Source organism: Undibacterium sp. TJN19, assembly GCF_049339485.1.
GTDB lineage: Bacteria > Pseudomonadota > Gammaproteobacteria > Burkholderiales > Burkholderiaceae_D > Undibacterium.
This window is the reverse complement of record NZ_JBMPPL010000012.1, coordinates 57,672-173,014: the sequence shown is the minus strand read 5'-3', so window position 1 is coordinate 173,014 and position 115,343 is coordinate 57,672. Positions and strand designations below refer to the sequence as shown.

At 50.4% G+C, this 115,343-nt stretch carries 103 protein-coding genes, 1 tRNA gene, 1 other RNA gene, 1 pseudogene and 1 riboswitch (2 of these 107 cut by a window edge); of the genes and pseudogenes, 46 read left to right on the top strand and 60 right to left on the bottom strand.

All coding sequences use genetic code 11. The features are described 5' to 3' along the window. The 9 genes from ACO0LH_RS24640 to ACO0LH_RS24600 form a co-directional block, all read left to right on the top strand. Positions 1-359, top strand: the 3' portion of a protein-coding gene (locus tag ACO0LH_RS24640) for an ABC transporter ATP-binding protein (RefSeq protein ID WP_422943786.1). 1,342 nt of this gene lie to the left of the window's left edge; the window shows 359 of its 1,701 coding nt (coding positions 1,343-1,701); the start codon falls outside the window, past its left edge; the stop codon is at positions 357-359. Positions 360-463: 104 nt separating this feature from the next. Further along, positions 464-1,015: an NUDIX hydrolase gene (locus ACO0LH_RS24635; protein ID WP_422943785.1), complete on the top strand. Its 552-nt coding sequence runs from the start codon at positions 464-466 to the stop codon at positions 1,013-1,015. A gap of 282 nt (positions 1,016-1,297) precedes the next feature. Next, positions 1,298-2,092, top strand: a complete 795-nt coding sequence (gene fabI / locus ACO0LH_RS24630; RefSeq protein WP_422943784.1) for an enoyl-ACP reductase FabI — start codon at positions 1,298-1,300, stop codon at positions 2,090-2,092. 255 nt (positions 2,093-2,347) lie between these two features. After that, positions 2,348-3,517, top strand: a complete 1,170-nt coding sequence (gene bcsZ / locus ACO0LH_RS24625; RefSeq protein WP_422943783.1) for a cellulose synthase complex periplasmic endoglucanase BcsZ — start codon at positions 2,348-2,350, stop codon at positions 3,515-3,517. Between the two features lie 423 nt (positions 3,518-3,940). Further along, the gene (locus ACO0LH_RS24620; RefSeq protein WP_422943782.1) at positions 3,941-5,404 is read left to right on the top strand and encodes a DEAD/DEAH box helicase; all 1,464 of its coding nucleotides are present in this window, start codon (positions 3,941-3,943) and stop codon (positions 5,402-5,404) included. 274 nt (positions 5,405-5,678) lie between these two features. Continuing rightward, complete coding sequence (gene selD / locus ACO0LH_RS24615; protein ID WP_422943781.1) at positions 5,679-6,737, top strand: selenide, water dikinase SelD; 1,059 nt, start codon at positions 5,679-5,681, stop codon at positions 6,735-6,737. Positions 6,738-6,791: 54 nt separating this feature from the next. Beyond that, complete coding sequence (gene tal, locus ACO0LH_RS24610; RefSeq protein WP_422943780.1) at positions 6,792-7,727, top strand: transaldolase; 936 nt, start codon at positions 6,792-6,794, stop codon at positions 7,725-7,727. A 70-nt stretch (positions 7,728-7,797) separates the two neighbouring features. Next, a complete protein-coding gene (locus tag ACO0LH_RS24605; RefSeq protein ID WP_422943779.1) occupies positions 7,798-8,439 on the top strand; it encodes a CatA-like O-acetyltransferase in 642 nt (213 codons plus the stop codon). A 57-nt stretch (positions 8,440-8,496) separates the two neighbouring features. Continuing rightward, the gene (locus ACO0LH_RS24600) at positions 8,497-9,189 is read left to right on the top strand and encodes a tetratricopeptide repeat protein (protein WP_422943778.1); all 693 of its coding nucleotides are present in this window, start codon (positions 8,497-8,499) and stop codon (positions 9,187-9,189) included. A gap of 17 nt (positions 9,190-9,206) precedes the next feature. Here the strand turns inward: ACO0LH_RS24600 and ACO0LH_RS24595 are convergent, their stop codons facing one another. Both ACO0LH_RS24595 and ACO0LH_RS24590 read right to left on the bottom strand, forming a co-directional pair. Further along, a complete protein-coding gene (locus ACO0LH_RS24595; protein ID WP_422943777.1) occupies positions 9,207-10,841 on the bottom strand; it encodes a DUF342 domain-containing protein in 1,635 nt (544 codons plus the stop codon). A gap of 188 nt (positions 10,842-11,029) precedes the next feature. Next, the gene (locus ACO0LH_RS24590) at positions 11,030-11,791 is read right to left on the bottom strand and encodes a hypothetical protein (protein ID WP_422943776.1); all 762 of its coding nucleotides are present in this window, start codon (positions 11,789-11,791) and stop codon (positions 11,030-11,032) included. Between the two features lie 193 nt (positions 11,792-11,984). On the opposite strand from ACO0LH_RS24590, the gene ACO0LH_RS24585 reads away from it, so the two are divergent. Beyond that, positions 11,985-12,395, top strand: a complete 411-nt coding sequence (locus ACO0LH_RS24585) for a hypothetical protein (protein WP_422943775.1) — start codon at positions 11,985-11,987, stop codon at positions 12,393-12,395. A 10-nt stretch (positions 12,396-12,405) separates the two neighbouring features. Here the strand turns inward: ACO0LH_RS24585 and ACO0LH_RS24580 are convergent, their stop codons facing one another. The 16 genes and pseudogenes from ACO0LH_RS24580 to ACO0LH_RS24505 all read right to left on the bottom strand — a co-directional run bounded on the left by ACO0LH_RS24580 (position 12,406) and on the right by ACO0LH_RS24505 (position 27,937). Further along, positions 12,406-13,833: a cobyric acid synthase gene (locus tag ACO0LH_RS24580; RefSeq protein WP_422943796.1), complete on the bottom strand. Its 1,428-nt coding sequence runs from the start codon at positions 13,831-13,833 to the stop codon at positions 12,406-12,408. Between the two features lie 37 nt (positions 13,834-13,870). Further along, positions 13,871-14,674, bottom strand: a complete 804-nt coding sequence (locus tag ACO0LH_RS24575) for a cobalamin-binding protein (RefSeq protein WP_422943774.1) — start codon at positions 14,672-14,674, stop codon at positions 13,871-13,873. Further along, a complete protein-coding gene (locus ACO0LH_RS24570; RefSeq protein WP_422943773.1) occupies positions 14,671-15,576 on the bottom strand; it encodes a cobalamin-binding protein in 906 nt (301 codons plus the stop codon). Before ACO0LH_RS24570 ends, ACO0LH_RS24575 begins: the two co-directional genes overlap by 4 nt. Positions 15,577-15,670: 94 nt before the next feature. After that, a complete protein-coding gene (gene cobD, locus ACO0LH_RS24565) occupies positions 15,671-16,696 on the bottom strand; it encodes a threonine-phosphate decarboxylase CobD (protein ID WP_422943772.1) in 1,026 nt (341 codons plus the stop codon). Beyond that, the gene (gene cbiB / locus ACO0LH_RS24560; RefSeq protein ID WP_422943795.1) at positions 16,689-17,636 is read right to left on the bottom strand and encodes an adenosylcobinamide-phosphate synthase CbiB; all 948 of its coding nucleotides are present in this window, start codon (positions 17,634-17,636) and stop codon (positions 16,689-16,691) included. The genes cobD and cbiB overlap by 8 nt, the downstream gene beginning before the upstream one ends. Further along, a complete protein-coding gene (gene cobU / locus ACO0LH_RS24555) occupies positions 17,636-18,214 on the bottom strand; it encodes a bifunctional adenosylcobinamide kinase/adenosylcobinamide-phosphate guanylyltransferase (RefSeq protein WP_422943771.1) in 579 nt (192 codons plus the stop codon). The genes cbiB and cobU overlap by 1 nt, the downstream gene beginning before the upstream one ends. Continuing rightward, the gene (locus ACO0LH_RS24550; protein ID WP_422943770.1) at positions 18,211-19,512 is read right to left on the bottom strand and encodes a cobyrinate a,c-diamide synthase; all 1,302 of its coding nucleotides are present in this window, start codon (positions 19,510-19,512) and stop codon (positions 18,211-18,213) included. The genes cobU and ACO0LH_RS24550 overlap by 4 nt, the downstream gene beginning before the upstream one ends. Then, positions 19,506-20,146: pseudogene (cobO, locus tag ACO0LH_RS24545) on the bottom strand (cob(I)yrinic acid a,c-diamide adenosyltransferase). Before cobO ends, ACO0LH_RS24550 begins: the two are co-directional and overlap by 7 nt. A gap of 7 nt (positions 20,147-20,153) precedes the next feature. Next, the gene (locus tag ACO0LH_RS24540) at positions 20,154-20,915 is read right to left on the bottom strand and encodes an ABC transporter ATP-binding protein (RefSeq protein ID WP_422943769.1); all 762 of its coding nucleotides are present in this window, start codon (positions 20,913-20,915) and stop codon (positions 20,154-20,156) included. Next, on the bottom strand, positions 20,915-21,967 hold the full coding sequence (locus ACO0LH_RS24535) for a FecCD family ABC transporter permease (RefSeq protein ID WP_422943768.1): 1,053 nt from the start codon (positions 21,965-21,967) through the stop codon (positions 20,915-20,917). The genes ACO0LH_RS24540 and ACO0LH_RS24535 overlap by 1 nt, the downstream gene beginning before the upstream one ends. A gap of 199 nt (positions 21,968-22,166) precedes the next feature. Continuing rightward, on the bottom strand, positions 22,167-24,050 hold the full coding sequence (locus ACO0LH_RS24530; RefSeq protein ID WP_422943767.1) for a TonB-dependent receptor domain-containing protein: 1,884 nt from the start codon (positions 24,048-24,050) through the stop codon (positions 22,167-22,169). A 160-nt stretch (positions 24,051-24,210) separates the two neighbouring features. Beyond that, a riboswitch (cobalamin riboswitch) is annotated at positions 24,211-24,441 on the bottom strand. 113 nt (positions 24,442-24,554) lie between these two features. Next, a complete protein-coding gene (locus ACO0LH_RS24525; RefSeq protein ID WP_422943766.1) occupies positions 24,555-25,043 on the bottom strand; it encodes a PilZ domain-containing protein in 489 nt (162 codons plus the stop codon). 5 nt (positions 25,044-25,048) lie between these two features. Next, on the bottom strand, positions 25,049-25,594 hold the full coding sequence (locus ACO0LH_RS24520; RefSeq protein ID WP_422943765.1) for a histidine phosphatase family protein: 546 nt from the start codon (positions 25,592-25,594) through the stop codon (positions 25,049-25,051). Between the two features lie 2 nt (positions 25,595-25,596). After that, complete coding sequence (locus ACO0LH_RS24515; protein WP_422943764.1) at positions 25,597-26,364, bottom strand: adenosylcobinamide-GDP ribazoletransferase; 768 nt, start codon at positions 26,362-26,364, stop codon at positions 25,597-25,599. 44 nt (positions 26,365-26,408) lie between these two features. Next, positions 26,409-27,440 carry a nicotinate-nucleotide--dimethylbenzimidazole phosphoribosyltransferase gene (gene cobT, locus ACO0LH_RS24510; protein WP_422943763.1) on the bottom strand — a complete coding sequence of 344 codons (1,032 nt, stop codon included), beginning with the start codon at positions 27,438-27,440 and terminating at the stop codon, positions 26,409-26,411. Between the two features lie 98 nt (positions 27,441-27,538). Then, positions 27,539-27,937, bottom strand: coding sequence for a diacylglycerol kinase (locus ACO0LH_RS24505; RefSeq protein WP_422943762.1), 399 nt, complete (start codon positions 27,935-27,937; stop codon positions 27,539-27,541). Positions 27,938-28,172: 235 nt separating this feature from the next. Here ACO0LH_RS24505 and ACO0LH_RS24500 point away from each other — a divergent pair, with 235 nt between their 5' ends. Beyond that, positions 28,173-28,952, top strand: coding sequence for an IclR family transcriptional regulator (locus tag ACO0LH_RS24500; protein ID WP_422943761.1), 780 nt, complete (start codon positions 28,173-28,175; stop codon positions 28,950-28,952). A gap of 66 nt (positions 28,953-29,018) precedes the next feature. On the opposite strand, the gene ACO0LH_RS24495 is transcribed toward ACO0LH_RS24500, so the two are convergent. The 7 genes from ACO0LH_RS24495 to tkt all read right to left on the bottom strand — a co-directional run bounded on the left by ACO0LH_RS24495 (position 29,019) and on the right by tkt (position 36,789). Next, the gene (locus tag ACO0LH_RS24495; protein ID WP_422943760.1) at positions 29,019-30,551 is read right to left on the bottom strand and encodes a DUF4214 domain-containing protein; all 1,533 of its coding nucleotides are present in this window, start codon (positions 30,549-30,551) and stop codon (positions 29,019-29,021) included. Between the two features lie 259 nt (positions 30,552-30,810). Continuing rightward, positions 30,811-31,269 carry a cache domain-containing protein gene (locus ACO0LH_RS24490; RefSeq protein WP_422943759.1) on the bottom strand — a complete coding sequence of 153 codons (459 nt, stop codon included), beginning with the start codon at positions 31,267-31,269 and terminating at the stop codon, positions 30,811-30,813. A 258-nt stretch (positions 31,270-31,527) separates the two neighbouring features. After that, positions 31,528-31,992, bottom strand: a complete 465-nt coding sequence (locus tag ACO0LH_RS24485) for a BON domain-containing protein (RefSeq protein WP_422943758.1) — start codon at positions 31,990-31,992, stop codon at positions 31,528-31,530. Positions 31,993-32,140: 148 nt separating this feature from the next. Further along, positions 32,141-32,821 (bottom strand): signal peptidase I, encoded by a 681-nt coding sequence (gene lepB, locus ACO0LH_RS24480; RefSeq protein ID WP_422943757.1) that lies wholly within the window; start codon positions 32,819-32,821, stop codon positions 32,141-32,143. Between the two features lie 124 nt (positions 32,822-32,945). Continuing rightward, positions 32,946-33,959 (bottom strand): type I glyceraldehyde-3-phosphate dehydrogenase, encoded by a 1,014-nt coding sequence (gene gap, locus ACO0LH_RS24475; RefSeq protein ID WP_186954222.1) that lies wholly within the window; start codon positions 33,957-33,959, stop codon positions 32,946-32,948. 182 nt (positions 33,960-34,141) lie between these two features. Continuing rightward, the gene (locus tag ACO0LH_RS24470; protein WP_422943756.1) at positions 34,142-34,750 is read right to left on the bottom strand and encodes a GNAT family N-acetyltransferase; all 609 of its coding nucleotides are present in this window, start codon (positions 34,748-34,750) and stop codon (positions 34,142-34,144) included. Between the two features lie 35 nt (positions 34,751-34,785). Next, positions 34,786-36,789, bottom strand: coding sequence for a transketolase (gene tkt / locus ACO0LH_RS24465; RefSeq protein WP_422943755.1), 2,004 nt, complete (start codon positions 36,787-36,789; stop codon positions 34,786-34,788). 191 nt (positions 36,790-36,980) lie between these two features. Here tkt and ACO0LH_RS24460 point away from each other — a divergent pair, with 191 nt between their 5' ends. The 7 genes from ACO0LH_RS24460 to ACO0LH_RS24430 all read left to right on the top strand — a co-directional run bounded on the left by ACO0LH_RS24460 (position 36,981) and on the right by ACO0LH_RS24430 (position 45,124). Continuing rightward, positions 36,981-40,391 (top strand): SNF2-related protein, encoded by a 3,411-nt coding sequence (locus ACO0LH_RS24460; RefSeq protein ID WP_422943754.1) that lies wholly within the window; start codon positions 36,981-36,983, stop codon positions 40,389-40,391. Positions 40,392-40,499: 108 nt separating this feature from the next. After that, complete coding sequence (gene speE, locus ACO0LH_RS24455) at positions 40,500-41,741, top strand: polyamine aminopropyltransferase (protein WP_422943753.1); 1,242 nt, start codon at positions 40,500-40,502, stop codon at positions 41,739-41,741. Between the two features lie 13 nt (positions 41,742-41,754). Continuing rightward, positions 41,755-42,249, top strand: coding sequence for a hypothetical protein (locus ACO0LH_RS24450; RefSeq protein WP_422943752.1), 495 nt, complete (start codon positions 41,755-41,757; stop codon positions 42,247-42,249). Continuing rightward, the gene (locus tag ACO0LH_RS24445) at positions 42,249-43,382 is read left to right on the top strand and encodes a glutathionylspermidine synthase family protein (protein WP_422943751.1); all 1,134 of its coding nucleotides are present in this window, start codon (positions 42,249-42,251) and stop codon (positions 43,380-43,382) included. The genes ACO0LH_RS24450 and ACO0LH_RS24445 overlap by 1 nt, the downstream gene beginning before the upstream one ends. 8 nt (positions 43,383-43,390) lie before the next feature. Next, positions 43,391-43,798 (top strand): DUF350 domain-containing protein, encoded by a 408-nt coding sequence (locus ACO0LH_RS24440; protein ID WP_422943750.1) that lies wholly within the window; start codon positions 43,391-43,393, stop codon positions 43,796-43,798. A gap of 25 nt (positions 43,799-43,823) precedes the next feature. After that, a complete protein-coding gene (locus ACO0LH_RS24435; protein WP_422943749.1) occupies positions 43,824-44,549 on the top strand; it encodes a 16S rRNA (uracil(1498)-N(3))-methyltransferase in 726 nt (241 codons plus the stop codon). 131 nt (positions 44,550-44,680) lie between these two features. Next, positions 44,681-45,124, top strand: a complete 444-nt coding sequence (locus ACO0LH_RS24430; RefSeq protein ID WP_422943748.1) for a YidB family protein — start codon at positions 44,681-44,683, stop codon at positions 45,122-45,124. Positions 45,125-45,168: 44 nt separating this feature from the next. Here the strand turns inward: ACO0LH_RS24430 and ACO0LH_RS24425 are convergent, their stop codons facing one another. The 6 genes from ACO0LH_RS24425 to ACO0LH_RS24400 all read right to left on the bottom strand — a co-directional run bounded on the left by ACO0LH_RS24425 (position 45,169) and on the right by ACO0LH_RS24400 (position 53,525). After that, entirely contained in the window at positions 45,169-45,810 is a 642-nt protein-coding gene (locus ACO0LH_RS24425) for an alanyl-tRNA editing protein (protein ID WP_422943747.1), read from the bottom strand. 34 nt (positions 45,811-45,844) lie between these two features. Continuing rightward, positions 45,845-46,693 (bottom strand): ADP-ribosylglycohydrolase family protein, encoded by an 849-nt coding sequence (locus ACO0LH_RS24420; protein ID WP_422943794.1) that lies wholly within the window; start codon positions 46,691-46,693, stop codon positions 45,845-45,847. A 96-nt stretch (positions 46,694-46,789) separates the two neighbouring features. Next, entirely contained in the window at positions 46,790-47,356 is a 567-nt protein-coding gene (locus tag ACO0LH_RS24415) for a hypothetical protein (protein WP_422943746.1), read from the bottom strand. 84 nt (positions 47,357-47,440) lie between these two features. Continuing rightward, positions 47,441-48,049, bottom strand: coding sequence for a glutathione S-transferase family protein (locus ACO0LH_RS24410; RefSeq protein ID WP_422943745.1), 609 nt, complete (start codon positions 48,047-48,049; stop codon positions 47,441-47,443). Between the two features lie 240 nt (positions 48,050-48,289). Next, complete coding sequence (locus ACO0LH_RS24405) at positions 48,290-51,088, bottom strand: Ig-like domain-containing protein (protein ID WP_422943744.1); 2,799 nt, start codon at positions 51,086-51,088, stop codon at positions 48,290-48,292. 592 nt (positions 51,089-51,680) lie between these two features. After that, entirely contained in the window at positions 51,681-53,525 is a 1,845-nt protein-coding gene (locus ACO0LH_RS24400) for a DUF885 domain-containing protein (RefSeq protein ID WP_422943743.1), read from the bottom strand. Positions 53,526-53,770: 245 nt separating this feature from the next. Between ACO0LH_RS24400 and ACO0LH_RS24395 the strand changes: the two genes are divergently transcribed. From ACO0LH_RS24395 to ACO0LH_RS24360, 8 genes are all read left to right on the top strand, one after another. Continuing rightward, positions 53,771-54,913, top strand: a complete 1,143-nt coding sequence (locus ACO0LH_RS24395) for a methyltransferase (RefSeq protein WP_422943742.1) — start codon at positions 53,771-53,773, stop codon at positions 54,911-54,913. Positions 54,914-55,032: 119 nt separating this feature from the next. After that, positions 55,033-55,800: a DUF1223 domain-containing protein gene (locus ACO0LH_RS24390; protein WP_422943741.1), complete on the top strand. Its 768-nt coding sequence runs from the start codon at positions 55,033-55,035 to the stop codon at positions 55,798-55,800. 161 nt (positions 55,801-55,961) lie between these two features. Beyond that, positions 55,962-56,414, top strand: coding sequence for a DUF2214 family protein (locus tag ACO0LH_RS24385; RefSeq protein ID WP_422943740.1), 453 nt, complete (start codon positions 55,962-55,964; stop codon positions 56,412-56,414). 141 nt (positions 56,415-56,555) lie between these two features. Then, complete coding sequence (locus tag ACO0LH_RS24380) at positions 56,556-56,927, top strand: hypothetical protein (protein WP_422943739.1); 372 nt, start codon at positions 56,556-56,558, stop codon at positions 56,925-56,927. A 170-nt stretch (positions 56,928-57,097) separates the two neighbouring features. Beyond that, positions 57,098-57,457, top strand: a complete 360-nt coding sequence (locus ACO0LH_RS24375) for a LiaF transmembrane domain-containing protein (RefSeq protein ID WP_422943738.1) — start codon at positions 57,098-57,100, stop codon at positions 57,455-57,457. Positions 57,458-57,490: 33 nt separating this feature from the next. Next, positions 57,491-58,174, top strand: coding sequence for a LiaI-LiaF-like domain-containing protein (locus tag ACO0LH_RS24370; protein ID WP_422943737.1), 684 nt, complete (start codon positions 57,491-57,493; stop codon positions 58,172-58,174). Positions 58,175-58,180: 6 nt separating this feature from the next. Beyond that, the gene (locus ACO0LH_RS24365; protein WP_422943736.1) at positions 58,181-59,257 is read left to right on the top strand and encodes a sensor histidine kinase; all 1,077 of its coding nucleotides are present in this window, start codon (positions 58,181-58,183) and stop codon (positions 59,255-59,257) included. Then, positions 59,250-59,999, top strand: a complete 750-nt coding sequence (locus tag ACO0LH_RS24360) for a LytR/AlgR family response regulator transcription factor (RefSeq protein ID WP_422943735.1) — start codon at positions 59,250-59,252, stop codon at positions 59,997-59,999. Before ACO0LH_RS24365 ends, ACO0LH_RS24360 begins: the two co-directional genes overlap by 8 nt. Positions 60,000-60,031: 32 nt before the next feature. Here ACO0LH_RS24360 and ACO0LH_RS24355 read toward each other — a convergent pair whose 3' ends face one another. After that, the gene (locus tag ACO0LH_RS24355) at positions 60,032-60,889 is read right to left on the bottom strand and encodes an HDOD domain-containing protein (protein ID WP_422943734.1); all 858 of its coding nucleotides are present in this window, start codon (positions 60,887-60,889) and stop codon (positions 60,032-60,034) included. A 175-nt stretch (positions 60,890-61,064) separates the two neighbouring features. Here ACO0LH_RS24355 and ACO0LH_RS24350 point away from each other — a divergent pair, with 175 nt between their 5' ends. Next, entirely contained in the window at positions 61,065-61,331 is a 267-nt protein-coding gene (locus ACO0LH_RS24350; RefSeq protein WP_422943733.1) for a hypothetical protein, read from the top strand. A 132-nt stretch (positions 61,332-61,463) separates the two neighbouring features. On the opposite strand, the gene ACO0LH_RS24345 is transcribed toward ACO0LH_RS24350, so the two are convergent. From ACO0LH_RS24345 to ACO0LH_RS24310, 8 genes are all read right to left on the bottom strand, one after another. Beyond that, entirely contained in the window at positions 61,464-62,072 is a 609-nt protein-coding gene (locus tag ACO0LH_RS24345) for a winged helix DNA-binding protein (RefSeq protein WP_422943732.1), read from the bottom strand. A gap of 175 nt (positions 62,073-62,247) precedes the next feature. Next, positions 62,248-63,861, bottom strand: coding sequence for a methyl-accepting chemotaxis protein (locus tag ACO0LH_RS24340; protein ID WP_422943731.1), 1,614 nt, complete (start codon positions 63,859-63,861; stop codon positions 62,248-62,250). 128 nt (positions 63,862-63,989) lie between these two features. Beyond that, the gene (locus ACO0LH_RS24335; protein ID WP_422943730.1) at positions 63,990-64,694 is read right to left on the bottom strand and encodes an ABC transporter ATP-binding protein; all 705 of its coding nucleotides are present in this window, start codon (positions 64,692-64,694) and stop codon (positions 63,990-63,992) included. Then, complete coding sequence (locus tag ACO0LH_RS24330) at positions 64,694-65,407, bottom strand: ABC transporter ATP-binding protein (RefSeq protein WP_422943729.1); 714 nt, start codon at positions 65,405-65,407, stop codon at positions 64,694-64,696. Before ACO0LH_RS24330 ends, ACO0LH_RS24335 begins: the two co-directional genes overlap by 1 nt. Further along, on the bottom strand, positions 65,404-66,456 hold the full coding sequence (locus ACO0LH_RS24325; RefSeq protein WP_422943728.1) for a branched-chain amino acid ABC transporter permease: 1,053 nt from the start codon (positions 66,454-66,456) through the stop codon (positions 65,404-65,406). The genes ACO0LH_RS24330 and ACO0LH_RS24325 overlap by 4 nt, the downstream gene beginning before the upstream one ends. Positions 66,457-66,466: 10 nt before the next feature. After that, a complete protein-coding gene (locus tag ACO0LH_RS24320) occupies positions 66,467-67,333 on the bottom strand; it encodes a branched-chain amino acid ABC transporter permease (protein WP_422943727.1) in 867 nt (288 codons plus the stop codon). 133 nt (positions 67,334-67,466) lie between these two features. Beyond that, the gene (locus tag ACO0LH_RS24315) at positions 67,467-68,744 is read right to left on the bottom strand and encodes an ABC transporter substrate-binding protein (RefSeq protein WP_422943726.1); all 1,278 of its coding nucleotides are present in this window, start codon (positions 68,742-68,744) and stop codon (positions 67,467-67,469) included. Positions 68,745-68,853: 109 nt separating this feature from the next. Beyond that, complete coding sequence (locus ACO0LH_RS24310; RefSeq protein ID WP_422943725.1) at positions 68,854-69,912, bottom strand: TRAP transporter substrate-binding protein; 1,059 nt, start codon at positions 69,910-69,912, stop codon at positions 68,854-68,856. A 378-nt stretch (positions 69,913-70,290) separates the two neighbouring features. Between ACO0LH_RS24310 and ACO0LH_RS24305 the strand changes: the two genes are divergently transcribed. Then, positions 70,291-73,932: a hydantoinase B/oxoprolinase family protein gene (locus tag ACO0LH_RS24305; protein ID WP_422943724.1), complete on the top strand. Its 3,642-nt coding sequence runs from the start codon at positions 70,291-70,293 to the stop codon at positions 73,930-73,932. A 302-nt stretch (positions 73,933-74,234) separates the two neighbouring features. Here ACO0LH_RS24305 and ACO0LH_RS24300 read toward each other — a convergent pair whose 3' ends face one another. Beyond that, positions 74,235-75,893 carry a methyl-accepting chemotaxis protein gene (locus ACO0LH_RS24300; RefSeq protein WP_422943723.1) on the bottom strand — a complete coding sequence of 553 codons (1,659 nt, stop codon included), beginning with the start codon at positions 75,891-75,893 and terminating at the stop codon, positions 74,235-74,237. 702 nt (positions 75,894-76,595) lie between these two features. On the opposite strand from ACO0LH_RS24300, the gene ACO0LH_RS24295 reads away from it, so the two are divergent. Both ACO0LH_RS24295 and ACO0LH_RS24290 read left to right on the top strand, forming a co-directional pair. After that, complete coding sequence (locus tag ACO0LH_RS24295) at positions 76,596-77,666, top strand: porin (RefSeq protein ID WP_422943722.1); 1,071 nt, start codon at positions 76,596-76,598, stop codon at positions 77,664-77,666. A 103-nt stretch (positions 77,667-77,769) separates the two neighbouring features. Then, positions 77,770-78,291, top strand: a complete 522-nt coding sequence (locus tag ACO0LH_RS24290) for a hypothetical protein (protein WP_422943721.1) — start codon at positions 77,770-77,772, stop codon at positions 78,289-78,291. Between the two features lie 271 nt (positions 78,292-78,562). Here ACO0LH_RS24290 and pyrF read toward each other — a convergent pair whose 3' ends face one another. Continuing rightward, positions 78,563-79,381, bottom strand: a complete 819-nt coding sequence (pyrF, locus tag ACO0LH_RS24285) for an orotidine-5'-phosphate decarboxylase (RefSeq protein ID WP_422943720.1) — start codon at positions 79,379-79,381, stop codon at positions 78,563-78,565. A gap of 168 nt (positions 79,382-79,549) precedes the next feature. Here pyrF and ACO0LH_RS24280 point away from each other — a divergent pair, with 168 nt between their 5' ends. The 10 genes from ACO0LH_RS24280 to ACO0LH_RS24235 all read left to right on the top strand — a co-directional run bounded on the left by ACO0LH_RS24280 (position 79,550) and on the right by ACO0LH_RS24235 (position 87,229). Further along, positions 79,550-80,002, top strand: coding sequence for a MarR family winged helix-turn-helix transcriptional regulator (locus tag ACO0LH_RS24280; protein WP_422943719.1), 453 nt, complete (start codon positions 79,550-79,552; stop codon positions 80,000-80,002). Between the two features lie 165 nt (positions 80,003-80,167). Next, positions 80,168-80,587, top strand: a complete 420-nt coding sequence (locus ACO0LH_RS24275; RefSeq protein WP_422943718.1) for an organic hydroperoxide resistance protein — start codon at positions 80,168-80,170, stop codon at positions 80,585-80,587. 267 nt (positions 80,588-80,854) lie between these two features. Then, on the top strand, positions 80,855-81,247 hold the full coding sequence (locus ACO0LH_RS24270; protein WP_422943717.1) for a hypothetical protein: 393 nt from the start codon (positions 80,855-80,857) through the stop codon (positions 81,245-81,247). After that, positions 81,244-81,435 carry a helix-turn-helix transcriptional regulator gene (locus ACO0LH_RS24265; RefSeq protein ID WP_422943716.1) on the top strand — a complete coding sequence of 64 codons (192 nt, stop codon included), beginning with the start codon at positions 81,244-81,246 and terminating at the stop codon, positions 81,433-81,435. Before ACO0LH_RS24270 ends, ACO0LH_RS24265 begins: the two co-directional genes overlap by 4 nt. Before the next feature lie 20 nt (positions 81,436-81,455). Next, complete coding sequence (locus ACO0LH_RS24260) at positions 81,456-82,424, top strand: alpha/beta fold hydrolase (RefSeq protein WP_422943715.1); 969 nt, start codon at positions 81,456-81,458, stop codon at positions 82,422-82,424. Between the two features lie 581 nt (positions 82,425-83,005). Beyond that, the gene (locus ACO0LH_RS24255; RefSeq protein WP_422943714.1) at positions 83,006-83,782 is read left to right on the top strand and encodes a hypothetical protein; all 777 of its coding nucleotides are present in this window, start codon (positions 83,006-83,008) and stop codon (positions 83,780-83,782) included. 37 nt (positions 83,783-83,819) lie between these two features. Next, complete coding sequence (locus ACO0LH_RS24250) at positions 83,820-85,013, top strand: acyltransferase family protein (RefSeq protein ID WP_422943713.1); 1,194 nt, start codon at positions 83,820-83,822, stop codon at positions 85,011-85,013. A gap of 5 nt (positions 85,014-85,018) precedes the next feature. Further along, the gene (locus ACO0LH_RS24245) at positions 85,019-85,516 is read left to right on the top strand and encodes an RNA polymerase sigma factor (RefSeq protein ID WP_422943712.1); all 498 of its coding nucleotides are present in this window, start codon (positions 85,019-85,021) and stop codon (positions 85,514-85,516) included. Between the two features lies 1 nt (position 85,517). Beyond that, on the top strand, positions 85,518-86,207 hold the full coding sequence (locus tag ACO0LH_RS24240; protein WP_422943711.1) for a hypothetical protein: 690 nt from the start codon (positions 85,518-85,520) through the stop codon (positions 86,205-86,207). Positions 86,208-86,272: 65 nt separating this feature from the next. Further along, a complete protein-coding gene (locus ACO0LH_RS24235) occupies positions 86,273-87,229 on the top strand; it encodes an ornithine cyclodeaminase family protein (protein WP_422943710.1) in 957 nt (318 codons plus the stop codon). A 56-nt stretch (positions 87,230-87,285) separates the two neighbouring features. Here the strand turns inward: ACO0LH_RS24235 and ACO0LH_RS24230 are convergent, their stop codons facing one another. From ACO0LH_RS24230 to ACO0LH_RS24195, 8 genes are all read right to left on the bottom strand, one after another. After that, positions 87,286-88,782: a DEAD/DEAH box helicase gene (locus ACO0LH_RS24230; RefSeq protein ID WP_422943709.1), complete on the bottom strand. Its 1,497-nt coding sequence runs from the start codon at positions 88,780-88,782 to the stop codon at positions 87,286-87,288. Between the two features lie 6 nt (positions 88,783-88,788). Then, positions 88,789-88,866: transfer RNA gene (locus tag ACO0LH_RS24225), tRNA-Ile, on the bottom strand. 178 nt (positions 88,867-89,044) lie between these two features. Continuing rightward, a complete protein-coding gene (gene rpoD / locus ACO0LH_RS24220; RefSeq protein ID WP_422943793.1) occupies positions 89,045-91,708 on the bottom strand; it encodes an RNA polymerase sigma factor RpoD in 2,664 nt (887 codons plus the stop codon). 679 nt (positions 91,709-92,387) lie between these two features. Then, a complete protein-coding gene (gene dnaG, locus ACO0LH_RS24215; protein ID WP_422943708.1) occupies positions 92,388-94,181 on the bottom strand; it encodes a DNA primase in 1,794 nt (597 codons plus the stop codon). A 36-nt stretch (positions 94,182-94,217) separates the two neighbouring features. Further along, a complete protein-coding gene (locus ACO0LH_RS24210; protein ID WP_422943707.1) occupies positions 94,218-94,664 on the bottom strand; it encodes a GatB/YqeY domain-containing protein in 447 nt (148 codons plus the stop codon). Between the two features lie 207 nt (positions 94,665-94,871). After that, positions 94,872-95,084: a 30S ribosomal protein S21 gene (gene rpsU, locus ACO0LH_RS24205; RefSeq protein WP_005877634.1), complete on the bottom strand. Its 213-nt coding sequence runs from the start codon at positions 95,082-95,084 to the stop codon at positions 94,872-94,874. 275 nt (positions 95,085-95,359) lie between these two features. Continuing rightward, on the bottom strand, positions 95,360-96,556 hold the full coding sequence (locus ACO0LH_RS24200) for an NAD(P)/FAD-dependent oxidoreductase (RefSeq protein ID WP_422943706.1): 1,197 nt from the start codon (positions 96,554-96,556) through the stop codon (positions 95,360-95,362). Positions 96,557-96,686: 130 nt separating this feature from the next. Further along, complete coding sequence (locus ACO0LH_RS24195; protein ID WP_422943705.1) at positions 96,687-97,328, bottom strand: TetR family transcriptional regulator; 642 nt, start codon at positions 97,326-97,328, stop codon at positions 96,687-96,689. 392 nt (positions 97,329-97,720) lie between these two features. Between ACO0LH_RS24195 and ACO0LH_RS24190 the strand changes: the two genes are divergently transcribed. The 4 genes from ACO0LH_RS24190 to ACO0LH_RS24175 all read left to right on the top strand — a co-directional run bounded on the left by ACO0LH_RS24190 (position 97,721) and on the right by ACO0LH_RS24175 (position 102,563). Beyond that, entirely contained in the window at positions 97,721-98,383 is a 663-nt protein-coding gene (locus tag ACO0LH_RS24190; RefSeq protein ID WP_422943704.1) for an O-methyltransferase, read from the top strand. A gap of 36 nt (positions 98,384-98,419) precedes the next feature. Further along, positions 98,420-99,286 carry an SDR family oxidoreductase gene (locus ACO0LH_RS24185; protein WP_422943703.1) on the top strand — a complete coding sequence of 289 codons (867 nt, stop codon included), beginning with the start codon at positions 98,420-98,422 and terminating at the stop codon, positions 99,284-99,286. Positions 99,287-99,464: 178 nt separating this feature from the next. Beyond that, on the top strand, positions 99,465-99,671 hold the full coding sequence (locus ACO0LH_RS24180) for a hypothetical protein (RefSeq protein WP_422943702.1): 207 nt from the start codon (positions 99,465-99,467) through the stop codon (positions 99,669-99,671). Positions 99,672-100,289: 618 nt separating this feature from the next. Continuing rightward, a complete protein-coding gene (locus tag ACO0LH_RS24175; RefSeq protein WP_422943701.1) occupies positions 100,290-102,563 on the top strand; it encodes a TonB-dependent receptor in 2,274 nt (757 codons plus the stop codon). An 86-nt stretch (positions 102,564-102,649) separates the two neighbouring features. On the opposite strand, the gene ACO0LH_RS24170 is transcribed toward ACO0LH_RS24175, so the two are convergent. The 8 genes from ACO0LH_RS24170 to ACO0LH_RS24135 all read right to left on the bottom strand — a co-directional run bounded on the left by ACO0LH_RS24170 (position 102,650) and on the right by ACO0LH_RS24135 (position 111,703). After that, positions 102,650-103,177 carry a hypothetical protein gene (locus tag ACO0LH_RS24170; RefSeq protein ID WP_422943700.1) on the bottom strand — a complete coding sequence of 176 codons (528 nt, stop codon included), beginning with the start codon at positions 103,175-103,177 and terminating at the stop codon, positions 102,650-102,652. Positions 103,178-103,189: 12 nt separating this feature from the next. Further along, positions 103,190-104,197: a DNA-binding protein YbiB gene (gene ybiB, locus ACO0LH_RS24165; RefSeq protein ID WP_422943699.1), complete on the bottom strand. Its 1,008-nt coding sequence runs from the start codon at positions 104,195-104,197 to the stop codon at positions 103,190-103,192. After that, on the bottom strand, positions 104,194-104,655 hold the full coding sequence (locus ACO0LH_RS24160; RefSeq protein ID WP_422943698.1) for an EVE domain-containing protein: 462 nt from the start codon (positions 104,653-104,655) through the stop codon (positions 104,194-104,196). The genes ybiB and ACO0LH_RS24160 overlap by 4 nt, the downstream gene beginning before the upstream one ends. Positions 104,656-104,771: 116 nt before the next feature. Next, positions 104,772-104,952: non-coding RNA, 6S RNA (gene ssrS, locus ACO0LH_RS24155), on the bottom strand. Positions 104,953-105,019: 67 nt separating this feature from the next. Further along, complete coding sequence (locus ACO0LH_RS24150; RefSeq protein ID WP_422943792.1) at positions 105,020-105,331, bottom strand: cell division protein ZapA; 312 nt, start codon at positions 105,329-105,331, stop codon at positions 105,020-105,022. An 11-nt stretch (positions 105,332-105,342) separates the two neighbouring features. Further along, positions 105,343-105,561, bottom strand: coding sequence for a DUF904 domain-containing protein (locus tag ACO0LH_RS24145; protein WP_422943697.1), 219 nt, complete (start codon positions 105,559-105,561; stop codon positions 105,343-105,345). 59 nt (positions 105,562-105,620) lie between these two features. After that, complete coding sequence (locus ACO0LH_RS24140; RefSeq protein ID WP_422943696.1) at positions 105,621-108,932, bottom strand: UvrD-helicase domain-containing protein; 3,312 nt, start codon at positions 108,930-108,932, stop codon at positions 105,621-105,623. Next, positions 108,932-111,703: a PD-(D/E)XK nuclease family protein gene (locus ACO0LH_RS24135; protein WP_422943695.1), complete on the bottom strand. Its 2,772-nt coding sequence runs from the start codon at positions 111,701-111,703 to the stop codon at positions 108,932-108,934. The genes ACO0LH_RS24140 and ACO0LH_RS24135 overlap by 1 nt, the downstream gene beginning before the upstream one ends. A 279-nt stretch (positions 111,704-111,982) precedes the next feature. On the opposite strand from ACO0LH_RS24135, the gene trxA reads away from it, so the two are divergent. Together trxA and rho are read left to right on the top strand one after the other, a co-directional pair. After that, positions 111,983-112,309, top strand: coding sequence for a thioredoxin TrxA (gene trxA / locus ACO0LH_RS24130; RefSeq protein WP_422943694.1), 327 nt, complete (start codon positions 111,983-111,985; stop codon positions 112,307-112,309). Positions 112,310-112,525: 216 nt separating this feature from the next. Then, a complete protein-coding gene (gene rho / locus ACO0LH_RS24125) occupies positions 112,526-113,788 on the top strand; it encodes a transcription termination factor Rho (protein ID WP_162040410.1) in 1,263 nt (420 codons plus the stop codon). A gap of 141 nt (positions 113,789-113,929) precedes the next feature. On the opposite strand, the gene ACO0LH_RS24120 is transcribed toward rho, so the two are convergent. Together ACO0LH_RS24120 and ACO0LH_RS24115 are read right to left on the bottom strand one after the other, a co-directional pair. Next, a complete protein-coding gene (locus ACO0LH_RS24120; protein ID WP_422943693.1) occupies positions 113,930-114,514 on the bottom strand; it encodes a hypothetical protein in 585 nt (194 codons plus the stop codon). 251 nt (positions 114,515-114,765) lie between these two features. Further along, positions 114,766-115,343, bottom strand: the 3' portion of a protein-coding gene (locus ACO0LH_RS24115; protein WP_422943692.1) for an efflux transporter outer membrane subunit. Its footprint extends 862 nt past the window's final position; only the last 578 of its 1,440 coding nucleotides appear in the window; its start codon lies beyond the right edge, outside the window; it ends in the stop codon at positions 114,766-114,768.

Genomic DNA, 115,343 nt, shown 5'->3' with positions numbered 1-115,343 from the left:
CTGCTTTCCATCGCTATCCGCATGAATTTTCAGGCGGACAAAGACAACGCATTGCCATTGCACGCTGCCTGACCATGAAACCGGAAGTGCTGGTCTGCGATGAATCGGTATCGGCACTCGACGTGTCAGTGCAGGCGCAGGTGCTCAATCTCTTGCAGGATTTGCAGGAAGAGTTTGGTCTGTCTTACATCTTCATTTCACATGACCTGGCTGTGGTGAAATATATCGCCGATCAGGTCATGGTAATGAACAAGGGCAAGGTGGTCGAACTGGCCAATTCCGATGACTTGTACCTGAACCCTACCCAGGCTTACACCAGGACTTTGCTTAACGCCATTCCAAAAGGCTTGCAACACTAGGCTTTCGCCATGCCAGACTGTCTCGCGCTTTGCCTGATCATGGCAGGGCGCGAAACAGACCAGCGGACAGGGCATGCTTACAAAAACCAGATCACCATATCCCCATGCAAGACCAGCTCATCGTTTTACTCAAAGCGCACCAGCCTGCTGACGCTACTGAGGCCGCACACCTGCAAAAGACGCTGGATTTTGTCACCCGCACTGAAAAATGCTGTAGCCGCCAAACCCTGGCAGGTCACGTGACAGCATCGGCCTGGATATTGTCGCCGGACAGGACACGCGCCCTGCTGACCCATCATAAAAAGTTGAACCGCTGGTTGCAGCTTGGTGGCCACATGGACGCTGATGATGCCAGTGTACAAGCCGCTGCTACCCGCGAAGCACAGGAAGAAAGCGGCATGCATGACTTGCATTTGGTGCACAGCGCGCTGTTTGATGTTGATGCACATAACATACCCGCCAGACAAAACGAACCTGAGCACTATCATTACGACTTGCGCTTCCTGTTACAGGCACAGCGGCTTGACTTCTCTGTCAGCGAAGAATCACACGATCTTGCGTGGGTAGATTTATCGACCTTAACGGATGAAAAAAACAATATCTCCATCAGTCGCATGGCAAAAAAGACATTGCAAACAAAGCATGATGCAAAATAAACAATTGAATCTATCAGTAAGTATTTGCCCGATTCACCCTTAACATCTACAATTCCGTCCTGTTGTGGGAGTACATGCTTTACACTTCGCCACAAAACCCGTTTAGCTGGACCTATTAGAGAGACGGAAGTGTCTGAAATTTCACCTGTTCGCAGCTATGGCAAATCAATAGCAACGCGGGTCGTGTTTCTGATCTCTTCCAAAACCAAAGCACAATCCTGATGCATAGTCGCAAGGCCTGGCCTGACAAAGCAGCAGCTTGTGTTTATATCTGGAGTCAACATGGCATTTCTGCAAGGCAAAAAAATTCTGATCACCGGTTTGTTATCCAACCGCTCCATCGCTTATGGCATTGCCCAGGCCTGTAAGCGTGAAGGCGCAGAACTGGCATTTACCTATGTAGGTGATCGGTTCAAGGACCGCATCACTGATTTTGCTGCCGAATTCGACAGCAAACTGATATTTGACTGCGATGTTTCCAGCGACGAACAAATCGACGCCGTGTTCGCTGACCTCGGCAAATCCTGGGATACCCTGGATGGCCTGGTACATGCCATAGGCTTTGCACCACGCGAAGCCATTGCTGGTGAATTCCTTGATGGTTTCTCGCGCGAAGCCTTCCGTATTGCCCATGATATTTCGGCATACAGCTTCCCGGCACTGGCAAAAGCTGCCCTGCCTCTGTTAAAGGCTGATTCTGCTTTGCTGACCTTGTCTTATCTGGGCGCCATCCGTGCTATCCCGCATTACAACACCATGGGCATGGCCAAGGCTTCACTGGAAGCCTCAGTACGCTACCTGGCAGAAAATCTGGGTAAAAAAGGTATACGCGTCAACGGTATTTCAGCCGGCCCGATCAAAACCCTGGCTGCCAGTGGCATTAAAGACTTCGGTAAATTGCTGGGCTTCGTTGCTGAACATGCGCCACTGCGTCGTAATGTGACCATTGAAGATGTAGGTAATACCGCCGCCTTCCTGCTGTCACCACTGGCAAACGGCATCACTGGCGAAATCACCTATGTCGATGGCGGTTTCTCGCATGTCATGGGCTTGAATTCAGATTCTTATGACCACTAATCTGAAAATTTGAGTCAAGAAGACTGATTCAAACTGCTTCAAACATGAACAAGGCAGGATGCATGACATGCGTCCTGCCTTGTTTCTTTAAGGCGTTACACCGTCTTAGCATTGTCCGCCCCAGGCAAGTCAGCTTGGTCCAGGCGGTAAAATACCGGGCAACACAATTTTGATGCGCAATTCACACGCATTGACTTACACTTTCACCTGTAAACCCGTTCGCATTATTTGTATTGCCCAAACAAAAGCATGCTTATGACAATTCTCAGTGCAGCCTGGTCAAGAAATACATTGCTGGTGATGACCCTCATCGTAGGTACCGTGTTGCGTAATGGTAGCGCCCTGGCAGCTTCGTGCAATGAAGCCTGGCCAGCCTGGGATCATTTTAAAAAGACCTTCGTCGCCGAAGATGGCCGTGTCATAGACCACAGTGGCACGCGCAAGCCCACGACATCTGAAGGTCAGGCCTATGCCCTGTATTTTGCGCTGACAGCAAATGATACAGCGGCTTTCCAGCGTATTTTGACGTGGACAGAGAACAATCTGGCTGGCGGCGACATGACTGTCCGGCTGCCTGCCTGGCAATGGGGTCAAAAAGAAGACAATAGCTGGGGCATCATAGACAAAAACCCGGCGTCGGATGCTGACTTGTGGATCGCCTATACCCTGGGTGTGGCTGGTGAAGTGTGGAAGGAAAAACGTTATTCCGCCCTGTCAAGCCTGATCGCGCAAAGGATATTGAATGAAGAGACTTCAGACATCCCCGGTCTTGGCCTGAGTTTATTACCAGCACCAACAGGCTTTGTCCTGCCCGGCGATCAATGGAAACTCAATGCCAGTTATGTGCCCATACAATTATTGCGCTGGTTTGAAAGCAAAGAAAAAGACGAGCGCTGGAAGCGCATGATCGCCCCCGCCATGCGTCTGATCGCCGGCAGCGCCCCAAAAGGTTATGCTGCCGACTGGATCATCTATGACAATCCGAAAGGGTTTCAGCCCGACAGCCAGGGTACAGAAAAAGGCCAGGGCGGCTATAACGCCATCAGAATTTACCTGTGGGCGGGCCTGATGGCAGAAAAAGACCCGGAACGTGCCAAGCTGCTCAAGCAGTTGCGCCCCATGTCAACACTGATAGAGAGCAAGGCATTCCCACCTGAATTCATCAATATCATGACCGGCGACATCAACGGCCCCGGTACTGCCGGCTTTTCTGCGGCCATATTACCCTTCCTGCAGGCGCTGGATGCAAAAAAGGCCCTGGCGCAACAACAATTACGGCTGCAAGCCCAGCCCGTCAAGCCAGAAGCCTATTATGACCAGGTATTGTCATTATTCGCACTGGGCTGGCAGGAAAAACGTTTCCGCTTTGACAAAGATGGCAGCGCCGATTTCTATTGGCAGCATTTTTGCTGGCGCAGGCGTTGAGTTTTAATCTCAAAAAGTACTGCATTTTCCTTAAAAATCCTGTATAGTCTCGTTTTTTGCGCTGCAATATAAATTTACAGCGCGAAACCAAGTAGCATCGCAAGCCTATGCATATCCAAGCACCATGTGGATAGCATGTAAAAGCCCTCCCGCCTCGCATGTCTGGTAGTAATCCATAGACATCATACCGGCGCAAAGCTTTTGTGCCGAAATTTCATTGTCGTCCCTTGTTGGATTTTCTGTGTTCATTTCGTTTGGTTGGCGCTGCATTGTTGCGCGCGTTAGTTTTGCTACGCGCAAATTAACACTGGAACTGATGCAAGATCGTTCCGGCAAGAGCATGCTGATCTGAACGGTATTAATTACCCTTCTAAAGTATGACGCTGCCGCATTTTGCACCGGTCCTCATTACGAAAGAAATTCATGACTTTTGAAGCACTAGGCCTACACGTCAACATCATCCGCGCTCTGACTGATTCCGGCTATACCAAGCCAACATCAGTACAAGAACAGGCAATCCCTGCCGCGATTGAAGGTCGTGACCTGATGGTCTCATCCCAGACCGGCTCCGGCAAAACTGCCGCTTTCATGTTGCCTGCCCTGCATAAACTGGTTACTGCTGAAGTTGTCAGCTATGACGCTGCCAGCAGCAAAACCCCGAATCAAGAACGTCAGGCTGCCCGTTCACGTGGCGACAAACCACGTTTCGTTGCTGCAAAACCAAAAATGCTGGTGTTGACACCAACCCGCGAACTGGCTTTGCAAGTCACTACAGCGACTGACAAATACAGCGCTTATTCACGCCGTATCAAGGCCGTGTCCATCCTGGGTGGCATGCCTTATCCTAAACAGATGCAATTGCTGTCCCGCAATCCAGAAATCCTGGTGGCAACACCTGGCCGTCTGATCGACCATATGGAATCCGGCAAGATCGATTTCTCTGAACTGCAAATGCTGGTTCTGGATGAAGCTGACCGCATGCTGGACATGGGTTTCATCGACGACATCGAAAAAATCGTTGCTGCCACACCTCCTACACGTCAAACCATGTTGTTCTCTGCAACACTGGATGGCGTCGTCGGTAACATGGCAAAACGCATCACGACTGAGCCTCTGGTCATCCAGATCGCCGGTTCTGCCAGCAAGCATGAAAACATTCAGCAGCGCGTTCACTTTGTGGACGATCTGTCCCACAAAAACCGCATGCTTGATCACCTGCTGCGCGACACTACCGTCGACCAGGCCGTTGTATTTACAGCGACCAAACGTGATGCAGACACCATTGCTGACCGTCTGAACATTGCCGGTTTTGCTGCTGCTGCCCTGCATGGCGACATGCACCAGGGTGCACGTAACCGTACTCTGGACGCATTACGTCGTGGCACAGTACGCGTACTGGTTGCCACTGACGTCGCTGCCCGCGGTATTGACGTTCCGGCGATTACGCATGTATTCAACTACGATTTGCCTAAATTCCCGGAAGATTATGTCCACCGTATTGGCCGTACTGGCCGTGCCGGTCGTAAAGGCCTGGCAATTTCTCTGGTGAACCATGCTGAAGGCATGCACGTCAAACGTATCGAACGCTTCACCAAGCAATTGATTCCAGTCGATGTCATCGAAGGTTTTGAACCAAAGAAATCAGCAGCACCCGCACGCTCCGCTGCACGCAAGCCTAACGGCTGGAAACCAGGCGACAGTCGCAAAACCGGCGCAGGCGCAGGTGGTGGCGGTGGTTATGGCGCGAACAAGCCTGGCCAACGCAGCTTCAGCAAACCAGCTGGCGCTTCGACTGGTACCAGCGCTGGCCCTCGCAAAGAAGGCGGCGGCTATAAAGGCAATCGTTCGAATGACAGCGGTGCACGTCGTACATTTGGCGACTACTGATTGAATCACCGTGTAAATTAAGCGCGGTGCTCATTCTGAGCCTGTAATGCTCACCGTACTTTAGTACGGTTGCGCTTCTCAACTCAAACTGACACCGCTCGCTACACTGACACAGCGATTCCAGAGAAGTTTGTTTCCATGCAAACAGAAACAACATAGACATTGCTGCATAAGCAATATCATAGAAAAGCGATCACTTCGGTACTCGCTTTTTTTATACTTGTCGGTCCGGCGTATAATCATCTACTTCAGACAAGCATAAGCATACCAAGCCATGAGTAGCGAAACCGATCAGCAAATTCGTCTTACCTCATTTTCACATGGTGGAGGCTGCGGCTGCAAGATTGCACCTGGCGTGCTAGCCGAGATCCTGAAGAAATCCAGTGGATTCCCCGTTCCTGCCGCCCTGATGGTGGGCATAGAAACCTCGGACGATGCCGCTGTGTACAAGCTCAATGATGAGCAGGCACTCATTGCAACAACCGATTTTTTCATGCCCATCGTCGATGATCCCTATGATTTTGGCCGTATCGCTGCGACCAATGCCATTTCTGACGTATATGCCATGGGTGGCACGCCCATCATGGCGCTGGCCCTGGTTGGCATGCCCATCAATAAACTGCCGCTGGATGTCATCGGCAAGATTATCCAGGGCGGCGAAGCCATCTGCGCCGAGGCTGGCATACCAATCGCTGGCGGTCATACCATTGATTCCGTCGAACCTATCTATGGCCTGGTTGTCATGGGCCTGATTCACCCTTCCAGAGTCAAACGCAATGATGCTGCCAAGCCAGGCGACAAACTGATACTTGGCAAAGCTTTGGGCGTAGGCATTTTGTCCGCTGCCTTAAAGAAAGAGGCGCTGGATGAAGCCGGCTATGCCTGCATGATAGACAGCACCACCAGACTCAACAAGCCCGGACAAACGCTGTCAAGCTTGAATGCCGTCCATGCCATGACCGATGTGACCGGCTTTGGCTTGCTGGGACATTTACTGGAAGTATGCCGTGGCTCAGGTCTGGCGGCAAAGCTGAGCATGGCCGACATACCCTTGTTAAAGGGTGTACAACAACTGGCTCACGATGGCTATGTGACCGGTGCGTCTGCGCGCAACTGGGCAGCCTATGGTAGTGAGGTTCAACTACACCGTGACATCAGTGCCGCACAACATGCACTGCTGACAGATCCACAGACATCCGGTGGCCTGCTGGTTGCATGTGACCCCACGGCAGTTGATGCGGTTCTGACTATTTTCCGTGAAGCCGGTTTCTTGGATGCCGCAGTGATTGGTGATATTGTTACAGGCGAACCGGTAATTGAAGTAAACCCCTGATTGTTACTTTTTCATTTTCTGCACTTTCATTTGTATCCTCATTTGCTTACTACTATGAACCAACTAGAACAACTCAAGCAGTACACGACCGTCGTAGCCGATACAGGTGATTTTCAGGCGATACAGGCCTACACACCAAGGGATGCCACCACCAACCCGTCGCTGATACTGAAAGCAGTACAAAAGCCGGAGTATCTGCCTTTGCTGGAAAAAGCAGTCAAGGACACGGTGGGCAAATCCATTGATGAAACCATAGACCATTTGCTGGTCGCCTTCGGTTTGCAGATCCTGAATGTCATACCAGGCCGGGTTTCCACCGAAACCGATGCACGTCTGTCATTTAATACCGAAGCGACCGTTGCCAAAGGCCGTCAGTTGATCGCCATGTATGAAGCCGCAGGCATCCCGCGTGACCGCATCCTGATCAAGATCGCGTCTACCTGGGAAGGCATACGCGCCGCTGAGATACTGGAAAAAGAAGGCATACGCTGCAATATGACCTTGTTGTTCTGCCTGGCACAGGCGATTGCCTGCGCTGAAGCCGGCGCGCAACTGATTTCCCCTTTCGTGGGTCGTATTTATGACTGGTATAAAAAACAAACGGGCCAGGAGATTTTTGGTGCAGATGATCCGGGCGTCTTGTCTGTCAAGAAAATTTATGCCTACTACCGCAAATTTGGCTATGACACAGAAGTCATGGGTGCGAGCTTTCGCAACACATCACAAATCCTCGAACTGGCAGGCTGTGACTTGCTGACCATCAGCCCTGATCTGTTACAAAAACTCAGCGACAGCACCAGCAATGTCAGTCAGAAGCTCAGCAAGGAAATGGCACTGACATCGGATCTGGAAAAAGTCAGTATGGATGAAAAGACTTTCCGCTTTGAATTGAATGAAGATGCCATGGCAACAGAAAAACTGTCCGAAGGCATACGTGCTTTCTGCGCCGACACCGTCAAACTGGAAAAAATGATTGCCGCAATGCGTTGAGCAAGCAGCACTCACCAGCTATCATAGGGGCAGAATTTTCTGCCCCTTTTGTTTTTGACATGACCCCGATATGAAAAAACAGCTAGACCTGAACACCTGGAACCGGCGTGAACATTTCGCCTTTTTCTCGCAGCTTGATGAACCCTTCCATGGCCTCAATGCCAATGTCGATTGCGCCTGGGCATATCAACACTGCAAGGAAAACCAGCTATCGTTTTTCCTGTTCTACCTTCATAAGATCTTGCATGCCATCAACCATACGGATGCCATGCGTTACCGCATTGAGGATGGCAAGGTGTTTGATTATGCCGTCATCCATGCCAATGCCACCATACAGCGTGCTGATCACACCTTCGGCTTTTGCCCTATCTATTACGACGCTGACTTTACAAGCTTCGTCGCGCGGGCCAACCTGGCCATGGACGAGATTAAAAACAGCAGCGGCCTGTGCTTCAATGAGGAATGCGCGCGCGAAGATGTCATTCATTTTTCAGCGATACCCTGGATAAGCTTTACAGGCCTGACGCATGCCCGCCAGTTTGACCGCAAAGACAGCGTGCCCAAGATCTCTGTAGGCAAATTTTTCAGGCAGGATCAACGCCTGCTATTACCTGTCGCCAGCTTTGCCCATCACGGCCTTGTCGATGCCTACCATGTGCATCAATTTCTTGAGGCGCTCGAAAAATCGCTTGCGGGCGATGGCTCTTGCTAAAATAGCTTATATTGGCAATGCTGGCATTTTATGGTTGACCTGTTCAGTGAGACTGTCATGTACAAAGTAAGCAAGTATTTTCTTCCCCTGATTTTTGTCCTGGCTGCAGGCCTGACATTTGCTGATGATTTCAGCGATGGCGTCAGTGCTTACGAACAAGGTGATTTCCCCACCGCACTGGAATCATTCAAAGCCGCTGCCGCAAAAGGCAATGCTGACGCCCAGTTCAATCTGGGATTAATGTACCTGAATGCAGAAGGTGTGCCAGAAGACTACAAGCAGGCGATGTCCTGGTTTCAGCAATCAGCTGACCAGGGTAACGTCAGGGCACAGGTCAACCTGGGGCGCATGTATGCAAAAGGAAAAGCTGTTGTTTCGAATCATGGCATAGCCGCATCCTGGTTCAGGAAAGCCGCAGACCAGGGTTATGCAGATGCCCAATACAGCCTGGGTATACTGTACGTGACCGGCACAGGTGTGCCACGCGATTTTGCCAAAGCCAGGGAATTGTTTTTGAAAGCAGCAAATCAAAGCAATGCCAGCGGCCAGTATCAGATGGGCCTGATCTATCTCAAGGGCCGCGGGGTCGATATCAATATGGTGGAAGCCTATAAATGGCTAAGTCTTGCTGGTGACTATGATGACAGTGCCGTGTACCGGAAATTTGCTGAAGCAAAAATGACTAAAGAACAGGTCAGTGAAGCGTTGGCACTGGCACAGGCATGGAAACCGGAAAAGCCTGCGCAATAACACGCTGCATCGTTTGTTCAGACAATAATGATGTGCCCATCACGTAACTGGTAGTTGCCCGGCCCGGCATCTTCCTTGACTTGCCATTTCTGCTTGCCGATTTGAATTTCCACACCTTCATGGATTTTCTTGATGATTTTCACACTGGCCTTGTCGATTAATTCTTGCTGTTCTTCGAGAGCGGCAATGTCAGCATCAAGCTGATCAAGCTCGGCCAGTAAATACAGGCGTTTGGCCTCAACCTTTTCGCCAACCCCACCTGCGGCTTTTTGTGGGTGTGTGACGAAAAACGCCTGTAGTTTGATCAATTGATCAAGTTCAGCGGCCTTGCGGCCTATTTCATATTCCTTGCCGTGTATCTGCTCATCGACATAGGGATCAAAACCAACCTGTATCTGTGTTTTGGCACCTACCACTGCGCCCAGGGTAGCAGCTTCTATCAGTAGTGCTGCCTGGGTACGCCCACCCAAAATATTGCCCACACCGGAACCTGGCTTGCCGACGATAATTTCTTTTCTGGCGATTAATTCGCAATGCCTGGCATTTTGTTCAAGCTGGATGCTGTTGCCGGCTTCTATATGGGCATGCTCTGCAAATAAAGCCTGCACTGAGCCACCACATTTGATGCGCGAGGTAGCAGCGCTCAGATTTTGTGTACCTACTTTCTTTTCTGCAAGGCCAATGACACCACCTTTGACAGCAACATTACCACCCGCAATTATTTCTGCGGCCTCGACAAGTCCATCCACGATGACATCTCCCGTCACGCTCAGACGCATGCCTGCCTTGATATCACCGTCGACGTGTATGGTACCCTCAAAACTGATATTGCCTGTACTTAAATCGACATCGGGAACTTGCAGCACAGGGTTGACGATCACCCCATCCGGAACAAGCATGGGTTGCCCGCCATTTGTCGCCAGCAAGAGATCAGGATCACTCTCGGCAGGCGCGGCACCCTGTAATTGTGCACCAAAAGCCATTTCGGGCATGGGTTTGGCCAATATCACCTGGCCTTTGATATTCATGCCAAATTTGCCTGGTACAGGTGGTACACGGCGCATCAATTCATCGCCTGCATGAACCAGCAATAAATGGCTTAATTCCTGGAATTTGATGATTGCCAGTTCATCTCTCTGGTTGACGATATTTTTTTGGCTGCCAAACAAAGGTTCCAGACGCCCTGCCACACCTGGCCTTTCTGGCTCACCTTCGGCGATCAGCAAATGGGTACAGACCCCTGCGGCCAGTGCGGCATCAAGTTCGCCATGCAAAATCCCATGAATGATCCCTCCCTCGCGTAAAGCGTCGTTGACGGCATTGCCAATGGGCTTCCCGCCCTGTGCGGGGTGCAGGGTCAGCCACGCGGACAATAAGTCATCAGAAATTTCGAGGGAAAATTCGGCATCACGGCGCGCACCTATTTGCATACTCTGCTTATCTTTGCTTTCCCTGCACATTTTTGCAAAGTCTGACAATGCAGATGGATCTATGTAGTAGTGGGCGAATGCGCTTGCCTGCAATGCGGACTCAATAGCGGAGATGTCGGGCGGTGCGCTATTCTCTGCGGGTGCATATTCCATATGCAAAGTACCGGCAGTTTCGTCGACAAAGAACGACAATGTTATAGAAACAGAAAGCGGTTCGTTCACAGTGCTTCCTTTGAATGATGTCCCTATTTGAGTTTGCTCAGTAGCGCGTCATGGCATGAGCATGCCATGACGCGCTAAAGAAGACTAGTATACTTTGCACCTGCTTATCATTCCTTGAAGGCATTTTTGGTGAAAGTGCCGTATTTACCAGGAATAATTATTCAATATGCAATTTAAGTGATGCACACTTACTTTGAGGGTGCTGTGGATGGGCTTGCATCCACGGTGGCACCAGCAAAGTCAAACTCTACCAGGGCATCATTACCCCAGCTTTTATCATGCAAAGGCGGGATGAATTGCAGGCCGCTGGGCGTCTTGTCAATTTGCAAGCGTCGCTCTCCTTCAACCAGATAAGCAGCGGTAAATTTCTTGCCAGCCCAATAATGCACGGCAATATGAGACGAATTACAAGGCCCTCCAGCCATACGAAACAGGTTGCGGGTAACAAAGGGCACTTCTTCATACTCTACCGCCCAGCGAATTTCGCATTCCAGGCGCAAATCACCCAGTCGCCGCTTGTCCGCGGGCACCGTTTCAGTACGTATATCGGGCCGCCAGCGGAACTGTCCTTTTTTCTTGTTCAGTACCAGGTCCGCCTTGTCAACCTCGGCCTTCTCATCCCTGGGCAGCACAAACCGGCCTTCGCTATCGAGCGGCACATTGATACTTGTTTCATCACTGACAATGCGTAAGGTCACGCCATCCAGTGTGATATCAGCTTTAACAGGCAATAATTTGAATTTCAGTTTTGCATGAGGTGCAAGCTGATGCTGCTGGTCAAAGGCGTCCAGTCCCTTCAGCATTTGTCTGTAGGTTTTCAGTTCAGGGTCTTTGGTAGCAGAAATCTCTACGGCTTGCGCTTCCTCTGCCTGGGGGCTGGCCATTACCAGATAATGAAAGCTGAACAAACTCAAGGCCAGCATAGAGGCGGACGTGGTTTTACGAATCAAAAGCATTCCTTTTAAAAACAATCATGTGTGCATTTCGCCCAGATGAGATACGCGCATGAAAATTAAGTTCCTTCGTTGCATGCTCATCATCTTTTTTGGCGAATTTTTAAAATTTAAATTCTGCCAGTTTTTCTTGACCTTGGTCTCAACACCAGGGTTTAGCATGTGCTTTTCTATTTATCCGGAGAATTTCATGCAACTTAAAAGCTATTTGCATATCGTACGCGCCAGCGCCTGGTATGACCTGATCGTCACCATAGGCTTCGCCACACCCTGGAGCTTTGCAATGGTGCACCAAAGTTTGCTGCAATTAAATACCAGTCTGGGTATTGCAGGTGAATTTCCAGCCTTTGCACCTGCGCATGTATTAATGGCGAATTTGCTGGGTTCTATCGTGACAATCTGGGCTATTTTGCGCTTGCGTGATACGCGCCTTCTCTATGGGCGCTACGATGCAGCCGGGCGATTTTTGTTCAGCGCATGGCAGATCTATGCAGTGGTGCATGGTGCCAGCCAGATCATTCTGGCTTTCACCGTGTTTGAACTGGCGTTTGGCATTGTGCAGCTTTTGCCTGTCGATGAAGGCACAAGCAAAACAGCGTAGCGGTAAAACCCTACAGCTTTTGCAAGGCTGCCAGCAAGGGTGCGCAAGCATCGGCCACCCTGTCAAGACTTTGTTCACGCAGTGCCGCCAGATCTACCCTGGTATCGCTACGCAAACCAGCCCAGGTCAGCAAGGCAGCACAGGCATCGGGATGGTCGAACAGGCCATGCAGGTAGCTGCCCATGATCAAATCATCAGGCGAACGTGCGCCTTCGTCTTCACCATTGATGGTAAATACGGGCAAGGTATCATTACTGGCATAGGTAATACCCATATGAATTTCATAGCCCTCTACTTGGGCCTGAACCGGGGCATCACCAAAGGCACACACACCACTGACCTGTTGCAGGCGTTTTTCCCTAGTCAGTTCTGTCGTGATATCAAGCAGGCCAAGGCCATCAGAATCACCTGCGGCACCTTCAACCCCATGCGGGTCACTGATGACCTGGCCCAGCATCTGATAACCGCCGCAAATGCCGATGACCTTGCCACCGTAGCGTAAATGTTTTTCCAGTACCATATGCCAGCCTTGCGCTTGTAAAAATGCCAGGTCAGCGCGGGTGTTTTTACTGCCAGGCAAGATGATCAGGTCAGCAGGCGGTATGGTTCTGTCAGGGCCGATGAATTGCAAATCGACATCCGGATGTGCACGCAAAGCATCGAAATCAGTGTGATTGGAAATACGCGGAATCGCCGGTACGATGATGCGGAATTTACCGGCAACACCCTGACTGGACTGTATCGCATCTTCAGCATCAAGCTGCAAACCATGCAAATAAGGCAGCACGGCCAGTACCGGTTTGCCTGTCTTTTTTTCCAGCCATTCCAGGCCAGGTTCCAGCAGACGGATATCACCGCGAAAACGGTTGATGACAAAACCAATAATGCGTTGCTGTTCGGTTTCTGACAGGCAGGCCAGGGTACCGATGAAATGCGCAAACACGCCACCCCGATCAATATCAGCCACCAGGATGACAAGACAATCAACAGCTTCAGCAAAACCCATATTGGCAATATCGCGGTCACGCAGGTTGACTTCGGCAGGGCTGCCTGCACCTTCGACGATGATGGCGTCATATTGCTGTTGCAGGCGACCATAAGATTCGAGTACCGCACCCATCGCCACGGTTTTGTATTGGTGATAGTCACGCGCATCCATATCGGCACGTACCTTGCCGTGGATGATGACCTGGGCACCTGTATCAGAAGACGGCTTCAGCAAGACCGGATTCATGTCAGTGTGGGCAGGCAAACCTGCTGCAATGGCTTGCAGCGCCTGGGCGCGGCCTATCTCGCCGCCATCAATCGTCACCGCACTGTTGAGCGCCATGTTTTGCGGCTTCATAGGCACGACATGCACGCCTTGCCGGTGCAGCAGGCGGCATAGCGCTGCGACGACTGTACTCTTGCCTGCATCTGACGTTGTGCCCTGCACCATCAGGGTAGAAATTTTCATGACTTGACCTATTTCATTATCAATGTGCGGCTTGCCATTCAGCGATCAGCAGATGTAATTGCAGCAGTCCATGCTGTATCGCTGACGGGCCAGGCGACAAGATATCTGCCGACTTGATTTCAAAGACACGGCCGTTTTTTACCGCTGGCATACTGCCCCAGTCTTCCCGTTCCATGACACTTTCAGCACGGAATTTCTTGCCGCACCATGAACCGATGATGATGTCAGGCGCACGCCTGACGACTTCTTTGGGGTCAGCAATGATGCGTTGCTTTGCACTATGGAACACGGCCAGGTCTGCAAAAGCGTCTTGCCCGCCAGCGATGTGGATAAGTTCAGATACCCAGCCTATGCCAGACATCAGCGGGTCATTCCATTCTTCAAAATAGACGGTGGGCCTGCGCGTCCAGTGCCCAGCTTGTTGCCTGACTATGGCAATTTGCGCTTCCAGTTCTGCAATCAGGCTAGCCCCCTGCTCCTGTCTGCCAACCAGGTTCGCCAGAACTTTGATCATATGCAAGATGCCAGCGACATCACGCTGGTTAAACGCATGCACTTCTATACCAGCAGCGATCAGTTCACGCGATAATTCCGCCTGCATATTGGAATAGGAAATTACCAGATCGGGGTTGACTGCCAGGATACGCTCGATCTTGCCTGAAGAAAAACCGCTGACCTTGGGTTTTTCTTCACGCGCACGCGATGGTCTGGTGGTGTAGCCAGAAATACCGGCAACCATGTCTTCTGCACCCAGTGCATACAAAACTTCTACTGCTTCGGTAGACAGGCAGGCTATGCGTTGATATAAATTATTGTCCGTCATTTCTTTACTTCACGTTTTTGACGCGCCTGTTCCAGTGCCTGGCAAATCAGTTTCGTCCCTTCAATAATACGCGGCCCGGAGCGATTGACCAGGTCACCCTCTATGGAAATCAGGTTATTGTTTTTTGTCGCCAGCAAGCTGGGGAAAGTTTTCCATTGTTCTATGCCACTGACTTCCTGGGTTTTGCTATCACCAGTGATGATGGCTTCGGGGTTTTCTTTCAATACGGCTTCCGTGCTGACGACCGGGGCCGTGACCGGTAACTTGCCAAAGATATTTTCACCACCACACATGCGTATGGCATCGCTGACGATATGGCTGTCATTCAGGGTGTAGAGCGGCTTGCCCCAAACCTGATAAAAAGTTTTGACCTTGCTCTTGTTCTGGTATTGGCTGCTTAGCTGCTGTATTTGCTGGCGAAATTCTGCCGCTGCCACTTGCGCCTGTTTTTCTGTGCCGAACAGGCTACCGAGTTTTATGAACGTTTCAGGGATATTCTCAAGTTTGTGCGGTTCGCTGAAAAAATACGGTATGCCAGACTGGCGCAGGGTTTCCAGCTGGCGTTCATAAGCGCCATGCATCCACACGATCAGCAAATCGGGTTTCATGGCCAGCACACGTTCCAGGTCAAGTTGCCGGTTATCGCCTACCCGCGGAATATTTTTCGCCTGTGGCGGATAGTCACTATATTTGACCGTACCGATGATACGTTCGCCTGCTCCAACCGCATAGATCAGCTCAGTCACATGCGGCGACAGGCTGATGACACGTTGTGCAGGCTTGGTCAAAGTGACCTGATTACCCAGATCATCGGTGACGGTGATCGACGCCTGGGCATGCCCTGCCAGCCCGGTCATTACTATCACTCCAGCAAATACAACAGGCGATAAAAACTTACACATGATTCGTATCATTTTCAAAGATAAATCAAATACAAAATACTGCTGGCAAGCCTGTGTTTTTGCCTTTCGGTAGAAAGAGGCACAAACCTGGGCGTCAAGGGTTTACAGCACGCCAGTCATCGAATGCTTGTTGCAAGCGTACCCATGCCTGATCACTGCCGGGCAACCCGAAGCGCAGACCATGCGGACGGTTTTCTGCCTCGGCAAAGCGACGCAACCATATGCCTTGCTCTGCCATGAATTGCCAAAGGGCGTCGGTCTGGCCACCCAGACTGGCGTGACTGCACCACTGAAATAAATCTGTACCGGAAGAAGGCATGCCATTTGCAGTCAATAACAGGCGCAGCCGCTGGCCTTCCTGCTGCAAGCGCAGTGCAGTCTGTTGTTGCCATTCCTGGTCATGTAAAGCAGCAATGGCGATTTGCTGTGCAGGCCCGCTGATTGCCCAGGGGCCGAGAAAGTCAGCCAGTCGTTGCAATAAGGCCGTTGGTGCGGCCACGAAACCCAAACGTATGCCAGCCAGCCCGAAAAATTTACCAACTGAACGCAGGACAATGAGGCCAGGCTCCTGCGTGTGTGCAGCAACACCAAGTGCCGGCACGGTATCGCCAAATGCTTCATCCACCACCAGCCAGCCACCCCGGTTTGCCAGTTGCGCTGCCCAGCGCAACAAAACGTCTGGTGCAATACTGGCACCTGTAGGATTATTCGGATTACACAACACCACCACGTCGGCGCTTAAAGTTGCCTCTTCCAGCGCGTCATAACTGCATTCACTGACCAGATGCCCCGCCTTGCGCCATTGATGGGCATGTTCGGCATATGATGGGGCGGATACCGTAACCTCGGAAAGCCCACTCAAGTCCCCACGCAGACGTGGCAAGGCCTGTATCGCTGCCTGCGTACCAGCGACGGCCAGCATCTGAGGTGCACGATAATAGTTTTGCGCGCCTGCTACCAGGGCATCTGAATATTCAGGCAGGCGGTGCCAGGCATGGTCAGTCAGTTGCGGTGCCGGATAAAAATGGGGATTGATGCCGGTGGAAAGATCTATCCAGTCCTCGAATGGCCTGCCGAAATGCCTGACTGCATCGCGCAAATTGCCACCATGTTCAAGCATATAAAACCCCGCTTAAAAACAAGGCTGCCAGCAACGTTACACCGCACCAGACGCCTGTGCCACCAGATACCAGACGCAAGGCGCGTGCGATATCTGTCGCAGCAGCCGGTTTGCCTTCACCCAATGGTGGGCGCATTTCAGCAACACCGTCATAGCTGGCGCTGCCGCCAAGGGCCAGGCCCAAAGCCCCGGCGCCAGCCGCCATCACGGGCCCGGCATTTGGGCTGGGCCATTGTGGTGCCTGCCGCTGCCAGCATTGCCATGCCAGTTGCGTATTGCCCATTACAGCATAGGTCAATGCAGTCAACCTGGCTGGCAGATAATTCAAGACATCATCAATACGTGCGGCAGCACAGCCAAAACGGAGGTAACGTGGCGAACGATAACCCCACATCGCATCAAGAGTATTTGCCAGGCGGTACAGCACCGCACCAGCACCACCGAACAGAATGAACCAGAACAGCGTGCCAAAGACGGCATCACAGCCATTTTCAAGCACGGATTCAACACTCGCCTTGGACAGGTAAGCCTCATCAGCCTCTGCCGTATCACGGCTGACGATATATGAAGTGCGCTTCCTGGCTTCTGCCAGGTCACCTTTTTCCAGTGCCTCCTGTATCGGCGCATTGTGCTCATGCAGGCTGCGCAGGCCCAGGCAGGCATATAGCAGGATGGCATCCAGTAAAGGCGCTAGCCAGGCACTGTTCTGGGTAGCCCAGATCAGGATGTATTCGATCAACGTAACAAAGGGCAACACCACCAGCATCCATGCGACTGCACCTGTCCAGCGACTCGCATGTTCGCTATTGAAATGGCGTTCCATGGCGATGGCAAGATTGCCAAAACCTACCAGTGGATGGAATCTTCGCGCCTCGCCAAATGCCAAGTCCAGCGCCACACCCAGCAACAGACAAATGGCCGTATCAAAACCATCAAGCATCAGCATGACTGGCCTTTCAGATACAGTGGTAAACCTGCCGCCACCCAGACCACCTGGTCGCAGGTCTTTGCCACTGCCTGATTCAGCCTGCCCGCTTCATCGACAAACCAGCGCGAAACCGCTCCCATGGGAACGATGCCCATGCCAACCTCATTCGACACCAGGATGATATCGCCCGCAGCTTGTGCCAGGGCATCCAGCAGGGTCTGGCGCTCATATGTAAATTTTTCAGGCGGCTTGACTTGCCCCATTTCTGGATAATCGCGATTTTCAGAAAATAATAAATTCGACAGCCACACGGTCAGGCAGTCAATCAGCAATACGGTATCTGGCTTGCTGTGTGTTCGTATGAGGCTGCCCAGTTCCAGCGCTTCTTCCACGGTGATCCAGTGCGCGGGACGGCGCACGCGATGATGTGCAATACGCTGCTGCATTTCTTCATCTTTTAAAGTTACAGATGTGATTGCGGTTGCGACATAAATGACCGACTTCCCGGCTGCACAAAAGTCTTTAGCCAGTTGCTCTGCATAGGCACTTTTGCCTGAACGCGCCCCGCCGAAGATCAGTATGCGTGTCATTCTACGGCTCTCAAAAACAGGGCTGCCGTTGCGGCCGGGTTCGACACAAAGTAGGCATGAAAATAAGAGGCGTGCAGATTACCGTCCTGATAAATGGCTTCGCCAGCCTGGCCAGTCGCCTGTTTGACTGTATGTGAATTCGCGTTTAAAGAGGTTTCAAAACGTGAATAATGGAAAGTATGGCCGCGCAATTCTCCTTGCCCGGTTTGCCAGGCCTGCGCGCCCAGTGCTGCCAGTCTTTGTTGCATGATGACCTGGCCCGGCATCAGCGCAGCCATGGGCCAGCGCTGGCCTTGTTGGTCAACCAGGGCTTCGGTAATCGCCATCATGCCACCACATTCAGCCAGTATCGGCATCTTGCAGACGTGTGCTGCGCGCAATGACGCCAGCCAGTTACTCGCTTGTGCCAGCGTCTGTGCATGCAGTTCCGGGTAACCGCCGGGCAGATAGAGTGCGTCAGCATGTAAAGGTATGGCCTGGTCAGCCAGTGGTGAAAAATACACCAGCTCTGCGCCCAGTTCGCGCAGGCAATCGAGGTTAGCCGGATACAGGAAAGCAAATGCCGCATCGCGTGCGATAGCGATGGTCTTGCCTGACAGGCTGGTGTTTCTGGATGTTGCGATATCGCTGGTATCAAAACTGGTTTCTGGCAAAGCGTCCCACACTGCCATGTCCAGCACCAGCTCATTTGCCATCGCATCCAGAATCGCTTCCATACGCGCCACTTCTTGCGGCAAGACCAGGCCCAGGTGCCGTTCTGGCAGCGCCTCTGCCTGGCGACGCAAACTGCCAAACAGGGGGATGTCACGCATGGCATCTGCGACCATTTTTGCATGGCCGTCAGAGGCAACGCGGTTAGCGATCACGCCAGCCAGATTAACCGGACCAAAATCACGCAAACCCATCGCCAGCGCACCAACTGTCTGCGCCATGGCGGATGCATCAAGCACCGCGAGCACCGGTACACCGAAAGCGCGCGCCAGATCTGCTGATGACGGGTTGCCATCATATAAACCCATGACTCCTTCGATCAGAATGACATCAACCTCGCTGGCAGCCTGTGCCAGCATGGCTTGTGATGCTGCATGGCCGACCATCCACAGGTCCAGCGAATGCACGGCTGCGCCACAGGCACGTTCCAGCATCATGGGGTCGATAAAATCAGGGCCAGTCTTGAAGATACGCACTGTCTTGCCCATGCCAAGCAGTTTGCGGGCGAGCGCGGCCGTGGTCGTGGTCTTGCCCTGCCCTGAGGCAATCGCAGATACCAGGACTGTTTTTGCCGAGACTTTCACCATTCAACCCCGGCTTGCGCCACGATGCCATCTTTAAACGCATGCTTGATGACCTGCATTTCGGTGACGGTATCGGCAATCGCGATCAATTCTGGTAAGGCACCTCGGCCAGTAACCGCCACATGCTGCATTTCGGGGCGGGCATCCAGATCCGCGATGACAGTTTGCACATCCAGATAATGGTATTTCAGCGCGATGTTCAATTCATCCAGTACCACCAGGCCAATCGCGGGGTCGCTGAGGAACTGTCTGGCCTGGTCCCATGCCAGTCCGGCTTTTTCCATATCACGTTCACGGTTCTGGGTTTCCCAGGTATAACCCTCGCCCATCGCATGAAATTGCACTTCGTCAGGAAAGCGTCGCAAGAAAATTTCCTCGCCAGTGGACATGGCACCTTTGATGAATTGCACGACACCGACCTTCATGCCATGCCCCATGGCCCGCATCACCATACCAAATGCACTGGAGCTTTTACCCTTGCCATACCAGTATGCACCAGCAACACGCCGGTTTTTCTTTGTGCCTGTTCTATCTTTTCATCCATCAGCGCTTTTTTGCGCTGCATGCGCCGTTCATGGCGGGTGTTGATATTGTCAATCTCGTTGCTGCTGGGGTGTAAAGAATCTTCCTGGTTCATGATGATTTTAATTTTTGGGGATGAATAAGGTTTGCTCACCATGCTGGAAGCGTTCTATGGGGTGACCAAGGCAGTGCGTCAATTTTTCCGCACTCAGGACATCATCGGCCAGCCCTGCCAGCCATTGCCCGTCACCCATCAGCAGCAAGGCATGCGTGGCAATGCGGTGTGCCAGGTTAAGATCGTGACTTACCATGACGACAGCCTTGTTTTGCTGCTGGCACAAGCGGGCAAACAATTGCATGACACTGACTTGATGCCCAAGATCGAGCGCATTCGCCGGTTCATCCAGCAATAGCCATTGGGCATTTTGCGCCAACAAGGCAGCGATTGCTACCCGCTGTCTTTCTCCTCCCGACAGACTGCGCACATCGCGCTGCGCCATGTCTTCAACATCGAGTTCACGCAAGGCTGTCAGGGCGAACTCCATGTCAGCGGCAGATTCCCAATAGTGCGCATCCTGGTAGGGATGGCGCGCGCTCATGACGGTATCGAGGGCAGTATAACCAAACGCATCAACCCGGCTTTGCGGCAAGAAAGCACGTTGCCTTGCCAGGTTTTCCAGCGACCAGTCCTGCAATGGTTTTCCCTGTACATGGACTTGCCCTGATTCGATGGCGCGCAAACCTGCAAGGGTACGCAGCAAGGTACTTTTACCGGCCCCATTACGACCGATAATGCACCAGCATTCACCGGGCTTGATCTCCCAGTTCAGGTTATTGATCAATACGCGTTTGTCTACTGATAGATGCAGATTGCGGATATCCATCAACGTCTCCGCAGTTGATGAAGTTGCAGCAAGAACATGGGCACGCCCACCATTGCGGTGATCACACCCACTGGCAGTTGTTGCGGCGCGACGACTGTACGCGCCACCGTATCAGCCAGTACCAGAAAGCAGCCGCCAGCCAGGGTAGCAGCTGGTATCAGCAAACGGTGGTCTGGCCCCCAGGCAAAACGGCAGGCATGCGGCATGATCAGGCCGACGAAGCCTATGCTACCCGCATTGCTGACAGCGCTGGCTGTCAATAAGGCCGCGCATAAAAATAAAAGCTGGCGCAGGCGGCCAATGTTCACACCCAGGGTGCTGGCATTGTCGGCATGCATGGCAGCGACATTAATGGCGCGGGCATTGCGCATGGCAAATCCCAGACCTATTGCGATAATCAGCCACGGCAGGTAGCGTGACTGGGTATTCGACAAATCACCTATCATCCAGAACACCATGCCACGCAGACGGCTGTCAGGTGCAATCGATAACATCAGCGTGATCAGTGCGCCGCAACCCGTAGCGACGATCACACCGGTCAACAATAAAATCGGCGCACTGCCATCCGTGCTGCCACTACCTTTCAAATCACGGTAGGCCAGACCAAACAGCAAGAGCGACACGCTGATGGCACCGGCAAAAGCAGCAACATCCACCAGCCAGAAGGCCCCGAAAAACAGAATGGTCGCCAAGGCACCGACAGATGCACCGCCAGATATGCCCAGCACATACGGGTCTGCCAGCGGATTGCGCAACAGGGCCTGCATCATGACGCCAGACAAGGCGAGCGTTCCACCAGTCACAAAACCGGTGAGTGCACGGCCCAAGCGCAATTCAAGCAGGCTGCCTGCCAATGTGCTGGGTTGCCCATGCAGCAATTCGATCAGCGCTTGCCACAATTCGGCAAATGTCAGGGAAACTGAACCTGTAATACAGGCAAAAAAGATACTGGCAATGGCCAAGCAAAACAAAGCCGGCAATACCAGGCTGGCACGCCGCGCCACCAGCATCACCGGAGCCTGACTGGAACCCTGCATGGAAAAAAAAGACATTGTCGCCCTGGTTTTACTGGTCAGATAAAAGAAAACGAAATACGTGACATGCAGCATCGACGGTGCACGTTTCCGAACCACGATGATAAATCAACACCGGCTTGCCAATCCTTCAAATCAGCAAGCCGGTCACGACGCTTGAAACAGCGTCTTCAAAAAATCATGGATTAAGCGCCATACACTCGCTTAAGCAGTTTTTTTATTTGAAGCCGTAGTTGATGCCTACAAACACATTGGAACCTGGTGTCGTGTAGTTCTTCGCCAGTTCATAATCCTTGTTCAGGGCATTGTTCCAGCGTGCAATGACGGTGGTATTTTTTGCCACATCATAAGTTGCGTACAGGTTCAGCAGATTATAAGAATCCAGCACTTTCTTGTTTGCGACATCATCAAAGCGATCGCCAGAGAAAATGCTTTCCACGCCAAATTTTGCACCTGCCCACGCATATTCAGCAGCCAGTGTACCGTGCTGTTTGGAACGGCGTGCCAGACGCAAACCTGTCGTGTCATCTTTTGGGTCCTGGATATCAACGGAAGCACGTAATGTCAGGTCAGCAAAGCGGGTAGACGCACCCACGCTCAGGCCAGACAGGGTTGCCTTGTTGACGTTATAAGAACAGCCATAAGGGTGAGTTATCTGTTCAACAGGGCAAACATTGGTGCTGACCAGCAAATCGGTTGCCTTGTTCTGGTAATACACGGCACTGACCTGGCTATCGCCCTGCTCGAAATACACCCCGATCTCTGCATTTTTGGCTTTTTCAGGCTTGTTGCTGGCGATGCCAAAACCTGGGTAATACAATTCATTGAAACTCGGTGCACGGAAACTGCTGCCATAACTGGCGTTCACACGCAGGGCATCGGTCACACGATAACCGTAAGCGATGCTGCCAGTGGTGTTGGAACCATATTGCGAGCTACGGTCATTACGTATGCTGGCACTGGCCAGATGTGCATCTTGTTTGAATACATACGATGCGGCAAAAGAATTGGTTGTACGTTTCGTGCCATTGATACCCTTTGTCGCGATACCACCCGAAACGGAATCCACATTTTCATCACGCGTTTCTGCGATCAATTGCAATATGTCTTTACCGATACGGATGTTATTCTGAAAGTTCAGGCTATCCTGACGCGTATCAATCTGGCTCTGGCCATAGGATGCATCGGTATAACTCTTGTCAGTTGCTCTGGCGTATTGCAGTGACGCAGACCAGATATCCGTCAATTTGGCACGTCCGAAAACCGCAATGGTTTCCAGTGTTCCGATACTACGGTCATCTTGTGCCGTACCTGCATCAAACTGTGCATTATTGCGGCTATGCAAGACGCTGGTACCCAATTCATAACCCTTGCTGATTTCCCATACCAGACGGCCATTGATGCTATCCATCTTGTAACCGTCTTTATCCGGGTTATAAGTGAATGTGCCTGCGCCAGGCTTGGAAGCAGAAAACCCTGTGCTTTCTTCATGGCCAGCATTCAGGCTCAGGCTCAGATTGTCAGCAACGGAACCGGTGATACCTGCTTGCAATTTGCGTGTGCCATAACTGCCAACGCCAGCAGAAATAGTTGGCGATATGACGCCTGTACCCTTCCTGGTAAAGATTTGTATTACGCCACCCATGGCATCAGCACCATACAGGCTCGACAAGGGGCCATACACGATTTCAATATGATCGACCTGCGACAGGGGAATAGATGACCAGGTCGCACCACCGGTGGTGGAAGAACCTATACGCACGCCATCAATCAACACAACATTCTGTGCATTATTGCCGCCACGGATGAACACGGACGAAGTCGTGCCTGGGCCGCCGTTGCGTGCAATTTCTATACCGCGTTGCTTTTGCAGCAAATCCACAATGGAAGCTGCACCGGATTTGGCAATTTCTTCAGCAGTAATGACAACATTGTCAGCCAATACATCTTTGGCTGCTTGTTCCTGACGACCAGCGGTAATGACCACGCTGGAAGCAGAAGCAAGCGATGTCGTTGAAGCAGTTTGTGCCAATGCGGAATAGGAAGGGAATGCGGCAGCCAATGCCAGGCTGACGGCGAGCGGTTTGAATGCAGATGTCATGATTTTCAGAAAATTAGTACACGCAGCCGACGTCCCCGCAGGCTACATTGGACAAAGCAACAGAAAGTGATTATCGTCAATGCCGCGCTAAACCCGCGGTTTGATAAAGAAGATGGCGCCATATCGCTGCGCCCTGCTATCACGAAATTTCCCCGTCCGTATTACTTCACTTATTCTGGCCGGTATCCGGGCTGACAAATATCACCATCTGACCTTCCCATGCACACAGCACAGTGGTATTGGAAAATGGCTTGCTGTGAGCCGGGACAGATCATGGATCACAGCAATTTGTACACCGTTGCGGGGGCAGCACACGTTTGCTAAACATCGTGTTTCCCGTTTAACCGCGGTTATGAACATAACCGCGAGCACCAAAACCCCGCCATTCTATAGACAGATGGGGGTCAGGGCAAGTAAAGGGGAAACTGTTCAGTAATACCAGTCATAAGCTGACTTGTGGATTGTTTGATGAATTTCGTGATGAATTGCCTGATAGGCAAGCAATTAACTGATGGCGGCTATCTTGTTAATCCAGGCATCCACCAGTTCGGCATGCAGGCTTGACATTTCTGACAGCTGGACGCCAACACGGTAAACATCACCGCTTAGCACTGAATGCCTTATCGTGCCTTTACAGGCCACTTTGAAAATTTCATTCAGCTTATCAATTCTCGGGATTTCTATCATCATGGGATAAACCCGCATGGCCACGAGATTTTCTGAACAGTGCAATAACAATCCATCTGAGGAGATGTTGATCACCTTGGCCATCGCTAACCTGCCATCCGACAATTTAATGCCAGAGCGCCAGGTAACGTTGATACGTGGTGATCTCCTCAGTTCCATCATGTTTGATTGCGAATAAAAATTGATAAGTAAAGTTGATAAATAAAGTTGATAAATGCGGTATTTACAGGCCCGAAATCTTGGTTTTCTGCAAAAATCAGGACAAACCACAGGAACAATATAAAGCAATTTTCCACGAGCAAGCAAGAATATTACCTGAATACAATATATTTCACATATTCGCCAAACGCGAAATTCTGCTGCCGCTGACAAGTTTTTTCTGCAAGTTCTTGTGCCTGCATGCCATTTTCCCAAGCCAATATCATACGCATGCTGCCTGCATGACTGACTATCAATGCTTCAGGTATCTGCTGCAAGCGCAGGTCTTCCAGCCACAAAATTATCCTTTGCGCAAACTCGACCGCAGATTCGGCGCCACCTGGCCGGTAAGTCGCCTGTGCAAGCGCCCAGGCATCGATTTCTGCACGCGGAATATGATCCCACTCCTGCATTTCCCAGTTTCCAAAATTGAGCTCCTTCAAGCGTGCATCGAAAACCGGTACATCACTGAATTGCCGTGCAAGCTGCGCGCAACGTTGTAAAGGGCTGGAAAACACAGGTATGCCGACATTCAGTTGGGGTTGCACATCCATGGCCAGTTGCATGCAATCAGTCTCGGATACGGCAATATCAGATTGCCCATAGCATATGCCACTGCCGATCAGGGGCCGGGTATGTCTGAGCAAATGCAAAAGCATGATCAGACTGCCTGTGAGGCAAGCAAACCCATATAGATAGCCACTTCACTGACTTGCTGCACAGCGCCCAGGCAATCACCGGTATATCCGCCTATCTTGCGCTGGAACATCCTGGCCATCCACCAGCTCAAAGCTATCATGAGAACGAGTGCCATCAGCAGGTTAAATATAGCGATGGGAAAAAAATACAAGACCACGTTTATCGGCAATAACACGGTCAGAAAGGAGATCAGAAATTCTGCATGACTCATTTCCTGCGCCAGCGGTTTGGCCTTGCCTTCATGGCGGGCATAATCCATGCGCCAGATCAGGCAACAAGAGGCAAGCCTGGACAAGGGATGGGCAATCAGCAAGGCTGGCACTGTCATCTCGGCAGGTAAATTGATCAGCAGGCTCAGCTTCAGTACCAGCAACAGGCATATGCCTATCGCACCATAGGCACCAACGCGTGAATCCCTCATGATGTCGAGTACGCGTTCAGGTGTCATGCCACCACCGAAGCCATCGCAGACATCGGCAAAACCATCTTCATGAAATGCACCAGTCAGCATGATGCCGGCTATTGCGGACAGGATGACTGCGACTGTTTGCGGCCACCATTGCAAAACCAGCAGATACACGGCAGAACACACCGCAGCCACCACCCAGCCTACCGCCGGAAAATAACGTGACGCCTGATGCAGCCACGCGGGATCAAACCCCACCCAGCGCGGTACGGGGATACGCGTAAAAAACTGCAAAGCAATAAAGAATAAACGTATTTGTTGCAAAACAGGCTTTCCGAAGCATTGAGCAACATTGAACAAGAATGATTTCAGTCGCTGCTCTTTTCGCTGACCTGGGCAGATGCAAATGTCGCCATCTGGTTCAGGAAATTGACTGCCGCCAATAACATGGGATAAACCAGTGCGGCACCAGTGCCCTCGCCCAGACGCAAATCCAGTTGCAAGACCGGTTTGACCTGCAATGCCTGCAACATCCTGGCATGACCGCTTTCATCAGACTGATGCGAAAATACACAGTAGTCCAGAATTGCCGGTTCTATTTTTGCCGCGACCAGCACGGCACTGGTGACAATGAAACCGTCAATCAGCAAGACCATGCGGCGCTCTGCGGCTGCCAGCATGGCACCCACCATGCTGGCGATTTCGAATCCACCAAAAGTTGCCAGCACTTCTTCCGGCTTGTGTATACCGGCATGCAAGGCCACAGCCTTTTCTATGACAGCCTGTTTATGGGATATGCCTTCTTTCGACAAACCTGTGCCGGCACCAACGCAATCAGCTACCGCTATGCCAGTCAGTTTATGCATGATAGCCGCAGCGGCTGTGGTATTACCGATGCCCATTTCACCAAAACCCAGCACATTGCCTGCCAAGCTGGCAACCAGATCGCGGCCATTTTGCATCGCGGCCTGGCATTGCTCAGACGTCATCGCTGGTTCTTGAGCAAAATTGCGTGTACCGTTGGCCACTTTCTTGTTCTGCAATTTTTCACGTGTGCCAAATTCATGATTCACACCAGCATCAACAATATGCAATGCGATGCCGTTCTGGCGGGCAAACACATTGATGGCGGCCCCATCTGCCAGAAAATTTTCCACCATCTGCCAGGTCACGTCTTGCGGGAACGCTGAAACACCTTCTGCCACTACACCGTGATCGCCTGCAAAGATAATGATTGCCGGAGCCTGCAAGACAGGCTTGGTGGTTTGCTGTATCAGGCCAATCTGCGCTGCCAATTGTTCCAGCCGGCCCAGACTGCCGAGAGGCTTGGTCTTATTATTAATGGCAGCAGCCAGTTCGGCTTCAAGGGAGAGATTGCTGGTGCTGAAGATTGTTGTCATGTGTTCAGGTCTGATATGGTTGACTTTGCTATGCAAAGAAAAACGGCCGGCAAAAAGCAGGCCTGCGCCAACTATATAAAGTCAGCTTGTTATGCGGATTAGTAATAAAACCTGTCCAGCAAAATCACCGTCCAGGTTGCGACCGCGATCAATAGTGTCAGCAAGACTGCGGCGCTGCCGAAATCCTTGGCATTTTTTGACAGTGTATGACGTTCGAGTGAAACCCGGTCAACCACGGCCTCTATCGCCGAATTGATCAACTCCACCACCAATATCAACATCAGTACAGCGATCATCATCAGCTTTTCAAAAGCTGATACAGGCAATATCAGGGCAATAACAGCGCCAATGACGACCAATACCAGTTCCTGGCGAAAAGCATGCTCATTTTTCCAGGCTGACCGAAAACCGTCTATGGAGTAGAAAAATGCCGAAAAAATACGACGCAGACCACTTTTACTTTTAAATTCGCTGACAGCTTGTTCTTTTTCAGACATCTTTGATTCCTTTAGCCTTAAATACACATGCAGGCAAACCAGCGCGCTTGCATTCTGGAGGCGGATTTTACAGGACAATAATGATCAGACAAGCAAATTTGCCTGCCGTAAGCTGATTTAATGTCGTACGGCCTCGTAAAAATGCACTACTGGCTTGCGGTATTTTGGTGACGAAGCAGTGACGGCAATTTCACATTATGGTATAACAAGGATATTGCAGCGCACCAACCACCATATGAAAAACGATTCCACTAATTCAGACAAGACGTCCATCCAGGTCATAGAGCGCATGGTGTCTTTGCTCGATGCGCTTTCGCGTTACCAGGACCCTGTCAGTCTGAAAGAGCTGGCGATTGTCACAGGCCTGCACCCTTCTACTGCCCATAGAATTTTGAACGACATGGTGATTACGCGCTTTGTCGACCGTGCAGACACCGGTTCTTACCGACTGGGCATGCGCTTGCTGGAGCTGGGCAACATCGTCAAAAGCCGCCTGAACGTGCGTGAAGCCGCGCTGGAATTCATGCGCGCCCTGCATCGCCAGACTAACCAGACCATCAACCTCTCAGTACGCCAGGGTGACGAAATTGTCTATATCGACCGGGCTTTTTCTGAACGCTCAGGCATGCAAGTGGTGCGTGCGATTGGTGGCAGGGCACCACTACACCTGACCTCTACGGGTAAACTATTTTTGTCGCTCGATGAGCCCAAGGCAATACGTGCCTACGCTACCCGTACCGGTCTGGCCGGACACAACAAGAATTCGATCACGGATCTCAATAAACTGGAAAAAGAACTGGCAGCCGTACGTGAAAATGGGTATGCCAGGGACAATGAAGAACTGGAACTGGGTGTACGCTGCATGGCCGCAGGCATTCATGATGACAGCGGCAAGATGATCGCCGGCTTGTCTATCTCAGCCCCGGCTGACCGCTTGCAGGAGGAATGGCTGAGTAATCTGACCGATACGGCCAGGCAAATTTCATTGACGCTGGGTTATATAGAATCCCGTTAAACATGCGGGTGTTAAAACCAGCGTCGCTCTTTTGCTACGATGCAGGCCTTTGTACCAAGGCCCTCATCAGCCGACATATTCAATAAAGTCAAAGCCATTCTGTATCACGCCAATGACTTTCAACTTGTTTTCCTGTCCTTCGGTAAAACTAGCCAACGCTCCGGCAAGGCTAATCTTATTGGTGCTTATCTCATTTTTCCAGTAGTCATAACCAGCCTGATCGGGGATGCGCCCCAAAATATTCTTGTACAAGGTCGTCAGAAAAGTATCGACCGAAGGGCTGGCGCCATACAAGGCCTGAAATTCTTTCGATTGCATGAACCCTGCTGCTACTGTCGTCAGACTGGACCCTTTGTCCATGTCCTTGATCCAGTAACCAAGCCCTGCCAGGTCTGGCGTGCGGCCAAAAGCGGCCTGGTAGATACGATATGCCTGTCCAGCGGTTCCATTGATGTCCAGTGCTACGGACAGGTCAGAAAATTTTAGCCGTTCCATGTTACTGAGCGTATCAGTGCCTTGTGAATTCGGCTTGGCCACAGTGAAACCGCTGTTATTTCCGGCTACTGTATAAGCCGCTCTCAGGCCAGCGTATTGTGCCGTATCAAGCCCCGCCCCACCGTCAATCACATCATCACCGCCACCTCCGTTGATGAGGTTATTGGCGGCGTTACCTGTCAGCTTGTCACTGAAAGCCGTACCGATAATATTTTCTATTGTTGCATCAAAGGCAATGGATAAATTATTGAGGGCAGCGTCGCCATTGGCAATGCGTCCGACAGAATTCAATGACCCCGGTGTCAGATTGATGGTCGCAGCTGCCGTAGTCCTGGAGACATCGATTGTATCAATGCCGCCTGTATCGTTGATGATCTTGAGCGTGCGGCCATCCATATCGTTATAGACATAGGTATCATCGCCTGTATGATACGCCTTGCTCCCGTACAGGTATTTCAAGGCCAGCATGTCGTAGGTTGCGAAGAATTCGCCTTGCTGGTTTTGTGCGATCGGGTTATAGGACATGATGGAAATCCAGCTACTGTCTTCGGAGGTCGCCAGATAATTACCCGCTTCAGGGCTGGGTGGCTCCCCGGCATTGTAGTTGCCTGGATGATTGAGACCTAGCGCGTGCCCTATTTCGTGTATCAGTATCTTGTAGGCCTCGCTGCCCTTTTCATAACTCACATTCATGTAGGTCGTTGACATGAACAAATCACCACTGCCAGCAGTAAATGCTGTGCCATCCGCAGTAGGAACAGGGAGCTTGGCATAGCCAGCGCTTTTGTCTTGTATATTATTTGCCAGCCGTATGCCGGATTGAATATCAGTATCAGCCACTTCCTTGAACGTCACATTCAACACCTGGGCAATGTCTGCAAAGATCGTTCTGGCAGCGGCCATCTGTTCTGGAGTGAAGGACTTAAAACCGTTTTTGTCTGAATCGGAAGCGGAAGAGGTCGGGGACTTGATGAAGCTATAGCTGATTTCAACTGGCGTGCCTAACGCCTTGCCGGTATTCCAGCGATAATTGATATCATCAATCAGTACATCTATCCTGTAATCACCTGAAAAAGGTTTGGCGATGATGGTCTTATCCGGCATGATCCAGCTCCTTCATAGAAGATGTGTTGGAAAAACTGGGTAATGAATACGGCGAAACCGCATAGAAAAATTAAAGAGAGGAATAGTTAATTCTACGCCGCGAGACGGCCGGACTTGTCGCGATTTCGATACAAACAAATAATCAATCGTTAAAGTGTGTTAAGAGGCAGACATTATCTACGCCACCACATAAAAAAAGCAGTGCCTGCTAGCAGGCACTGCTTTTCGAAAACACAAATTATTTTGCTTGGCAATTGGCTTACTTGTAAGCCCCGGCACCAACAAAATAATCATCAATCTTTTCAAAATAACTGGATTTGGTTTCCAGAACCTTGGTCACCGGGTTAGGCCATTGATAATCTATCCAGCCATCATTCTTGGTTTTCAGGACGCCTATCATTTCCTTGATGATGGGCTTGCCTTCTACTTTCAGGTCCAGCAAATTCTTGCCTATCATTTTGGGGTTGGCACCATGTGACAGACTCATGCCGTTCATGTCGTAGACAAACAGATACAGGTCGCGATCATGAAAATCCTTGTTGGCGGGGTCGTTAAAATCGGCAAAAGCTTTTTCGCGGCCATTTTTCTTGATGAAGGCAATGCCTTTTTTGACCATGGCTTGCGCCTGCGCTGTTGAGCCACGATCTTCGGCAGAAGCCGGCGCCATAAAGAACATCCCAGCCAACGCCAAATAGAACAATTTGCTCAATAATTTCATCATGCACCCCTTTGTTGTTATGTCTGGTAAAAAGCCAGAACCTGGTTAAATGTTGCCGTCAATCACCTATAATTCATGAGTTCTTGTTCTTCGTCCAGCATTAATCGCTGTGCGGCGCAATAATATGAGCGATATGAAAAATATCTTACTCCAGAAATAAAACAATCAGGATTATTTTGGACAGGTGCAACTGAAAACACAACAATGGCAGCAGTAGCATCAGTGGCCAATAGAAATCAGGTCTGCTCGTATCACTCGCTATTTGAGAAGCAGTTGATTGACCACGCCCTGTACATCATCCAGATTGCGTACCAGTTTTTCCAGTTCTTCCGATACAGTAGCTGAACGAACGCAACCCTTTAGCCATACAAAACGACGTTGCCCTTCTACCCAGATGCTGCTGTCTGTAAATCTGCCATCAGCCTCAATCGCACGCTGTACCCTGGGAACGATTTCTTTATCGTACAAATACGCATTGGGCAGACGACATTGCCCCGATTGATAACAGCTGGTACCGCGTTCGATTCGGGAATGTGCTTCTGCCTTCACTTGCGCCATTGTCAGCATGGGGGCGACTGGTTCCGGGCAGTCACTGATTGCCTTTGTCACCTGCAAGAACGGGTCGTTAAAGTAATTGGATTTGAGTTCTTCAGCCTGTATCTTTCCAATACCCGTCAGAAAGACCGCCAATAAAACCACAATCTGCTGACTCTTTTCTCTCATAAAAACACGCCTCGCTTCTATCATACATTCAGGAATGTCCCCATATTATCCAGTTTAACGCGAGCTGACTATTTTGCCTCAGGCAAAAACAAAACAGCCAGCTTGGCGATTACCAGGCTGGCTGCTTACAGGGTGAAACTAACTATCCCTATATTTTTGCGCCGAAACGATCCAGACGCGGTAAATAATATTGATCACCATTGAGTGAATACATCAGACGCTTGACCTGACCGGTGATCAGCTCGCGCTTTACCAAGCCAATATAACGTGAATCACGGCTGTTATCACGGTTGTCACCTAACATCAGGTATTCGCCTTCGGGCACTTTCACTGGCCCAAAGCTGCGCATGGCTTCACGGTCTGGCATGACGATCATCTCATGTTGCAGGCTGCCCAGGCTTTCCTTGAATACCAATTGCTGCCCCGGATATTCGCGCGCAGGCGTCAAATGGTCGGCACCTTTCGACAATGCAGGCTCGTAAGTGGCAGCCTTACCGTTAATAAACAGTTTTTCATCATGCATTTCAACCACATCACCGGGTATCGCCACCAGGCGTTTTACCAGACGCACACCATCTTCCGGTGAGATAAAGGTCACCACATCGCCACGTTGTGGGTCAGCGACATGCTTGAGAACGACATCCGTGAACGGCAGTTTTACATCATAGGCGATGCGATCACAGATGACGCGGTCGCCTTCGAGTATGGTCGGATACATGGAGCTGGTCGGCACGGTGTAATAGTCTGCCAATGCACCACGGACAACGGCCATGCCCAGCATCAGCACGATAAAACCCTTATTGTCGCTAATCAATTTCTTTATATTCATGGCAAATTCCTCTAAAGCAGATCTGGTAAATCGATACTATCAAGATAAAACATCAATGACAAATGGATAGACAAAAAAAAGCCCCGAAAGTTCGGGGCTTTTTTAGCCGGGATGAAGAAGCAAATTATTTTGCGTGCATCAGAGCAACTGTGGTGTCCAGCATACGATTGGAGAAACCCCACTCATTGTCGTACCAGCTCGATACCTTGACCAAACGTCCAGATACTTTTGTCAGTGTTTCATCATAAGTACTGGAAGCTGGATTGTGGTTGAAATCAACCGATACCAGCGGTGCAGTGTTGTAATCCAGGATACCTTTCAGGGCACCTTCGGATGCATCTTTCAATACTTGGTTGATCTCTGCCACTGTGGTGTCGCGGGCGGCAACGAAAGTCAGGTCAACGACGGAGACATTGATGGTTGGTACGCGCATGGCGTAGCCGTCCAGTTTGCCATTCAGTTCTGGCAAGACCAGGCCAACGGCTGCAGCTGCGCCAGTTTTGGTCGGGATCATGCTCATGGTGGCAGAACGGGCACGGCGCAAGTCTTCATGCATGACGTCGGTCAATACCTGATCATTGGTGTAAGCATGGATAGTCGTCATCAAACCATTGACGATACCGATGGCATCATTCAGAGGTTTGGCCAAAGGTGCCAGGCAGTTGGTCGTGCAGGATGCATTGGAAATCACTGTGTCAGTGGCTTTCAATACGCCATGGTTGACGCCGTAGACGATGGTTGCATCGACATCCTTGCCGCCTGGGGCAGAGATGATGACTTTTTTCGCGCCACCAGCCAGATGGGCAGAAGCTTTTTCTTTTGTCGTGAAGAAGCCTGTGCATTCCAGCACGACGTCAACATTCAATTCACCCCAAGGGATGTTGGCTGGATTACGTTCTGCAAATACTTTGATCTTGTCGCCATTGACGATCATGGTGTCGCCTTCAACCGTGACTGTGCCCGGGAACTTGCCGTGGGCTGTATCGTAACGGGTCAGGTGGGCATTGGATTCTGCATTGCCGAGGTCATTGATCGCAACGATCTGAATCTCATTCTTGAACTTGCCACCTTCGTAATGCGCGCGAAGGATGTTACGGCCGATACGGCCATAGCCGTTGATTGCGACGCGAATCGTCATGGTTTTATCTCCAAAGGACTAAACAACAATAAATACAAATCAAAAAAAAAGTACCGGAGCACTGATTAAGCATAGCGAGCGGCGCTAGTTTGAGTTATGAAGCGCAGTCGTACGAATGTACCAATGTACAACTGGCATCGCAGGCTCAAAATCGCGTCGCGCAGTAGTTTAATCAGTGTCTCCTAATGCAAAGAAGCAGAAGTACGCATGGCGTTGACAGATGCCATCAGCACCGACAAATCGCGCCAGCCATACCCGGCCTCCATCAATTCCATACCATCCCAGCTGAATGCCTGTTCGATCAACAGCATTCCACCCAATTCCTCGTAGAAATTGCGGGCGATGTCATTGCCGGAGATGACCCAGACCAGCAAACTTTCAGCACCTTGCGCCTGCAAGGTGCGTGCTACTTTTTGCAACATGCGGCGACCTATGCCTGAACGCTGCCAGGCTGGGCGCAGATAGATGGCCGTCAGTTCCGCCTGCATGCCCAGTTTTGGTTCTGGCAGCATCATACCGGATGCAAAGCCAATAACCTTGCCTTCGCTTTCTGCCACATACACGCAGATACGGTCTGCGGCTTCTGTCATGGCCTGCAAGATCTGACGCCATTGCAGTACGCTGTCTTCAAGACGCATTTCATCCAGATAGCTGTCCGGTATCATGCCGCGATAAGTTGCCCGCCAGCTTTCGACGCGCACTGATGCAATCGCTTCTGCATCGACTACGGTAGCACGACGCAGGCTGATCTCTTTGACGCTGCTCACAGTATTGTCAACCAAGTCTGTCATTATGCTGAATCTTACTTAATCTAATTTAATCTCAATTAAGCCAGTGTCGATTTGACTATGGCAATCACATTGTCAACTGTAAAGCCAAAGTATTTGAACAGGACGCTGGCAGGTGCAGATTCACCAAAGGTATCGATGCCAACTACCGCGCCTTCCAGACCCACGTACTTGTACCAAAAATCTGTCACGCCGGCTTCGATGGCGATGCGTGGCAAGCCTTTGCCTAACACTGCAGCTTTATAGGCGGTATCCTGACGGTCAAATACATCCGTGCAAGGCATGGACACCACGCGCACTGCAATACCTTGCTGCGCCAGTTCTGCCGCAGATTTAACAGCCAGTTCAATTTCAGAACCTGTAGCAATCAATACGGCCTTGGCATCAGCCACGTCTTGCAAGACATAGCCACCACGCTGGATGTCAGCGATTTGCTGGGAGCTGCGCTCTTGATACGGCAGGTTCTGACGAGAGAAGATCAGGGTTGATGGACCGTCATTGCGTTTGACTGCATGGGCCCAGGCAGCAGCAGATTCCACCGTGTCACATGGACGCCAGTTATCCAGGTTAGGGATCAGGCGCATGCTTGATACGTGCTCGACGGATTGATGCGTAGGACCATCTTCACCCAGACCGATAGAGTCATGCGTGAACACAAACAGGGTACGGATTTTCATCAGCGCAGCCATGCGGATGGCATTGCGGCTGTAATCAGAGAAAGTCAGGAAGGTTGCGCCAAACGGGATATAACCACCATGCAGGGCGATACCATTCATCATTGCGCTCATGCCGAATTCGCGCACACCATAATTGATATGGTTACCAGCCTGGTTGCCACGGACAGCGATGCTTTCTTTCCAGTTGGTCAGGTTGGAACCTGTCAGATCGGCAGAACCGCCGAGGAACTCTGGCAGCGATGGGGCAAATGCCTGGATGGCATTCTGGCTGGCCTTGCGGGTCGCGATGTTTTCTTTTTTTTCTACGCAGGAGGCAATTGCATTTGCCACCACTTCGTCGAAGTTGGCTGGCAAGTCGCCATTCATGCGGCGCGTCAGTTCAGCCGCTTTTTGCGGGAACTGGGCGGTGTAGGTTGCAAATTGTGTATTCCATTCAGCTTCGGCTTTAGCGCCATCTGCTTTGGCATCCCAGGCTTCATACACGTCAGCCGGTATTTCAAAAGGTGGGTATTCCCAGCCGATGTGCGCACGTACTGCGGCAATTTCCTTGTCGCCCAAGGCGGCGCCGTGCACATTGTGCGTGCCTTCCATGTTTGGAGAACCCTTGCCGATTACTGTTTTGCAGCAGATCAGGGTAGGCTTGTCGGATGTCTTGGCAGCAGCAATGGCATTGGCCACGGCTTCTGCATTGTGGCCATCAACCGCAGGGATCACATTCCAGCCATAGGCTTCAAAGCGTTTTGGCGTGTTGTCTGTGAACCAGCCTTCGACATGACCGTCAATGGAGATGCCATTGTCATCCCAGAAAGCGATCAGTTTATTCAGTTGCAGTGTACCAGCCAGTGAGCAGGCTTCATGCGAAATGCCTTCCATCAGGCAGCCATCACCCATGAATACATAGGTGTAGTGATCAACAACCTTCAAGTCGCCCTGATTGAATTCGGCAGCCAGCAGTTTTTCAGCCAATGCCATACCGACTGCATTGGTGATGCCCTGCCCCAACGGGCCAGTCGTGGTTTCCACGCCTGGTGTCACGTGTACTTCAGGGTGACCAGCAGTTTTTGAATGCAATTGGCGGAAATTCTTGATCTCCTCCATCGGCAGGTCATAGCCTGTCAGATGCAACAGCGAGTAATGCAACATCGATCCATGACCATTCGACAACACAAAGCGGTCGCGGTTGATCCATTTAGGATTGGCCGGATTGTGGCGATAAAAGCCTTTCCACAAGGCAACAGCAATATCGGCCATGCCCATAGGCGCGCCTGGATGGCCAGAATTGGCTTTTTGTACGGCATCCATGGACAAGGCACGAATTGCATTGGCCATTTTGGTGAGTGTTGCTGGCTGAAGAGATGAAATCATGGTGTCAGAAGGTAGTCTTGAGAAAACTGGTCAGTGTTGCGAGCTGGGGACATGAAACTCTCCCCGCGAAAACCCGATATTTTACCAGAGCATGAGGTCCATACTACAATTGCGATAATTAACAGATAAAATATAATAAAAAAGCAATTCTCAGCATTTCAACACACGATCAGGTCAACCCAAGCGCACGCATGTCATCTAAAAACCGTCATTTCTCTCTCGACGATCTTGCCAAATTATTTCCCCACGAGATTTTTATCCGCGGCCTCAACTATGCAACAGAAAACAAGGTCAGGGGCTGGAGTTTTGACAATGACTTCGTCGAAAGCGAAGTTCAGGGTAGTGGACGCAATCTCTATACGCAGGAGATAGAACTCATCTTCGATCACGGCAAGCTTGGCAGTGTGAACGGTGCCTGTAGTTGCCCGGTCGAATATAACTGCAAGCATGTGGCGGCGGTACTGCTCAATATTCTCGATCATCAAAACAAGGCTGCCAGCAAGCCAGATCTGATGGGAAAAACCGATGCAGCGCTCGGTTTTACGGAACAGAAATGGCTGCGCGAACTGGAGTTTGCCCACAGTGACAGCGCCACAAACTTCATTGAACATAGCCAGACAGACGAAGATGTGGATGAAGGATTCCTGATTTTCAGTCTGTCCACCACGGCAGGCAGCAAAGACCTGCGCCTGATCCCCGGCAAAGCCAGGCACACCAGCAAGGCAGAATTGAAATACACCAAGCTGTCCCTGGCAGTGCGGGACATGATGAAATCGGCCCATTTCCTGCAAGGAGACGATTACGAATTGCTGGCACTGTTCAATATGTGCACCATGAATTCGTTTTATTACTCGCATTATTCGCCAAAAGGCAGGCTGGGCGCCGTGCTACTCGAGCGTATTGCCAAGGCAGGGAAATTATATTGGCTCAATACGGAAAAAAAACAAAACCAATTGCTGAAACTGACTTATCACGACTATCAAAATGCCCATCTGAACTGGGACGAAGACAAGGAATATCTGCGCTTGCGCTGGCAACTGGACAAAGAAAATATCAGCGCCGAAGAATCGGGTAAAGCAGTTGAACTTTCATCATCCCCATTTATCCTGCCGACCGATCCACCCTGGCTGATAGGACAAGACAGTTGCGGTAAATTGCATGTACCTGCGGCGGGGAAATTGTCCTTGCACAGCCTGATCAATCTGGTGCAGGATGCCCCGGTTGTCGCGCTTGCGCGGACTGCAACACGCAAGGCCATGGCGGATCAATTGCTGGAGCTGGGTTTGCAAAACCTGATCCCCCTGCCCGCGCAGCTGGACATGCAACTGCGTGCAGATATCAAGATGCAGCCGGTACTGGAATTGAACAGTTTTACGCCAGCCCATACTGCTGAAGCATGTATCGATTTCGCAGTACTCAAATTTTTGTATGATGATGTGGAGGCTGAGCCGGATGACATGGGTGACAGTCTGTTGCGTCGTGGCGTGAACGGCCTGGAAAAAATTCTCAGAGATAAAGTAGCGGAACAGCTTGCCCTGGAAAAAATCAAGGCAATCGGCTTTTATTCAGACAACGCGGACAATGCCGCTGTGAACGGGAAAATGCCCGGTCAGCAGCAGTTTTTTTTGTTGCGTGATCAAAATGCTTGGCTGCAATTCGCCACGAAAAATGTCCCTGAACTGACGGCGCAAGGATGGCAATTGCGCTTTCAGGATGACTATCGCTACAACCTGCAAGAGGTGGAAGACTGGTATGCCGAAGTGGCAGAAGAAAATCAGCAATCGGTCTGGTTTGATCTGGAACTGGGCATCGTCGTCAATCAGACCAAAATCTCATTGCTGCCATTATTGGTCAGCCTCATTCGCCAGGCTCCGCAGGATTTCAGCCTGCAGATGGTGAACCAGCGCGCAGATGATGAACAGGTATTGCTTAGCCTGCCTGACCATACCCGCGTGGCCCTGCCCTATGCACGCATCAAACCTATCCTGCTGATTTTGGGTGAGCTGTATTTCAATGAACACCAGGGTGACAAACTACGCCTGCCCATGCTGGATGCCGCACGCCTGGCAGAACTGTCAGCGACCACGCATTTGCGCTGGATAGGCGGCGAGCGCCAGCAAAGTTTTGGTCAACGCCTGGCAGAGTTTGGCGGCATCAAAACCATCAACGCCCCCAATGGATTAAGAGCCAGCCTGCGTGATTACCAAAAAGAAGGCGTGGCATGGATGCAGTTTTTGCGTGAGTATCAACTCGCAGGCATTCTGGCGGATGACATGGGCCTTGGTAAAACCATACAGACACTGACCCACATCCTGCTGGAAAAAGAAGCTGGCCGTCTGACACAGCCTGCGCTCGTGATTGCCCCTACCAGCCTGATGGATAACTGGGCCAGCGAAGCACAGCGTTTTACACCTGACCTGAAAGTATTGGTCTTGCAGGGAAAAGAGCGCAGCAAGCTGTTTGAACAAATTCCGCAAGCCGACCTGGTCTTGAGTACCTATGCATTGCTGCCACGTGATGAAGAAGCCCTGCGACAGCACCGCTATCACTTGCTGATCCTTGACGAAGCACAGTACATTAAAAATGCCCAAGCCAAAGCCAGTCAGACTGCCAGCCTGTTGCAGGCCAATCATCGTTTATGCCTGACCGGTACCCCTTTGCAAAACCATCTTGGTGAACTCTGGGCACAGTTTAATTTCCTGATGCCGGGCCTGCTGGGTGACAGCAAAGCTTTCACCAGAGATTTTCAGCATCCTATAGAAAAACTCGGCGACAGCCAGCGCCATGCCTTGCTGACACGTCGTATCAAACCGTTTCTACTGCGCCGGACAAAAGACAAGGTCGCCACGGAATTGCCAGCAAAAACCGAAATCATCAGGCATATTGAACTGACTGGCGCGCAACGTGATCTATATGAAACCGTGCGCCTGGCCATGGATGAAAAAGTACGTGAAGAAATCGCCAAAAAAGGTATCGCCCGCAGCCAGATTATCATTCTGGATGCCTTGTTGAAGTTGCGCCAGGTCTGTTGCGACCCGCGTCTGGTAAAAATTACCGGTGCCAAAGCCAGCAAGGGTAAAGCACCGCCGTCAGCCAAACTCACAGAATTGCTGGAGATGGTGGAAGAGTTATTATCAGAAGGCCGCAAGATACTGATATTTTCACAATTCACCAGTATGTTGCAACTGATCGCCACAGCATTGCAGGAACAGCAGATCAGCTATGCCATGCTGACAGGTGATACTGAAAATCGCGGTGAAGTGGTACGCCGCTTTCAGGAAGGCCATATCCCGGTGTTTCTGATCAGCCTGAAAGCTGGTGGCGTGGGCCTGAACCTGACTGCTGCCGACACCGTCATCCATTATGACCCGTGGTGGAACCCGGCAGCAGAAAACCAGGCCACTGACCGTGCCTGGCGCATAGGGCAAGATAAACCCGTGTTTGTATACAGACTGATCGCCAAGGGAACGCTGGAAGAAAAAATCCAGGAAATGCAAATCAAGAAAGCTGATCTGGCACGTGCCATACTTGACCAGGGTGAAGTGGGTACAGCGCAATTGACGGCAGATGATTTACAGGGCATTTTTGCACCACTGGAATGATTTAATCGAAGAAAAAATGAAGGAGTGTCGCAGCAAAAAGATGTCAACACGTCGTCAGAAAATCCTTAAATCCTGAAATCCTGATTAGAAAAATTAATAGAAAAGAACATGGAAGGCTTACATCTGACCGCTGACTGTTTCGATTGCGAAGCAGAACTGGATTTATTTGTTGCACAAGACAGTTTGCGCAAGTGCATCATCGATGCCACCCTTGCTGCCGGCCTGACCATAGTCGGTGAAAAATTTCACCCTTTCAGCCACCCAGACGGCAGCCCTGCTGGTGTGACTGGCGCCCTGTTGCTGGCAGAATCGCATGTCGCCATCCATACCTGGCCAGAACGCCGTGCAGTGACACTGGATGTCTATGTCTGCAATTTCAGCCATGACAACGATGGCAAGGCCAGGCAGATTGTCGACACCCTGGTCGCGGCATTCCGGCCACGTGCAGTGTCACGTCAGGAATTGCGGCGCGGTCAGCCTGCAGGCCAACTGGCTTTTGAAGCCCTGAGCAAAGACAGTTATAGTGCTACCCGTATTGAACGTGTCGTTGCCAGGCATCAAAGCACGATGCAGGAAATCGAAATCGCAGAAACCGCCGATTTTGGCAAAATCATGCGCATAGACGGCGCCATGATGACATCTGAAAAAGATGAGTTTTTCTATCATGAATGCCTCGTACACCCGGCCGCCATTGCGCATCCAGAACCGCGTACTGCCCTCATCATCGGCGGCGGCGACGGCGGCTCGACGGAAGAATTGCTGAAGCACTCATCCATTTCCAGCATCACCCTTTGTGAAATTGACGCCGATGTCGTTCGCCTCGCGCGCCAGCATCTGACAAAAATACATCGTGGGGCGCTTGATGATCCCAAAATACAACACCGCCACGAAGACGGCTTTGCCTTTATCCAGCATACAAAAGAGCAATTCGATCTTATCCTGCTTGACCTGACTGACCCGGTTACACCGAATGGCAGTTCATTGGCTGCAAGCTGCATGAGCGAAGTTTTTTTTGCGGCCTGCGCCCGGCAGCTGACTGCCCAGGGCATGCTGGTATTGCATCTTGGCAGCCCGTATTATCACGCTGAGCGCTTTGCCAGCACTTTGGCCAGGCTGAAGGCAGCCTTCCCTACGGTGCGGCCATATACCGTGTATATCCCTCTATATGGTGCCTTGTGGGGCATGGCAATTGCCAGCAAGCAAATTGATGCCGCAGCAATTTCAGCGTCAACGGTAAATCTGCGCATCGAACACCGTCGCCTGCCATTGTTAAAGTATTACAATGCAGAAGTGCATCAGGCATTATTTGCTTTACCTAATTATGTCAAAGACCTGCTGCCACCGACCTGAAACAGGAGAAACCGTGAGTGCCGGAAAAAACAAACAACATGGCAAACGCAGAGTCAGTCGTGCCCTGCCGTTAATGCTGGTGACCAGTGCTGCTTTGACCGCATGCAGCAGCGACAGCGGTAGTAGTGGCAATACAGAATTGACGGCCATACGCGATCAATATAAAAGTCTGGAAGATTGCCGCAAGGACTGGGGTGATGGCCCCGCCTGTGAATCTGTTGCGACCAGCAATCTCAATACTGACGGTACACCCAACAATAACAACACCAACAGCAATGGCTACACCAGCGGCGGTGGGCATAGTGGCTATAGCGGTTACAGCATGATGCATTATGGACCTTCGTATTATCCGGGCAGCCGTGATACGGCACAGCGCAGCTTTGGTCTACAGTCTACTGGTAGCGACCACGCCATCAGCCACACCACAAGTCATAGCAGCAGCGGTCGCGGCGGTATCAGCCGCGGTGGTTTCGGCGGTACCGCACGTGGTACTTCGGGAGGCGGCTGATGATACGCGTTTCATTAAAGCCACGCCCAGGCTGGCAGCAACAATTTGAATCCCTAGGTTTTAGCTATCATTCCATCGATGGACTGTATTGGGATGAACGCTATGCCTATTGCTTTACCGCACAACAGATAGACACTCTGGAACAGGCTAGCCTGGATCTGCACCAGATGTCCTTGCAGGCGGTTGAGCATGTCATCAAAAACGGCATGCAGGAGAAATTTGCCATCCCTCAGGCCTTCTGGTCACAGGTAGAAGAAAGCTGGCGCGAAAAAGAATTCTCTCTGTATGGTCGCTTTGACCTGAGCTGGGATGGCACAGGCGCACCCAAAATGCTGGAATACAATGCCGACACCCCAACCGGCCTGGTCGAATCCAGCGTGGCCCAGTGGTATTGGCTGCAAGATGTTTATCCTGATGAAGACCAGTTCAATTCCCTGCATGAGAAACTGATCGCACAATGGAAAAAATTTCCAAACAAGGGCTTGCTGCACTTTACCTGCGCTGGCGGCAATGAAGAAGACGAAGGCAATTTATCGTATCTGCGTGATACCGCGATACAGGCGGGCTTTGCCACCAAACAATGCGCGATAGAAGACCTGGGTTGGGATCAGAGCCAGGGCGTTTTTGTCGATGATGCCGATGCAAAAATAGAGAACCTATTCAAACTCTACCCATGGGAATGGCTGTGTCGCGAAGATTTTTCCAGTCAGTTGCTGACACGCCCCATGCGCGTCATAGAACCGGCATGGAAAATGGTGTTATCAAACAAGGCGATACTGCCGATATTATGGGAGTTATTTCCCAATCACCCGAATCTGCTACCTGCATTTTTTGATGCCTGGCGTATCAGTGGCAACCATGTGAAAAAACCCTTGTATTCACGCGAAGGGGAAAACATCTCCATTTATGCCAATGGCGAGGTCACGCGTACAGGGGGTGACTATGGCGCGGAAGGCTATATCTACCAGGCCTACGCTCCACAACCAAAATTCGATGATGGCATCACACCTGCCTACACCTCCATCGGCGCGTGGATAGTTGGTGATGAAGCTGCCGGTATAGGCATACGTGAAGATGAAACCCTGATCACCAAAAACACCAGCCGCTTCATCCCCCATTATTTTGTTGAATAGGATGCCCCATGAGTGAACAATTATTGACACACGGCTTGCTGGCTTTTTTAAGCCATATTGTCGCCGCCCTGGTATTGCTGGCGGTATTTACCGTCGTCTATATCCGCATCACACCATACCGCGAAATTGAACTCATACGTGCCGGTAATTGCGCAGCAGCAGCCAGCCTGGCCGGAGCGATACTGGGCTATTGCACAGCACTGGCGTCAGCCATTGCCAACAGTGTCAGCCTGGTCGATATGTGTTTCTGGGGAGTGATTGCACTGGTCATTCAATTACTGGCCTTTGCTGTGGCACGCTTGCTGCTGCCTGGCATCGTGTCAGATATCCCGGATAACAAAATCGCTTCCGGTATATTTCTGGGCGCATTGAGCCTGGGTTTTGGCATGCTTAACGCTGCCTGCATGACATATTGATTGCACCTGAATATAGAGAAATTGCATGCCACGTTTTTTTTGTCCACTTGCCTTAAGCATCGGTGCCATCATCAATTTACCTGATGAAGTGGCACACCATGTATTTGTACTGCGCCAGAACGTCGGCGACAACATCAGCATTTTTAATGGCGAGGGTGGCAGTTATGTCGCCACCCTGACCCAGGTTGCAAAAAAAAATGTAACCGCTGAAGTCAAAGTATTTTTACCCGAAGAATGCGAACTGCCTTATTCGCTGAACCTGGTACAGGCCTTGCCAGAAGCGTCCAAGATGGACTGGATCATAGAAAAAGCCATGGAACTGGGTGTCAGCGCCATACAGCCGCTTGCGGCACAACGCTGCGTCGTCCGCTTATCTGCCGAGCGTGCAGAAAAAAAACTCGCCCACTGGCAAGGCATCATCGTTGCCGCAGCCGAACAATGTGGCCGTAACCGCCTCGCCCACCTGGCTCCGCTAATGAATTTCAGCCAATGGCTGAACCAGCAAGACATGCATCAGAGAATATTACTGACACCTCGTGCAGAAATATCGCTGGCCGACTGGTCACGTCATCATCCTGCTCAGGCCGTCAGCCTGATGGTGGGGCCGGAAGGTGGTTACACCGATGAAGAAGAAAATCTCGCTATCAAACATGGCGTGCTGGCCTTGTCGATGGGGCCACGCATCTTGCGTACCGAGACAGCGGGGTTGGCAGCAATCGCGGTCTTGAACGCCGCCTGGGGTGGCATGTAAGGCACGCATGCCTTCTGGATAGCAAAGTTTCTGTAGCAGTAAAACAATGTCAAATTTCATACAAAGTTCACAATCCGGTTTGCCATTTGCACCTACACTCGCTTCACTTGACCAATTCAGAAAGGAAAACCATGGGACTACTTGACAGCGCATTAGGCATGCTGGGCGGCATGAATCAGACCGGCGGCACAAATGACGCCAAATCGATGCTGATGCAGGCTGCGATAGGCATGCTGGGTAATGGCCAGTCCGATGGCACACCCGGCGGCTTGCAGTCACTGATCAGCGCATTTCATCAGGCAGGTCTGGCAGATATCGTGCAATCGTGGATAGGGTCAGGTCAAAACATGCCTGTTTCTGCTGCACAAATCCAGCAAGCCCTAAGTGGCGGGCAATTGCAACAACTGGCAGATGCTGCCGGACTGTCGCATGAAGGTGCGGCCAGCCATCTGGCTGAATTCTTGCCAGGCTTGATTGATCACCTGACGCCACACGGGCAAGTACCAGAAGCAGGCAATATCAATCCTGCTGCGGTCTTTCAGCAATTTTCTTCGATGTTTGGCAATAGTCACTGAGAGTGTTAATTTTCGCCATAAACAAACCCAGCTTTCGGGTGTGTTTATGGTGAAAGATAAATCTCTACCCGCTCTTTACCCCGCCCTATATTATTGCGCTTCAGGCTAATTGTGCCCAGTTCACCAGTACGTCTGACATGCGTACCACCACAAGGCACGCGGGAAAAACCTGTTATTTCCCAATAACGTTTTTCAGTTATCTCGTCTTCAAATGCACAGTGGATGCCTGCATTGGCATCAATAATCGCCTGCGCTTCTTGGGCAAGTCGCGGCAATAAAGGCGCAATACTTTCTGGCCAGACGAAATCGATACGCGCTTTTTCCTGCGCAATATGCGCTCCGGCCTTGCCTACCCCATCCAGTGATTTATAGCATAGTTCCAGCACTAGTTCAGCCGCAAAATGCAGACGCATCAGGCGATAACGCCTGACCCAGTCTATGTTGACTTCAACTGATTGACCTGCGACCAGCCCATGTCCGTCAGCAAGGGTATAGACAATCTCAAGTCCGTCTTTGCGGGCAGACAAGACGATATGCCCGCCCAAGCTGCCGTGATCGCTTTCCTGACCGCCTGAAAAGGCAAAGAAGATCGTTGACGCCAGCCAGATGTCATTCCCATCGACTTTACTTACTTGCGTGATCTGACTGGTTTGATAAGGGTCTTCCCAGAAAGTCTTTATCGCCAATTTTAAACCTTCACATCAATTGAAAATCGTTCGATTAATTTTCCAAATACCAGTCAGGAAGGGCTTCTCTATGCAGTTTCCAGTTTTCCGGGATACCTTCTCTGCCAACAAATGAAGCAACAATACCGCCGACAATTGCACAAAGCGTGTCGCGGTCACCGCCAGCACTGACGGTCAGCCACAATGCATGTTCGAAATTCCCCATAGCCTGGGCAACACACCATAGCGCAAGCGGTACAGTATCCTGAGCAGACATATTATGCCCGTTCCCCAATACTGAAACCGGGAACTCTATTGAATTAACTTTATCCATTGATTGTGCACGAATGAGTTTGGAACGTACTTCGCTTTGAGGCAAATTTTCTAGTACAGCCCCTAAAAACTGAGCATGTGTGGGCAGCATACTTGCCTCTTTATACAAGCAGGCTTGTGCCGAAGCCAACGAAACAGCGATAGCTCCCGCAACAGCTTCCGGGTGAGCATGCGTAACCTCGGCAGACAAACTGGCTTGAGTGACTATTAAATCAAGATCGTTAGCAAAATAGGCCCCCAATGGAGCTACACGCATAGCCGCACCGTTACCATATGATCCCTGTCCTTCGAAAACACTATTGACCACATTTTTCCAAGGCTCACCGTCGTTGATACGCGCTAATACCCTATGCATGGAAGGGCCATACGCACGGTCATAGCTATAATGCTTTGCAAAACTCTTGGCCAGTATTTCCTGATCAATTTCCCCACAATTGCGCAACACAGAAATGATCGACAATGTCATTTCTGTGTCATCGGTAAAATACCAAGGCGCATCAGGTAACTGTCGTTCATTTTGTGCCAAGACACTGGCATCGCTTTGGAAAAAAGCATTGACCAAAAGAATCACCAATGGATAATCCTTCCAATGACACAAGCGCAAGCTCTAAAGAATTGTTCATTTAATTGTCAAAAATCTGTTTTTATGGCGGTAGAAATTCATTAGCTATTCCTTGCAATTCCCAAGCACCTTACGAATTTCTTCTACGAATTGATCCGCTTCACGTTTTCCTTGCTCATCACCTCTGAGATGGCTGATGCGCAATTTGACGAAGTTGTTATTGATCGCGGTGAGATAACTGTAAGACGTCAGGGTGCTTTCAGAAACTTGCATTTCATAGGCACGCCACATGAATTGCGGGCCGCATCCTTTGTAGCTTGAAATACGGCCACCACCAGTTCCCAGATTGACGGACTTGGCCTGCCCTGTGGTTTCAAGTTGTTTGACTTCGTCGATGATCTGGGCGAAGTGTTTATGAACGATGGGTGAACCAACACCATTGGGGATCTGGCTGAGTCCGGCATTATAAATATAGATGGAAGCGATGACCGGGCCGCTGCGCTGGTAACGGATATTCACTCCTAATTCTTTCTTTGGGAATTCTTTTCTGTCACTAAAAGTCAAGCCAGCAACTTTATCGGGAAAAGTTACGCCAATTGCGCTTTCATAAACGCCTGCCGTTGCACAGGTCACCGTACAAAAAAGTGCCAGGGGAAATAAATAACGATGCATGGAAAAACTCTCTTGATAAAAACATTCTGTTTATCGTATTGCGCAATTCAGTGTCAAAGGTGATGCGATATGTTAAATCACAAACTAGGTTGCAATCGGACAGGCATCACGTATCGCCGCATGTGACATCAAGAATTGCCAGTGCTGTTCGTACAGGGGTAATTCCGTGGCAACGCGTCCCAGGTCCAGGGCCTTGCGATAAATGATACTGACAAAAATATCGGCCATGGTGAATTGATCACCAACCACGAACTGGCTTTGCTGCCATAAACGGCTCTGCAATTTTTCGAGATTGATAAACAGCCAGTTGGCACGCAAGGGACGCATTTGTTCCCTGCTCCAGTCAGGGTGAAAATACTTGACCGTACTGCCATTTTGCTGGGGATGTATCGATGAATTGATTGCCTCGCAAATCTCGCGTACCTGGGCGCGGGCAAATGCATCTGTATATTGCAAAGGTGGGTTGGGTGCGATCTCTTCAATGAATTCTGCCATGGCCATTGATTCGCTCAGTGGTATGCCATTGACTTCCATCAGAGGCACCCTGGCAAAAGGGCTGTGCAAGCGCACCAGCGGCCCGACATCTCCCAACCCTACATCAATGCGTTCGTAGACGACAGATTTGTAATCGAGTATCCACAATAAACGCTCGCAACAATTTGCGTCGGGTGCGTGATAAAACCTGATGTCCATGAACTGTCCTCTTAATTTATGTTTCCCATCAAGCATACGAATTGCCAGAGTGTGCGAAACCCGTCCGACAATGTTCTGATATCTATTTGTATATATTAATGCAAAACAGGCGATGCCGCAGCGGCATTGATCCCGGTCTGATGCATCAATCATCCACAGAAAAGTAGACGATAAAAAAAGCCCGCCAATATGGCGGGCTCTCTTGGTACCGAATGCTAAAAGCCAGATACTGAATAAATCTTACTGCGCTATCAGCGATACATCATCAATCAGGAATGACGTCGCCGTCACGCTACCTTCAACGCCGACAAAATACACGCGTATGGTCTGGCCTTTATAGCTGCTCAGATCGAAGGTCTTGTTGACGTAAGCCGTTCCCTTATTCAGATTCGAATAAGTTGCCAGCGTTGCCAATACCGTGCCACTGCTGTTTTGTATTTGCAGTTTCAGCGTATCGTAAGCCTGGGTCGTGGTCGTTTCATCAGACGTCACCTTCAACCAGAAACTTAGGCTGGCGGATGTGGCGGCAGCTGGAATAGTCACTTGCTGATACAGGGTATCCGTATGAGCGCTGCCATAACCATTGAGCCAGGCTTTGTAGCTACCGGTACGAGACGCTTCCGAGCCACCGGTACTGATAACGCCAGAGCTTGCTGTCCATGAAGTGGCACCACTCTCAAACCCGCCATTGGCGATCAACTGCGTAGAGGTGCTGTTATTGACAGTAAAACTCACCGCACTGGATGTACCAATATTATTGGCGGCATCATAGGCTTTGGCAGTCAGGCTGTGTGTCGCATTCGACAAGGTGGTCGAATTCAGTGTCGTGGAATACGGCGATGTGGTGCTGCTTGCTTTCAGCGCGCCATCGACATAAAACTCGACCTTGGTAACGCCCACATTATCGGTCGCCGTGGCAGACAGCGTGATATTACCGCTACTGCCGCTTTCACTGGCGCTGACTGTTGGTGGTGTCGTGTCAACTACGGCATTACTGACTGAAAAACTGACCGCAGACGAAGTACCAATATTGTTGGCCGCGTCATAGGCTTTGGCGACCAAACTATGGCTGCCATTGCTCAGGGTCGTGGAGTTCAGCGTCATACTGTAGGGTGTGCTGGCAAGTGTGCCTTTGAGTGCGCCATCAACATAGAACTCGACCTTGCTGACACCAACATTGTCCGTCGCATTGGCTGACAGTGTGATGGTGCCGCTGCTGCCGGATTCACCTGCACTGACTACTGGCGGGGTTGTGTCAGCCGTATTCGACTGTGTTACCCAGACAGGGGATGACCATAAAATCTTACCGTCATCCTGCGTGATTTTCGCATAGTAAAAATGCTCACCAATAGCAGGTGTCGTGGTCGTAGTCGCGGTGCTCGACAATTGCGTTACCGTGCCGTTACGACCAGGTACGCCTTCATAGATGGCAACGGTAGCAGCGGTGCGACCACTGTTGCTGGCAAAATTACTGACCAGGGTCAATGCACCACTGTTGGTGAAACGCTCGCCCATCAAATGGCCATTGGCAGTCAATACAATTTGTGAAGTCTTGTCCATGGTTGCAAATACACGGCGTGCTTTCAACGCATCCAAAAAGTTGGCTGTGTTCAAGGCGACACCGTTTGGCAGCAATACGCCAGTACGGTTAGTGTAGGAGGCACCCCAGTTGGCACAGTGATTATCCTGGTCTGTCGTGAAGGCAACGTGATAACCTGCTTCCAGCGCCTTGTTACATGCGCCTTCATAAGTGCTGCGGCTGGTTTCAGTCTCGGTGGTGTTGGTAGAAAAAGCGGAAGAGTTCAATACTTCGCAGGCGACCATGGCCTGATCACCATCGGCCGTGTAACCCAGTGCCACACCATTGGCGGCAAACTGCCCGCTGGATGAAGGATGATTAAACTGACCTATCCAGCCACGCTGACGCATCAGTGTGTACAGGGCGGCATAATCACCTTTTGCTGTCAGCGTATCGGCGATCAACTGGTTGCTGCTGTTATATTCCCAGCCCAGCAATTCATTCGAGTTGAAAATATTCATGTGACCACCGTTGGTGATCACCCCCCATTCCATGCCATAAATAGCCAGGAAACCGGCATGGCTGGAATTGAAACTGGTCGCTGCCGCCAGACCTGACTGATACAGGTTTTTGGCCGTAGCCGGATTAGCCGACGCATTGGTGCTGTCAGAACCATCATACATATGGTTATGCTCTGAGGTCATCAAAAAATCCAGACCTTTGTTCAACGCATATTGATAGGCATCCGTCGGGCCATATGGGGCAGATTGCGGGTTTTGCGCACCTGTACATGAGCTCAGCTCACCGCCACCATCACTATGGTTGGTCTGGCTATGCAGATTGCCGTAATAAATCGTGTAAGGCAGAGAACCTGTTGCGGCAACCGGCGGTGGCGCAGCAGCAGCTGTCTGACGACTTGCAGTAGTTGGCGAGGATGCAGACAGGGCTTTGCTGGCTTTGGTAGGCAAGGCGGCAAAGCCCGGCATTTTAGGGGCGGCCAGGTTACCCACTTGCAGCGGCCAGCTTTGCGTGATGATTTCAGTGTCATGTTTGGCCAGGGCGCGCTCTACCACGCTGGCAATATCCGCACCGCTTACCTGAATAGCACTTGCATCGGTTGCCTTGGCGGTCAGCCTGACCTGATAGACACCGTCTTTCAAGGCTTCGCCTTTGGGGCCACGACCGCTCCAGAACATTTGCGCAGTGACTGTTTTCTGGAACAGTTTTTCCACGCCATACCAATGATCTACCACACGGCCATCCGCAGCCAGTAATTCAATACGCCAGGTAATAGCCTGCTCTTTCGTTACATACGGGTATTCAAATTCCATCGTGAAGTAACGTGATTCAGCACCAGCCTTGGCATCAGAACGGAAAGGTACGTGCAGGCTGGCATCAAATTCATGATGGTCAGGAATAGATGCCAGGGCAGTTTCCATGCCTGCTGCACCGACTGCGAAAATGAGACTAAGTTGTAGCGCCAGCATTTTTAGTTTGCTGTTTTTTTGATTGCATTGCATGAATTACACTCCCTGAATTACTAGTTAGATTTTGTGACATCAGCACAAATATCTTCATTCAGCAGCAGCAACAGAGACGGGAATAAAGGCAGGACCACATACCATGAACCTGCAAGCCTCCTACAGGGGAGCAGTTCACTCTCTCGCTTCTCACTACAGCATTGTTCGGACATCTGTGATCTGCCTTTTTTGTAAAGCAGTTACCTGTTCTTCTACCAACCGAGCTGTTTGCTTTTTTTCTAGAAACGAGATTTAACGACTTTTTTAACTAGCAATCGTTTGCGCAAACGATTACTAGATTAACATCGCGTTATGTCAGTTTGATTACCTGTCTTTAACTTTTTTTCACATTTATGCAAAAAAACTACTAATTGCGGGTTTTTAGAGCAAATCCTACTAATGGATCACTGCGAAAAATGCCAGGCAGAAAGTAAATCGAGGGGTTTATTGCCGCACAGAAAAAATGAACAGGCTTTTTTATTCATGCTGCCGACACATGCCTAAAACAATATTGGCTTTACAAAAAAAATACCTGAGTGAAAAATTTCACCCAGGTATTTTTTTCTATCCAACTGTGTTTGGTGCGACAGGCTTACTTCACGCCATCCTTTAACATTAATTTCTTGATCATGCCTACAGGCGCACTGCCGTAGCTTAGAAACTGCTCATGAAATTGTTTGAGATTGAACTTGTCACCCTGCTGTTTCTTTAATTGTTCACGGAACTCCAGAATCTCACTATAGCCACTGAAGTAACTGGCAAGCTGCACCGAGGTATATTGCACACGCAGCCACTTGCCATCGGCTTCCGCTTTTGTCTGGAAAGCCTGGTTCATCAGAAAGTCTTTGGCATCCGCCTCTGTCATGCCCAGCACATGCACCTGATAATCAAGAATGGTATTGCAGACCGCACGCAAATTCCATTTGTAATACATGAGCCACATTTCCGGCGTGTTATCGCCATAGCCTGATTCCAGCATCATGCGTTCGCTATAGACGGCCCAGCCTTCCACCATGGCACCGTTACCGAACAAGGTCTTGATCACCGATGGCGATTGATTCGCATGTTGCAACTGGGTGTAATGACCAGGGATTGCTTCATGAATATTAAGTATCTGCAAGACCCAGTAATTGTATTCACGCAAGGTGCTTTCTATCTGCTCTGGTGACTGGCCTTCAAGGGGTGTGACGTTGTAATAGGTTTTATCATTTGGCCTGAAAATACCAGGCGCTTCTATCGAAGCCAGTGTGACGCCGCGCTGGTATTCTGGTGTTTCGCGCACGATCAATGGTTTTTTGGCATCCAGGCTGACCAGGTCATGTTCACGTATCCATTTTTCCAGTTGCGGCAACTGACGGCGAATTTCCGGGTACAGGTCTTTGGCTGCAACATGGTTCTCTGATAATTTATCGATGACCATGCCGATTTTTTTGACACGATCGGCGGGTTTGGCCTGCCCTGCCATGGTTTTATCCCAAAGCTGGTCGGCCATTTTTTCCATATTGTTATGTGCTTCTTCCTTGAAGCTCAACGCGCGTTGATAAGTTTGTTCAGCGCTGAATGAAGACTGGATGTCGGCAGTGAATTTACCCTGGTACAAGTCCTTCCCTATGCGGAAGGAGCGTGCATTTTCAGGTGTCAGGTTTTTATCCAGCGCTTCCAGGAATTGCACATAATCGCTGACGGCGGCACGTGCGTTTTTTAGACCGGTATTCAGTGCCGCCTTGTCTTTGGCAGCAAGCTTTTCCAGCGCCGCGGCTCTTTCCAGATCGGCCAATACCGAGCTAGCACCGGCGCTTTGCTTGATCGCCAGGCGTGTATGCTCAATGGTCGGGTTTTTGATGCTGGCTTTCGCTGCCGCGTAGTAAGCTGGTACGGCTTGCAAACGCTGGATGGCCACTTGCACGCGGCGCGCCTTGGGGGCAAAATCAGTATTCAGGATCGCATCGAAACTGCCGGCAATATTGTGCAGCGACGGGTTCCATTCAAACTCACGAAACTGCGTCAAATACCAGCGCGTCCCATTAAGATAATTGCGTATCAACACGAGATCAGTCTGCTCACTGGCTGACAATTGTTCTGCATTCACCTTATCTATCTGCGCCAGCCAATGCTCAGTAAAGGCCACATACGCATCACGGCTTGCCTGATCTGGCAAAATCAGTTTATTGGCATCCTGGTAACGGCCTGCGGCCATCGCGGTATCCGGGTCTTGCTGCCACAGGGCAGACAAAAATTCCTTCTTGATCTTCTGAAAGCCCTGGTCTGCTTTTTGCGTTGTTGCAGCGGGCACCACTGTTGCATTCGTGCCTGTATTTGCGGCATTGGCTGCGCTGACCGCGCTGACTAAGCCAATGGCAGACAGGCCCGCCACACCTGTCAGGCTGACAGAAGATAACAAGGTGGCAAGCACCGCACGATATAAGTTTTTTTGCATAGGGTATGCCTCACAGGCTTAATATATTAAGAAACCAAGAGCAGCAGGCTAACATAAGATGAAGTGACATACCTGTATTTTTGTTTAACGACTCGTGAAAAACAATTTAGCTCATTTCAAACAAGCAATTTAGTTTTGTCCAGCTTCGGCTAACAAGTATCAGGGGCAGTGCTGATTTCTTTGTTACACTCCAGCCTCAAGAAGAGGCGCTGTCCTCTATACCAAACCAACAGAAAAAGAAAAACATGACCCCCCCTGCCCCACAATTGCAATGGACAGAAAACGACGAAGCACGTAGTTGCCGCTGGCATTCTGAGAGCGGAGCGCCTGCACCCAAACGTGTGCAAATCGCCGACGACCGCATGAATACGGAAACAGCCTACAAACTGGCCTGTGAAGGTACCGCTTTGCTGTGGCGTGGTGATTTTCATAATGCCAAGCAGCTTTTACAGGCACTGGCACGGCGCATTGATAAAAAACCTGCCAAGGCCAGCAAGAAAGCCAAAATACCGGAAAATGCGACCGAAGCCTTTCATTTACACCGGCAGGCACAATCCCAGCGCGCCAGGGTACTGGCAATGATCTTGCTGCCGTTTGAAGCAGACTACAGCCTGCCACTGCGCCGCGCACCGGATGTCAAGCTGGCATGCACTGAGGCGTATGGCCCGCCAACCACCGCCTTTGTAGCGTCCATGCGTGAATTGCTGGGCATCATCGGCGCGCATGAGTGGCGCAAGAATGGTGTGGAAATTGCAGCACTGGGTGAAAAAATACATCCCCACTACGGCGTGTTTTCTCCCGTGCGTGGTGAATATATCGACCTGGTGGCGAAAGCACCGCTACCATCAACGGTGCTGGCATTTGATATCGGTGTAGGTAGCGGCGTTTTGTCAGCCGTGCTGGCAAAACGGGGCATCAAAAAAATCATTGCCACCGATCAGGATCAGCGTGCGCTGGCCTGTGCACGCGACAATATAGGCAGGCTGGGGCTGACAAATCAAATCGAATTACAAGAGGCTGACCTGTTTCCCGCAGGGCTGGCTCCCCTGATCGTCTGTAACCCGCCATGGTTACCGGCACGCCCCAATTCGCCTATAGAATATGCTGTCTATGACCCTGACAGCCGCATGTTGCAAGGCTTTCTGGCTGGGGTTGCCGCCCACATGGAAGCGAACGGCGAAGCCTGGCTGATCATGTCTGATTTTGCCGAGCACCTGGGCTTGCGTACTGCGGCAGAACTGACCGGCTGGATAGATGCAGGTGGACTGACTGTCATCGCAAAAATGGATATCAAGCCGCGCCATCCAAAATCCACCGACAGTACTGATCCCCTACATGCTGCACGCGTCAAGGAAGTCACTTCATTGTGGCGTTTGAAATTGAAATAAACCGGTGTCAGTTTTCATAGGGCATGCTTGCAGCATCATCATTTCTTTAGCCTGTAAGGAAAATGCCAGCCTGGCGACTAAATGAACAGCCCCCCACGCTGTTCATTTAAGGATATGCCATGAAATCACTGATCTTGTTGACCTCACTCGCCCTGGCATGTGCCAATACTGTGCATGCAGCAGAAATGTGCAGCAAAACCAGCCCAGCCTACACGATAGCACTGCTGGAACTGTATACCTCCGAAGGTTGTGACAGTTGCCCGCCAGCAGACAAGGCCATCAGTCATTTGCACCAAAACACGGGACTGACGATGGACCAGGTCATCCCTCTGTCGCTGCATGTCGATTATTGGGATTACCTGGGCTGGAAAGATGTCTTCGCCAAAAAGACGTTTACAGAAAGACAAAGATCTCTGGCCGACCTGGCAGGCGCACGTACGGTGTATACCCCCGAAATTTTCATGGCGGGTAAAGAATTGCGCGACTGGCGCAGTGGCATCGTCGATGAAGTGAAACGTAGCAACCAAAAACCGGCAATGGCATCGCTGCGCATAGGCATAGAAAAACTGACCGACAATAAACTGTATCTGAACCTGCAAGGCAACAGCAAGCAGGCGGCCAAGCTGCATTTTGCCCTTGTGGAACAAGCACTGATCAGCAAGGTGCAGGCCGGTGAAAACCGGGGAGCAACTTTGCAGCATGATTTTGTCGCCAGGGAATGGGGAGAAGCTATCAGCCTGCAAGCAGCAAAAACGGAAAACTACACGGCACAACTTGGCATACCTGCGAACGCCAGACGCAAAAACCTTTCGGTAGTGGCGTTTGCGCAAGACCAGCAGGGCAATATCTTGCAGGCACTGAGTTTGCCGCTGTGTGAAGCGATGTGATTTTCTGCAACGCACAATTCATTCACTTGCAGTTCGCGCCATAATTACGCTGCCTGGCGACAAATTTTCTGGTACTGATCATTCATTTATTTTTAAAATCCGGCAAGCGGGGTAGACTTTCATCACTTTATGACCCGTCTGGTTTGCAGGAGATAAACCAAATGAATATGCTTGTCGCATTTCTTCACCATCTGGCTGCTTTTACACTGGTTAGTGCGCTGGTTGCAGAAGCTGTATTGATAGCCCAGCCTGTCACTATGTCGTCAGCCAGGACATTACGCTTTCTGGATGCCCTGTATGGCATGAGTGCCGTGCTGATCGTGGCAATGGGTGTGCTGCGTGTGATCTATTTTGAAAAAGGGAGTGATTATTATCTGCACAACCACGCCTTCCTTTTCAAAATGGCGGTGTTTGCTGTGGTCGGCCTGATGTCGATTTATCCGACTGTGGTATTTCTACGCTGGGGTAAAACCATCAAACAAAATCAAACGCCGACGCTGACAGCATCTGAACTGAAGAACATACGTCGGATATTAACGCTGGAATTGTGCGGTATCATACTGATCATTCTGAACGCCGTGCTGATGGCAAAAGGAGTTGGTTTTTCTGGTTAAACCGAAATACTCTGTATATCTGCTGACAGTGCATAATCAAGTATATTGTAAGGGTTGTATTCAAGTCTGATTTCTGGCAAGCTTTCTTAAACCTTGCGGTGTCTGGTTCCTGAGTACACCGCAGTTCTACAGGACTATGCCATGTACGATGAGACTGATTTCTTTGCTGTGTCCAAGTTCCTGAAACTGGGCATCAAGATCACCTTCAAAAACCCCATGGGACAATCCCCATCTTATCAAAGCACTTTCCCTACCCCGAAAGGCGCCACTGTCACGCTGGATGAAAAAAGCCTGTATGACATTGAGCGCAAGCTGCGTGCGCTGATAGGCAACGATACGCCGGTAAAAACCAAGCTGACGCCCATGGCTTATCTGGGTACCAATTTCCGCGGTTTGCTGTATTGCACCAAGGGTTCCAATGAATTTATCGTACAGGAAACCCATGACGTGTTTGGCACTGAAACCAAGCGTATCGTCCGCATGGCAGATGAATTCAATCAGCTGTTGAGTTGAACAACTATGTTAAACAACTAAGTTGAACAAATCAGATCAAGCTCGTATTGCCCCTTCTTTCGTCATTCACCGACGAACCACCGTCATTCGCCGAAATGGCCATGACAAGCTCCCTGACTTTGGATATCTTGAACCCGTTGATCAAGTATTCATAGACAGAGGGGCTAAAAATGGATGAACAATTTGAAAATCAGCGTTACAGCAAGGGAAATGTCTTCTTTGGCCTGGCGCTGATTGTTGCCGGTAGCGTGTTTTTGATGGATCACTTGGGCTTGCTGAACGCCATTGATTACTGGTTCTTGTTACCCGCATTAATTGCACTCAGTGGCCTGGTGGATATTATCAGCCCACGCAAACCCAAACATATTGCCAAAGGCTGTTTCAATATGGTCATTGCCTTCTGGCTGTACGTTTCAATAGAACATCTGTGGGGCTGGAATTTCTATACCAGTTGGCCACTGTTGCTGATTGCCTTTGGCATACAACATATCGTCGCCGGCTTACTGGCGACAGGCAAACAAGAAAAATAAATAATCCACACTTTTATCGTCAGGACAAACATCATGAACAATAATCCGCAAGGTCGTGTGCTGGTTGGTGCTGTACTTTTAATTTTTGGTGCACTGGCACTGCTGGACAACCTGAATCTCTTCAATGCCAGGGACATCTTTCATTTCTGGCCCATGGTTTTCATTTTTGTCGGTGCGCTGAAAATTTCAAAAAGCGATACTGCATTCGGCTATGCACTCGGTGGTTGTTTTATTATATTGGGTGTATTACTCGTCCTTCAGCACATGGGTATTATTTACTTCCGTGTGCGCGACTGGTGGCCGGTGTTCCTGATCGTTGCAGGTCTGGTGGTGATTTTCAAAGACCGTGTTGGTAATGGGCTTGCGGCCAGTAGTGATCAGCTCAATCAGGGGAATGCCTGCAATATCGTGGCTGTCATGAGTGGCAATAAAATGCAAAATAGCAGCCCCGACTTTAAAGGCGGTGAAATCAATGTTGTCATGGGTGGTGTCGAGCTGGATTTGCGCGGCGCATCAATACAATCAGAAGCAAGACTGAATGTTTTTGCCATGTGGGGCGGTATTGTCCTGAAAGTTCCCAGCGACTGGACCGTTGTCAGTCATGGAACACCTCTGCTCGGTGGCTTTGAAGACAAAACCGTGCCACCTATGCTGACCGCTAAAAAGCTGTATATCACAGGCTATGCGATCATGGGTGGTGTTGAGATCATGAACTAAAAATACATGCATCCTATCCTGTCAGATTCCCGCCGCTTCCTGGTCTATATCGCCGCCTGGTTGTTGACTGGCTGCTTTATCGCAAGGTTGCTGGTGGTGGCCGATCTGACCAGCGGGTCGTATTCTCTCCTGTTTTCATTACCACTGACTTTGCTGTGCGGTTTTTTTTCGTCATCAGCCTATTTCGTCTGTCGTTCCATTCCTTTCAATCAGCGTGCTTTTCTCACTGCGGTTCTTGTATTTGCCAGTGCATCGCTGATATCCGGTCTGTTATGGCTGGGCGTATGTCACGGCTGGAACAAAGTACTGATGATCTTGCTGGACGATCCTACTGCCCTGCCTATTTCTCCACACTTATCCGTCATCTTTTTTCTTGCCGGTTTTACCCTGTATTTGCTGGCCTTGCTGGCATTTGATGTGTACATCGCCTTTGATAACATGCGCGCATCAGAACGCCGGGAAGCAGCCTCACGCTTGCTGGCGCGTGATGCAGAGTTGCAGGTACTGCGCTCACAAATCGATCCGCATTTTCTGTTCAACAGCCTCAATTCCATCAGCGCGCTGACTGCCATTGATGCTGCCAGTGCACGCAATATGACGATAGCGCTGGCAGATTTTTTCCGGCAAACGCTGATAATTGCCGAAAAAGAAAAAATCACTTTGAAAGAAGAACTGCGGCTGTGTGAAAATTTCCTGGCAGTAGAGAAAATTCGCTTTGGCAAAAAACTGGGTACAGAATTCCATGTCAGCGAAGAAGCTGAGCAGGCATTGATACCACCGATGATTTTGCAGCCCTTACTGGAAAATGCCATCAAGCACGGCATACGCAATCTGGCCAGAGGTGGCGTCATTGTGGTCACTATTTTGCAGCGTGACCGCTGGTTGCATATATCGGTACAAAACCCGGTCAGCCCCGACCCGGTCAACAGCACTGGCAACGGTCTGGGCCTGGTCAACTTGCGTCAGCGCTTCTCTGCCTTATATGGCGAACAAGCACGGGTAAGCTGGCAGCAGGCTAACGATCAATTCTTACTTGAAATGGCTTTGCCATTCGAACAGGACAGCCATGACAGGCATGAATAAACCATTACAGGTACTGATTGTTGATGATGAAGAGCTGGCGCGCCGGCTGTCTGTGGAATATCTGCGTGCCCATCCTGATCTTGAGATCATTGGCGAATGTGAAACCGGCATGGAGGCGGTTGACGCGATTGCCAAACTCAACCCTGACCTGGTCTTGCTTGATATACAAATGCCTCAATTATCAGGGCTGGAAGTGCTGGAATTAACCGGCAGACGCAGTGGCGTCATCTTCACGACGGCGTATGATCAGTATGCGTTGAAAGCCTTTGACCTGCATGCCATTGATTACCTGCTAAAACCGTATTCTCAGCAGCGTTTTGATGAAGCCATCAACAAGGCACGCAAACTTCTTGCACAGGAAGTTACAGCAACTGAAAACACACAGGCGCTGGAAAAGCTCGTGGCACAGCATAGCGAAAAACTGCAACGTCTGTTGATACGCGACCGGGGTCAGGTACATATCGTCGCGCTGGAAAACATAGACTATGTAGAAGCGCAGGATGACTACATCCTGATCCATACTGGCGACAAGTCCCTCATGAAAACCCAGAGTTTGTCAGATTTGGAAACGCAACTTGATGCCACAAAATTCGTACGCATACACCGCTCTTACCTGCTGCATCTTGCTGCCCTGAAAAGCATAGAAAAGGCCAGCAAAGACAGCCATGTGGCAGTACTCAGAAACGGTCAGCAGATTCCGGTCAGCCGTGCCGGTTATGAGCGTATCAGGGCCATCATTTAAAACGCATTTCATCCACATTGGTGCAATGCTTTCTAGTTAATCGCTTTCAAGACCAGAGCCAGTTCTGTTCTGGTTTCCTGCATCAGGACATCGATATTTTCTTTATCAATGTTCAAGACTTTAAAGCTGCCTGGCACGGTATTCCAGTCCAGTTCTGCGATGGTCTCGTTGACAAAATGGGCATCGAGAAAATCTGCAACTGTCACCACATCAATCAAGGCCAGCCTGTGATTTGGCCCGGGTGTGTGATCACGGTGATCAAGCACGGCAACCCGTATGTCTTCAGCAATTTCCCAATCCTCCAGGATGGCCGAGCCTATGCTGGCATGCCAGTGGTCGATCAAATCCCACAAGGTTTGCTCAGTCGTGAATAATTCTTGGTAATGGTTCGCGCGATTCAATATGTAGAATTTGCCTATATCATGCAGCAAACCAGCCAGCATGGCTTTATCGGCACTTAATTTGGTAAAACTTCTGGCGATAACCATGGCCAGCGCCGCCACCCGCAAGCTACGTCGCCACAAGCCATCCATCTGTGCAGACAGGCTGCCATTGTATTTATTTTCGGCCAGTTGCTTCATGCCGATAGAAATAGCCAGATTGCGCACCGCCGAAAACCCCAGCATGGTCGTTGCCGCACGCAAATCACCGACCTTGCGCCCTTGCGGGTTAAACGAGGCAGAGTTGCTCAAATGCAGCACCTTGGCAGACAAGACAGGTTCCGTACCAATAATGCGTGCCACCATGTCTGTGGAAATATCGGCTTGGCTCAGCGCCTTCCTGATCTTCATGGTCGCCCCCAGCGATGTGGGAAATACCAGCTTCTTGGCCGATAATTCTGCCGTAAAGGCTTCCAGAAAGGCAAATTCAGTATTTTTTTGGTCAGTCATGATCCAGGAATTTCTTTTGACGATTTTTTATTTTACCTTGAGTAAGACTTTTGTATCGCGATTACTCCGTTTTGCCCCCGCAATTCTGCAATTCGTCGCATCTTGCTGGCAAGGCAGCACCTGAATGCCTATTCTAAGCACATCAAACAAACAAACAAAACAAGGGGAATACATCATGAAATTCGAACAACAAGACCAAATCAAGACTTTCTTAAGCCAAAGCATCCATGAATTTTTTTATCTGTGCGGCAAGGCCTGGCAGGCAATGATGCAATTGCCATTGCCCCATTTATTGCTGGCTTGCCTGGGAATAGCCTTGTTCATCGCGATATTGCCCATGGCCTTGAGTCTGTTTATCACCTTCATGCTGTTGAAGTTGCTGGTGCTGGTTGTCGCCATGGCCGTCAGGAAAAACCGCAATCAGCCAAGGCAGCTACCTTAAGCACGCAGCCAAAACTGCCGTGAATAAAAAAAGTGAGGCATGAAAGCCTCACTAAAGCCCTCTGGAGACGGCAAAAATGGTAGGTCTATCTTGCACTGGCTATCACAGCCTGGTAGCAAGATCAGTCAATTATTACAAGGACGTGGCTGCCCTTGCTGCCTGTTCGTACAGACCGGATAAAACGCGCAAAAAACGCGCGAGCTCACTTAATTCAAAACTTTCAGTACCATCACCGGTCAGCGCAGAAACCAATACCTGTTCACGTACTTCTGAATAACGCTGGCAAATATCCCGACCTGCTTCATTGGTCGAATACAAAATTTCCTTGCCGCGCTTTTCAGTCTGCACCAGTGCAAGTGCCTGCAATTTCTTCAAGGAATAATTGACGATATGCGTATCTTCAATATTGAGGATGAAGGCGATATCTGCCAGCTTTTTTTCCCTGGCTCGGTGATTGATATGGTGTAGCACCAGTACATCAGTGATCGTCATGTCCTTCATGCCAACGGCCGCCATGCAACGCACGGCCCAGCGATTGAAAGCATTGCTGGCGATGATCATGCCAAATTCAAATTCACTCAATTCAGAACTTCTTCCTTGCGCCAGATGCGCAGAAGAGACTATCGGCCGCCTGGGTGCCGGTGTCGTAGCGGCAGATGCTGCCGTCGCTACAGGAGAGACCGATACGGTCGTATCACCGGCATTCAGACTGGTTTTCTTTGCAGGTTTGGCATTCGGCATATTGGTTTCCTCAAAAATTCCATGACAAGATTGTCGCAATTCATTGCTTCATTTTAGCTATATTTTTAAGTAATGCAGCTAATTTATAAACAAAAAATCAACAAGCTATCAATATCTTCAAATAAGCAGCCGGCCTTTAAGCCAAATTCAAAACAATTATCGATGAAGCTTTACTTTATTGCGCCAATACCTGCGTTGAATTCTTTGTCATCAGCACAGGCTTGACGGCAGATGGTTTTTCCAATTTGAATACAGATACTGCCTTGACCAGCACTTCAGCTTCTTCCTGCATACTGTGTGCCGCCGCCGCTGCCTGCTCCACCAGTGCGGCATTTTGCTGCGTCATTTCATCCATGGCCGTTATGGCCTGATTGACCTGGTGGATACCGGTATTCTGTTCGCGACTGGCCGAGCTGATTTCACCCATGATGGTGGCAACATGCTGGACAGATGCCACGATGTCGCGCATGGTTGTTGCGGCATCAGCCACCAGCTTGCCACCGGCATCAACCTGCTCCACCGAGCTACCTATCAATGCCTTGATCTCTTTGGCGGCGTTGGCGGACCGCTGTGACAAATTACGTACTTCTGCCGCCACGACAGCAAAACCGCGACCATTTTCACCTGCCCTGGCAGCTTCAACGGCGGCATTCAACGCGAGAATATTGGTCTGGAATGCGATGCCATCGATCACAGCAATAATTTCAACGATCTTGTTGGAGCTAGATTTGATCGCCCCCATGGTCTGTTCCACTTTGGCGATCACTTCACCGCCTTTGCTCGCGTGTTGAAACGCTGTGCCCACCAGTTGATGCGCACCCTGGGCATTTTCTGCATTCTGGCCGACAGTGGCAGTTAACTCTTCCATCGACGCGGCAGTTTCTTCCAGGCCGGATGCCTGCTGTTCTGTACGATGTGATAAATCCATATTGCCATTGGCAATTTCACGCGAGGCCTGGCCTATCTTTTCTGAACTGCGCCTGACTTGTTCGACTGTCGCGATCAGACTCTTGTTCATTTGATCCAGCGATGTCAGCAGCTTGCCGGTTTCATCGTCTTGCCTGATCTCTATCTCCGCACGCAAATCACCGCTGGCAACAGCCTCGGCCACCAGGATGGCTGCATCCAGCGGCGAGGTGATACTCCTGGTCGTCAATACGGCGACCAGTATCGCCACCACACCAGCCACGGCCATCAAGCTGATCATGGAAAATTTTGCGGTAGATGAAACAACGGCAGCATCCCTGCCACTTTGCTCCATCAGACCAGACTGATAAGTAACCAGTTGATCCAGCGCTGCAAAATAAAGATCCTGCAAGGGAGCGATCTCTGGCAACACCAGGTCCTTGGCCTGCTCGACTTCATTGTCTGCCACCAGCTTCAGGAATTTGATCAATACCGGTTGATAGTTGAGTTTTGCAGCCAACACTGCCTGCAACAACTTCTTTTCCTCGGCCGAAATATTCATGCTACCGAATTGCTTGAGCTTGATATCAATTTGTTGCGATGATTTTTCTATCGCATCCTGCTCGATTTTTCGTTCAGGCAAGGTAGATAACAACAACAGGTTACGCATGCTGCGGGCGATATGATCAAGCTCAGATTTAACGTTGTTGGCAACTGCCGTTTTTGGATAAAGTTCACTTGCCATCAGGTTGACACCCTGATTGATACGCCCCAGCTGGGTGAAGCCGGTCACAGTCAGCACCATCATCAGCGCAATGACCAGGGCGAAACCCAATCCCAGGCGGCGGCCTATTTTCCAGTTTTTGAAGTGGTTGCGAAACATGGTGAACCTTTCAAAAGTGCTTATTTACGCTATCCGTCAGCCAGTAAAAATCTTGGGTAAGTCTGTTCCAGACGATGTGATGTCTCGCAAAGCCAGGAACAGATTTACTCATACCGAAGTCAACAATGTCAGACACCCAGATAGGCTTTCTTGACATCATCGTTATTCAACAACTCCTGCCCCGATCCTTCCATGACGATGCGGCCGGTCTGTATCACATAGCCATGGTGGGCAATCGCCAGTGCCTTATGCAGGTTTTGCTCTACCAGCAAAATCGACATGCCTTGTGAATTGATCAGTTGTATCGTGTCAAGCACCTTGGTGACAAATTTGGGCGCGATACCCCATGAAGGTTCATCCAGCAGCAGCATCTTTGGCTTGGCCATCAGGCCACGACCTATCGCCAGCATTTGCTGCTCACCGCCGCTCATGGTGCCTGCCAGTTGATAGCGCCGCTCTTTCAGGATGGGAAAGAGGCTGTACATGGTGTCTATCGATTCTTCGACCTCATTCGCGTCCTGACGTGTGTAGGCACCCAGTTGCAAATTTCTTTCCACGGTCAGACGGGCAAATATCCTGCGTCCTTCTGGCACCAGCGACAAGCCTAGTCCGACCCGCTTGCTGGCCGGGATTTTCTCCAGTCGCTTGCCGTCAAAAGTAATTTGTCCGTCATCTACCGCATTCAGGCCAGCGATGGCGCGCAGCGTCGTGGATTTACCATTGCCATTGCCACCGACAAGGGCAACGATCTTCCCTTGCGGGACATCGATATCCACCTTGGACAAGGCCAGCACGCCGTCATAACTGACTCTCAGATTTCTTACTTCCAGCATCATTCATCTCCCAGATAGGCAGCGATCACTTTGGGATCGTTAGACACATCCTTAGGTTTTCCTTCGGCGATCTTCTTGCCGTAGTCAAGCACGACAATCGCATCAGCAATGGGCATGATGCCTTCCAGCACATGCTCAACGATCAGGCATGAAATACCCTGCTCACGAATTTTCAGCACCACATCCACGGTTTCCCTGACTTCGGTCGGATTCAAACCTGCCATCACTTCATCCATCAACAGCAATTTGGGCTTGACTGCCAGCGCGCGTGCCACCGCCAGCCTGCGCTGTTCACTGATGGTCATGCTGCCTGCGGGCTTATCCCTGAACTGGCCGAGATTGACAAAGTCAAGCAGGCTGGCCGCGTTCTTTCTGGCGCTGGCGACGTCCTTGTCCATCAAAAAGGCGCCGACCATGACATTTTCCAGAGCGGTCATGCTGGTAAAGGTTCTGGCGACCTGGAAGGTACGTGCAATACCGGCACGTGCGCATTGCTCCGGGCTCATGCCTGATACCTTGATATCATTGAGCCAGATTTCACCGGTAGTAGGTGGCGCATAACCGGCGATGCAATTGAACATGGTGGTCTTGCCAGCGCCATTCGGGCCGATCAGGCCGACGATCTTTCCTGCCCCCACTTCAAATGAAACATCCTGGTTTGCGGTGATGCCACCAAAGCGCTTGCTTACATTTTCGACTCGCAATAAGCTCATGCCAGTTCCCCTTTTGCTTTTTGTGCCTGTATGGCTTTTCTGCGCGCAAAGAATTGCTTGACCCAGCCCAGCACGCCGGTTGGATAATAAACAGCAATAACGACGATCAGCGCAGCGTAAATCACCAGATCAGTACCGCGACCAGACCCACCAAACAGGGCACGAGTTCCTTCTTCAATGAAGGTCAGCACACCGGCGCCGATGACAGGGCCGAGCAAGGTACCAACACCCCCCAATATCGATACCAGTGCCATCTTGATCGACAGGCCGGTGTGCAGTACAGAACCCGGGTCGATATACAGCTCTTTTTGTGCATACAGGCTACCGCCCAGTGCAGTAAAAAAACTGCTGACGGCAAATGCAATTTGTTTGTAACGGCTCAGGTTGATACCCAGGCTGCGGGCTGCATCCGGTTCGTCCTTGATGGCGCGGAAGTAATAACCCAGATAGCTATGTTCAATCAGGTAATTTGCCAGCAATGTACAAAACAGTAGCCCCAAAGCGATATAGTAGTAAGGCGCTTTATCGGTAAAGATCATATTGGCCCAGCCTTGCTGATCCATAGGTATCGTCAGGCCAACCGCACCACCGGCATATTCCCAGTTGGTGAAGATAATCTGGATAATTTCAGCCACCGCGATGGTTGCCATGCCAAAGTAATGGCCATTCAGGCGAAAGCACGACCAGCCTATGATCAGGCTGATCAGCGCTGACAGCACGCCACCACACAGCATTGCCAGCCAGGCATTCATGCCACCTTGTGTCAGCAACAGCGTTGATGTGTAGGCACCCAGGCCATAAAACGCCACATGCCCCAATGACACCTGACCGGCATAGCCGCCTACGATATTCCAGGCCACACCCAGTTGCGCGGCCATCAAAATCAGAATGGCCAGGTTTTGATGGGAAGGGTCGGTTACCACGACCGGCACCAGCAAGGCACAAATCAGGAAGATACCCAACAATATGTATTTAACGGATGAATTGCCATGCGAATCCGGTGCCAGCAGTTCATGTGCAGAGATCGCGGTTTTTTCTTGAATATTCATATTTCCACCTTTATTGCTTACCCATCAGTCCTTGAGGGCGGAACATCAAAACCGCCAGGAATAATCCGAGAACAAGTGCCAACTTATACTGCGGCCCGATTAAAAATCCACCCATCACTTCGATGACGCCGACGATGACGCCGGCAAGCAAAGCACCGATCACGCTGCCAAAGCCACCCAGGTTCACGACCACGAAGGCGATCAATATGAAGTTGGCCCCCACTTCCGGGAAGATGGGAAAGAAAGTCGATAACAAGGCGCCCGCAACGCCGGCACATGCCGCCCCTATACCCCATGCCATGGCAAACATTTTTTGTGAATCGATGCCCATCAGTTGTGCCGCTTCCTTGTCAGCCGCCGTTGCTTCCAGCGCTGCACCTGCCCTGGTCTTGGTGAGGAATAGGTAAATGCCCAGGGTCACCAGAATGGCGCCTACCCCGGCAACCACCTGCGGTTTGCCAACCTGTATGCCAAAAAACTGAACGGAACCAGTCACGATAGAATGGTCAACGGTACGAAAATCCGGTTTCCAGAAAAATTGTGCTAAACCACGAAACAGCATCATCAGGCCGAAGGTGGTAAAAATTTGCGACAGCATCGGCGCATTGGTAATTTTCTTGATGATGAGCTTGTACAGGATCACACCCAGTGCGAACAGAAACAGGGCTGTCAGCGGCAGGGTAAACATCGGGTCCAGCGCAAACAGGGAATACATCCAGAAACTGGAATACATGCCAAACATCAGGAATTCGCCATGTGAAAAATTGACGATATCCATCACACCAAAGATCAGCGTCAAGCCGATTGCGACCAGCGCATAGATCAATCCAATCAAGATCCCTGACGCCAGAGTCTGAATAATTATTTCAAGGGACATAAGTTCTCCTCGCACTTCCCATTTATAAAACCGACGTCAGGTAATACTTCGCCAGGCAGTTTTTGATTTCATTATCTTTTCTTTTGCATCACTGACGCTGGATTGAAACCAGACGTCAGTGATTACAAGGGATTTATTTACGTTGATCCCACTTTGGCATAGGCCAGACGACATCTTTGGTCGCAAGATCGAAAGGCCAGACAGTGTTGTATTTACCGTCGATAATCTGCACCAGGATGCCTGAACCCAAAATGTTCTGACCATGTTCATCAAACTTGATACCTTTCCAGGGCATGATCAGTTTATTGGCAGGGATATTGGTTTCTGTCAGTGCTTTGCGAATCGCTTCTGGCTCAGTCGAGCCAGCGCGGTTGATCGCGTCTATCAAGGTCATCAGGCCAGTAAAGGTTCTGGATGAATTGCCGGTAAAATCAATCTTGTATTTGCTGTTGAACAGATCATTGACTTGCTTGATCAAAGGATTGTTCTTCGCCAGGTCAGGTGACCAGACTTCCCGTGTGATGACAAAATCTGCATCCTTGCCCAGAGTACGGCGGAACTCTGTATCAGTAAAACCGGCATTGTTCGCCAGGATCATGTCAGGTGAAAAACCCAGTTCCTTATAGGTTTTCATGGCCATGATGGCGTCACCCAGGTACGAAGACTGCATGACCACTTGCGGTGCCGCCGATTTCAATTGCTGCACTTCCGAAGTCAGCTGTGTACTCTTGGCTGGATAAACGATGGTCTTGACCAGGTTGTAGCCTTTTTCACCCGCCAGTTTGGTTTCAAGCTTGGTCGTCTCATTGCCCCACAGTGTATTTTCATTGAAAGTGGCAAGCTGTTTTACCTTGATACCCTTTTTAGCCTCAAGCTCCTTGAAGAAATCGAAGAAATTATGGACGAACAAATCATCATGCGCAGTCGTGCGGAAAAACCATTTAAAGCCGCGCTGCGTCAATGTGGATGAAGATGATTCCGGGTTCATGTAGGGGATTTTGTATTTCTCTGCGACCTGGCTCGATGTTGCTGTCACATTGCTGAAATAGGCGCCGACGATGGCAACTACTTTTTCCTGTGTGATAAGACGTTCAGTTTCGCTAGCACCAATTTGTGGATTACCTTGATGATCAGCAAAAACCAGTTTGATCTTTGCGCCTTTCAGGTTAGGCAGGCCACCGCCACTGGAGAATGGCAGGTTGGGAATATTTTTTGCGCCATTGTTGACAATATCAGCAGCCAGTTCCAAGGCATTTTTCATCTCGCTGCCGGACGAGGCAGCAGCACCGGACAAGGGGTAGATGACACCGATCTTGATTTCTTGCTGCGCATAGGCAGAGTAGCAAAAAGTCAGGCCTATGCCGATAAGAACACTGGCACGGGCAATTTTTTTGATGGTATTTTTAAACATTATTAAACGCTCCAATTTAATTAAATGTAAGTCTCTTCAAACATTTCGAAGAACCCTTTTTGCTACGATGCTGACACTGTCCCGGTCTGGAAATTCTCCCGTCCCGGATTTACTTCATCGACCTTTCAGTCGTGTATTTCAATAAGATCGCCACTTCTTCATTACTGGCGGTTTTGAACCATTCACGCACAAATTGCTCACCCAGGCGGTCGAGATTGTTTCTCAATAGCGCGTCCATCCTGTCGACCTTGATCTTGTTCTGCTTTAACTGATTTTCAAAGCCGGCATCGCTGTCACGGCTCATATCCCAACCACGTTTTTCTGCTATCTGTGCTGCTTCCAGCATCTTTTTCTGGTTCTCCGCTCCCAGTTTTGCAAACACCTTGCTACTGATAAAGACCAGGTTCTTTGGTATCCATGCGCTGACGCGGTAGTAGTACTGCATCTTCGTCCAGGCTTTTGTTTCCACGCCGGTCCAGCTTGAAGTGATCATCAAATCCAGCTTATCGCCGGCAATCGCCTTTTCCAGGTCAATGACCTGTATGGGTACTGCACTTGCCATCGCCAGCTCGGCAATTCTTTCACTGGCGGGGTTATAACTGCGCATGCGCATGCCTTTAAAATCAGCCAGTGAACTCAGCGGTTTTTTTGAATACAGGTTTTGTGGTGGCCATGGCACGGCATACAATAATTTCAACCCCCTTCTATTAAGTGCTTTTTCCACTTCCGGTCTTGAAGCTATCCACAACTGGTAGGCATCTTCATAACCTCTTACTGTAAATGGCAGGGAATCCACACCAAATACCGGTATTTCTTTTGCCAGGCTGGACATGATCACCTCCCCTGCCTCGACCTTGTCATTCATGACCCCGGGGAAAATTTCTGCCGGTTTCAATAAACTGCCAGCAGAAAAGATCGTGATCTTCACTTGCCCGCCTGATGCACTTGTGACATCTTTCGCAAACTGCTGCAAATTCAATGTCTGGAAATTGTCTGCCGCATAGGCTGTAGCAAAGCGTATTTCCAGTTCCTCCGCAAGCGAGAGCGATGAAAATGAGGAAAAAACAGCCAGCATCACACACGAGATCAGCTTAAACACTTTCAAATTCGACATGAATACAGCGTTATTCAGGGTAAAGGCATGACGTTTTATAGTTAACCCAGACATTTTTCATCCTCTTGATGTTTTACATCGTAAACGTTTTATCGATAAAACGTCAATAAAATATCTTACATTTAATCTCAATAAACACTACAATATCATCAAATGAAAAATCTACAAGATGTTTATAAAAATTTTTTCCTATTGAAATCAGATGCTTAATATCTGCACCGTCCTGTGGCAGAAATGCACAAGAACAGTGATTTTTCTTGGCTTTTCCACATTGAAAATCTGTGCGGAAGTGAGACATCAGGGTTTTACGAATGAAAAGATGTGTCTGATTTTTGACACAGGGATTGTTGAATTGATTACCAACAGGCTTCAAATCTTGACCAGAATTTGCCGCTGATACGGCATCATCTCCTTACGAAAGGTGGTTGCAAAATGAACGAACAAACCCAAGCGCATAGCGATTTACCGCAAGATCCACGCTGGCAATTCTGGATTGATCGTGGCGGCACGTTTACTGATATCGTCGCGCGTCGTCCGGACGGCAAATTACTGACGCACAAATTGCTGTCAGAAAACCCTGAACAATATAAAGATGCGGCTATCGCCGGCATACAACGCCTGCTGGGCCTGACTGCGGATCAGAATATTTCGCCGTCGCTAGTATCTGCCGTCAAGATGGGTACCACCGTAGCCACCAACGCCCTGCTGGAACGTAAAGGTGACCCGACAGCCCTGTTAATTACACGCGGTTATCGCGATGCCTTGAGAATCGCCTACCAAAACAGGCCGCGCCTGTTTGACCGCCACATTGTCCTGCCCGAGTTGTTGTATGAAAAAGTCATTGAAGTCGATGAACGTATCGATGCGCATGGCAAAGTCATTACAGCACTGGACACAGAGCAGGTAAAAAAAGATCTGCTGAGTCTGTTTCAAAGTGGCTATCGCGCATTGGCCATCGTGCTCATGCATGGCTATCGGTATACCCAGCATGAAGAAATGATCGGCAAACTGGCTCTGGAAACCGGCTTCACGCAAATTTCCATCTCGAACCAGGTCAGTCCAATGATGAAATTGATTTCGCGTGGGGACACGACCGTGGTGGATGCCTATCTGTCACCAATCTTGCGTCGCTATGTAGACCAGGTTGCCAGCAAGATGGATGGCGTGCGTTTGTTTTTCATGCAAAGTAATGGCGGCCTCACTGATGCACATCGCTTCCAGGGCAAGGATTCCATCCTGTCCGGGCCGGCAGGCGGCATCGTTGGCATGGTGCGTACGGCGCAGACAGCAGGCTTTGACAAGATCATCGGCTTTGACATGGGCGGCACATCGACCGACGTGTCACATTATGCGGGTGAATTTGAGCGTGAATTCGAAACCCAGGTCGCCGGTGTCAGGATGCGCGCGCCGATGATGAGCATACACACTGTCGCTGCGGGTGGCGGTTCCATCCTGCATTTCGATGGCACGCGTTACCGTGTCGGGCCTGACAGTGCCGGCGCCAACCCCGGCCCGGCCAGTTACCGGCGTGGCGGGCAACTGGCAGTGACTGATTGCAATGTCATGCTGGGTAAAATCCAGCCAGCACATTTTCCTAAAGTGTTTGGCCCCAAGGCGGATATGTCGCTAGACAGGGATGCTGTCGTTGAAAAATTCACCGCAATGGCTGCCGAAATTGAGCAGGCTACCGGCATCAAAAAGACGCCGGAAGAAGTGGCAGAAGGCTTCATAGAAATTGCTGTTGGCAATATGGCCAATGCAATCAAATTCATATCCGTACAGCGTGGTCATGATGTGACTGACTACACCCTCACCACATTCGGTGGCGCCGGCGGCCAGCATGCCTGTCTCGTCGCTGATGCCCTGGGTATGACCCGCGTATTTGCCCATCCTTTTTCTGGTGTCTTGTCAGCCTATGGCATGGGCCTGGCTGACCAGACCGCCATGCGTGAACAGGCAATGGAATTGCCTTTGACGCCAGCCTCAATTTCATCGCTGGAAAAAGAACTGGCGAAGCTGTCGCAGGCTGCCAGCAAAGACTTGCTTGAACAAGGTGTGCAAGCCGATCATCTGACGGTCAGGCAAAGAGTACATCTGCGTTATGAAGGCACGGATTCTGTCATCGTCGTCAGCATGGACACCATCGCCAACATGATGGAACAGTTTGAAACTGCATATAAAAAACGTTACTCATTTTTGATGACGAACAAACCGCTGATCATCGAAGCCATTTCGGTCGAAGCGATTGGTGATTCGGGTGAAGGCAATGAAGCCGTTGAGCATTTGCCACCAAGAAGCAGCGCTGAACAACTGGCGCCACAAGAAATCGTGCAACTGTTTTCAGGCGGAAAATGGCATGACACCGGCCTGTATGCGCGAGATGACATGCGCCCCGGTGACACCATTAAAGGGCCGGCCATCATCGCAGAAAAAAATGCCACCAATATTATCGAACCAGGCTGGGCGGCAGAAGTCACGCCCCTCGATCACCTGGTGTTCACACGCATTGAAGCGCGTACACAACGACAGGCCATCGGCACCAGGGCTGACCCGGTGATGCTGGAGGTGTTTAATAATTTGTTCATGAGCATCGCTGAGCAAATGGGGTTGCGCCTGCAAAACACGGCCTTTTCAGTCAACATCAAGGAAAGACTGGATTTTTCATGCGCGCTGTTTGATGCCCAAGGCAACCTGATTGCCAACGCACCGCATATCCCCGTGCATCTGGGTTCCATGGGCGACAGTATCAAGACCATCATTCGCGAAAACGCCGGTCAAATGCGTCCTGGCGATGTCTACATGCTCAACGACCCCTATAACGGTGGCACGCATTTGCCCGACGTGACTGTCATCACCCCTGCCTTCAATGCAGAAGGGACGCAGATACTTTTCTATGTAGGCTCACGCGGCCATCATGCCGATATTGGCGGCATCACACCAGGCTCCATGCCCGCTGACAGTACGGTAGTAGAAGAAGAAGGCGTATTGATCAATAACTTCAAGCTCGTCAGTGCCGGCAAATTGCTGGAAGCGGAAACCATTGCCCTGCTCTCTTCCGGTAAATATCCTTGCCGCAATATCCATCAAAACCTGGCTGACCTGCAGGCACAGATTGCCGCCAATCAAAAAGGCGTTGATGAATTGCTGAAGATGGTGCAGCACTATGGTTTGGCAGTGGTACAGGCGTATATGGGTCATGTCCAGGACAATGCTGAAGAAGCTGTAAGACGCGTCATCACCGCTTTGCAGGATAGCCATTATGAATACCAGCTCGACAATGGCGCTGTCATCAAGGTTGCCATCAGGGTTGATCATGCAGCGCGCTCAGCCGAGGCGGACTTCACCGGCACATCACCACAACTGAACAATAATTTCAATGCGCCGAGCGCGATTTGCATGGCGGCGGTGCTGTATGTATTCCGCACACTGATTGATGATGATATCCCGCTCAATGCGGGTTGCCTGAAACCGATCAAGGTGATTATCCCTGAGGGCTCCATGCTGAACCCGCGCTATCCGGCGGCAGTGGTGTCGGGCAATGTGGAAACATCAAGCTGCATCACCAATGCACTGTATGGGGCACTGGGTGTGGTGGCCTCTTCACCGGGCACAATGAATAACTTCACATTCGGCAATGACGACTATCAATATTATGAAACCATTTCTGGCGGCTCTGGTGCTGGTGAAGGCTTCAATGGTACGGATGTCGTGCAAACTCATATGACCAATTCGCGCCTGACAGACCCTGAAATTTTGGAATGGCGTTATCCGGTGCGCCTGGAGAGCTATGAGATCAAACCAGGATCTGGCGGTGCAGGTCAGTGGCACGGTGGCAATGGCGGTATCCGAAAAATCCGTTTCCTGGAAAAGATGACGGCGTCGATCTTGTCCAATAACCGCATTTATGCACCGTTTGGTTCTGCCGGCGGGCAAGCTGGTGCCTGTGGGCGCAATGCCGTCATCAGAAATGACGGCAGCGTGGAAGAACTGGGCTTTGTCGCCAGCACAGAAATGCAGGCCGGGGAAATCTTTATTATCGAAACCCCGGGCGGCGGCGGCTATGGAAAAGCCTGATAGCTATCGTCATGCGGGCTTGTAAGTACGAAATACCTTAAAAAAAAATGGGCAGTGACAACAAGTCACTGGCCATTTTTCAAACTTGGTAATGCGGTTTTATATGCCCAGATCAATCTCATTCAATGGCAGTAAAGACGTGTATCTGCCAATTCCGGACTAAAGAAATTTGCCTGGTTTTGCTTGGGCATTTCTACAACATTCTAGCTACGTCCGCATTCAAACATTTCCAGACATTTCAGACATCCGCACTCTGTAGTTCTCAGGAAACATCGAACCACTGCGTCTTGCCTGACTTCATGCTACCGCAGGGAGAGTTTGTATAAGTGGTCGGGAACTGGCTCCTCATCTGACGATGTTTTGCTGATGGCATCAACGACCGGTGTATATGCCCTTACCCCGGCGGACGACTTTGGTGTCGATAATTTGAACACCTCCATCGCCTGCACCAGTTGATCCGCCTGTGTCTTCAGACTAACCGTCGCAACAGCACTCTGTTCTACCAGTATGGCATTGCTTTGTGTACTCTCCCGCATTTGAGTCACGATGCTTCCCACCTTTTGCACACCAACGCCCTGTGCCACTGTCGCTTCCGTAATTTCAGTGACGACATTGCATACGCGCTGAATCGACTCCACGATATCTTCCATCCTCTTACCCGCACGATCAACCAGCGCAGAACCCCGGGATACCTGGTCAACGCTCAGGTCGATCAGCGTTTTGATTTCCTTGGCAGCGGCGGCACAGCGTTGCGCCAGGTTGCGGACTTCAGAAGCGACAACGGCAAACCCGCGGCCCTGTTCGCCAGCTCTTGCGGCCTCCACAGCTGCGTTCAATGCAAGAATATTCGTCTGAAAAGCAATGCCATCAATAACATTGGTGATTTCGCCGATCTTGCGCGAACTGTCGTTGATCTCCCGCATCGTCTCGATAACCTCTCCCACTACCACACCACCATCGGCAGCCACCTCCGAAGCGCCTTGAGCCAGTTGATGTGCCTGCGTTGCGCTACTCGCATTTTTTTGGATATTAAGGTCCAATTGAGTCATCGTGTCTGCCGCGTGTTCGAGCGAACGCGACTGCAGTTCAGTGCGTTTACTTAGATTCGAATTTTCTGTCGCGATGAGGGCAGATTCTGACGCAATGCTGTCGCTGCTTGCACGCACGCTGGAAACTATACCTTGCAGATTACCAATCATGCCCCCCAAGGCTCGCAATAGCGCAGCCACTTCATCTTTGCCACGTCCCTCTGAAGTTGCAGTCAAATCGCCGTCAGCCACACGAACCGCGAGACGCAACGCCTGGTCTATAGGACGAGTGATGGAGCGCGTTACCAGCGCGCCCGCCGTAATGGCAAAGCCAACCGCTAAAATACACAAGGAAATAAGCAAATTTCGCCTGGCAATATACGTATCCTCAGCGGCTTTTATCAGTTCCTCCGAGCGAGCCTGAACGACATCTGAATAATCGTTGGATACTTTAACGATGGCGGCAAGCAATGGCCGACATTCTTCGTTCATCTTGGTGATGGCCGCCTCACGTTGATTTTCCAGCGCCATTTTGACGATATCAAGCGCGACCGGTGTGTAAGCACCTTCCAGCCGCCCCATCTCGGCCACCATGACGCGGCCTTTTTCACTAATGTCAGAAGCTTTTGCAAGCATGGCGTTGAGCTTGGCCAAATTCATCTGTACGCGTTGATGCGCGTCGATTACCACAGCCTTCTCGATCTCGAAATCGGCTGGTTTGGTAACCAGCGCCAAATTTCGAACAGCGACAGCACGTTCATCAACAGCACGCCGGAATTTTTCTGCAACGCTGCCACGCGCCATCATGCCATGCACATAATTACTGAACTGCCGGTCAGCGTTGGCAAGGGAATTTAAGGATAAACCCGCAACGATCAGCACAACGGCAGCCAATGCCGCAAAGGTTGTCATCAATTTGGCTCGAATACTCATTTTGCGCTCCTGCTCTGAACTAAAAATAGGTGAAAGAGTGAGGCTGATTAAATCAAGGGAAATTCAAGGGGTGATATCGAGACTGCAACGGCTTGGCGAGAAACAGTCGCTGTAAGAGAATCAACGCGACCATGTCAGAATAGCACGGATATTTGGAATTTCAAGAAGATATATTGTCTTTTAATTATCTCAAAAAAACAAAATTCATTGACCCATTTTTTTATTCATTTCAGGTAAATCAATTCGTTTATCAACAGAGAGCATTCAATCACATTGACACGACCTGTCTTGCATGCGCGTGAAAATCTTGCCCAAAGTAAACACCAATGCGGCAATTGTCCAATGTCAGTGTCAAAAAATGGAGATTGGTGAATTGACCGCCAGGTTTTTTATTTTCCTCTCCCTTTGCCCAGAGAATCGCTCGGCACTGCTTGAGTAAAGATATTTCCCTGCAATCAATTTCAACTTTTTAACAACGTTTCATAAATTTTTTATCAACGATTTATTAATAATATATATGTAAACATCTTATTTTTCATCGATAATAAATTACCGATCGCATTGACAGGAAATGCGGCCGGTAATCGCCCTTATCGCTTGCAGACAGCACCACGAATGCCGCATCCATGCAATGAAAGATCACCGCAGCAGGCGATTCTTTTGGCAGCGAATGTTTCCTTACCTATTTTTTGAGAGAATCGAATGAAAAAGACGTTTTTTGCACTTGCCTTACTTAGCGCTTTTGCCAGCTCTGCTTCGGCACAATCCAACGTAACTATTTACGGTATCGTCGATACCGGTATCGCCATCGAACATGGCGGCAGCGCTGGCTCAGTGACGAAAGTCACCAGTGGCATGGCCTCTGGTTCGCGCCTGGGTTTCAAAGGTACTGAAGATCTCGGTGGTGGACTGTCAGCTTTCTTCCTGCTGGAAAGCGGCATCAACGTCGATACAGGTTCATCGGGTCAGGGTGGCCTGATGTTTGGACGCCAGGCTTACGTTGGCATCAAAGGAGATTTCGGTACACTGACTGCTGGTCGCCAGTACACACCAGAGTACCTGACACTGGCGTTTGTTGATCCCTTTGTCACCGGCTTCGCTGGCGATGCAGCCAATATCATGCCTAACTCTGGTACTGGTTCCAGCCGCATGGACAATACATTGAAATACGTCACGCCTTCATTTGAAGGTCTGACTGGCGAGCTTGCTTATGGCTTCGGTGAAACAGCCGGCGATAATTCTGCCAGTCGCCAGCTGGGTGCTGCCATTGCCTATACTTCAGGCCCATTTGCAATTCGCCTTGGCTACCATAACCGTAACAATGACACTGCCACGCTGAAAAATACAGATGATGGCAAGACCACTCTGCTGGCTGCTACCTATGATTTTGGGGTAGTGAAAGCACATCTCGCCTATGGCACCAACAAGGGACTCAACAGCTCACCATTGCGCAATACCGCCAACCCGTTCGGCAGCCTGATAGCTCCAACTGCCTCTACAGATTCCACTGACTTGCTGCTGGGTGTGACGGTGCCATTGGGTAACAACAAGATACTGGCTTCGTATATCCACAAAGACGACAAGACGGTGAAAAACCAGGATGCCAGCCAGTTGGCTATCGCCTATGTGTATGCCTTATCCAAGCGCACTGACCTGTATGCATCTTACGCAAAGATAGACAACAAGAATAGTGCTGGCTATACCGTAGGCAGCGCGATTGAAGCGGGCTCTGGTGACAGCGCTCTGCAAGTGGGCATACGTCACAGTTTTTAAATAGTATGACCTGATTTTCTGGTTGGCAAATTCATTATTCTTTAATGCAGCCACACCAGAAAATCACCTGCATTGCAAATGCCCGAAGAATGGGGAGCCATCCATGTACACCAGTACCGGTGCTGATTTACCTGCGACTTTCGCGACGGTCTGTCCGCGCTGGCGCATCCATTTGTTTCCGCTGTTATTCTTATATTTCAATAGCCCGGTGACCAGCTTTGGCACTGAAACAAATCTGTCATCACATCCATTGAAAATTGGCTTTACCGATCTACCACCAGTTTCAGTGGTCAATGATATTGATCCTATCGGCGGTTACAGTGCCATTTTCCTGCGGAAACTACTCTCGTTGATCGGCGTCAATTTCAGCTTTGTTGGTTATCCAATGAAGCGCCTGAAAGCCAGTCTTGAAAACGGCACGACCAACATCTGGCTAGGCCCGAAAGAAGTGGAAAATGTCGTCTATGGGGAGAAGTCTATTTTCTCTTTGAGCCTGAGTATATTTTCTGCAAAAAAACGCCCCGCTGGTGAATCGGCTTTCAGACTTGAACGGTCACCGCATTATTGCTGTCGCAGGCCATCAGTATGGCAGTGTTGGTACCTATGTTTTCGATCCTCAAAATAAGATCAGGATAGAAGAAGCCTGGACACATGACGCCGCATTCAAGATGCTGATACAGGGTAGAGGCGACTATCTACTGGCCTACACCGCCCCGATTCATTTATCAGCCAAAAAACTTAAACTGGAAAGCGAACTAAGATGGATAGAAATGGCGCAGATCGATTTCTTCTTTATGGTAAATAAAAATACCCCCAACGCCTTTTCCGTATTGCAGCAGTTGATGCATGCGAGCAGCACTGTCGTACAAATTTGAGCGCAAAACGATCAATAAATTTTATCTGTATGCATTGATGGCATCGCGCGTTTCCAGCGCAACGCGGCGTATGGCCGCACTGCTGCTCTCACCGGCGACGGGGCTTGCATATAAAATGGCGCGTGAAGAATTGATCATCATGCCCAGGCCGTTTGCTGTCTTGCCGGCTTGCACAGTCGCCGCAATATCCCCGCCCTGAGCACCGATGCCTGGCACCAGCAACGGCATATCACCAACCAGCGCCCTGACTTGCGCCAGTTCATTCGGAAAAGTTGCACCAACCACCAGCGCGCACTGGCCATTGGTATTCCAGCGATCAGCTACCAGTTGAGCGACATGCTGGTATAAAGGCTTGCCCCCCACATCCAGAAATTGCAGATCAGAACCACCTGCATTGGAAGTTCGACACAGCACGATGGCACCGCGGTCTTTCCATTCCAGGTAGGGTGCAACTGAATCAAAACCCATGTAAGGATTGACGGTTACCGCATCAGCGTCATAGCGCTCAAAAGCTTCACGCGCATATTGTTCAGCGGTGGCACCAATATCACCACGCTTGGCATCAAGCACGACAGGAATATGCGGGTAAGTTGTCTTGATGTACTGGCAAATAGCTTCCAGTTGGTCTTCTGCGCGCAACGCGGCAAAATAGGCGATTTGCGGTTTGAAAGCACAGGCCAGGTCGGCAGTCGCATCAATCACAGTCTTGCAAAAAGTAATTATCGCATCAGGGCGACCAGCCAGTTCTGCCGGGAAACGCGCAATATCAGGGTCAAGGCCAACACACAGCAAAGAATTGTTGGCAGTCCAGGCGGCTGAAAGTTTATCGATAAAAGTCACGGCTTACCTCTTACAATGATGCGTGGCAGAGCACGCGAAATGGCCAGCATTATACCTTGCCGCGACATTCTGAAGACTTGCGGCACACTGACAAAAACCTGTTTATGATGCTGACATACCTGCGTTTTCCCGCATTTGCTGACCGCCCCTTACCGAATTGAGTGCCAAATGAAAGAATCTGCTAGCAAAAAAGTTAATATGTTGGCGCTGGAAAATCAATTTTGCTTTGCCCTGTATTCCGCCTCGCATGCACTGACCAAGGCTTACAAGCCCCTGCTAGATACATTGGGACTGACTTATCCCCAATACCTGGTGATGCTGGTTTTGTGGGAACAGGACGATGTACTGGTGAAAGACATAGGCAATGCCCTGTTTCTGGATTCTGGCACCCTGACACCCCTGCTCAAGCGCCTGGAAGCGAATGGCTTGTTGCTACGCCACCGCAACATTGCTGATGAACGCCAGGTCAGAATCACATTAACGCCAGCAGGCAAGAATTTAAGAAAGCCCGCCTTGCGGGTGCCTGAAGCAGTGCTTTGCGCCAGCGGGCAAAGCGAGCAAACCCTGGTGAACTTACGTTCTCAATTATTCAATTTGCGGTCAGAATTACTCAAACCCTAGCCTGAAACGCACAGATCGCGATTATTTCTATGCGCTTGATAGAAAAAAACAATGATATATTAGATTGCGCACAATTTAATTGTTAGCTATTATTTGTCTGTCGGTGTGATCGCCGAAGCGTTTAAACCACTCATCAACTACTCAATATACAAACAGGAGCTCAACATGCAAGTACTCTACACAGCAAATGCAACCGCAACCGGTGGTCGTGATGGCCGCGCCGTTTCCAGCGACAATCAACTGTCTGTTAAACTGACAACACCAAAAGAACTGGGTGGTGCAGGCGGTGACGGTACGAATCCAGAACAACTGTTTGCTGCCGGTTATTCTGCCTGTTTCATCGGCGCAATGAAATTTGTTGCCGCCGCCCAAAAGATTGCCTTGCCAGCGGATACCTCCATCAATGGCCTGGTCGGCATAGGTCCGAACGGCAAAGGCGGTTTTGGCCTGGAAGTAACCCTGAATGTATCCGTACCAGGCATGGAACGTTCGGCAGCAGAAGCATTGGTGCATAAAGCCCATGAAGTCTGCCCATATTCCAATGCAACACGCGGCAATATTGAAGTGACCTTGAATATACTGTAAATCTCTTTACGGTCAACGAGCAGGGCAATCAGGGAAACAATGTTCCCTGATTGCCCTGTTTTTTTGTAGGCAGGGATTCACGCACGAAACTATGTAAAGGATACTTGACATATCTTTTTTTTGATTTAATATGACAAGCATCCTTTACATTATCTGAATCGGATCGCAACACAAAACAGTGGCGCTTTGCATTATACAAAGCGTTTTTTTTAACTATCGGTGTAAAGCAAGCTTGACATCCTAAGCACCTCAAGTGCGGAGAAAATTATGCGTGAACGACAAGTAAACAAGATCTATTTGCGAGAATTATTTGGAACAATGGCAGTTTATTTTATCGTATTGTTTGGCAGCAATTTTATCGCTGATCAAATGCCGCCCGGGCTGACACGGACACTGATCATCATCACCCCCATCCTTCCCGCCCTGTTATTGGCCTGGGTCATCGTGCGGCAGTTCAGGCGTATCGATGAATATGTGCGCAGATGGTCGCTGGAAAATATAGGCATATCCGCCGCCATCACTGCCGCATTTGCGCTGTCTTACGGCTTCATGGAAAGCGCCGGTTTTCCACGTCTGAGCATGTTTGTGATCTGGGGTGTGCTGATGGGCTCGTGGGCTGTCATCACCTGTGTGCGTGGCTGGCTGGAGCGGTCACAATGAAAAATATTGTCCGCGAATTGCGCACGCAACGCGAATGGAGCCAGGCCCATCTGGCCGACCTGCTGGAAGTGTCGCGGCAAACCGTGAACGCCATAGAAACAGGTCGTTATGACCCCAGCCTGCCACTGGCATTCACGATCGCCAGGCTGTTCCAGATGCCCATAGAAAAAATCTTTCAGGCAGATTAAACCATCCTCAGGAGAATACGATGCGATTCAAACATATGATGCATACATTGATATTAAGCACCACGTTAAGCACGACTTGCTTCTTCGCGATTGAGGCACCAGTTGTCGCGGCCAATGATCAAAATCTCAGCATACTCAGCATAAGGAGCCAGCCTGCGCTGCACAGTTTTCAGGTCGGCAGCATGTACGTGGAAAAATATGGGCATCAGGGCACGCCTGTCATTTTGATTCCTGGCCTGGCCAGTGGTGGCTGGGTATGGGACAACACGGTCAGGCAGCTTGAAAAGAACCATGTCCTGTATGTAGTGACCCTGGCCGGCTTTGATGGCAAGCCAGCTCCGGTCAACAATGGTCCCTTGATGGAAAAAGCTTATCAGTCCTTGCTTGAATTGATAATCAGCCAGAAGCTTGATCAGCCGGTACTGGTGGGACACAGCCTTGGTGCAACCTTGTCCATCTGGTTTGCCCAACAGCATTCGGAAAAAATCCGTGGGGTGGTAGCCGTCGATGGTTTACCGGTCTTCCCAGGTACGGAAAACACACCAGCAGAACAGCGTCCGGCACTGGCAGCGCGCTTCAAGACTCAGATGAGTGGGCAGACAGCCACCAGTTTCGCTGCGCAACAACTGCAATATATGCGCATGATAGGTGTTATAGATGAGCAATTGGCACAAAACGCCGCGCTACACACGAGCAAAAGTGATCCGGCAGCCACCGCTGATTACGCCAGTGAAATAGTCAACATGGATCTGCGCAAGGACATGGCAAAAATTCAGGTGCCCTTGCTGGAAATATCACCTTATTACGCACCGGATTTTGCTACAAGACAAATTTCAGAAGAGGCCAAGAATGCGTATTACCAATCGCTGTTGCAGGGTGCACCCAAATTACAAGTGACGGGCATCAACAATGCTCGCCACTTCCTCATGCTGGATCAACCGCAAGCATTTGCAAAATTGCTGGACAATTTTTTGCAAGCAGTCAAATAGTCACTTACCTGATCTGACAATCAAAAAATAATCGGAACCGTAGCGATGTATTCAAGACTGCCAGATCAGGTTTTAAAGCTGTTGTCATAACCCCAAGATGATGTTGATCTCTCTGAAAATGATAATCAAGAGAATCAGCAACAATGACATACCGATTCAGCGCGTTCACAATGCCACGACCACCACCAGTGAACTGGATGGGGTCACTGCTACTGTTGACAATATCTTTTGCTGAGCCACTAATCATATGGGCACCACCTGCGTCATAGACAGTATCAATACCAGACCCGCCGCCAGTGTCAGCACCTCGGCCGCAAGTGCAGAATCCAAAGCTGGAAATGAAACTTGCGTTTCTATTTGCGAACTCGTTACCGTTTTTATACCGCAAGAACCATCTATCACTCTGGTGACAACAATGCTGTCTGATTTGGTGAATTTGACTGACTTTCAGCAAAAGAATTTAGCTGCCAGTGTGAATTTTTCCTGAAGTCAGCGAATAAAAGAGTAAGGGTTTAGCGATTTGACCAAAAGGCCAGCGCTAATTATTCATTTATTCACTAGCTCAATATTGCGAGGACTTCATGCCTGCATTTTTTATCGTTCTTATATTTACCATTATTCTCAGCCTGTTACCCAGCAATACAAATGCACAAACGGCCAGTACCTCAAGTTCAGAGACCCGGGTCACCACAGCGCCAGGCCTGGAGAATATATTGCAGAAACATTACGCTGCCCTCGGTGATTTCTCGAAAATGCAAACCCGCCGGGTAAAACTGCGCCTGGTAGGCATGGCACCATTTGAAATACCCACAACAGTAGAAGCAAAACGCCCCAACCTGCTACGGCGTGATGTGAACATACAGGGGCAAATTCAGACTACCAGCTTCGACGGCAGACAGGCCTGGAAAATTGATCCCTTTTTACCCAGCGGCAAGCAAGCGATCGATATGCCAGCAGGTGACATACCAGCCCTGATGGAAGAAGCCTACTTTGATGGCATTCTGGTTGCCGCACAAAAAAACGGCTACCCTCTACGGTACTTTGGTCAGGAAAATCTGAACGGACATCTGGTGCATGTCATCAAAGTCAGCATACCTGGCACTGGAGATTCGAGTATCTATCTGGATGCGGATAATTTTCTGGAGGTGAAGCGTCTGCAAAAACGCATGGTCATGGGACAGATGATGGAACTGGAAATCATCACCAGCGATTATCGCAAGCAAGACGGGCTGATGTTGGCATTTCGTTTTGATGTCAGGCAAAAAGGGGCAACGCAAGGCATGAGCATGCTGGTTGACAGCGTAGAGACAAACCCAGCGATTGCTGTGTCACGCTTTCTGCGTACACAGGCAAATTAATTGTGGCAAGACTATGCAAACCTTTACTTCAATTGCAATGCAACATAGTTCTATCAGCGAACGCCTGCACGGACTCGATGCACTGCGCGCAGGCGCTTTGTTACTTGGTATATTGCTGCATGCAACTATGTCATTTTTGCCGGGTGCCAGTTATTTCTGGGTAGTCTCCGACAAGCAGTACAGCGTATTCCTGGGGCCGGTATTTTTCTTCATCCATGTATTCAGAATGCCCTTGTTCTTTATGCTCGCCGGATTTTTTGCACATCTGGCTGTCGAAAAGAAAGGTGTGCGCGCCTTTCTTCATAATCGCTTGCGGCGCATCGCTGTGCCGCTGTTGATAGCCTGGCCACTGATCTTTTCTGCCATCGTGGCAGCCATCATCTATGCAGCATGGGTACGCAATGGCGGCAGTTTCCCAAAAAATTCCCCGCCACCACCACACTTCACGCCCGATCGTTTTCCACTGGCGCATTTATGGTTTTTGTATATGCTATTGCTGCTGTATGCAGTCACGCTGGCCATACGGGCAGGAGTAGGCTTAACAGGCATATCAAAACATCTGATCCAGATCAGTGATCGCCTGATGGCCATTCTGACCGCCTGGCCTGGCCCCGTCTTGCTGGCTTTACCGGTGGCCCTGGCCTTGTTTTACACGCCCTACTGGATCAACTGGTTTGGTGTACCCACACCAGACCAGTCGCTCTACCCCGGTCTTGCTGCGTGGATCAGCTTTGGCATGGCATTTGGCTTGGGTTGGATGTTGCAGCAATACCCGGCTGCATTCAGTAACTGGCAACGGCAATGGCCGTGGCATATGACGCTGGGCCTGAGTCTGGTTGCCTGTTGCCTGTTGCTGACCGGGGTAACACCGCAACTGGTGCCAGCAGCGCACAATGCAAATAAGTTGATCTATGCCTGGCTATATGTCTGTGCTGCATGGAGTTTATGTTTTGGTCTGACAGGTGTGGCATTGAAGTTTATGCACAAAGCCAGGCCAGTGATACGTTATCTGGCAGATGCGTCATACTGGATTTACCTGATACACCTGCCACTGGTCATGGCTTTGCAGGTTGCTGTTTCACGCAACGACTGGCATTGGGCAATCAAACTTGCAACAGTCTTGCTAATGACGATGATGATAGCTTTGCTCAGTTATCACTGGGGTGTGAGAAACACTTTTATAGGTGCGACCCTGAACGGAAAACGCCAATCTGTGAAAGCGGGACACTGAATTTTATGGATGAAGAACTCTTCTTGCAGCAATTGGCCCTGCACAAACGCCTGCTCTACAAGGTTGCCTACAGCTATTGTCGTCATGCCGAAGACCGGCGCGATCTGGTGCAGGACATGGTCATGCAGCTATGGCGCTCTTTCTCCAGCTTTGATCACAGTGTGCAGTTTTCTACCTGGATGTACCGCATTGCCATGAATGTCGCCATTTCTCACTATCGTAGCGAATCCAGGCAGGTACGTGACACGCTGTCGCTGGAAGAATTTGGCCTGGACATTGCCGAGGCAGATCAACTCTTCAGTGCCCAAAGTGACAATATGCGCACGCTGGATCAATTGATACGCGAACTCGATGAACTTAACCGCGCCCTGATTTTGCTCTTCATGGATGGGTATGGCAATGATGAAATAGCCGCCATCATGGGCTTGAGTGCGACCAATGTTGCGACCCGCATGACCCGCATCAAACAAAAATTGCAAACCCAGTTTGCAGAAAGAAGCTGAAATGAATCTCGATCTATTAAAAGCAGAATGGACCGCCAGGGATGCGCGGCTGGAACAGGCACTCAGCCTCAATACCAATATGCTGCGGCTGTCACTGGTCGAGCAACACCGGCGTGAGATTGCTAAATGGGGCTGGGTAGATAAATATGAACTGATCGTCGGTGTACCGGTATGTATCTACCTTATATGGTTTCTGCTGAATTTCACTTCACAAGTACAATTTGCATTGCCTTGTGCCCTGATGTTACTCTGGACGATGGTGTTCCCGATACTCAATCACAAACAACGCCATCGCTTGCAGGCACTGGATTTCAGTACGCCAATCATGTCTTTACAAAAACAGCTGGGAGAGTTGAAAGCAGCGCGCCTGCGCTTGTTGAAATGGGCTTTCCTGCTGGGGCAAATCGTCTGGTTTATTCCCTTCTTGCTGGTGTTTTTCAAAGGTGTATTGGGAGTCGATTTATATGTGAAGACGCAAAATTTCATTTTCCCTAATCTGGTCTTCGGTATTGTCTTCATCCCTGCTGCCATTGGCATTTCCAAATTATTGTCAGGACGGCTGGGCAGATCCGGACGTTTTCAGGAATTCACCGATATGCTGGCTGGAAAGGATTTTCAGCACACCCGTCTTTTTTTGGAGAAATTGCAGCAATTTGAACAGCTACCCGAAGATGATGACAGCCGCCTGTGAAATAGACGTGATCAGCAGCGCGGCCATGTGTATGATTACCTATCATCGTAACGCTCATTGAAAACATGATCCCCTACCTGAGCAAAGAGCAAGTAAGTGCTGCACTGCCTTATGCAAGCCTGATCCCGGCTTTGCGCGTCGCATTTACGCAAGAGATATCCGCTCCTAAGCGGCATGCCCACAGCTTGTCAGAAGAAGACAATTCCACCCTGTTGTTGATGCCAGTCTGGCAAAAACAGGGTCATCTGGGTATCAAGCTGGTGACGGTGGCACCGCATAACAGAGACTTGCCTTCGGTACACGCGGTCTTTGTTTTATTTGATGCGCAAAGCGGCGCGCCGCTGGCACTGATGGATGGTGAAGAACTGACCTTGCGCCGCACTGCCGCTGCGTCGGCACTGGCATCCTCTTTTGCTTCAAGAAATGATAGCCAGCACCTGCTATTGGTCGGCAATGGCAGCCTGGCACCACATATCGCCGTCGCCCATTGCCATACCAGAGCCATTTCCAACATCACGATCTGGGGCAGGTCAGCTGAAAAATCAGCTGTGGCCGCCGCGAAAATACGCCAGCACCCGGAGTGCCCGGCTGACATCCATATCCATATCACCGAAGATCTGCCGACAGCCTGCGGGCAGGCAGACATGATCAGTTGCGTTACCACCAGCCAGACACCTATCGTGCTGGGTCAGCACGTCAGATCTGGAACACATCTTGACCTGGTCGGTGGATTTAAACCAGATATGCGCGAAGTGGATGATGCGCTTATGCGCAGGGCCACAGTATTTGTCGATACTTATGCGGGGGCGATGGCCGAAGCTGGGGACCTGACACAAACCCTGGAAAACGGCAGTTTAATGCGGTCTGCCATTGTCGCCGAACTGGCAGAACTCTGTGCGGGCACCCATGCCGGGCGTCAAGACAGCCAGGACATCACTGTCTTTAAATCGGTGGGAACTGCCATAGAAGATTTATGTGCTGCCAATCTGGCCTGGGAAAGCTGGCAAAAGGCAGCAAGTTGAGAGCGCTTGACTGGCGCAGCAGCAGATGCAAGCCAGTCATATCAAGAGAAAGCGATTTAGCTTTTGGAAAAACCACCGAGTAAAGCAGCTTTTCTTTGCGGTTTTGCAGGTGCATTGTTATTGTTTACCGGTGCAACAGAACTGGTGACATTAACTGTCGATGAGGTACTTGGCTCATATGGTTTAAGGAACCAGGGGTCAATTTTCTCTTTGGGTGCGCCATAGCTGCGGGCAGGACGCTCGGTACGTTCCCCGCGCTCAGAAGAACGATCCGGGCGCTCAGCACGTTCACTACTCCCCCTCTCGCCCCTGTCACTGCGCTCACGCGGCGTGCGGTGTTCAGGCTGATGTAATGAGGTGGCAACAAAACCGGCCAGGTTCAGACGCACAATCTTTTGCTTGATCATTTTCTCTATATCAATCAGCAAACGCTCGTCCTGATCGGTATGCAGAGAAATCGCATCACCTTTTGCACCCGCACGACCGGTACGGCCTATGCGGTGAACATAGTCTTCGGCGTTATACGGCAAATCGAAATTGATGACGCAAGGCAGTTCAGCGATATCCAGACCACGGGCAGCCACATCAGTTGCCACCAGCACTTCGACTTCGCCCTGCTTGAATGCTTCCAGCGCAGCCATGCGCTCTTGCTGCGACTTGTCGCCATGAATGGCTGATGCCTTGACGCCCTGTTTGACCAGATGCACGGCCAGACGCGATGCGCCAATTTTTGTATTCGAAAAAACGATAACCTGCTTCAAACCGCGTTCACGGATGATGAAGGACACGGCATCGCGCTTTTCTTCCGCGGCTACCTTGTAGAGAATCTGCGTGACATTGTCAGCCGTGGCATTGCTGCGCGCCACTTCAATCGTCTGCGGATTAGTCAGGAAAGTCGCTGCCAGTTTCTTGATCTCTTGCGAGAAAGTGGCAGAGAACATCAAATTCTGACGCTGCTTAGGCAGCAAGTTGATGATGCGTTGCAGGTCTGGCAAAAAGCCCATGTCCAACATGCGGTCAGCTTCATCCATGACCAGAATCTGGGTCTGTGACAAATTGATGGTTTTTTGCTGTACGTGATCCAGCAAACGGCCAGGCGTGGCAATCACAATCTCGACACCACTACGCAAGATTGCTGTCTGCGGCGCCATGTCCATGCCACCAAATACGACGGTGGAGCGCAAAGGCGTGTGACGTGAATAGGCTTTGACGTTTTCTGCGACCTGGTCAGCCAGTTCACGTGTCGGCGTCAATATCAGAGCGCGTACAGGGTGGCGGGCCGGCGAAGCACTGGTGCTTGCATGGGCCAGCAACAACTGGATGATAGGCAAAGAAAAACCTGCGGTCTTGCCAGTGCCGGTCTGGGCTGCGCCCATCACATCACGGCCTTGCAAGACTACCGGGATAGCCTGTTCCTGAATGGGAGTTGGATGCACATAACCCTGATCAGTCAGGGCACGCAAGATTTCCGGCGCCAGGCCGAAATCAGCAAACTTCACCTCTGGTGTGGTTTGCTCAATAGTAGGTATAGCTGGGGACTTGATATCAGTCATGGTATATGGTGGGCCTCCCGTGAGTCGAACACGGTACCAACGGATTATGAGTCCGCTGCTCTAACCAACATGAGCTAGAGGCCCAATTCTTTCTGCAAGCTCTGCCTGCTTTAATCTGAGGATAATCCAGGATTGGAAAAATACTTCAGGTCTGCAGGAAAAGCCCGATGCTGCCACCTGCAAAATACTGTGCCAACAAACTAACAACTCAGCACAATATCAATTGAATGGGCACCGAAAAACCGACGCCCATTGTACAACATTAATTACCTTCTAGGAAGCTCTTCAGCTTATCAGAACGCGAAGGATGGCGTAATTTACGCAAAGCCTTGGCTTCTATCTGGCGAATACGCTCCCTGGTGACGTCAAACTGTTTACCCACTTCTTCCAAAGTATGGTCAGTCGACATCTCCACACCAAAACGCATGCGCAATACTTTTGCTTCACGCGGGGTCAGTGAATCCAGCACATCCTTGACGACATTGCGCATAGAAGCATGCAAGGCCGCATCAGCAGGTGCCAGTGTGTGATTGTCTTCGATGAAATCGCCCAGATGGGAATCATCATCGTCGCCTATCGGTGTTTCCATGGAAATCGGCTCTTTCGCAATCTTCATGATCTTGCGAATTTTATCTTCCGGCATTTCCATTTTGATCGCCAGTGTTGCCGGATCGGGTTCTACCCCGGTTTCCTGCAAAATCTGACGGGAGATACGATTCATTTTATTGATCGTTTCTATCATGTGCACAGGAATACGTATCGTGCGCGCCTGATCAGCGATGGAACGGGTAATCGCCTGGCGTATCCACCATGTTGCATAGGTAGAGAATTTATAACCGCGGCGGTATTCAAACTTGTCGACGGCCTTCATCAAACCAATATTGCCTTCCTGGATCAGATCCAGGAATTGCAAACCACGGTTGGTGTATTTCTTGGCGATAGAAATCACCAGACGCAAGTTGGCCTCGGTCATTTCGCGCTTGGCCTTGCGTGCCTTCATTTCACCGGCAGACATCTTTTTATTGATGTTGCGCAGATCTGGCAAAGGCAGCACAACGCGTGCCTGCAAGTCGATCAGTTTTTGTTGCAACTGCTGAACGGAAGGAATATTCCGTCCCAAAATCGCACTATACGAATGGCCGGAATTCACTTCACCTTCTACCCAGGTCAGATTGGTTTCATTACCTGGGAAGACCTTGATGAAATGTGAACGTGGCATCCCGCAACGATTGACAACCACTTCAAGAATCTGCTTTTCCACATGGCGGACTTCATCAACCTGGCCACGCAAGGTGTCACACAATTTTTCAACGACTTTTGCGGTAAAGCGTATGCCCAGCAATTCGCTGGAAATCGCTTCCTGCGCCTTGATATAAGACTTGGAGTTATAGCCTTCTTTTTCAAAAGACTTGCGCATCTTGTCAAAATTCGTTGAAATGATTTCGAATTTTGCCAGGGAATCACGCTTCAACTGTTCAAGCTGCTCAGCAGAGATGGCAGCAGCGCCAGCAGCACCACCGTCATCATCTTCTTCTTCATCTTCTTCTTCGTCGTCTTCTTCGTCTTCAGTTTCTTCTTCAACGACAACGGCAACCACTGGTGCGGTTTCTTCAGACGCATTCGGGTCAACCAGACCATCGACGATTTCGTCAATCTTGATTTCATCAGCCGCAATACGGTCAGCCGCAGCGAGGATTTCAGCGATCGTGGTTGGACAGGCAGAAATCGCCTGTATCATGTCTTTCAGGCCTTCTTCGATTTTCTTCGCAATGACGATTTCGCCTTCGCGCGTCAGCAACTCAACCGAGCCCATTTCACGCATATACATGCGAACAGGGTCAGTGGTGCGACCAAAATCAGAGTCGACCGTGGACAACGCAGCTTCCGCAGCCGCTTCAACTTCATCATCATCGGTCGTTACAGTAACGACGTTATCCGACAACAATAAGGTTTCAGCGTCCGGTGCCTGTTCGTAGACAGCCACACCCATGTCATTGAAGGTACCGATGATGCCTTCAATGGCTTCCGGATCAACAACGTTTTCCGGCAAGTGATCATTGATTTCGGCAAAGGTCAGATAGCCGCGGTCTTTACCGAGCTTGATCAGCGTTTTCAGCTTCTGACGACGGCGCTCCAGTTCTTCTTCGGTAGCCTCAGGGTCGGAAGAGAAAGCATCTTTCAGCAAGGCTTTCTCTTTGGCTTTACGATCTTTCGCCTTCGCCTTGTCGATTGCCTTCATCTCTGCGCGCTCTACCGCATTCAGCGCGGCGATTTCTTCATTTTCCGGCTGGTATTCTTTCGGCTTGCGACCACGACGGCCAGGCACCTTCACACCGGGCAATACATAACCGGAAGTGTCGATGGCGGCCAGTACTGCGGCATCGGTCGTCTGACTGACGGTTGGCGCAGAACCGGTCTTGATTTCCTGCACCTCTGGTGCAGCTTTTGCTGAATTCTTGGTTGGCTTAGTCACTGTCTTTGAATCGGTTTTGTTAATTGTCACAGAAGCTTTCGATGATACGGATACTGGTTCTAGCTGAGGCCTGACTGCTGCTGCACTTTTGATTTTTCCACCTGCTTGAGAATTTGCCACTTCTGCAGGCTTCATCTCATTTTTTGCCGGTGACTTTGCATTCTTGCGGCTCACTTCCTTACCAGCCGTTTTTGTCGCAGAACCGGATTTGAGGCTATCCAGATCTTTGGCTTTTGCTGCCGTTTTCAATGTTGCTTTATCCGTTGCCTGCTTCGCCTTGACCACACTTGCCGCAACTGAAGTCTTTATCACTTTAGGCGCTTTAACGTCTTTCGCAACCCCTTTTTGCTCGGCTGTATGAGAGCCAAGGGCTTTACTGCTCGCACTGCGTGCACCAGATTCGACAGCCATGGTTTTGACGCCCTTAACAGCGAGCGGTTTAACCTGCACCATCGTCTTTGCCTTACTGCCAGCACTTGCTGCCATGCTGGCAACGGTCTTAGCCGTTTTTGCCAAAGCTGCGGCTGGCGCTTTTTTGGGCGCTGCTGCCACGGCTTTTTTAACCGTATTGGACGTCAGGGTTTTCGCGGGTTTCTTCATTGCGTTAGCCATTGAATCAAACCATCCGGAACTGAGGAAGTCGCCTGTATTGATTTCACAAAAAGAAAATGCGCTGCCACCCAGATCTGTCGATCTGCATCGCAGAGCAAACTCTTGTTTGTTTCAGACTTCCCGAGTCTCAGCGCCAGTGTTTTGGGTTACTCGGAGGAGCATTACACTCACCTAAACAACACATTCCACGCAAATGCCATGAGCTTTGCCCAGAATGAAACAACCTAAGACCTTGAATCGAAAGCCTTTAATTATAACACGCCAGCGTACTTTACTCTAGCCCAAGACTGTGCCATATAGCGATTTACTGAATAAAAAATAGGCAGGTCAGGCGACTTCGCATACAGTTTGTGGCAATAATAACCACAATAATTTGCTAAATTTTTTAGCAAAACGGGTATTTTCCGGTTTTCCTGCTATCCAAGTTGTGGGCAAACCCTGCAAACACAAGTGCCAGGAAGAGGTCAGCCCTGCTTTCAGGTCGCACCATGGATTTCTTGAAAACAAGAATGTCAGAAAATTAACGATTTGCAGCTTCGGCCATAGCCTGCTGGCGAAGCTGCTCTTGCAATTGCATGATTTCGCGATAACGTGCCACATCTGCAGCTTCGCGCAAACCGCGCGCCGCCAAAGCTTCCATCTCAGAACGCAATACCTGTAGCCGAATCTGCCGTATGGCGCCGGCCAGTTCCAGCCTGACCATGTCCAGCTCTGTCTCGGTCTGCTCAGCCACTTCAGCAATCAAGGCATCAAAATCTGAGCCGGCTGCCCGCAACTGCTCAGCCAAAGCAGCAAATTGGGCAGTTTCACCCATGCTTTGCGCAATGCTTACCAATTGCCCCAGCATATCTGCCCCGTCAGGTGCCAATGTTGCCGCATCGGCCAGCACTCCGTCATCCAGCATGATGGCCAATGATGGGTGCGCGACCAATATACGGATAATTTGCCGCTCCAGACCAACCGGCGCGCTGCGCCTGGATTTTGGTGGGGCCACCTTGTGCCGTGCTACAGGCTGGCTTAAATCGAACATGGTTTCAATCTCTGCCGGCGTGGTCTGTGTTACCTGCGCCAGATTGCGCACCAGTTGCAAGCGCAAACCTGATGGTTGCATGGCTTGCAACAATGGCTTGGCGTCAAATTGGGTCCTGGCACGCCCTTCCGCGGTCGTCAAATCATTGTCGCCAATTGTTTCGCGCATGAAAAATTGCGATAAAGGCATGGCGTCATGGATTTCCTGCTCAAATGCGTCGGCACCAAATTCACGCACATAACTGTCAGGGTCGTGTTCCGTCGGCAAAAACAGAAACTTGATGACCTTGTCGTCATTCGCGTGCGGCAGGCAGGCATCCAGCGCACGCCTTGCGGCCCGGCGGCCAGCGCTGTCGCCATCAAAACTGAACACGACATGATCGGTCTGGCGCAACAGTTTTTGTACATGGGTCGGCGTACAGGCAGTACCAAGAGTTGCCACTGCCTGCGGAAAACCCATCTGTGCCAGCGCCACCACATCCATATAACCTTCCGTGACAAGTACATAGCCTGCTTCACGAATCGATTGTCGGGCCTCAAACAAACCGTACAATTCCAGGCCTTTCTGGAACAACGGTGTTTCTGGTGAATTCAGATACTTGGGTTCGCCTTGGTCCATGATGCGCCCGCCAAAACCAATCACCTGGCCCTTGGTATTGCGTATCGGGAACATGACGCGGTCGCGGAAGCGGTCATAACGCTTGCGGCCACCACCCTCTTCTTCACTTTTATCAATCACCAGACCAGCCTCAACCAGGGCAGGTATATTGTAGTCAGTGAATACACTGCGCAAACCATCCCAGGCATCAGGCGAAAAACCAAGACCAAAGCGCGCCGCGATTTCACCAGTCAAACCACGCTTCTTCAGATAAGCGATGGCCTGTGGGGCGGTGCGCAGTTGTTGCTTATAGTATTCACCAGCCTTGGTCATGACTTCAGACAGGGCCAGGCTTTTTGCCGTGACTTCGGCACGTTGCGCAGGCAACAGCCGGTCTTCTTCCGGCACGATCATGCCATTGTTTTGCGCCAGATCGCGTATCGCATCGACATAGCTGAGGCCGGAATATTCCATCAGGAAACCGATGGAACTGCCATGCGCCCCGCAACCAAAACAGTGATAAAACTGCTTGGTCGGGCTGACGGTAAAACTGGGGGATTTCTCGTTATGAAAGGGGCACAAACCCATGTAGTTTGCGCCACCCTTTTTCAACTGTACGTATTTACCCACCACGTCGACAATATCAACGCGGGCCAGTAAATCCTGTATAAAGCTTTGTGGTATCAAGGCAGGATGCCAGCAAATGACATAGGCGAATGCCTGTTATTTGGCCAAAGCAGCCTTGACCAGACCAGATACCTTGCCCATATCGGCACGGCCCGCCAGTTTTGCTTTCAATACATCAATCACTTTGCGCATGTCTTGCGGGCCGGCAGCACCAGTTTCTGCTACGGCAGCAGCGACAGCAGCCTGCACTTCATCATCAGACATTGCCGCTGGCATATAGACAGACAAGACTGCCAGCTCAGCTTTTTCTATATCTGCCAAATCCTGACGACCACCCGCCTCAAACTGGGTGATTGAATCTTTACGCTGCTTGAGCATTTTTTCTATGATGGCCAATACCATGCCATCATCAAGCTCGACGCGCTCATCCACTTCTTTTTGCTTCATCGCAGCCGTCAGCAAGCGGATAGTACCCAGCTTGACTGTTTCTTTGGCGCGCATGGCAGCCTTCATGTCGTCCGTAATTTGCTCTTTCAAACTCATAGCCTACCCCTGATTATTCAAATGATATATTTTGCATGAAAATCACATAAAAATACGTGCGCAAATCCATGTAAAACCCAGGCAATATAATGCCCGCGACAAAGACAACAAAGCCCGCTGCGGCTGACCGGAGCGGGCATGCAAACCTAAGCAGATAATGAACTGAACCGCGTTGCATCCAACAAATTGCCAGACACAACAACTGGATTAGTACATCTTCTTAGGCAATTGCTGACTACGAATACGTTTGTAGTGACGCTTGACAGCGGCAGCCAACTTGCGTTTGCGTTCTGCTGTTGGCTTCTCGTAGAACTCGCGAGCGCGCAATTCGGTCAACAGACCGGTCTTTTCGATAGTGCGCTTGAAGCGGCGCATGGCGACTTCGAACGGCTCGTTTTCTTTAAGGCGAATTGTGGTCATGTAAGTTCAAACCATGGAAAGATTATAGGAAGACCGAGATATTAACAGGAAAATTAAATTAATGGAAGGAAGTTGACTAAAACTTGCGCAAAAACTTAAGTACTTCTGGTTCTGTGTCTGATTTATGCCCAGTTCCAAACTGGAAAAAAGCATTCGAGGGCGGAGTATATTAAAAAACCTGTGCCGTGTCTTCAGAAAATAAATGATTTTTCAAAATACTGCCTCCCGGTACGGCTAAAACCACAAAACAACAACGCCGTCTCTATATGGATGAGTTAAATGGCCAGGCCTGCCGCCGAACCTGAGGCCCAGGCCCACTGAAAGTTATAACCGCCCAGCCACCCCGTCACATCGACGGATTCGCCTATAAAGTACAAACCCGGCACTTTATTGGCCATCATGCTTTGCTGCGACAATTCACGGGTATCGACACCGCCGCGCGTCACCTCAGCCTTGCGATAGCCTTCAGAACCATTGGGTATCAATTCCCAGCGATTCAGCCTTTCGCCTATCAGGCGCAAACGCTTGTCGGGCATGTCGGCGACCCGCGCGTCACCGGGAAAGCCATGCGCCGTCAACAAGCCATCTACCAACCGCGCAGGCAGGTATTGTGACAAATGATTGGCGAGGTTCTTCTTGATTGTAGTTTTGTTATTCACCAGATCCTGTGCAACATTCACTTCAGGCAAAAGATTGATGCGCAATGCCTGTCCTGGCTGCCAAAAGCTGGAAATCTGCAACACGGCCGGCCCGGACAAGCCACGATGCGTAAACAGCAAATCTTCGCGAAACACTGCTTTGTTCTTTTTTTCGCCGGTTTCTATATCCACTTCCAGGGAAATGCCAGACAGAGGCACGAATGGCTCCCAGGCTTTGGCATCAAAAGTTAGTGGCACGAGTGCCGGGCGTGGTTCTATGATTTTGAGACCGAACTGGCGGGCGATTTTATAAGCGAAATCCGTCGCCCCTATTTTGGGTATGGACAAGCCACCAGTAGCGATCACGACATTGCTTGCATTGATTTCCTGCCCATCGGTACGGATAGAGAAACCATTGTCAATTTGTTCCAGTTCTTCGACTTGACATGGCATGCGCCAGCTTACCTTACCCTTGTTACACTCGGCCTTCAGCATGGCGATGATGTCTTCTGCACTGTCATCACAAAATAGCTGGCCTTTGTGTTTTTCGTGCCAGGCTATCTGATACTGCTTCATCAAACCGAGAAAATCCTGTGGTGTGTAACGAGACAAAGCACTCTTGCAAAAATGTGGATTTTCAGAGAGAAAGTTATTCGGCGTCGCATGCAGGTTAGTGAAATTACAGCGTCCGCCGCCAGAGATACGGATTTTTTCTGCCAGACGACTGGCATGGTCAATTAATACCACTCGCTTGCCCCGTTGCCCCGCAACAGCGGCACACATTAAACCGGCGGCACCAGCACCGATCACGGCAAGATCAAATTGTTTGCTCATAGCATAGGCTTTCTGAAATTCAGGCGAGATTGTAGCGTATGGCCAGCCGATTTGATTTCACTCTATATGCATTGGAATTCTCAAAACCCCTTTCGTCACTTTAAGAAAGTGGCAATTCTTACACCCCGTCTTACCCGTTACCTGATTCCTGAAGGCCTTTCAGATAAGCGCAAAACATATCTGCCATGGCATCAGCATAGATCTTGATTTCTGCCTGCGTACGGCGCGTCCCTGAAAAACTGCTGCCCACAGTACTCAAGGTCGTCATAATTAAATCACCCGCAAGTGCACGCTTGGCCACAGATGTCTTGGGCAATACTTCTTCCATGAATATGTCGACTGTCCGGTCTGCTGATGCCCTGATTTGTTGCGCCTCCGGTGCATCACGATAAAGCGGGGCAGCATCGTTCAGGGCCAGACGCATTTCGGCTTCTTCACACTCTGATTTGATAAAGGCATGAACCAGCATGCGCAGGCGATCAAATGGCGGCTTTCTGGCATCTTCTAAAATACGGCGCTGCATCTCGGTGGTCTGTTGCCACTCTTCGGCTTGCAGTTGAAAAAGGATGGCTGCCTTGTTCGGAAAATATTGATAGACAGAACCAACGCTGACACCCGCCTTCTCGGCCACTCTCGCGGTGGTAAAGCGCGTCGCCCCTTCTTGCGCCAAAACCTGAACTGCGGCTTGCAGGATCGCCGTTACAAGCTCGGTCGAGCGAGCCTGTTGTGGTTGTTTTCTGGATGAAACCTGAGGACGGCGGCGGGTAGTCATAGTGGATTAAGAATTCAGAAGCTTCAGCAGCAATAATAGGGAGACAGCAATCCATCTTGTCATTATGCGATGAATCAGTCGCATCTTAACCCGAGCCGGGCTCCTACTCAAGCACTGCTAAAAAACCGAATTATTGCAAGCAATGCAATTTTATTCACCGCAACCTGAATCTAACACGAACAGGTACGCCCCCTAGCCTCATTTATGCTTGGCCATTGCTGGAATTCCCTCCTAAAATCAAGGACTTACGGTGTGGACTGGCATATGTGCGAATGCGAATCCCAATGCGAATAGTCAACGCGAATAATTAGTCGTATTATTTCTCTCAATGCGATTGATTCATCGCATTTTATTCAAGTGTCACCTGGCACCAATTAACATCGGAAATACCTATGACTACAACACTTACTTCCACCCCGCTTGCCCCCTTGCTTGATCGCCTGTTCAGGCAAGCCGATGCAGCGACCAGCCCGGCAATCGCCAGCATCTCACGCGAAGAACGTGAACGGCTCATGCATAGCAAGACAGAATATCTGAATTTCTATGGTCTTCTGAAAGACCTCTGGCTCCCGGTTTCACGCGAGACAGGCGCATTGCTTTACATGCTGGCACGCAGCAGCAATGCACGCAATATTGTCGAATTTGGCACCTCCTTTGGCATTTCTACTTTGCACCTGGCCGCAGCACTGCGCGATAACGGTGGCGGCCATTTGATCAGCAGCGAGTTTGAGCCCACCAAGGTGGTGCAGGCACGCGCGCATCTGAACGAAGGCGGCGTGGCTGATCTGGTCGAGATCCGCGAAGGTGATGCACTGAAAACACTGGCGATTGATCTTCCAGAGTCTGTCGACCTGTTATTGCTGGATGGTGCCAAGGCGCTGTATACCGACATCCTGATGCTGGTCGAAAGTCGCTTGCGCCCCGGCGCATTGATCATCGCCGACAATGCGGACTACAGCCCGGATTATCTGGCGTATATACGCTCACCCGGAAGTGGCTACCTGTCCCTGCCCTTTGGCGAAGACGTTGAGTTGTCGGTCTGGCTAGGTAGATAAATTTACACGAACCATTATTCATTTAGGAGATTTAACATGCACGTATTTGTAACCGGGGCAACCGGATGGGTAGGCTCTGCCGTAGTTCAGGAATTGATAGCCGCGGGTCATCAGGTGACGGGGCTTGCCCGTTCTGCCGAAAAAACAGCAGCGCTCGCTACGGCGGGCGCGAAAGTGGTGCTTGCCACGCTCGACGATCTTGACGTCCTGCGTACTGTCGCCGCCAGGGCCGACGCCGTCATCCACACCGCATTCAACCATGACTTTTCAAAGTTCATCGAAAATTGCGAACAGGATAGCCGTGTCATTGCAGCATTGGGAAGCGCCCTGGAAGGGTCAAGCCGTCCGCTGATCGTCACCTCAGGTCTGCTGGGAATGGAACGTGGGGCAAGCGAGCTGGACCTGCCCAGTCCGGGTTCTCCACGCAAATCGGAACCTAGCGCCCGCGCATTGGCGGAGCGAGGCATACGGGCAGCAACAGTCCGGCTGGCACCATCGGTTCACGGCCTTGGTGACTATGGTTTCGTGCCCCTGCTGATCCGCCTGGCAAAAGAAAAAGGTGTCTCGGCCTACCTCGATGAGGGCCAGAACTGCTGGTCTGGCGTGTACCGACAAGATGCGGCGCGTGTCTATTGCCTTGCGCTTGAACAAGGAGTGACCGAAGCGGTCTACCATGCTATCGCAGATGAGAGTATTTCTTTCAAAGCAATCGCGGAAATGATAGGCCAGCACCTTGGCTTGCCAGTCGAATCGCGGGATGCAGATCACTTTGGCTGGTTTGCCAAAATGGCGGGTGCAAATATGGCTGCCTCCAGTTTGCGTACACGGGAGTTATTAGGCTGGAAGCCCGAAGGCCCAGGCATGCTTGCCGATCTCGATCAGGAAGGCTATTACAGTGCCTGAAAGCGCACATGAATGAAAAGCCAATTTCATTGCTTAAATGACTTGGCAACGCGTTTGCGCTGTCAAGTCTTCTTGCCGCTGATCACGATTATATTGGTGGTGCCAGCAATGGCGTGAAGCAGGTCATTTAAGGAAGTTTCTGAACCCTGCTGCAATGCAGAAAAAATAGTTGAAAAACATGCGTTTCATCTATGCCGCAAGAAAAAATGAGAATGCCTGTGATTTGCCAGTCCAATGGCGCTACATGCTGCATAAATACACTTGGCAGATTTTTCAGGTGATCACTAGAAGAACAAAAAATCCATGCTCGCTTTTTTTTGCTTCAATCAAATCGCATAAAAAAAAGACCGTGAAAAGGCGCAAGAAAAAGTACGCAGGTTTTTAAATGAGACAATGTGAACAGTGAGTTTTGCAAAAAAAAACTGATCAATTCATACAAATGAACATGCTTTTATTGCAATTCAATCGCCAGAAAAATCTACTCGGCCCGATAAAAATTTGACGATAAAAAGATAAAAGATTTAGCTCTAGAATTATGACAAATATTTCAAAATGTTACCGATCCTCTCCTGATATATCCAGACCTTAAATATCCCCAAAAAAAGTCGTTAAAAACGGTCACTATTTGCAAAATTATTTTGCAAGTAAAACTGCATTTCTGAAAATCTTCCGCTCATTTTCCATTTTCAAACCGGGATAAATGCGGCTGAAAATTCCAGACGCACAAATACGATGCATTTGTCATAAATTCCAAACAGCAATACGGCTGTTTGATATATGCAACACATTCCAAGAAAATGCGGCAATTACTTTCGCCAAAATAAGTAATTCTTGACTTGTTTGCTGCCAAGAGAGATAACCGTTTTGCAGCCACGCAAACGATTACGCAAACGATTGCGAAGATGCTTGTAGTGAACTTTTAATTTCGCCACGCCCCATTTCAGGGATGGTGCAAAGCACCATTTCAGAACACCGTCGATTAACATCTCTTTGGGAACTTAACATGCGCAAAACTATTTCTCAGCAACTGCATAAAGGCGTCAGCCTGAGCGTCATCGCTTTGGCGGTCGCTGCTGCTTTTCCTATGCAGGCCGCCTGGGCGCAAGCAGCCAAGCCGGACGCTTCAAAAAATGATTCCACACAATTGGAAACTGTTATCGTCACAGCTAACCGCCGTGCTGAAAACATCAAAGAAGTCCCAATGTCGATTTCGGCAATCAAAGGCGAAGCGCTCGATACCTATAATGCCAGTGGTCAGGATATTCGTTTCCTGGCAGCACGCGTGCCCAGCCTGAATGTGGAATCCGACTTTGGTCGTTCTTTCCCGCGTTTTTATATCCGCGGCCTGGGCAATACCGATTTCGATCTGAATGCATCGCAACCAGTCGGTCTGGTCTATGATGATGTCGTGCAGGAAAGCCCGATGTTGAAAGGCTTCCCGGTATTTGACGTTGATCAGGTCGAAATTTTGCGCGGCCCACAAGGCACGCTGTTTGGCCGCAATTCCCCTGCCGGTGTATTGAAGTTTGACTCTGCCAAGCCTACCCGTCGTTTTGAAGGCTATGGCAATATCGGCTTCGGTAATAACAAGGCGGTCAATATTGAAGGTGCGGTCAACGTTCCTTTGAGTGACGACTGGGCAATGCGCTTTTCTGGTCAATCCCAGACGCGTGACGACCGCGTCACCAATCCACGTCCTACTGGCGAGAAAAATCTCGAAGGTTATCGCGACAACGCGGCACGCTTGCAATTCTCGTATAAGAATGGCGATTTCAGCGCGCTCGTGAATTTACACGGTCGTGATATGTCGGGCAATGCCACGTTGTTCCGCGCCAATATCATACAAAAAGGCACAAATGAACTGGTGCCGGGCTTTGATTACTCCACCTATCCAACGGATGGCCTGAACAAGCAGACACTGCAATCTTCAGGTGGCAGTTTGCGCCTGCGCTGGGAACTGCCAGGCATGAGCTTGCATTCCATTACTGCTTATGACAAGGCAAAATTCTATAGCCGTGCTGACGTTGATGGTGGCTATGGCGCATCGTTCGCGTCTACCATGGGCCCGGGCTTTATCCCCTTCCCTTCGGAAACCGCTGATGGCTTGCCTAGCCTGAAACAGATCACACAAGAATTCCGTGTTGAATCGAATACCAAAGATCCTTTGCAATGGATCGCCGGTCTGTATTATTTCAGCGAAGAACTGCAAGTTGACAGCTTCGATTTCAATTCCCTGGCACCAGGTAACCCACAAGATGGTTACGCAGTTCAACATCAAAATGCAAAGTCATGGGCCGCTTTCGGTACCTTGAACTATGCCGTTACTGATCAGTTCAAATTGCGTGGTGGCTTGCGCTATACCAGCGACAGAAAAGATTTTGACGCGCAACGCACATGGACACCAGGTACAGCCTTTGGCACACCAGGCACACCAGTGTTGAGAGCCAATCCATCAGCAACCAATATCAGCTGGGATATCGGCGCCAACTACACACTGGACAAAGCGACTTCCGTATTTGCCCGTATTGCCACCGGCTATCGCGCACCGAGTATCCAGGGTCGCGTTCTGTTCGGTGACAGCATCTCGGTCGCCAATTCAGAAAAGAACCTGTCCTTTGAAGCCGGTATCAAGAAAGATATCTTGGACAACACCGCACGTATCAGCGCAACTGTTTTCCAGTACACAGCCAAGGATTTGCAATTGACTGCAGGTAGCGGCGGCGTGAACCAGAACAAACTGGTGAATGCAGACAAAGCCGTTGGTCAGGGCTTTGAAATGGATTTGCAAGCCAACCTGAGCCGTAACTGGAAAACCACTTTGGGCCTCAGCTACAACGACACCGAAATCAGGGACGGCAAATTATTCGTCGCACCTTGCGGTAACGGCTGTACAGTCACCAACCCTGCAGGCCCGGTTGCTGGCACTGTGCTGATCGGCGGTAATCCATTGCCACGCGCACCGAAATGGGTAGGTAACTTCTCGCTGCGTTACTCCACACAAATCGGCGAAGGCACCCTGTATGCCAATACCGACTGGTCTTACAAAGACACCTACAATATGTTCTTGTATGAAGCCAAGGAATACAAAGCAAAATCCTTGCTGGAAGGTGGCGTGCGCGTGGGTTATATGTGGGCAGATGGCAAATATGAACTGGCTGCGTATGGTCGCAACATCACCAACAAGCAACAAGTCATTGCTGCGATTGACTTCAATAACCTGACAGGTATCTTGAATGAGCCACGCGCCTATGGCGTGCAATTCAAAGCCAACTTCTGATCATTGATTTGATTTGCTTTGATTGTTAGTCAAAAAAACGCCGGATATTTATCCGGCGTTTTTTATTTGTGATTTGTGGATTTGAATTAATTACGTATCCATTGCAGCATGGCGGGAAAAGCGGGCTTGGCTTCCTTGCTGGCACGTGCTTCTCCCAATGCCAGCCCGGCCCATTCCAGAAACGGCAACCCTATGAAATTCCCTGACTGGAAATTTTCTGTCAGCCAGGCTGAATCATCTTTGTAGCCATCCGCATGAAAAATATATTCCAGCGGCAAACCCAGTTCCATTGCAGCTGCATATGACCATAAGATAGCACCGATTTCTTCACCCTGGGTAGGCCAGTCTTCGCTTATCTGCGCACTGCCTATCAGTGCGCGCTGCGCTGCGGGCGTGACGGCAAGATGTCCCGCTTCATGCAAAATATCGCCCGGGTACAATAGCCTGCCATAGTCCACATAAATGCAGCCAGGCCCCAGATCAAGGCCGGGCAAAAAAGTCTGGTGTGTCAGTTCGCATTCAATGACAGCAATGCCAATTTGATTGATGAAGGCCAGTGCTTTTTGAAATTGTGGGTCGTTACGCTGATCTGCTATCTTCAAATCTGGCTCCATGGCAAATCCGGCTTATAGTCTCTGACGCAATTTTTCGGCAACAGCCATGCAATGCGCTACCTGCACAGCAATATTTTCAGGAATTGCCACCTCACCTGCCATGACGGCCTTGATCCATGATGCCGTACTGATAGCATTTATTGATTCAGGCATGGCGGCAACCTCGCCCAAAGCGGGCTGGGTTTCCAGTAAAGTTGTACATTCTCCCTGGTGGAACCAATCAATTTGCTGGGCCCGTCCGGTACTTGCTACGGTTTCACCTTCAGTACCACGCATCAAAAATACATCGCCAGATGCTGGAGGCGCGCAGCGGCTAAAATAATCCTGCAGCATTAAGAAATATTCCGGATGCGTGTAAGAACTGAGGCGCAGGGCTGGCTTGTCAAAAGGCTGCAATAGTTTTACCAGCGTATGGGTAGAGTTGCGTACCCCCAGTATGCGGCGCAGGCTCAGTAAATGTGCCATCGCAGGCGACAATACATCAATCGTCATGAAAGCAGGTAAGCCTTGCTGCATCTGCTCCAGTACCTGTTCTGCCGTTGCAACGGCAGGCATATCCAGCGCCTGAAATATCTCGGCTGTTGCCACCCTGCCCGCATCGGTGGCGACACCATGAACCAGTACCGGTACACCATGCCGCGCCAGCAACAAGGCCAGCAAGGCAGTCAGGTTGGCTTTCTTGCGCGCGCCGTTATAGGTGGGAATGACAACTGGTGCAAAGCGCGAATCAACTGGTGTCCGCATGGGCATGATAAATGGCTGCGCAGCTTCCATGAAACCGGCTATTTCTTCGATCGACTCGCCCTTGATGCGCATGGAAAGCAGGATGCCGCCCATTTCCAGATCCGACACGCGCCCTTCCAGCATGGCCGTGTACAGCATAGCGGCATCGGTTTGCGACATGCTGCGTGCGCCATCCTTGCCGCGCCCTATTTCCTTGATGAAACGGGCGGCGGCCAGTGGCGCGCTGGCTTCAGCAGAGGCCGTGGGACAAAGAGACGGACGCGGTAAGAATCTCAAACTTTTTTCTCCAGCAGCTTCTGTATGAAACGCCATTCTGGCGCAGTAACGGGGGTAATTGACAAACGGCTGCCTTTTTGCAGAACGGTCATCGTCTCCAGCTCAGGATAAGTCCGCAGTTCTGCCAGGCTTAACAGGCGTGTCTTGCGTTTGGCCTTGATATCCACCATCATCCAGCGTGGATTTTCCTGCGTTGCCTTGGGGTCAAAGTATTTGCTGTCTTTTTCAAACTGGGTGTGATCGGGATAAGCAGTACTGACGACCTCAGCCAGACCGGCTATGCCAGGCTCCGGGCAACTCGAGTGGTAGAACAATACGCCATCACCGACGCGCATACCATCGCGCATGAAATTGCGTGCCTGGTAGTTGCGCACGCCAAACCAGGGGATGCTGTCGATAGCCAGTACATCGTCAATGCTGATCTCGTCAGGCTCAGACTTCATTAACCAATATGCCATAGGACAATATTTGAAAAGTCAAAAGGAAATTGTCGCACATTTATCAATAGAAAATGCAGACAGATCATGCAGACGTAAAAAAACGGCTGTCATGAAAATGACAGCCGTTTCTGAATAAAGCCCCCACCGATGCCGCTATGCCGGCATCCTGAACCTGGGCGGTTCAAGTTGGCCACGGTCAGTTCAATTTCGGGTTCATCGGACTAGCGACGCTCACACCTATCGAACAATGTTCCACAGCCTATGCACATAAATGGTTCAAGGAATATATGACATTGGCGAACACGGCAGGGAATTAAAGTGTACCCCTAAATACCCCCATGCCGCCAGTTATTTTGATTAAATTAACTAATAAGTCCGCAAATCAGAATAGTTTTTCTTGTGGCGTCAGCGCATGGTCCATGGTTTCATGCATGTTGTTGATTTTCTGCTTCACTTCTGCCAGCGACATTCCGGACAAGGGGCCTTCCGGTGACTTGGTGGCCAACAGTTCGGTGGTCATGCTCAATGCAGCCATCACCGCTATCCTGTCATTGCCCTTGACCTTGGCCGCGTCGCGGATAGTAGTCATCTTGCCGTCAAGATAGGCGGCGGCCTCACGCAAGGCCCGGTCTTCACCCTCCTTGCAGCTTAATTTATAGCTTTGGCCCATGATGGAAACATCGACCTGTATCAGTTTTACGTCGCTCATGCGGCTTCCTTGTCATTGAGCACTTCGGCTGGCAATTGGGCCAGCAAGGCGGCCACACGGTCATGCGCCTGACGCATGCGTTGCTGTAAATCTGCATTTTGCGTCGTCATCGACGCCAGATCATTACGCAATCCTGCATTTTCACTGCGTAAGGCATGTGCCAGCTCGGCGAGCCGTGTCACTTTTTCTGCAAGCAATTCGAATTCGGAAATCATCGTGTCTATATGGTTAGGTACAGCAAGTTCAGCCGTTTATTATACGAGCAAATTTTCTCTCATAGCAGTTCTACCAGCCGCCCATCGCTTAAAATAAGGGCAGCGTGTATGCTTTTGTTAAAGAATACCTGCTTTAAGGCTTCTGCATAGGCAAATAATTGTGAACGATAGCCCGCTTCCTGCCCTGGCAGTAGCTGGCGCTTGTAGTCCAGTATCCAGACCGCATCGGCAAAAACTACCAACCTGTCCAGTCGCAACAGCTTTTGCTCGACCAGCAAATCCATCTCATTACGCGCATACAAAAAACCGGACGGATCGTAGAATTTTTGCAATTGCGTATTACTTAAAATATTTTCAGCCTGTTTTCGTATGGTTTGCGCAATCGTACTTGAACATGGCAACCAGGCTGCGATAGTTTCCACTTCAGGCAAAATATAAGGCCAGGTCTTCGCGTTATTGCTCAAACGCTCCATCAGGGTATGCAGGGCAATACCTTCCAGTTGTTCGTCACTGGAATCTTCCACTGCCACCACGACGGCGGGTAGTTGTGGGGGGTCATATACCGCCATATTAAACAGCACTTCATCGGCTTGACCAGTGACAATGCTCATATTTTCGGTATGCAATTCCCTGGCATTCTCCAGATAGCCATACCAGCTCGGCGTATGTTGCTTTTTGCCACTGACAACACCGCTGACCAGTAATATCTGCTTGGCGCGCGTGATGGCCACATACAGCAAATTCCAGTTTTCCTGGGCGGCCTGCATTTCTTCCTGTAAAAACAGGGCGTCTCTGGCGGCACCACGCTGGTCTTTTTTACCGAATACAGAAAAATGCCTTTTTTCATCCTTTTGCAAGGGCCACATGCACAGCACGCCAGTTTTGTCCTTGACTGACTCGCTATGATTTGCATCCAGCATGACGACGATTTTTGCTTCCAGGCCTTTGGCACTGTGTATTGTCAAAATCCGCACGGCATCAGCGGCGCTGTCGACGGCTGATTCATCAGGTGCATCACTATCGCCACCGCGTCGCAAGGCGCTTAAGGCAGCAATAAACTTCGGCAGACTGGGGTAGCGGCCACCATCAAGATTCAGGGCCAGTTCAGTAAAGCTATGGATATTCCCTGTCACTTGTGCACGCTGTGCGGCTGATACACATTGGGCGTAACGGGGCAACACTTCACCCTGGTGCAAAACCCGGTCAAGCAAATCATGCACTGGCAAATAATGAGAAGCATCCATCCACTGCCTGAGCAGATTGGCAGCGCGCTGCAAACATGGATAAGTATCATGCGAAGCAATGGCCTGCAAGCGCTTCCACCACGTCGCTTCTTCACGCTGGGCAAGCGCGATCAACTCTTCATCTGAGGCGCCAATGATGGGAGATTTCAATACATGCGCCAGCGCACGGTTATCACCGGGCGTCATCAGAAAATTCAGCAAGGCAATCAAATCAAGCACTTCCAGGGCATCGAGCAAACCACCGCGACGACTGGAAACAAAAGGGATACCGGCTTCACGCAAAGCCTTTTCATAGGCCGACAAATGTGTACGCCGCTTGACCAGCAGCATGACCTCACTCCAGCGAAAATCATCGGCGCCTTGCTGCTCGCGCAGAGCCAGCAGCGCCTGTGCAAGCTGACGCCCTTCTTCATAGCGCTGCTGGTTTTCCATTTCTTCCAGCGGTGTCGTCAATGAATTGCGCAATGGGAAGCGGGATGTCGCGCCAGCAGCTTCAACCGCTTCGCTTTCAGCGTCTTCAGGCAGTACCACATTTGAAATCAAGGGTAGCCGCCAGACTTCACCCTGTCCATCAGACGCCGTAGTCTGCGCTGAAAACAAGGGGTTGCCGCGCATGCTTTGGTTAAGAAGATCAACGATGGCTGGTGCGTTTCTGCGGGTCTGGTTGGTGCGCAATACTTTTGCGCCCTGCTGCGCCAGCATGTGCTTCGCAGCGACAAAAACCCGTGGTTCGGCACGGCGGAAACGGTAGATCGATTGCTTGGGGTCGCCAACCACAAACACACTGGGTTTGGAGGCATCATCCCCGTAGGCTTCCAGCCAGGCCTGGACAATACCCCATTGCAAGGGATTGGTGTCCTGGAATTCATCAAGCAAAATATGCTTGTAGCGTGCATCCAGGCGACTATGCAGGTAAGCGGCGTATTCTTCGTTGCTTAACAGGCGATAGGCTTGCCATTCAAGGTCAGCAAAGTCAAACACACGCTGGTCAGACTTCAGGCTTTGATAGCAATCCAGATAGGCTGCACCCACGATGAACAAAGCCTGATTGATCTGCAACACCATTTTTTCTGTACTACGTTTTTGCAGCAAGGCCAAAGCCTCGCTCAGCGCCAGGCATTCATCTTCAAAGGCACTTAGCTGGTCTGTGCCCAGGTGTTTTTCTATTGAAGTAACGAGTGCCTTGACCTTGGTGTTGTGCGAACGCGCCCCACCCTTGCTGTCCTGGAAACCACTGCACAGCAAATTGAAACTGTCCAGCGACGGCCCCTCTGTCAAACCCTGCTCTATCTTCACGGCATTGGCCTGATTCAGTTTCGAACCTTGCCCCAGAACACGGGCAACCAATGCAATGCGCTGATACAGGCCAGCATCTTCCCACAGACTTAACCTGGCATCAGTATGAGCGTCACGGCCACACAAATCCTGTAACCAGTCCAGTGGTGTTCCATCGTCAGAATGCTGATTGCTGGCCCACCATTCGGCACGCTTATCAAGAAATGCGTCTAGCATTTCGCGCGCATTGAAGTCGCCAACTGCCTCATACAGAAATAATAGTGCCTCCCTGATTTCTGCATGTTCATCTTTGGCTATCATCTGCATCAACTGGCCGTAAGCCTCACGCTGTATATCGCCACTGGCCTCGACTAGGCTAAAGCCGTGTGGCACGCCAGACGTCAACGGGGCCAGTTGCAACAAGCGCCCGAACCAGCTATGGAAAGTATCCATGGACAGCGATTGCGGGCTGGACAATACTTTTTCATATAAGCCACGGGCGACCGGCACCAACCGGGCCATATCAGCCTGGTCGACACCCCGCTCGCTCAGCAATTGCTGTACCTGTTCAATATCTGCGAGTGCCAGTTGATGCAGTAAATCCATCAGGCGTTCACGCATTTCCTGCGCGGCCTTGCGGGTAAAGGTAATGGCCAGCAGTTCTGCAGGTTCAGCGCCGGCCAGTAACAGGCGCAGCATGCGTGACACCAATAACCAGGTCTTCCCGCTACCGGCACAGGCTTCCACTACCACACTGTGGCGAGGGTCGCAGGCGGCTTGCGTAAAATGCTGGCTATCGCTGGGCATGCCATTGATTTCATAAGCATGTGCCGAAAATTCAGAGACCGTCATTACCAGGCACCTTTCCGGCACAGGCCGCGCATTTCACAATACTGACAACTGTTTTCTGTACCGTGTGCGGGCAAATCTGCGTCCTTTTGTATGGCGGCCATGCTGGTCTTGATGGCAAGTGCAAGTTCACTGACCCAGCGCTCGAAATCATCGGCATCGGCCTGCCCTGCCTTGCCCTGACTGAGTTCCAGCGCGACATAGGCGGCAGAACTGACCGGCAACTCTGTCAACAATCCGTAAAATGGCAATTGGTGGTCTTCCCCTTCTTTCAGGCGCTTGCGTAAATCCACGTTATTTTTTGTTTTATAGTCCAGCACCGCATATTCACCATCACGGCTTTTATCGATACGGTCTATACGACCTTTGAGGGTGATTTGTCCACCCGGCCATTCCAGTGTTTTTTCTGCCTTGATTTCACCCATGTCGAATTGCCAGCCCTGCTCTTCATGCGTCAGCAACCAGGCAATATAAGCGGGAATCACTTTTTGCCAGCGCACGCTATACGCGAGCGCCGCAGGGCTTTTTTGCAGTACGTTGGCAAAAAAATCTTCAGACACTGTCGTCAGCAACGCTTCTTTATGGACCCTATTTTGGGCCGACTCAGCTATTTTCAATTCTTCATGAAAACGTTTGAGAATGGCATGCAGCCAGTCGCCATAATCCCGTTTTTCCGGCATGTCGGACAGTTCATCCATGGCGCTCAAGCCCAGCATGCGTCCTGCAAAAAACTGGTAAGGGCACACTACCAGACTCGCATAGCCACTGGCAGATAAAGTCTGTGGCAACAATGCCCCCGCCGATGGTGCGGGCATCTGCTGCGAAATCATCGTCATGGTTTGCAGCGGCAACGACAAGGCTTGCGCTTTCAGCGCTGTTTGCTGTGTTCTTTCCAGACTCAGCCCCAGTTGCTCTATCCACGGGCTGACGGGATTATGTTCGCCATTCAGGCTACCCTGCCATGACAATACGACTTCAGGATTGGACAGCAATAATTCTGCAAAATCGCGCAACTGCTGGCGCTGCCTTGATTCTCGCGTTTCCAGTCCGCACTCGCGCCGGACTGCATTCGCAAAAAACAGGATTTCAGCCGCCTGTGAAGGCAGGTGCGCGGCATCCGCCCCGACCAGCAAAACAGCATCAAAGGGGCGCAGACGCGCACCGTTAAGCGGCAGCATGACGACGCGTTTGTCGCTATGCGCAAAAACGAAAGGTGTGCTCTCCATTTGCAGGTTCATCAGTGCGCGCCATTCGGCAAATGAAAAACTGGCCTTCATATCTTTGCAGGCATTCTGCATTTTTTGCAGGAGCTGGATAATTTGCGCGCCCGCAGCATCCGCCTGAAAAGCATTAAACATCGACAAGTCATACATTGCCTGCAAACTGATTTCGCTCCATTCAGACAAATTATGACGCCCACTGAAATTGGCAGCCTGCCGGGCAATCATGCGTAACCAGCGCCTTGCCTGATCGGTATCCCGTGCCTCACTTAAAGCGCCCAGCACGGCCTCCCAGCCGCCCAGGATATTCGCCCGGCGCAGCACGGTTTCTATGCGCATGACCAGATCAGCCTTGGCCTCATCTGCGCCAGTCAATGCCTGCGTTTCTGATGCAGTGTCATCTTGCTCTGCATCAGCGCCTTTCCACTGCAAATATGGCGACTTTAAAAAATCCAGCAAGGCCATGGTATCTGCACGCGTAGTGACCACTTCCAGCCAGGCAGCCATCGCAGCAGCAGCACGGGTGGTGGATAATTTCCAGCCAGTTTCATCAGCCACCATGACCTGTGCACGTTCCAGCAAGGCACGAATGCGGCGTGACACGACCCTGTCCTGGGCAATCACAGCCACATTCTGCTTGCCGGCCTGCAGCCAGGCAATAATAGTCTGTGCGCCTTGTACTGCCTCATCTTCAAGTGAGGCAGCACGGCATACACGTATATGTGAAGTATCGACATATTCAGTCAGCGCCTGCTGCTGGGCAGGGCTGGAAGCATCCTGCAAACCTGGCCAGGCATGGTAATAAGGTTGCGGCAGCATCTGGGCGCGCCAGTCCAGCGTCAATTGCAGGACGGCCTGTTTCTTCGCCCAGGCCTGCAAAAAACCCAGCTCCATGGGGTTGGCTTCTGTCGGGCTGATCCAGACCATGGGCTCAGTGGCCTGGCTGGCCAGTTGCAATAACTGCGTGTAACGTCTTACCTGCGGGTCATTACCGTCAAGCTGGCTTTGCCAGACAGACCAGACCAGTTGCGACTCTTCCGACAACAAAGCCTGCGCAGGCGTCGGCAATTGCGCCAGGGCGGTCTGCCAGCCACGTTCGAGTTTACCCTTGTCCTTACCCACACCAGGCAGCAAAACGGCCGTCAGCTCGTCTGACAGCGTCAGCAGGGTTTGTGCAAGGGGCAGCAAGTCAGTATTGCTGCGCGCGCCAAATAATTTCTTCAACCATGGGTGTTGCCGCAATTCTGCATACAGGCTCATCAGCCTTTCGCTGGCATCGTCAGATTCTTGCTGCACTGCATCAGGCGCCTGCATCTCCAGCAAGGCAAACAGGGTGTGCACACGTGGGGGGATGAAATTGCCCTGCAACAGCGCACCCATGGCTCTCAGGAACAGGTGGGCATGCTGATAGGTAGGTACGACCACCCTGACACCAGAAAAATCGCGCCCCTGCTCGCGCGCCCAGGCATTTTGGCGGGCTGCGCGCAAAAAAGCTTGCGCTGCCTGCGGCCAGAATGCAGGTGTGGCGGGTATCAGTTCGGACTGGAGCAACATAGAAAGGAAGTGGGATTTGTCTGCTAAGCAAGTATTCTATGCGACTGTCTTTGCAATTTGGCCTTAAGCATCACACTTTTTTTGAAAATAGGTTATTATCTGATGCATAGCTAACCACGCCTGACACTTCGTTGGTCATTTCATGATGTTGCACTGTTCAACACCATTGAATTAGTGCCTATCGCCCCCAGATTCAAATCAGAATGCGGCGCAGTCCGACGATCACCGACATTCAGTGGCGCTGTTACCCCTTAATTTTTCCCTCTCGACGAGGATTCCATGAGCGAAAACATCAAATATGTAAGCGATGCTTCATTTGAAGCAGACGTATTAAAATCTAGCGTACCAGTATTGGTCGATTTCTGGGCTGAATGGTGCGGGCCTTGCAAAATGATTGCCCCTATTCTTGAAGAAGTAGCCAAAGAATACAATGGCAAGATTGTTATCGCCAAGATGGACGTCGATGCCAATCAGGCAGTACCAGCCAAATTTGGTATCCGTGGCATCCCTACCCTGATTTTGTTCAAGGATGGTACTGCGGCAGCACAAAAAGTTGGCGCGCTGGCAAAAGGCCAATTAACATCTTTCATTGACAGTAATATTTAAGGTATTATTACGGTCTGAAACATGGCACACCGTAAGCAAACAACATTGCTTACGGTGTCAGCATTAGAGACATTTGCCCCAGATAATTATAAGTTACCCGGCAAAAGCAAATTTAGACCCAATTTAGACCAAGACAGAACCTCTTTCTATCCCGTTTATTCTGTAGTCCCTCCGTTCACTCCCCCACCCCCATAATCCCATCCCGGGACACTCACCATGCATCTATCTGAATTAAAGGCCTTACACGTATCCGCATTGCTGGAAATGGCCATAGGACTCGATATCGATAACGCTGCGCGTATGCGCAAGCAGGAATTGATGTTCGCGATCCTAAAAAAACGTGCAAAAGCTGGCGAACAAATTTTTGGCGATGGCGCCCTTGAAGTCCTGCCTGATGGCTTTGGCTTCCTGCGCTCGCCCGATGCCAGTTACATGGCGTCAACTGACGATATTTATATCTCGCCTTCGCAAATCCGCCGTTTCAATCTGCATACTGGCGATTCCATCGAAGGCGAAGTACGCACTCCCAAAGACGGTGAGCGCTATTTTGCACTGGTGAAGGTGGACAAGGTCAACGGCGAATCGCCAGAAGCCTCCAAGCACCGCATCCTGTTTGAAAACCTGACGCCGCTGCACCCGAACAAGGTATTGACACTCGAACGCGAAATGCGCGGCGAAGAAAATACCACCGGCCGCATCATTGACATGATTGCCCCTATCGGTCGTGGCCAACGCGGCCTGCTGGTAGCGTCACCAAAATCCGGTAAATCCGTCATGCTGCAACACGTGGCACACGCGATTACCACCAATCACCCTGACGTTACCCTGATCGTTTTGCTGATCGATGAACGTCCAGAAGAAGTGACCGAGATGCAGCGCTCAGTACGCGGTGAAGTGGTTGCTTCGACTTTCGATGAACCAGCCACACGTCACGTACAGGTTGCTGAAATGGTGCTGGAAAAAGCCAAGCGCCTCGTCGAAATGAAAAAAGACGTGGTTATCCTGCTTGATTCCATCACCCGCCTGGCACGTGCTTACAATACCGTCATCCCTGCTTCCGGCAAGGTATTGACCGGTGGTGTGGATGCCAATGCGCTGCAACGTCCAAAACGCTTCTTCGGTGCAGCACGTAATGTAGAAGAAGGCGGTTCACTGACCATCATCGCTACTGCCCTGATCGAAACCGGCAGCCGTATGGATGATGTGATCTATGAAGAATTCAAAGGCACAGGCAATATGGAAGTTCATCTGGAACGCCGCCTTGCTGAAAAACGCGTCTACCCAGCCATCAACCTCAACAAATCCGGTACCCGTCGTGAAGAATTGCTGATCAAGCCGGATCAGTTGCAGAAGATCTGGATCTTGCGCAAATTGCTGTATAGCATGGACGAAATCGAAGCGATGGAGTTCATCCTCGACAAGATGAAAGCCACGAAAAACAACGCAGAGTTTTTTGAAATGATGCGTAGAGGCGGATAAATCCCGCTCCTGTTTTCAGGCTGAAGAGCCGCCACTTTTGTGGCGGCTTTTTTATTGCCTGCTGTCCAGGCATGTGTCCAGTCCTAAAAAAAGCTGACCTTCCTGAGAAGGCCAGCTTTTTTACACGACGCGTTGTACTAATTAACCACGCACCTGATCATCCGTTTTTTCTTTGTGAATTTTTTTGGACTGGTGGTTTTCAGCATGCTGGATATTGTGTTGTTCAGCTACACCGATATGACCATTTTTGGCTGCGACAGCTTCTTTATGATCCACTTTTGCCTGGCCTTTTTCCAGCTTTGCCACTTCATGGTTGGTCAACTCACCTGACTTAACACCATTTTCCACACGCTGCTGCTGGTTCACGTTTCTTTGCACATCTGCCTGCATGCGCTTGCTGGACACTGAATTGGGGTTGCCTACCTGCGCATCGTGCTTTTGTGCATAGATATCAGCGCTGGCTTTATTCTGCATCCTGTCGATTTTGGTTTTCTCTTGCTGGTTCAATTTGCCATCTTTCAAGGCAGTGTGTTCTTCATGGGCAACGGCAGCCTGCTCACGTTCCAGCTTGCCTGCTTCCTTGGTCGTCAACTGACCCGATTTCAAACCGTCTTCTATGCGTGTTTGCTGGTTGACATTGCGCTGTACATCGCTGCTGACACCTTGTGCAAATACGGAACCTGTCAGCAAACCAGCCAATAACAAAGGAATGAATTTCTTGTTCATGATAGTGCCCTCATAAAGTTTTAAGATGATTGTCGTGCTAGTCACAGGCCTATAACGGCTTGGTAAAAAGGGACGATGACAGAAAATCTGTAAGAGAGCGTAACAAGCGTAAGCGTTGGCTTAAGTGTTGATTTGTGCGCTGATTTGAGTGTTAATTACGTCGTTCAATAAAAACAAGGAAAAAAAAAGGGCCGATTCTTTCAAATCGGCCCACACTGCTTCAGCTATTTTTCACCTGTTGGTTCAACAGTTTATTTACTGGCCAGGCTTTCAGGTTTGCTCCAGCCACCACCGACAGCTTTATAGATACTGACGATAGCGGACAGATGCGCACGCTTGGTATCGATGAGACTGGACTGCGCCTGGAATAAATCCCTTTGCGCATTCAGAACTTCAAGGTAGCTGCTATAGCCGTTTTTGTAGCGCAGATCTGCCAGCCGCAACGAGTCTTTCAAAGCGACGACACGACGTTCACTGGAAGCATTAACCTGCTCGTTCGCCTCCGTGTTATTAAGCGCGTCATGCACATCACGGAAAGCCCCTTGCACGGCTTGTACATACTGCGCCAGCGCCTGGGTCTTGCGTGCTTCAGCGCCCGACACGACCGCACCAATCGCACCGGCACGGAATATCGGTTGTGCCAGGTTGGCACCGAGGTTCCATAACAGGGATGCCGGGTTCAGCAAATCCTGGAAAACGCGGGATTCATAACCGGCTGTGGTGGTCAGCTTCACGCTGGGGAAGTACTGTGCCTTGGCCTGACCGATATCGGCATTTGCCGCCACCAGGTTTTGCTCAACCGCCAAAATATCAGGACGACGGTTCAGCA

What these genes read in the sequence shown, in the direction of transcription:
- rpoD (WP_422943793.1), bottom strand. Translation starts at nt 91,708, where the DNA reads ATGGTGCAGGTTAAACCGCTCGCTGTTAAGGGCGTCAAAACCATGGCT.
- ACO0LH_RS24185 (WP_422943703.1), top strand. Translation starts at nt 98,420, where the DNA reads ATGCACGTATTTGTAACCGGGGCAACCGGATGGGTAGGCTCTGCCGTA.
- ACO0LH_RS24550 (WP_422943770.1), bottom strand. Translation starts at nt 19,512, where the DNA reads ATGGTGAAAGTCTCGGCAAAAACAGTCCTGGTATCTGCGATTGCCTCA.
- fabI (WP_422943784.1), top strand. Translation starts at nt 1,298, where the DNA reads ATGGCATTTCTGCAAGGCAAAAAAATTCTGATCACCGGTTTGTTATCC.
- trxA (WP_422943694.1), top strand. Translation starts at nt 111,983, where the DNA reads ATGAGCGAAAACATCAAATATGTAAGCGATGCTTCATTTGAAGCAGAC.
- ACO0LH_RS24600 (WP_422943778.1), top strand. Translation starts at nt 8,497, where the DNA reads ATGTACAAAGTAAGCAAGTATTTTCTTCCCCTGATTTTTGTCCTGGCT.
- ACO0LH_RS24175 (WP_422943701.1), top strand. Translation starts at nt 100,290, where the DNA reads ATGCGCAAAACTATTTCTCAGCAACTGCATAAAGGCGTCAGCCTGAGC.
- ACO0LH_RS24620 (WP_422943782.1), top strand. Translation starts at nt 3,941, where the DNA reads ATGACTTTTGAAGCACTAGGCCTACACGTCAACATCATCCGCGCTCTG.
- ACO0LH_RS24415 (WP_422943746.1), bottom strand. Translation starts at nt 47,356, where the DNA reads ATGCATCGTTATTTATTTCCCCTGGCACTTTTTTGTACGGTGACCTGT.
- ACO0LH_RS24540 (WP_422943769.1), bottom strand. Translation starts at nt 20,915, where the DNA reads ATGGATATCCGCAATCTGCATCTATCAGTAGACAAACGCGTATTGATC.
- ACO0LH_RS24575 (WP_422943774.1), bottom strand. Translation starts at nt 14,674, where the DNA reads ATGACGGACAATAATTTATATCAACGCATAGCCTGCCTGTCTACCGAA.
- ACO0LH_RS24355 (WP_422943734.1), bottom strand. Translation starts at nt 60,889, where the DNA reads ATGACTGACCAAAAAAATACTGAATTTGCCTTTCTGGAAGCCTTTACG.
- ACO0LH_RS24535 (WP_422943768.1), bottom strand. Translation starts at nt 21,967, where the DNA reads ATGTCTTTTTTTTCCATGCAGGGTTCCAGTCAGGCTCCGGTGATGCTG.
- ACO0LH_RS24400 (WP_422943743.1), bottom strand. Translation starts at nt 53,525, where the DNA reads ATGCAAAAAAACTTATATCGTGCGGTGCTTGCCACCTTGTTATCTTCT.
- ACO0LH_RS24295 (WP_422943722.1), top strand. Translation starts at nt 76,596, where the DNA reads ATGAAAAAGACGTTTTTTGCACTTGCCTTACTTAGCGCTTTTGCCAGC.
- ACO0LH_RS24340 (WP_422943731.1), bottom strand. Translation starts at nt 63,861, where the DNA reads ATGTTTCGCAACCACTTCAAAAACTGGAAAATAGGCCGCCGCCTGGGA.
- cbiB (WP_422943795.1), bottom strand. Translation starts at nt 17,636, where the DNA reads ATGCTTGATGGTTTTGATACGGCCATTTGTCTGTTGCTGGGTGTGGCG.
- ACO0LH_RS24290 (WP_422943721.1), top strand. Translation starts at nt 77,770, where the DNA reads ATGTACACCAGTACCGGTGCTGATTTACCTGCGACTTTCGCGACGGTC.
- ACO0LH_RS24380 (WP_422943739.1), top strand. Translation starts at nt 56,556, where the DNA reads ATGTACGATGAGACTGATTTCTTTGCTGTGTCCAAGTTCCTGAAACTG.
- ACO0LH_RS24390 (WP_422943741.1), top strand. Translation starts at nt 55,033, where the DNA reads ATGAAATCACTGATCTTGTTGACCTCACTCGCCCTGGCATGTGCCAAT.
- ACO0LH_RS24160 (WP_422943698.1), bottom strand. Translation starts at nt 104,655, where the DNA reads ATGGCATATTGGTTAATGAAGTCTGAGCCTGACGAGATCAGCATTGAC.
- ACO0LH_RS24385 (WP_422943740.1), top strand. Translation starts at nt 55,962, where the DNA reads ATGAATATGCTTGTCGCATTTCTTCACCATCTGGCTGCTTTTACACTG.
- ACO0LH_RS24345 (WP_422943732.1), bottom strand. Translation starts at nt 62,072, where the DNA reads ATGCCGAATGCCAAACCTGCAAAGAAAACCAGTCTGAATGCCGGTGAT.
- ACO0LH_RS24190 (WP_422943704.1), top strand. Translation starts at nt 97,721, where the DNA reads ATGACTACAACACTTACTTCCACCCCGCTTGCCCCCTTGCTTGATCGC.
- ACO0LH_RS24350 (WP_422943733.1), top strand. Translation starts at nt 61,065, where the DNA reads ATGAAATTCGAACAACAAGACCAAATCAAGACTTTCTTAAGCCAAAGC.
- ACO0LH_RS24505 (WP_422943762.1), bottom strand. Translation starts at nt 27,937, where the DNA reads ATGTCTGAAAAAGAACAAGCTGTCAGCGAATTTAAAAGTAAAAGTGGT.
- ACO0LH_RS24520 (WP_422943765.1), bottom strand. Translation starts at nt 25,594, where the DNA reads ATGCTTTTGCATTTGCTCAGACATACCCGGCCCCTGATCGGCAGTGGC.
- ACO0LH_RS24310 (WP_422943725.1), bottom strand. Translation starts at nt 69,912, where the DNA reads ATGTCTGGGTTAACTATAAAACGTCATGCCTTTACCCTGAATAACGCT.
- ACO0LH_RS24230 (WP_422943709.1), bottom strand. Translation starts at nt 88,782, where the DNA reads ATGACTGATATCAAGTCCCCAGCTATACCTACTATTGAGCAAACCACA.
- ACO0LH_RS24335 (WP_422943730.1), bottom strand. Translation starts at nt 64,694, where the DNA reads ATGCTGGAAGTAAGAAATCTGAGAGTCAGTTATGACGGCGTGCTGGCC.
- ACO0LH_RS24445 (WP_422943751.1), top strand. Translation starts at nt 42,249, where the DNA reads ATGATACGCGTTTCATTAAAGCCACGCCCAGGCTGGCAGCAACAATTT.
- ACO0LH_RS24395 (WP_422943742.1), top strand. Translation starts at nt 53,771, where the DNA reads ATGACCCCCCCTGCCCCACAATTGCAATGGACAGAAAACGACGAAGCA.
- ACO0LH_RS24580 (WP_422943796.1), bottom strand. Translation starts at nt 13,833, where the DNA reads ATGGTGCAGGGCACAACGTCAGATGCAGGCAAGAGTACAGTCGTCGCA.
- ACO0LH_RS24235 (WP_422943710.1), top strand. Translation starts at nt 86,273, where the DNA reads ATGATCCCCTACCTGAGCAAAGAGCAAGTAAGTGCTGCACTGCCTTAT.
- ACO0LH_RS24275 (WP_422943718.1), top strand. Translation starts at nt 80,168, where the DNA reads ATGCAAGTACTCTACACAGCAAATGCAACCGCAACCGGTGGTCGTGAT.
- ACO0LH_RS24405 (WP_422943744.1), bottom strand. Translation starts at nt 51,088, where the DNA reads ATGCAATGCAATCAAAAAAACAGCAAACTAAAAATGCTGGCGCTACAA.
- ACO0LH_RS24585 (WP_422943775.1), top strand. Translation starts at nt 11,985, where the DNA reads ATGCAACTTAAAAGCTATTTGCATATCGTACGCGCCAGCGCCTGGTAT.
- ACO0LH_RS24485 (WP_422943758.1), bottom strand. Translation starts at nt 31,992, where the DNA reads ATGAGAGAAAAGAGTCAGCAGATTGTGGTTTTATTGGCGGTCTTTCTG.
- ACO0LH_RS24470 (WP_422943756.1), bottom strand. Translation starts at nt 34,750, where the DNA reads ATGACAGACTTGGTTGACAATACTGTGAGCAGCGTCAAAGAGATCAGC.
- ACO0LH_RS24435 (WP_422943749.1), top strand. Translation starts at nt 43,824, where the DNA reads ATGCCACGTTTTTTTTGTCCACTTGCCTTAAGCATCGGTGCCATCATC.
- ACO0LH_RS24145 (WP_422943697.1), bottom strand. Translation starts at nt 105,561, where the DNA reads ATGATTTCCGAATTCGAATTGCTTGCAGAAAAAGTGACACGGCTCGCC.
- ACO0LH_RS24135 (WP_422943695.1), bottom strand. Translation starts at nt 111,703, where the DNA reads ATGTTGCTCCAGTCCGAACTGATACCCGCCACACCTGCATTCTGGCCG.
- speE (WP_422943753.1), top strand. Translation starts at nt 40,500, where the DNA reads ATGGAAGGCTTACATCTGACCGCTGACTGTTTCGATTGCGAAGCAGAA.
- ACO0LH_RS24530 (WP_422943767.1), bottom strand. Translation starts at nt 24,050, where the DNA reads ATGACATCTGCATTCAAACCGCTCGCCGTCAGCCTGGCATTGGCTGCC.
- ACO0LH_RS24315 (WP_422943726.1), bottom strand. Translation starts at nt 68,744, where the DNA reads ATGTTTAAAAATACCATCAAAAAAATTGCCCGTGCCAGTGTTCTTATC.
- rpsU (WP_005877634.1), bottom strand. Translation starts at nt 95,084, where the DNA reads ATGACCACAATTCGCCTTAAAGAAAACGAGCCGTTCGAAGTCGCCATG.
- rho (WP_162040410.1), top strand. Translation starts at nt 112,526, where the DNA reads ATGCATCTATCTGAATTAAAGGCCTTACACGTATCCGCATTGCTGGAA.
- ACO0LH_RS24500 (WP_422943761.1), top strand. Translation starts at nt 28,173, where the DNA reads ATGAAAAACGATTCCACTAATTCAGACAAGACGTCCATCCAGGTCATA.
- ACO0LH_RS24180 (WP_422943702.1), top strand. Translation starts at nt 99,465, where the DNA reads ATGCGTTTCATCTATGCCGCAAGAAAAAATGAGAATGCCTGTGATTTG.
- ACO0LH_RS24605 (WP_422943779.1), top strand. Translation starts at nt 7,798, where the DNA reads ATGAAAAAACAGCTAGACCTGAACACCTGGAACCGGCGTGAACATTTC.
- ACO0LH_RS24280 (WP_422943719.1), top strand. Translation starts at nt 79,550, where the DNA reads ATGAAAGAATCTGCTAGCAAAAAAGTTAATATGTTGGCGCTGGAAAAT.
- ACO0LH_RS24240 (WP_422943711.1), top strand. Translation starts at nt 85,518, where the DNA reads ATGAATCTCGATCTATTAAAAGCAGAATGGACCGCCAGGGATGCGCGG.
- ACO0LH_RS24195 (WP_422943705.1), bottom strand. Translation starts at nt 97,328, where the DNA reads ATGACTACCCGCCGCCGTCCTCAGGTTTCATCCAGAAAACAACCACAA.
- ACO0LH_RS24170 (WP_422943700.1), bottom strand. Translation starts at nt 103,177, where the DNA reads ATGGAGCCAGATTTGAAGATAGCAGATCAGCGTAACGACCCACAATTT.
- selD (WP_422943781.1), top strand. Translation starts at nt 5,679, where the DNA reads ATGAGTAGCGAAACCGATCAGCAAATTCGTCTTACCTCATTTTCACAT.
- ACO0LH_RS24570 (WP_422943773.1), bottom strand. Translation starts at nt 15,576, where the DNA reads ATGTGTAAGTTTTTATCGCCTGTTGTATTTGCTGGAGTGATAGTAATG.
- ACO0LH_RS24255 (WP_422943714.1), top strand. Translation starts at nt 83,006, where the DNA reads ATGCCTGCATTTTTTATCGTTCTTATATTTACCATTATTCTCAGCCTG.
- ACO0LH_RS24430 (WP_422943748.1), top strand. Translation starts at nt 44,681, where the DNA reads ATGGGACTACTTGACAGCGCATTAGGCATGCTGGGCGGCATGAATCAG.
- ACO0LH_RS24260 (WP_422943715.1), top strand. Translation starts at nt 81,456, where the DNA reads ATGCGATTCAAACATATGATGCATACATTGATATTAAGCACCACGTTA.
- ACO0LH_RS24330 (WP_422943729.1), bottom strand. Translation starts at nt 65,407, where the DNA reads ATGAGCTTATTGCGAGTCGAAAATGTAAGCAAGCGCTTTGGTGGCATC.
- gap (WP_186954222.1), bottom strand. Translation starts at nt 33,959, where the DNA reads ATGACGATTCGCGTCGCAATCAACGGCTATGGCCGTATCGGCCGTAAC.
- ACO0LH_RS24490 (WP_422943759.1), bottom strand. Translation starts at nt 31,269, where the DNA reads ATGAAATTATTGAGCAAATTGTTCTATTTGGCGTTGGCTGGGATGTTC.
- ACO0LH_RS24325 (WP_422943728.1), bottom strand. Translation starts at nt 66,456, where the DNA reads ATGAATATTCAAGAAAAAACCGCGATCTCTGCACATGAACTGCTGGCA.
- ACO0LH_RS24120 (WP_422943693.1), bottom strand. Translation starts at nt 114,514, where the DNA reads ATGAACAAGAAATTCATTCCTTTGTTATTGGCTGGTTTGCTGACAGGT.
- ACO0LH_RS24365 (WP_422943736.1), top strand. Translation starts at nt 58,181, where the DNA reads ATGCATCCTATCCTGTCAGATTCCCGCCGCTTCCTGGTCTATATCGCC.
- ACO0LH_RS24140 (WP_422943696.1), bottom strand. Translation starts at nt 108,932, where the DNA reads ATGACGGTCTCTGAATTTTCGGCACATGCTTATGAAATCAATGGCATG.
- ACO0LH_RS24265 (WP_422943716.1), top strand. Translation starts at nt 81,244, where the DNA reads ATGAAAAATATTGTCCGCGAATTGCGCACGCAACGCGAATGGAGCCAG.
- ACO0LH_RS24635 (WP_422943785.1), top strand. Translation starts at nt 464, where the DNA reads ATGCAAGACCAGCTCATCGTTTTACTCAAAGCGCACCAGCCTGCTGAC.
- ACO0LH_RS24305 (WP_422943724.1), top strand. Translation starts at nt 70,291, where the DNA reads ATGAACGAACAAACCCAAGCGCATAGCGATTTACCGCAAGATCCACGC.
- ACO0LH_RS24440 (WP_422943750.1), top strand. Translation starts at nt 43,391, where the DNA reads ATGAGTGAACAATTATTGACACACGGCTTGCTGGCTTTTTTAAGCCAT.
- ACO0LH_RS24410 (WP_422943745.1), bottom strand. Translation starts at nt 48,049, where the DNA reads ATGGACATCAGGTTTTATCACGCACCCGACGCAAATTGTTGCGAGCGT.
- ACO0LH_RS24370 (WP_422943737.1), top strand. Translation starts at nt 57,491, where the DNA reads ATGAACAATAATCCGCAAGGTCGTGTGCTGGTTGGTGCTGTACTTTTA.
- ACO0LH_RS24460 (WP_422943754.1), top strand. Translation starts at nt 36,981, where the DNA reads ATGTCATCTAAAAACCGTCATTTCTCTCTCGACGATCTTGCCAAATTA.
- bcsZ (WP_422943783.1), top strand. Translation starts at nt 2,348, where the DNA reads ATGACAATTCTCAGTGCAGCCTGGTCAAGAAATACATTGCTGGTGATG.
- ACO0LH_RS24375 (WP_422943738.1), top strand. Translation starts at nt 57,098, where the DNA reads ATGGATGAACAATTTGAAAATCAGCGTTACAGCAAGGGAAATGTCTTC.
- cobT (WP_422943763.1), bottom strand. Translation starts at nt 27,440, where the DNA reads ATGACAACAATCTTCAGCACCAGCAATCTCTCCCTTGAAGCCGAACTG.
- ACO0LH_RS24495 (WP_422943760.1), bottom strand. Translation starts at nt 30,551, where the DNA reads ATGCCGGATAAGACCATCATCGCCAAACCTTTTTCAGGTGATTACAGG.
- ACO0LH_RS24200 (WP_422943706.1), bottom strand. Translation starts at nt 96,556, where the DNA reads ATGAGCAAACAATTTGATCTTGCCGTGATCGGTGCTGGTGCCGCCGGT.
- tal (WP_422943780.1), top strand. Translation starts at nt 6,792, where the DNA reads ATGAACCAACTAGAACAACTCAAGCAGTACACGACCGTCGTAGCCGAT.
- ACO0LH_RS24270 (WP_422943717.1), top strand. Translation starts at nt 80,855, where the DNA reads ATGCGTGAACGACAAGTAAACAAGATCTATTTGCGAGAATTATTTGGA.
- tkt (WP_422943755.1), bottom strand. Translation starts at nt 36,789, where the DNA reads ATGATTTCATCTCTTCAGCCAGCAACACTCACCAAAATGGCCAATGCA.
- ACO0LH_RS24320 (WP_422943727.1), bottom strand. Translation starts at nt 67,333, where the DNA reads ATGTCCCTTGAAATAATTATTCAGACTCTGGCGTCAGGGATCTTGATT.
- ACO0LH_RS24245 (WP_422943712.1), top strand. Translation starts at nt 85,019, where the DNA reads ATGGATGAAGAACTCTTCTTGCAGCAATTGGCCCTGCACAAACGCCTG.
- ACO0LH_RS24300 (WP_422943723.1), bottom strand. Translation starts at nt 75,893, where the DNA reads ATGAGTATTCGAGCCAAATTGATGACAACCTTTGCGGCATTGGCTGCC.
- ACO0LH_RS24250 (WP_422943713.1), top strand. Translation starts at nt 83,820, where the DNA reads ATGCAACATAGTTCTATCAGCGAACGCCTGCACGGACTCGATGCACTG.
- cobU (WP_422943771.1), bottom strand. Translation starts at nt 18,214, where the DNA reads ATGACACGCATACTGATCTTCGGCGGGGCGCGTTCAGGCAAAAGTGCC.
- ACO0LH_RS24360 (WP_422943735.1), top strand. Translation starts at nt 59,250, where the DNA reads ATGAATAAACCATTACAGGTACTGATTGTTGATGATGAAGAGCTGGCG.
- ACO0LH_RS24210 (WP_422943707.1), bottom strand. Translation starts at nt 94,664, where the DNA reads ATGAGTTTGAAAGAGCAAATTACGGACGACATGAAGGCTGCCATGCGC.
- lepB (WP_422943757.1), bottom strand. Translation starts at nt 32,821, where the DNA reads ATGAATATAAAGAAATTGATTAGCGACAATAAGGGTTTTATCGTGCTG.
- cobD (WP_422943772.1), bottom strand. Translation starts at nt 16,696, where the DNA reads ATGCTTGAACATGGTGGCAATTTGCGCGATGCAGTCAGGCATTTCGGC.